107 protein-coding genes, 4 tRNA genes, 4 pseudogenes and 1 riboswitch (2 of these 116 running past the window's edge) are annotated in these 114,386 nt (G+C 60.5%); of the genes and pseudogenes, 43 read left to right on the top strand and 72 right to left on the bottom strand.

Translation table 11 applies throughout. The features are described 5' to 3' along the window. Both ACLI1O_RS01985 and ACLI1O_RS01980 read left to right on the top strand, forming a co-directional pair. Positions 1 to 1,104: the 3' portion of an ABC transporter ATP-binding protein gene (locus ACLI1O_RS01985; RefSeq protein ID WP_239269120.1), read on the top strand. Its footprint begins 780 nt before the window's first position; only the last 1,104 of its 1,884 coding nucleotides appear in the window; its start codon lies beyond the left edge, outside the window; the stop codon is at positions 1,102 to 1,104. A 145-nt stretch (positions 1,105 to 1,249) separates the two neighbouring features. Beyond that, positions 1,250 to 2,955, top strand: a pseudogene (locus ACLI1O_RS01980) (ABC transporter family substrate-binding protein). 539 nt (positions 2,956 to 3,494) lie between these two features. On the opposite strand, the gene tuf reads toward ACLI1O_RS01980, so the two are convergent. From tuf to istA, 13 genes are all read right to left on the bottom strand, one after another. Beyond that, a complete protein-coding gene (gene tuf, locus ACLI1O_RS01975) occupies positions 3,495 to 4,685 on the bottom strand; it encodes an elongation factor Tu (protein ID WP_023025170.1) in 1,191 nt (396 codons plus the stop codon). A gap of 390 nt (positions 4,686 to 5,075) precedes the next feature. Then, positions 5,076 to 7,205 (bottom strand): elongation factor G, encoded by a 2,130-nt coding sequence (gene fusA / locus ACLI1O_RS01970; protein WP_237799365.1) that lies wholly within the window; start codon positions 7,203 to 7,205, stop codon positions 5,076 to 5,078. 319 nt (positions 7,206 to 7,524) lie between these two features. Further along, positions 7,525 to 7,992: a 30S ribosomal protein S7 gene (gene rpsG, locus ACLI1O_RS01965; protein WP_023025169.1), complete on the bottom strand. Its 468-nt coding sequence runs from the start codon at positions 7,990 to 7,992 to the stop codon at positions 7,525 to 7,527. A 6-nt stretch (positions 7,993 to 7,998) separates the two neighbouring features. Continuing rightward, a complete protein-coding gene (gene rpsL, locus ACLI1O_RS01960; protein ID WP_005276879.1) occupies positions 7,999 to 8,370 on the bottom strand; it encodes a 30S ribosomal protein S12 in 372 nt (123 codons plus the stop codon). A 263-nt stretch (positions 8,371 to 8,633) separates the two neighbouring features. Then, positions 8,634 to 9,185 (bottom strand): hypothetical protein, encoded by a 552-nt coding sequence (locus ACLI1O_RS01955; protein ID WP_239269122.1) that lies wholly within the window; start codon positions 9,183 to 9,185, stop codon positions 8,634 to 8,636. Between the two features lie 26 nt (positions 9,186 to 9,211). Further along, positions 9,212 to 9,982: an energy-coupling factor transporter transmembrane component T family protein gene (locus tag ACLI1O_RS01950; RefSeq protein ID WP_239269123.1), complete on the bottom strand. Its 771-nt coding sequence runs from the start codon at positions 9,980 to 9,982 to the stop codon at positions 9,212 to 9,214. Further along, a complete protein-coding gene (locus ACLI1O_RS01945; protein WP_411706921.1) occupies positions 9,975 to 11,402 on the bottom strand; it encodes an ABC transporter ATP-binding protein in 1,428 nt (475 codons plus the stop codon). The genes ACLI1O_RS01950 and ACLI1O_RS01945 overlap by 8 nt, the downstream gene beginning before the upstream one ends. A gap of 13 nt (positions 11,403 to 11,415) precedes the next feature. After that, on the bottom strand, positions 11,416 to 12,030 hold the full coding sequence (locus ACLI1O_RS01940; protein WP_239275505.1) for an ECF transporter S component: 615 nt from the start codon (positions 12,028 to 12,030) through the stop codon (positions 11,416 to 11,418). Further along, positions 12,020 to 12,175, bottom strand: a riboswitch (TPP riboswitch). (Overlaps the previous gene by 11 nt.) A gap of 217 nt (positions 12,176 to 12,392) precedes the next feature. Further along, a complete protein-coding gene (locus tag ACLI1O_RS01935; RefSeq protein WP_239275503.1) occupies positions 12,393 to 16,388 on the bottom strand; it encodes a DNA-directed RNA polymerase subunit beta' in 3,996 nt (1,331 codons plus the stop codon). Between the two features lie 132 nt (positions 16,389 to 16,520). Next, a complete protein-coding gene (locus tag ACLI1O_RS01930; RefSeq protein WP_023016723.1) occupies positions 16,521 to 20,015 on the bottom strand; it encodes a DNA-directed RNA polymerase subunit beta in 3,495 nt (1,164 codons plus the stop codon). 376 nt (positions 20,016 to 20,391) lie between these two features. Next, complete coding sequence (locus ACLI1O_RS01925) at positions 20,392 to 21,405, bottom strand: DUF3068 domain-containing protein (protein WP_411706920.1); 1,014 nt, start codon at positions 21,403 to 21,405, stop codon at positions 20,392 to 20,394. A gap of 494 nt (positions 21,406 to 21,899) precedes the next feature. Further along, positions 21,900 to 22,697, bottom strand: a complete 798-nt coding sequence (locus ACLI1O_RS01920; protein WP_349837246.1) for an ATP-binding protein — start codon at positions 22,695 to 22,697, stop codon at positions 21,900 to 21,902. Between the two features lie 2 nt (positions 22,698 to 22,699). Beyond that, a complete protein-coding gene (gene istA, locus ACLI1O_RS01915) occupies positions 22,700 to 24,334 on the bottom strand; it encodes an IS21 family transposase (protein WP_239270169.1) in 1,635 nt (544 codons plus the stop codon). Positions 24,335 to 24,719: 385 nt separating this feature from the next. Between istA and ACLI1O_RS01910 the strand changes: the two genes are divergently transcribed. The 3 genes from ACLI1O_RS01910 (at position 24,720) to ACLI1O_RS01900 (ending at position 27,768) form a co-directional block, all read left to right on the top strand. Then, positions 24,720 to 25,439, top strand: a complete 720-nt coding sequence (locus tag ACLI1O_RS01910) for an ATP-grasp domain-containing protein (protein ID WP_411706919.1) — start codon at positions 24,720 to 24,722, stop codon at positions 25,437 to 25,439. Positions 25,440 to 25,587: 148 nt separating this feature from the next. Continuing rightward, the gene (locus ACLI1O_RS01905) at positions 25,588 to 26,493 is read left to right on the top strand and encodes a SagB/ThcOx family dehydrogenase (protein WP_239270076.1); all 906 of its coding nucleotides are present in this window, start codon (positions 25,588 to 25,590) and stop codon (positions 26,491 to 26,493) included. Positions 26,494 to 26,517: 24 nt separating this feature from the next. Continuing rightward, positions 26,518 to 27,768 carry an MFS transporter gene (locus ACLI1O_RS01900; protein ID WP_239270075.1) on the top strand — a complete coding sequence of 417 codons (1,251 nt, stop codon included), beginning with the start codon at positions 26,518 to 26,520 and terminating at the stop codon, positions 27,766 to 27,768. Positions 27,769 to 27,775: 7 nt separating this feature from the next. On the opposite strand, the gene ACLI1O_RS01895 is transcribed toward ACLI1O_RS01900, so the two are convergent. From ACLI1O_RS01895 to rplJ, 3 genes are all read right to left on the bottom strand, one after another. Continuing rightward, positions 27,776 to 28,129, bottom strand: a complete 354-nt coding sequence (locus tag ACLI1O_RS01895; RefSeq protein ID WP_239270074.1) for a HigA family addiction module antitoxin — start codon at positions 28,127 to 28,129, stop codon at positions 27,776 to 27,778. Positions 28,130 to 28,487: 358 nt separating this feature from the next. Further along, positions 28,488 to 28,877 (bottom strand): 50S ribosomal protein L7/L12, encoded by a 390-nt coding sequence (gene rplL, locus ACLI1O_RS01890; RefSeq protein WP_023025160.1) that lies wholly within the window; start codon positions 28,875 to 28,877, stop codon positions 28,488 to 28,490. A gap of 88 nt (positions 28,878 to 28,965) precedes the next feature. Further along, on the bottom strand, positions 28,966 to 29,487 hold the full coding sequence (rplJ, locus tag ACLI1O_RS01885; RefSeq protein ID WP_023025159.1) for a 50S ribosomal protein L10: 522 nt from the start codon (positions 29,485 to 29,487) through the stop codon (positions 28,966 to 28,968). A gap of 286 nt (positions 29,488 to 29,773) precedes the next feature. Between rplJ and ACLI1O_RS01880 the strand changes: the two genes are divergently transcribed. Then, positions 29,774 to 31,111 (top strand): cryptochrome/photolyase family protein, encoded by a 1,338-nt coding sequence (locus ACLI1O_RS01880; RefSeq protein ID WP_239270073.1) that lies wholly within the window; start codon positions 29,774 to 29,776, stop codon positions 31,109 to 31,111. A 110-nt stretch (positions 31,112 to 31,221) separates the two neighbouring features. Here ACLI1O_RS01880 and rplA read toward each other — a convergent pair whose 3' ends face one another. From rplA to ACLI1O_RS01845, 7 genes are all read right to left on the bottom strand, one after another. Beyond that, positions 31,222 to 31,926 (bottom strand): 50S ribosomal protein L1, encoded by a 705-nt coding sequence (gene rplA / locus ACLI1O_RS01875; protein WP_239270072.1) that lies wholly within the window; start codon positions 31,924 to 31,926, stop codon positions 31,222 to 31,224. Between the two features lie 68 nt (positions 31,927 to 31,994). Continuing rightward, positions 31,995 to 32,438, bottom strand: a complete 444-nt coding sequence (gene rplK / locus ACLI1O_RS01870; protein WP_237791528.1) for a 50S ribosomal protein L11 — start codon at positions 32,436 to 32,438, stop codon at positions 31,995 to 31,997. A gap of 169 nt (positions 32,439 to 32,607) precedes the next feature. Further along, positions 32,608 to 33,525: a transcription termination/antitermination protein NusG gene (gene nusG, locus ACLI1O_RS01865; RefSeq protein WP_284849678.1), complete on the bottom strand. Its 918-nt coding sequence runs from the start codon at positions 33,523 to 33,525 to the stop codon at positions 32,608 to 32,610. Positions 33,526 to 33,654: 129 nt separating this feature from the next. Further along, positions 33,655 to 33,987, bottom strand: a complete 333-nt coding sequence (secE, locus tag ACLI1O_RS01860; RefSeq protein WP_284869936.1) for a preprotein translocase subunit SecE — start codon at positions 33,985 to 33,987, stop codon at positions 33,655 to 33,657. Between the two features lie 172 nt (positions 33,988 to 34,159). Then, positions 34,160 to 34,232: transfer RNA gene (locus tag ACLI1O_RS01855), tRNA-Trp, on the bottom strand. A 137-nt stretch (positions 34,233 to 34,369) separates the two neighbouring features. Continuing rightward, positions 34,370 to 34,441, bottom strand: a tRNA-Met gene (locus ACLI1O_RS01850). Positions 34,442 to 34,489: 48 nt separating this feature from the next. Then, positions 34,490 to 34,565: transfer RNA gene (locus tag ACLI1O_RS01845), tRNA-Thr, on the bottom strand. 174 nt (positions 34,566 to 34,739) lie between these two features. Between ACLI1O_RS01845 and ACLI1O_RS01840 the strand changes: the two genes are divergently transcribed. The 5 genes from ACLI1O_RS01840 to ACLI1O_RS01820 all read left to right on the top strand — a co-directional run bounded on the left by ACLI1O_RS01840 (position 34,740) and on the right by ACLI1O_RS01820 (position 40,125). Then, positions 34,740 to 35,675: a sugar-binding transcriptional regulator gene (locus ACLI1O_RS01840; protein WP_239270069.1), complete on the top strand. Its 936-nt coding sequence runs from the start codon at positions 34,740 to 34,742 to the stop codon at positions 35,673 to 35,675. A gap of 113 nt (positions 35,676 to 35,788) precedes the next feature. Next, a complete protein-coding gene (gene deoD / locus ACLI1O_RS01835) occupies positions 35,789 to 36,514 on the top strand; it encodes a purine-nucleoside phosphorylase (protein WP_239270068.1) in 726 nt (241 codons plus the stop codon). A gap of 15 nt (positions 36,515 to 36,529) precedes the next feature. After that, a complete protein-coding gene (locus ACLI1O_RS01830; protein ID WP_284772090.1) occupies positions 36,530 to 37,885 on the top strand; it encodes an MFS transporter in 1,356 nt (451 codons plus the stop codon). Between the two features lie 11 nt (positions 37,886 to 37,896). Further along, on the top strand, positions 37,897 to 38,544 hold the full coding sequence (gene deoC, locus ACLI1O_RS01825) for a deoxyribose-phosphate aldolase (RefSeq protein WP_239270066.1): 648 nt from the start codon (positions 37,897 to 37,899) through the stop codon (positions 38,542 to 38,544). A 3-nt stretch (positions 38,545 to 38,547) separates the two neighbouring features. Next, positions 38,548 to 40,125: a phospho-sugar mutase gene (locus ACLI1O_RS01820; RefSeq protein ID WP_239270065.1), complete on the top strand. Its 1,578-nt coding sequence runs from the start codon at positions 38,548 to 38,550 to the stop codon at positions 40,123 to 40,125. A 165-nt stretch (positions 40,126 to 40,290) separates the two neighbouring features. Here ACLI1O_RS01820 and ACLI1O_RS01815 read toward each other — a convergent pair whose 3' ends face one another. Next, positions 40,291 to 41,328, bottom strand: a complete 1,038-nt coding sequence (locus ACLI1O_RS01815; protein WP_239270064.1) for an ABC transporter substrate-binding protein — start codon at positions 41,326 to 41,328, stop codon at positions 40,291 to 40,293. Positions 41,329 to 41,469: 141 nt separating this feature from the next. Between ACLI1O_RS01815 and ACLI1O_RS01810 the strand changes: the two genes are divergently transcribed. The 3 genes from ACLI1O_RS01810 to ACLI1O_RS01800 are packed head-to-tail and all read left to right on the top strand — an operon-like array spanning position 41,470 to position 44,295. After that, a complete protein-coding gene (locus ACLI1O_RS01810) occupies positions 41,470 to 42,417 on the top strand; it encodes a FecCD family ABC transporter permease (protein WP_239275285.1) in 948 nt (315 codons plus the stop codon). After that, complete coding sequence (locus ACLI1O_RS01805; protein WP_239275283.1) at positions 42,414 to 43,469, top strand: FecCD family ABC transporter permease; 1,056 nt, start codon at positions 42,414 to 42,416, stop codon at positions 43,467 to 43,469. Before ACLI1O_RS01810 ends, ACLI1O_RS01805 begins: the two co-directional genes overlap by 4 nt. Positions 43,470 to 43,491: 22 nt before the next feature. After that, on the top strand, positions 43,492 to 44,295 hold the full coding sequence (locus ACLI1O_RS01800; RefSeq protein ID WP_239270061.1) for an ABC transporter ATP-binding protein: 804 nt from the start codon (positions 43,492 to 43,494) through the stop codon (positions 44,293 to 44,295). 474 nt (positions 44,296 to 44,769) lie between these two features. On the opposite strand, the gene ACLI1O_RS01795 is transcribed toward ACLI1O_RS01800, so the two are convergent. The 3 genes from ACLI1O_RS01795 to ACLI1O_RS01785 all read right to left on the bottom strand — a co-directional run bounded on the left by ACLI1O_RS01795 (position 44,770) and on the right by ACLI1O_RS01785 (position 46,742). Beyond that, positions 44,770 to 45,369, bottom strand: coding sequence for a hypothetical protein (locus ACLI1O_RS01795; RefSeq protein ID WP_411706918.1), 600 nt, complete (start codon positions 45,367 to 45,369; stop codon positions 44,770 to 44,772). Between the two features lie 177 nt (positions 45,370 to 45,546). Beyond that, positions 45,547 to 45,628 (bottom strand) — tRNA-Tyr (locus ACLI1O_RS01790). Positions 45,629 to 45,737: 109 nt separating this feature from the next. Beyond that, positions 45,738 to 46,742: a polyprenyl synthetase family protein gene (locus tag ACLI1O_RS01785; protein WP_239270059.1), complete on the bottom strand. Its 1,005-nt coding sequence runs from the start codon at positions 46,740 to 46,742 to the stop codon at positions 45,738 to 45,740. A 98-nt stretch (positions 46,743 to 46,840) separates the two neighbouring features. Between ACLI1O_RS01785 and ACLI1O_RS01780 the strand changes: the two genes are divergently transcribed. Further along, a complete protein-coding gene (locus ACLI1O_RS01780; protein ID WP_239270058.1) occupies positions 46,841 to 48,109 on the top strand; it encodes a geranylgeranyl reductase family protein in 1,269 nt (422 codons plus the stop codon). A gap of 16 nt (positions 48,110 to 48,125) precedes the next feature. On the opposite strand, the gene ACLI1O_RS01775 is transcribed toward ACLI1O_RS01780, so the two are convergent. From ACLI1O_RS01775 to ACLI1O_RS01750, 6 genes are all read right to left on the bottom strand, one after another. Further along, positions 48,126 to 48,830: a demethylmenaquinone methyltransferase gene (locus tag ACLI1O_RS01775; RefSeq protein WP_239270057.1), complete on the bottom strand. Its 705-nt coding sequence runs from the start codon at positions 48,828 to 48,830 to the stop codon at positions 48,126 to 48,128. 11 nt (positions 48,831 to 48,841) lie between these two features. After that, positions 48,842 to 50,041 carry a glycosyltransferase family 4 protein gene (locus tag ACLI1O_RS01770; protein WP_239270056.1) on the bottom strand — a complete coding sequence of 400 codons (1,200 nt, stop codon included), beginning with the start codon at positions 50,039 to 50,041 and terminating at the stop codon, positions 48,842 to 48,844. Positions 50,042 to 50,101: 60 nt separating this feature from the next. Beyond that, positions 50,102 to 50,551, bottom strand: coding sequence for a DUF3592 domain-containing protein (locus ACLI1O_RS01765; RefSeq protein ID WP_239275281.1), 450 nt, complete (start codon positions 50,549 to 50,551; stop codon positions 50,102 to 50,104). Next, complete coding sequence (gene menD / locus ACLI1O_RS01760) at positions 50,552 to 52,174, bottom strand: 2-succinyl-5-enolpyruvyl-6-hydroxy-3-cyclohexene-1-carboxylic-acid synthase (RefSeq protein WP_239270144.1); 1,623 nt, start codon at positions 52,172 to 52,174, stop codon at positions 50,552 to 50,554. Positions 52,175 to 52,254: 80 nt separating this feature from the next. Continuing rightward, a complete protein-coding gene (locus ACLI1O_RS01755; protein ID WP_239270143.1) occupies positions 52,255 to 52,980 on the bottom strand; it encodes a hypothetical protein in 726 nt (241 codons plus the stop codon). 77 nt (positions 52,981 to 53,057) lie between these two features. Then, complete coding sequence (locus tag ACLI1O_RS01750; RefSeq protein ID WP_411706917.1) at positions 53,058 to 55,472, bottom strand: excinuclease ABC subunit A; 2,415 nt, start codon at positions 55,470 to 55,472, stop codon at positions 53,058 to 53,060. A 263-nt stretch (positions 55,473 to 55,735) separates the two neighbouring features. Here ACLI1O_RS01750 and ACLI1O_RS01745 point away from each other — a divergent pair, with 263 nt between their 5' ends. The 5 genes from ACLI1O_RS01745 to ACLI1O_RS01725 all read left to right on the top strand — a co-directional run bounded on the left by ACLI1O_RS01745 (position 55,736) and on the right by ACLI1O_RS01725 (position 59,716). Beyond that, positions 55,736 to 57,715, top strand: coding sequence for an FAD/NAD(P)-binding protein (locus ACLI1O_RS01745; RefSeq protein ID WP_239270141.1), 1,980 nt, complete (start codon positions 55,736 to 55,738; stop codon positions 57,713 to 57,715). A 221-nt stretch (positions 57,716 to 57,936) separates the two neighbouring features. Further along, positions 57,937 to 58,191, top strand: a complete 255-nt coding sequence (locus tag ACLI1O_RS01740; RefSeq protein WP_239270140.1) for a hypothetical protein — start codon at positions 57,937 to 57,939, stop codon at positions 58,189 to 58,191. Between the two features lie 76 nt (positions 58,192 to 58,267). Further along, positions 58,268 to 58,615, top strand: a complete 348-nt coding sequence (locus ACLI1O_RS01735) for an IS3 family transposase (protein ID WP_411706916.1) — start codon at positions 58,268 to 58,270, stop codon at positions 58,613 to 58,615. Positions 58,616 to 58,654: 39 nt separating this feature from the next. Continuing rightward, positions 58,655 to 58,993, top strand: a complete 339-nt coding sequence (locus ACLI1O_RS01730; RefSeq protein WP_255716835.1) for a transposase — start codon at positions 58,655 to 58,657, stop codon at positions 58,991 to 58,993. A gap of 15 nt (positions 58,994 to 59,008) precedes the next feature. Then, the gene (locus tag ACLI1O_RS01725; RefSeq protein WP_255722740.1) at positions 59,009 to 59,716 is read left to right on the top strand and encodes an IS3 family transposase; all 708 of its coding nucleotides are present in this window, start codon (positions 59,009 to 59,011) and stop codon (positions 59,714 to 59,716) included. A gap of 251 nt (positions 59,717 to 59,967) precedes the next feature. Here ACLI1O_RS01725 and ACLI1O_RS01720 read toward each other — a convergent pair whose 3' ends face one another. The 3 genes and pseudogenes from ACLI1O_RS01720 to ACLI1O_RS01710 all read right to left on the bottom strand — a co-directional run. After that, entirely contained in the window at positions 59,968 to 60,792 is an 825-nt protein-coding gene (locus tag ACLI1O_RS01720; protein ID WP_239268778.1) for an ATP-grasp domain-containing protein, read from the bottom strand. 333 nt (positions 60,793 to 61,125) lie between these two features. Then, positions 61,126 to 62,091 carry a hypothetical protein gene (locus ACLI1O_RS01715; protein ID WP_239268780.1) on the bottom strand — a complete coding sequence of 322 codons (966 nt, stop codon included), beginning with the start codon at positions 62,089 to 62,091 and terminating at the stop codon, positions 61,126 to 61,128. Between the two features lie 116 nt (positions 62,092 to 62,207). Next, a pseudogene (locus tag ACLI1O_RS01710) lies at positions 62,208 to 62,432 on the bottom strand (DDE-type integrase/transposase/recombinase); the annotation flags it as partial. Between the two features lie 245 nt (positions 62,433 to 62,677). Between ACLI1O_RS01710 and ACLI1O_RS01705 the strand changes: the two are divergent. Together ACLI1O_RS01705 and ACLI1O_RS01700 are read left to right on the top strand one after the other, a co-directional pair. Continuing rightward, entirely contained in the window at positions 62,678 to 62,896 is a 219-nt protein-coding gene (locus tag ACLI1O_RS01705; RefSeq protein WP_239268782.1) for a transposase, read from the top strand. A gap of 556 nt (positions 62,897 to 63,452) precedes the next feature. Continuing rightward, positions 63,453 to 63,767, top strand: a pseudogene (locus tag ACLI1O_RS01700) (integrase core domain-containing protein). Here ACLI1O_RS01700 and ACLI1O_RS01695 read toward each other — a convergent pair. After that, the gene (locus tag ACLI1O_RS01695) at positions 63,697 to 63,867 is read right to left on the bottom strand and encodes a hypothetical protein (protein WP_200449860.1); all 171 of its coding nucleotides are present in this window, start codon (positions 63,865 to 63,867) and stop codon (positions 63,697 to 63,699) included. The pseudogene ACLI1O_RS01700 and the gene ACLI1O_RS01695 overlap by 71 nt on opposite strands. A 7-nt stretch (positions 63,868 to 63,874) precedes the next feature. Between ACLI1O_RS01695 and ACLI1O_RS01690 the strand changes: the two genes are divergently transcribed. After that, complete coding sequence (locus ACLI1O_RS01690; RefSeq protein WP_370658813.1) at positions 63,875 to 64,132, top strand: integrase core domain-containing protein; 258 nt, start codon at positions 63,875 to 63,877, stop codon at positions 64,130 to 64,132. A 91-nt stretch (positions 64,133 to 64,223) separates the two neighbouring features. Next, positions 64,224 to 64,388 (top strand): annotated as a pseudogene (locus ACLI1O_RS01685) (IS110 family transposase); the annotation flags it as partial. A 65-nt stretch (positions 64,389 to 64,453) separates the two neighbouring features. Here ACLI1O_RS01685 and ACLI1O_RS01680 read toward each other — a convergent pair. The 3 genes from ACLI1O_RS01680 to ACLI1O_RS01670 are packed head-to-tail and all read right to left on the bottom strand — an operon-like array spanning position 64,454 to position 67,272. Continuing rightward, positions 64,454 to 65,218, bottom strand: a complete 765-nt coding sequence (locus ACLI1O_RS01680; protein ID WP_239268784.1) for an ABC transporter ATP-binding protein — start codon at positions 65,216 to 65,218, stop codon at positions 64,454 to 64,456. Then, complete coding sequence (locus ACLI1O_RS01675) at positions 65,211 to 66,089, bottom strand: ABC transporter permease (protein ID WP_239268786.1); 879 nt, start codon at positions 66,087 to 66,089, stop codon at positions 65,211 to 65,213. Before ACLI1O_RS01675 ends, ACLI1O_RS01680 begins: the two co-directional genes overlap by 8 nt. Positions 66,090 to 66,102: 13 nt before the next feature. Then, complete coding sequence (locus tag ACLI1O_RS01670) at positions 66,103 to 67,272, bottom strand: ABC transporter substrate-binding protein (protein WP_239268788.1); 1,170 nt, start codon at positions 67,270 to 67,272, stop codon at positions 66,103 to 66,105. Positions 67,273 to 67,499: 227 nt separating this feature from the next. Between ACLI1O_RS01670 and ACLI1O_RS01665 the strand changes: the two genes are divergently transcribed. Then, positions 67,500 to 68,045 (top strand): OsmC family protein, encoded by a 546-nt coding sequence (locus ACLI1O_RS01665; RefSeq protein ID WP_239268790.1) that lies wholly within the window; start codon positions 67,500 to 67,502, stop codon positions 68,043 to 68,045. Positions 68,046 to 68,108: 63 nt separating this feature from the next. On the opposite strand, the gene ACLI1O_RS01660 is transcribed toward ACLI1O_RS01665, so the two are convergent. After that, positions 68,109 to 69,119, bottom strand: a complete 1,011-nt coding sequence (locus ACLI1O_RS01660; RefSeq protein WP_239268792.1) for an o-succinylbenzoate synthase — start codon at positions 69,117 to 69,119, stop codon at positions 68,109 to 68,111. 105 nt (positions 69,120 to 69,224) lie between these two features. On the opposite strand from ACLI1O_RS01660, the gene ACLI1O_RS01655 reads away from it, so the two are divergent. The 5 genes from ACLI1O_RS01655 to ACLI1O_RS01635 all read left to right on the top strand — a co-directional run bounded on the left by ACLI1O_RS01655 (position 69,225) and on the right by ACLI1O_RS01635 (position 73,301). Continuing rightward, complete coding sequence (locus ACLI1O_RS01655; RefSeq protein ID WP_239268794.1) at positions 69,225 to 69,686, top strand: DIP1984 family protein; 462 nt, start codon at positions 69,225 to 69,227, stop codon at positions 69,684 to 69,686. A gap of 301 nt (positions 69,687 to 69,987) precedes the next feature. Further along, positions 69,988 to 70,956: a 1,4-dihydroxy-2-naphthoyl-CoA synthase gene (locus ACLI1O_RS01650; RefSeq protein ID WP_239268796.1), complete on the top strand. Its 969-nt coding sequence runs from the start codon at positions 69,988 to 69,990 to the stop codon at positions 70,954 to 70,956. Positions 70,957 to 70,971: 15 nt separating this feature from the next. Further along, entirely contained in the window at positions 70,972 to 71,112 is a 141-nt protein-coding gene (locus tag ACLI1O_RS01645) for a hypothetical protein (protein WP_023025121.1), read from the top strand. A gap of 66 nt (positions 71,113 to 71,178) precedes the next feature. After that, positions 71,179 to 72,315 (top strand): o-succinylbenzoate--CoA ligase, encoded by a 1,137-nt coding sequence (menE, locus tag ACLI1O_RS01640; protein WP_239268798.1) that lies wholly within the window; start codon positions 71,179 to 71,181, stop codon positions 72,313 to 72,315. A gap of 80 nt (positions 72,316 to 72,395) precedes the next feature. Further along, complete coding sequence (locus ACLI1O_RS01635) at positions 72,396 to 73,301, top strand: 1,4-dihydroxy-2-naphthoate polyprenyltransferase (protein ID WP_239268800.1); 906 nt, start codon at positions 72,396 to 72,398, stop codon at positions 73,299 to 73,301. Between the two features lie 21 nt (positions 73,302 to 73,322). Here the strand turns inward: ACLI1O_RS01635 and ACLI1O_RS01630 are convergent, their stop codons facing one another. Further along, positions 73,323 to 73,646 (bottom strand): DUF4229 domain-containing protein, encoded by a 324-nt coding sequence (locus tag ACLI1O_RS01630; protein ID WP_239268802.1) that lies wholly within the window; start codon positions 73,644 to 73,646, stop codon positions 73,323 to 73,325. A gap of 38 nt (positions 73,647 to 73,684) precedes the next feature. Between ACLI1O_RS01630 and ACLI1O_RS01625 the strand changes: the two genes are divergently transcribed. Further along, positions 73,685 to 74,011 carry a hypothetical protein gene (locus ACLI1O_RS01625; protein WP_411706915.1) on the top strand — a complete coding sequence of 109 codons (327 nt, stop codon included), beginning with the start codon at positions 73,685 to 73,687 and terminating at the stop codon, positions 74,009 to 74,011. Here ACLI1O_RS01625 and ACLI1O_RS01620 read toward each other — a convergent pair. The 7 genes from ACLI1O_RS01620 to hemL all read right to left on the bottom strand — a co-directional run bounded on the left by ACLI1O_RS01620 (position 73,956) and on the right by hemL (position 80,409). Continuing rightward, the gene (locus ACLI1O_RS01620; RefSeq protein WP_239268805.1) at positions 73,956 to 74,213 is read right to left on the bottom strand and encodes a helix-turn-helix domain-containing protein; all 258 of its coding nucleotides are present in this window, start codon (positions 74,211 to 74,213) and stop codon (positions 73,956 to 73,958) included. The two genes, ACLI1O_RS01625 and ACLI1O_RS01620, sit on opposite strands and share 56 nt — an antisense overlap. Further along, a complete protein-coding gene (gene ccsB / locus ACLI1O_RS01615) occupies positions 74,214 to 75,311 on the bottom strand; it encodes a c-type cytochrome biogenesis protein CcsB (protein ID WP_239268806.1) in 1,098 nt (365 codons plus the stop codon). An 82-nt stretch (positions 75,312 to 75,393) separates the two neighbouring features. Then, positions 75,394 to 77,025 carry a cytochrome c biogenesis protein ResB gene (locus ACLI1O_RS01610; RefSeq protein ID WP_411706914.1) on the bottom strand — a complete coding sequence of 544 codons (1,632 nt, stop codon included), beginning with the start codon at positions 77,023 to 77,025 and terminating at the stop codon, positions 75,394 to 75,396. Between the two features lie 7 nt (positions 77,026 to 77,032). After that, complete coding sequence (locus ACLI1O_RS01605; RefSeq protein ID WP_239268810.1) at positions 77,033 to 77,836, bottom strand: cytochrome c biogenesis CcdA family protein; 804 nt, start codon at positions 77,834 to 77,836, stop codon at positions 77,033 to 77,035. Beyond that, entirely contained in the window at positions 77,837 to 78,454 is a 618-nt protein-coding gene (locus tag ACLI1O_RS01600) for a TlpA disulfide reductase family protein (RefSeq protein ID WP_239268812.1), read from the bottom strand. Next, positions 78,454 to 79,062, bottom strand: a complete 609-nt coding sequence (locus tag ACLI1O_RS01595) for a histidine phosphatase family protein (protein ID WP_239268816.1) — start codon at positions 79,060 to 79,062, stop codon at positions 78,454 to 78,456. Before ACLI1O_RS01595 ends, ACLI1O_RS01600 begins: the two co-directional genes overlap by 1 nt. Positions 79,063 to 79,098: 36 nt before the next feature. Then, complete coding sequence (hemL, locus tag ACLI1O_RS01590) at positions 79,099 to 80,409, bottom strand: glutamate-1-semialdehyde 2,1-aminomutase (protein WP_239268818.1); 1,311 nt, start codon at positions 80,407 to 80,409, stop codon at positions 79,099 to 79,101. Positions 80,410 to 80,545: 136 nt separating this feature from the next. Here hemL and ACLI1O_RS01585 point away from each other — a divergent pair, with 136 nt between their 5' ends. After that, on the top strand, positions 80,546 to 81,385 hold the full coding sequence (locus tag ACLI1O_RS01585) for an NAD(P)-dependent oxidoreductase (RefSeq protein ID WP_284772085.1): 840 nt from the start codon (positions 80,546 to 80,548) through the stop codon (positions 81,383 to 81,385). Positions 81,386 to 81,500: 115 nt separating this feature from the next. Next, the gene (locus tag ACLI1O_RS01580) at positions 81,501 to 82,541 is read left to right on the top strand and encodes an HNH endonuclease signature motif containing protein (RefSeq protein ID WP_411706913.1); all 1,041 of its coding nucleotides are present in this window, start codon (positions 81,501 to 81,503) and stop codon (positions 82,539 to 82,541) included. Between the two features lie 350 nt (positions 82,542 to 82,891). Here ACLI1O_RS01580 and ACLI1O_RS01575 read toward each other — a convergent pair whose 3' ends face one another. The 9 genes from ACLI1O_RS01575 to ACLI1O_RS01535 all read right to left on the bottom strand — a co-directional run bounded on the left by ACLI1O_RS01575 (position 82,892) and on the right by ACLI1O_RS01535 (position 92,546). Next, on the bottom strand, positions 82,892 to 84,274 hold the full coding sequence (locus tag ACLI1O_RS01575; protein WP_411706912.1) for a protoporphyrinogen oxidase: 1,383 nt from the start codon (positions 84,272 to 84,274) through the stop codon (positions 82,892 to 82,894). Then, the gene (gene hemE, locus ACLI1O_RS01570) at positions 84,275 to 85,309 is read right to left on the bottom strand and encodes a uroporphyrinogen decarboxylase (protein ID WP_284772082.1); all 1,035 of its coding nucleotides are present in this window, start codon (positions 85,307 to 85,309) and stop codon (positions 84,275 to 84,277) included. Positions 85,310 to 85,360: 51 nt separating this feature from the next. Continuing rightward, positions 85,361 to 85,915 (bottom strand): tellurium resistance protein TerC, encoded by a 555-nt coding sequence (locus tag ACLI1O_RS01565; RefSeq protein ID WP_284772081.1) that lies wholly within the window; start codon positions 85,913 to 85,915, stop codon positions 85,361 to 85,363. Then, on the bottom strand, positions 85,912 to 87,090 hold the full coding sequence (locus ACLI1O_RS01560; RefSeq protein WP_284772080.1) for a hypothetical protein: 1,179 nt from the start codon (positions 87,088 to 87,090) through the stop codon (positions 85,912 to 85,914). Before ACLI1O_RS01560 ends, ACLI1O_RS01565 begins: the two co-directional genes overlap by 4 nt. A gap of 9 nt (positions 87,091 to 87,099) precedes the next feature. Further along, on the bottom strand, positions 87,100 to 88,083 hold the full coding sequence (hemB, locus tag ACLI1O_RS01555; protein WP_284772079.1) for a porphobilinogen synthase: 984 nt from the start codon (positions 88,081 to 88,083) through the stop codon (positions 87,100 to 87,102). Positions 88,084 to 88,112: 29 nt separating this feature from the next. Next, complete coding sequence (locus tag ACLI1O_RS01550) at positions 88,113 to 89,834, bottom strand: uroporphyrinogen-III synthase (RefSeq protein ID WP_284772078.1); 1,722 nt, start codon at positions 89,832 to 89,834, stop codon at positions 88,113 to 88,115. A gap of 164 nt (positions 89,835 to 89,998) precedes the next feature. Beyond that, entirely contained in the window at positions 89,999 to 90,895 is an 897-nt protein-coding gene (gene hemC, locus ACLI1O_RS01545) for a hydroxymethylbilane synthase (protein WP_411706911.1), read from the bottom strand. Further along, positions 90,896 to 92,230 carry a glutamyl-tRNA reductase gene (locus ACLI1O_RS01540; protein ID WP_411706910.1) on the bottom strand — a complete coding sequence of 445 codons (1,335 nt, stop codon included), beginning with the start codon at positions 92,228 to 92,230 and terminating at the stop codon, positions 90,896 to 90,898. A gap of 76 nt (positions 92,231 to 92,306) precedes the next feature. Continuing rightward, a complete protein-coding gene (locus ACLI1O_RS01535; protein WP_239268840.1) occupies positions 92,307 to 92,546 on the bottom strand; it encodes a glutaredoxin family protein in 240 nt (79 codons plus the stop codon). A gap of 148 nt (positions 92,547 to 92,694) precedes the next feature. Between ACLI1O_RS01535 and ACLI1O_RS01530 the strand changes: the two genes are divergently transcribed. Further along, positions 92,695 to 93,684: an HAD family hydrolase gene (locus ACLI1O_RS01530; RefSeq protein WP_411706909.1), complete on the top strand. Its 990-nt coding sequence runs from the start codon at positions 92,695 to 92,697 to the stop codon at positions 93,682 to 93,684. A 110-nt stretch (positions 93,685 to 93,794) separates the two neighbouring features. On the opposite strand, the gene ACLI1O_RS01525 is transcribed toward ACLI1O_RS01530, so the two are convergent. The 5 genes from ACLI1O_RS01525 to ACLI1O_RS01505 form a co-directional block, all read right to left on the bottom strand. Beyond that, entirely contained in the window at positions 93,795 to 93,896 is a 102-nt protein-coding gene (locus ACLI1O_RS01525; protein ID WP_003855542.1) for a 30S ribosomal protein bS22, read from the bottom strand. A 345-nt stretch (positions 93,897 to 94,241) separates the two neighbouring features. Continuing rightward, positions 94,242 to 94,430, bottom strand: a complete 189-nt coding sequence (locus ACLI1O_RS01520) for a helix-turn-helix domain-containing protein (RefSeq protein WP_005276651.1) — start codon at positions 94,428 to 94,430, stop codon at positions 94,242 to 94,244. Between the two features lie 251 nt (positions 94,431 to 94,681). After that, the gene (proC, locus tag ACLI1O_RS01515) at positions 94,682 to 95,473 is read right to left on the bottom strand and encodes a pyrroline-5-carboxylate reductase (RefSeq protein WP_239268844.1); all 792 of its coding nucleotides are present in this window, start codon (positions 95,471 to 95,473) and stop codon (positions 94,682 to 94,684) included. Between the two features lie 81 nt (positions 95,474 to 95,554). Continuing rightward, a complete protein-coding gene (locus ACLI1O_RS01510; protein WP_284772074.1) occupies positions 95,555 to 96,826 on the bottom strand; it encodes a tripartite tricarboxylate transporter TctB family protein in 1,272 nt (423 codons plus the stop codon). 9 nt (positions 96,827 to 96,835) lie between these two features. Continuing rightward, positions 96,836 to 97,765, bottom strand: a complete 930-nt coding sequence (locus ACLI1O_RS01505; protein WP_284772073.1) for a Ppx/GppA phosphatase family protein — start codon at positions 97,763 to 97,765, stop codon at positions 96,836 to 96,838. 33 nt (positions 97,766 to 97,798) lie between these two features. Between ACLI1O_RS01505 and ACLI1O_RS01500 the strand changes: the two genes are divergently transcribed. Beyond that, on the top strand, positions 97,799 to 98,698 hold the full coding sequence (locus ACLI1O_RS01500; protein ID WP_284772072.1) for a hypothetical protein: 900 nt from the start codon (positions 97,799 to 97,801) through the stop codon (positions 98,696 to 98,698). Positions 98,699 to 98,712: 14 nt separating this feature from the next. Here ACLI1O_RS01500 and ACLI1O_RS01495 read toward each other — a convergent pair whose 3' ends face one another. The 4 genes from ACLI1O_RS01495 to mshA form a co-directional block, all read right to left on the bottom strand. Continuing rightward, positions 98,713 to 99,423: a response regulator transcription factor gene (locus ACLI1O_RS01495; protein WP_284772071.1), complete on the bottom strand. Its 711-nt coding sequence runs from the start codon at positions 99,421 to 99,423 to the stop codon at positions 98,713 to 98,715. Next, on the bottom strand, positions 99,420 to 100,682 hold the full coding sequence (locus ACLI1O_RS01490; protein ID WP_411697036.1) for a sensor histidine kinase: 1,263 nt from the start codon (positions 100,680 to 100,682) through the stop codon (positions 99,420 to 99,422). Before ACLI1O_RS01490 ends, ACLI1O_RS01495 begins: the two co-directional genes overlap by 4 nt. A gap of 69 nt (positions 100,683 to 100,751) precedes the next feature. Beyond that, positions 100,752 to 101,501, bottom strand: a complete 750-nt coding sequence (locus tag ACLI1O_RS01485) for a phosphoglyceromutase (protein ID WP_284772069.1) — start codon at positions 101,499 to 101,501, stop codon at positions 100,752 to 100,754. Between the two features lie 41 nt (positions 101,502 to 101,542). Next, entirely contained in the window at positions 101,543 to 102,808 is a 1,266-nt protein-coding gene (gene mshA, locus ACLI1O_RS01480) for a D-inositol-3-phosphate glycosyltransferase (protein ID WP_284772068.1), read from the bottom strand. Positions 102,809 to 102,874: 66 nt separating this feature from the next. On the opposite strand from mshA, the gene ACLI1O_RS01475 reads away from it, so the two are divergent. The 5 genes from ACLI1O_RS01475 to ACLI1O_RS01455 all read left to right on the top strand — a co-directional run bounded on the left by ACLI1O_RS01475 (position 102,875) and on the right by ACLI1O_RS01455 (position 109,076). Then, positions 102,875 to 104,593 (top strand): long-chain-fatty-acid--CoA ligase, encoded by a 1,719-nt coding sequence (locus ACLI1O_RS01475; protein ID WP_284772067.1) that lies wholly within the window; start codon positions 102,875 to 102,877, stop codon positions 104,591 to 104,593. Between the two features lie 22 nt (positions 104,594 to 104,615). Next, positions 104,616 to 105,185 (top strand): methylated-DNA--[protein]-cysteine S-methyltransferase, encoded by a 570-nt coding sequence (locus tag ACLI1O_RS01470; RefSeq protein WP_284772066.1) that lies wholly within the window; start codon positions 104,616 to 104,618, stop codon positions 105,183 to 105,185. A gap of 70 nt (positions 105,186 to 105,255) precedes the next feature. Then, on the top strand, positions 105,256 to 106,965 hold the full coding sequence (locus ACLI1O_RS01465) for a long-chain-fatty-acid--CoA ligase (RefSeq protein ID WP_284772065.1): 1,710 nt from the start codon (positions 105,256 to 105,258) through the stop codon (positions 106,963 to 106,965). Positions 106,966 to 106,976: 11 nt separating this feature from the next. Next, positions 106,977 to 108,530 (top strand): AMP-binding protein, encoded by a 1,554-nt coding sequence (locus ACLI1O_RS01460; RefSeq protein ID WP_284772064.1) that lies wholly within the window; start codon positions 106,977 to 106,979, stop codon positions 108,528 to 108,530. Between the two features lie 69 nt (positions 108,531 to 108,599). Further along, positions 108,600 to 109,076, top strand: coding sequence for an S-ribosylhomocysteine lyase (locus ACLI1O_RS01455; RefSeq protein WP_023025084.1), 477 nt, complete (start codon positions 108,600 to 108,602; stop codon positions 109,074 to 109,076). A 161-nt stretch (positions 109,077 to 109,237) separates the two neighbouring features. On the opposite strand, the gene ACLI1O_RS01450 is transcribed toward ACLI1O_RS01455, so the two are convergent. Continuing rightward, positions 109,238 to 110,362, bottom strand: a complete 1,125-nt coding sequence (locus ACLI1O_RS01450) for a UDP-N-acetylmuramate dehydrogenase (RefSeq protein WP_284772062.1) — start codon at positions 110,360 to 110,362, stop codon at positions 109,238 to 109,240. Between the two features lie 24 nt (positions 110,363 to 110,386). Here ACLI1O_RS01450 and ACLI1O_RS01445 point away from each other — a divergent pair, with 24 nt between their 5' ends. From ACLI1O_RS01445 to ACLI1O_RS01435, 3 genes are read left to right on the top strand one after another with little or no spacing between them, the layout of a single operon-like run. Beyond that, on the top strand, positions 110,387 to 110,878 hold the full coding sequence (locus ACLI1O_RS01445) for a DUF2505 domain-containing protein (RefSeq protein WP_284772061.1): 492 nt from the start codon (positions 110,387 to 110,389) through the stop codon (positions 110,876 to 110,878). A 32-nt stretch (positions 110,879 to 110,910) separates the two neighbouring features. After that, entirely contained in the window at positions 110,911 to 111,720 is an 810-nt protein-coding gene (locus ACLI1O_RS01440; RefSeq protein ID WP_411706908.1) for a class I SAM-dependent methyltransferase, read from the top strand. A 49-nt stretch (positions 111,721 to 111,769) separates the two neighbouring features. Then, complete coding sequence (locus ACLI1O_RS01435) at positions 111,770 to 112,573, top strand: DUF2993 domain-containing protein (protein ID WP_284772059.1); 804 nt, start codon at positions 111,770 to 111,772, stop codon at positions 112,571 to 112,573. A 38-nt stretch (positions 112,574 to 112,611) separates the two neighbouring features. Here ACLI1O_RS01435 and ACLI1O_RS01430 read toward each other — a convergent pair whose 3' ends face one another. The 4 genes in view from ACLI1O_RS01430 to ACLI1O_RS01415 are tightly spaced (at most 33 nt apart) and all read right to left on the bottom strand, a layout consistent with a single transcriptional unit that may run on beyond the window. Next, a complete protein-coding gene (locus tag ACLI1O_RS01430) occupies positions 112,612 to 113,055 on the bottom strand; it encodes a deoxyribose-phosphate aldolase (protein WP_284772058.1) in 444 nt (147 codons plus the stop codon). 2 nt (positions 113,056 to 113,057) lie between these two features. Beyond that, the gene (locus ACLI1O_RS01425; protein ID WP_284770986.1) at positions 113,058 to 113,348 is read right to left on the bottom strand and encodes a DUF2516 family protein; all 291 of its coding nucleotides are present in this window, start codon (positions 113,346 to 113,348) and stop codon (positions 113,058 to 113,060) included. Between the two features lie 5 nt (positions 113,349 to 113,353). Continuing rightward, positions 113,354 to 113,788, bottom strand: a complete 435-nt coding sequence (locus ACLI1O_RS01420; RefSeq protein WP_284772057.1) for a CGLAU_01105 family protein — start codon at positions 113,786 to 113,788, stop codon at positions 113,354 to 113,356. Between the two features lie 33 nt (positions 113,789 to 113,821). Next, positions 113,822 to 114,386, bottom strand: the final stretch of a protein-coding gene (locus ACLI1O_RS01415; protein ID WP_284772056.1) for a DUF445 domain-containing protein. Its footprint extends 794 nt past the window's final position; 565 of the gene's 1,359 nt are visible here — the last part of the coding sequence; the start codon falls outside the window, past its right edge; it ends in the stop codon at positions 113,822 to 113,824.

Here is a 114,386-nt window from a genome sequence, read left to right as displayed (position 1 = left end):
CCCGATGCCTCGGCCTCGGAGCCCCTCACCCCCATCGAGGGCAACCCGCCGGTCTTGGTGGATCTAAAGGATCGTTGCCAATTCGCCCCGCGCTGCCCCGTCGCGCAAGAGGCTTGCCTTTCCGGCGAGCCGGAGCTGATTCCGCTCAAGGACGAATCCACCTCCCACCGCAGCGCCTGCCTGCGCGCTCCGGAGATCCACGACCGCAAGATCGACGGTGAGCTGATGTTCAAGCCACCGCTGCTTTCCGATGACGTCTTGGCCGACGTTCCCCGCGAGGATCGCAAGACCACCCTCGCCGTAAATGACCTGCGCAAGCAGTTCCCGCTTACCAAGGGCGCGTTGATTAAGCGCAAGGTGGGCACCGTCAAGGCCGTGGACGGCATCACCTTCGATATCCGCGAAGGCGAGTGCCTGGCCATCGTCGGCGAGTCCGGCTGCGGTAAGACCACCACCCTGCTGGAGATCATGGACTTGGACCCAGAAAACGGTGCCGTGGTCCTCAATGGCAAGGACGCCAATGGCATGAGCGGCTCCGAGCGCCGCGAGGCCCGCAAAGACATCCAGATCGTCTTCCAAGACCCGATGAGCTCACTCAACCCCCGCCTGACCGTGCGCGAGGTCATCGCGGAACCGCTCAACTCGCTTGGCTACGACGGCGATGTCGATGCCCGCGTGAACGAACTCATGGGCCTAGTCGGCCTCGACTCTTCGCAGCTGGACCGCTTCCCTAGCCACTTCTCCGGCGGCCAACGCCAGCGCATCGGTCTGGCCCGCGCCCTGGCCACGCGCCCTTCGGTGCTCGTGCTCGATGAGCCCGTCTCCGCTTTGGACGTATCCATCCAGGCGGGCGTCATTAACCTGCTCGAGGACCTGAAGCGAAAGCTGGGCCTGTCCTATCTCTTCGTTGCCCACGACCTTTCCGTAGTGCGCCACCTTTCGGACCGCGTTGCGGTCATGTACAAGGGCAAGTTTGTTGAGTCCGGTTCAACGGATGAGATTTTCGATAACCCCCAAGACGACTACACCAAGAAGCTTCTGGATGCCATCCCGAATCCAGATCCCAAGGTTGCCCGCGCACGCAGGGAAAAATCCCGGGCCTAGCTCCCAGACCCCCGCACTCTTTCCATAACGTGATTGCGGACACAAATATAAATATTGTAAAGTATTTCACATAGTTGCAGCAGATGGTCACCTAATCGGCCGTCTATGCCAACTTCGTCTTCATCTCACGCAAGGAGTAATCCCCATGAAAAAGTTCGGTCGCTTCCGCATAGCAACGGTTGCCACTCTCTCCGCCACGGCACTCGCACTCACCGCCTGCTCGGGCTCTGACGGTGGCAACGGCGACGGTTCCTCCAATAAGGCAGTTGGCGGTCTCGAGATCGACGTCAAGCCCACCGGTGACTACAACGAAAAAGAACGCGATGAGATTAAGGATGTCGGTGAGCTCACCCTCGCCCTCGGCGAGCTAACTGAGCAGCAAAACAACTTCCACGCCAACATGACCGTGGATACCGGCACCGTGTGGAGCTGGTACAACCCGCAGATGGCGCTTTATGACGGTGAGGGTCACTACACCCCAAACCCCGCGTACCTGGATTCGGTAGACGAGTCCACTGAGGGCGATAAGACCGTCGTAACCTACGACATCAATGATGACGCAACCTTCAACGATGGCACCCCCATTGACTGGACCGCTTTCGAGAACACCTGGCGCTTCAACAACGGCAAGGACATGGACGTCCAGGTCAACTCCACCGACGGTTACGAGCTCATCGAATCCGTGGAGAAGGGCGAGAATGACAAGGAAGCCGTGGTCACCTTCGAGGGTCCATACCCATGGTGGCAGGGACTTTTCAACGACATCCTGCACCCAGCAATCGATACCGCCGAGAAGTTTGACCAAGAGTACTTGGGCAAGCTCAACCCACAGTACGGCGCGGGCCCATTCAAGGTTGACAACGCCGACTTCCGCGGCGGCACCGTGTCCTTCGTACCTAACGAAAAGTGGTGGGCGATGAGCCGAAGCTGGACAAGGTCAGCTACCGCGTGATGGAGTCCCAGGCAACCATCAACGCTTTCCAGGCCGGCGAAATCGACGCGGCCGGTGTGGGAAGTAAGAATAACCTCACCATCGCCGCAGATATGGGCGATTCCATCGATGTCCGTGCAGCTACCCGCCCGGCCAGCGTCCTGTTCACCTTGAACTCCAAGGCCCCACAGCTGGCTGATAAGGATGTTCGCCACGCAGTATTTGCAGCCATCGACCGCGACCAGCTCGCAGAAATCCGCTACAACGGGCTTGGCTATGAAGAGGAAATGCCGGGATCCCTGACCCTCTACCCAACCCAGGAAGACTACAAGGACAACCTCTCTGAGGTTCTCGAGTACGACGTTGAAGAGGCAAAGAGCCTACTGGAAGACGCCGGCTACTCTGAGGGCGATGACGGCTACTACGCCAAGGACGGCGACAAGCTCTCCCTACGCTACGTGCTTATCGGCGATGACGAGGTCTCCAAGTCCACCGCTGCCGCCGTCCAAAAGATGCTGAAGGACGCGGGCATTGAGCTGAAGATTGAGGAGCGCCCAAGCTCTGACTTCTCCAAAATCACCAGCGAGCGCGACTTCGACCTCCTGCTCTCCGGCTTCGCTGCAAGTGACCCATTCGGCCCAGCATACTTCGGCCAGACTTACGCTAGCGACTCTACCCTCAACAAGTCCTCGACCGGTAGCGAGGAATTCGATAAGAAGATCGAGGAAATGCAGAAGCTGCCAACCCGCGAGGAGCAGATCGAGCGCATCAACGAGCTTGAGTCCGAGGCCTTCGCTGAGTACGGACTGCTTCCATACGCCAACGGTCCAGTGATGGTCGGCCAGAAGAAGGGCCTCGCCAACATGGGTGCCCTCGGCTTCGCCGTCATCCCTAAGGAAAACATCGGCTGGGAGAAGTAGTACCTACCTCCCTTAACGAGTAAAGGCCTTCCACCACCTGCTAGCAGGTGTGGGAGGCCTTCCTTCGTCTCTGAGTGTGTTTGGCCCCGGTATCCCAATCCAGGCCCAACTCAAAGGCAATAGCCTCGCTCCTCCGTGCGTGCGAGCGGGACAGCATCGCGCCGCCGGACCATTAGGCGTTAGCGCAGTCCGTACGCCAGCTTAAGGGCCCCACGACCCCGGAATACCCTTAGAACCATCCTTAAGCGCCTCCTGCCGAAGGGGGCCAGCCAAGCCGTTGGCCCAAGCGCCTAGGAACCTCTGAGATAGCCTCTACCCTGGCATAACCATATCGCTGCCTTCAGGCCTCCAACAGCGATCCTATGCCTCCGGCTGGCTCTACAGTTACCACGGAGTGCAGCAGACAGCCGCTAATGCACCGGCGGCCGGTGGACGAAGATCTTTCCAATTCAAGGCGTGTAGGAATCAAAAAAGTCCGCCACACCGGCATGCGGTGCAGCGGACTCTTAAAGCTCTACTGAGCGGTTACGAAGCCTCGATTAGTCAAGAACCTTGGTAACGCGGCCAGCGCCGACGGTGCGGGAGCCCTCGCGGATAGCGAAGCGCAGGCCCTCGTCCATAGCAACAGGCTGGATGAGCTCAACAGACATCTCAACGTTGTCGCCAGGCATAACCATCTCGGTGCCCTCAGGCAGGTTCACAACACCGGTAACGTCGGTGGTGCGGAAGTAGAACTGAGGACGGTAGTTGTTCATGAACGGGGTGTGGCGGCCGCCCTCGTCCTTCTTCAGGACGTAGACGGAACCCTCGAACTTGGTGTGAGGGGTGTAAGCGCCCGGCTTGATAACAACCTGGCCACGCTCAACGTCTTCGCGCTTGGTACCACGCAGAAGCAGACCACAGTTGTCGCCAGCCTCGGTGTAGTCCATCATCTTGCGGAACATCTCGATACCGGTAACGGTGGTGTTCTGGGACTTCTCCTGGATACCGATGATCTCAACGTCCTCGTTGACGTTCAGACGACCACGCTCAACACGGCCGGTAACAACGGTACCGCGGCCGGTAATGGTGAAGATGTCCTCGATAGGCATCAAGAACGGCTGATCGGTAGCGCGCTCCGGATCAGGGATGGAGTTGTCGCAGGCCTCCATCAGGTCAACGATGGACTGCACCCACTTCTCGTCACCCTCGAGTGCCTTCAGAGCGGAGATGTGAACGATAGGAGCTTCCTCATCGTAGTCCTGCTCTGCGAGCAGCTCGGAGATTTCCATCTCCACGAGCTCGATGATTTCCTCATCGTCAACCATGTCGCACTTGTTCAGTGCAACGAGGATGTAAGGAACGCCAACCTGGCGAGCAAGCAAAACGTGCTCGCGGGTCTGTGGCATCGGGCCATCGGTTGCAGCAACAACCAAGATAGCGCCGTCCATCTGAGCTGCGCCGGTAATCATGTTCTTGATGTAGTCGGCGTGGCCCGGGGCGTCAACGTGTGCGTAGTGACGCTTCGGGGTGGAGTACTCCACGTGGGAGATGTTAATGGTAATACCGCGCTCCTTCTCCTCAGGAGCCTTGTCGATCATGTCGAACGCGAATGCCTGGTTCTCCTCAGGGTACTGGTCAGCCAGAACCTTGGTGATCGCTGCGGTGGTGGTGGTCTTGCCGTGGTCGACGTGTCCGATGGTGCCGATGTTCACATGCGGCTTCGTACGCTCGAACTTCTCCTTTGCCACTGTATGTCCTCCTGGACTATATGGTGGCTACGACCTTCGCAGCCACGTGGTTGACAGTTGTCATTGGCACCTGACCCAATATCTGGGACAAAGCGCTAATGACGCTTTCTTTACGTGCCAGTTACACGATCCTAGATTTATCCCGCGGTTTTTTCAAACCGCCATTATAGGAGGTAACCCCGCGAATCTTCGCGGCCATTTCCCTCAACAAGAGTCTCAAATAAAGGATCCTGGGAGGGTAACGGCCGGCTCAATTCACAACCAATGGTTTTAGCTGCAAACTCAGCCCGCCGCTACCCTGGCCCAGTTGCCACATTTAGCGGTGAGGCTGGCATCTACTGGCAGAGACTACCAGCCCTTAGCCACCGCTGAACGGGCGGGGCGTCGCTATTAGTTAGCGCCGCCGGTGCGCTCTTCGATGATCTCCTGAGCCACGGAGGAAGGAACCTCAGCGTAGGAGTCGAAGACCATGGTGAAGTTAGCGCGGCCTGCGGTGGAAGAACGCAGGTCACCGATGTAGCCGAACATTTCAGACAGCGGAACCTTGGCCTTGACAACCTTGGCACCAGAGCGGTCTTCCATGGCGAAGACCTGGCCACGACGGGAGGAGATGTCACCGTTAACGGTACCCATGTACTCCTCAGGGGTAACAACCTCAACGGCCATCATTGGCTCCAGCAGAACCGGCTTTGCCTTGGCCATAGCTTCCTTGAATACCTGGGAGCCAGCCAGCTTGAAGGCCATCTCGGAGGAGTCAACGTCGTGGTAAGCGCCGTCTTCCAGCGTTGCCTTGATGTTGACCATCGGGAAGCCAGCCAGGTAGCCGTACTGCATAGCGTCCTGGATACCAGCATCGACGGAAGGAATGTATTCCTTCGGCACGCGGCCACCGGTAACGGCGTTCTCGAAGGCGTAAGTTGCAGATTCGCCCTCTTCCAAGGTCTCTGGGTCCGGGTTGTACGGCTCGATGGTGCAGATGACCTTTGCGAACTGGCCGGAACCACCGGTCTGCTTCTTGTGGGTGTAGTCGATGGACTCCACCTTGCGGCGAATGGTCTCGCGGTAAGCAACCTGTGGGTTACCGATGTTCGCCTCGACCTTAAACTCGCGCTTCATGCGGTCAACAAGCACGTCGAGGTGGAGCTCGCCCATACCGCCGATGACGGTCTGGCCGGTTTCCTCATCCAGCTCAACGGTGAAGGTTGGATCCTCGGCAGCAAGCTTCTGGATGGCGTTACCCAGCTTCTCCTGGTCGGCCTTGGTCTTTGGCTCGATGGAGACCTTGATAACCGGATCCGGGAAGTCCATGGACTCAAGAATGATCTGGTCATTCTTGTCACACAGGGTGTCACCGGTGGTGGTTTCCTTCAGACCAACAACGGCGTAGATGTTGCCGGCGTCAGCCTGCTCCACCGGGTTCTCCTTGTTGGCGTGCATCTGGAAGAGCTTACCGATGCGCTCCTTCTTGCCCTTGGTGGAGTTCATGACCTCGGTACCAGGGGTGACCTGGCCGGAGTACACGCGCACGAAGTTGAGCTGACCGAAGAACGGGTGAGCTGCAATCTTGAAGGACAGTGCGGAGAAGGAAGACTCAACGGAAGGCTTACGGGTAAGCTGCTGGTCCTCATCGCCCACAGCGTGGCCGATAACCTCGCCCACGTCCAGCGGGTTAGGCAGGAAGTCCACAACAGCATCCAGCAGCGGCTGGACACCCTTGTTGCGGTAAGCGGTACCGCAGTAGACCGGGTAAATCTCGGAGTTGATGGTCAGCTTACGGATGCCGGCCTTCAGCTCGTCGATGGAGAGCTCTTCGCCGCCGAAGTACTTCTCCATGAGTTCTTCATCAGACTCTGCAACGGCCTCAACCAGCTGCTCGCGGTACTGCTCAGCCTTTTCCTTGAGGTCCTCAGGGATCTCCTCGTAGGTTGGCTCAGCGCCGGTCTCGACCTTGCCGCGCCAGGTGATGGCCTGCATGTTCAGCAGGTCAACAACGCCGTCGAAGTCATCCTCAGCGCCGATAGGCAGCTGCATAACGAGCGGCTTGGCACCCAGGCGCTCAACGATGGTGTCAACGGTGTAGTAGAAGTCTGCGCCCAGCTTGTCCATCTTGTTGACGAAACAGATACGCGGAACGTCGTACTTAGCGGCCTGGCGCCACACCTGCTCGGACTGTGGCTCCACACCTTCCTTACCGTCGAAGACGGCGACGGCGCCATCGAGGACACGCAGGGAGCGCTCAACCTCAACGGTGAAGTCAACGTGACCCGGGGTGTCAATGATGTTGATCTGGTTGTTGTTCCAGAAACAGGTCACGGCAGCCGAGGTAATGGTGATGCCGCGTTCCTTTTCCTGTGCCATCCAGTCAGTGGTGGATGCACCGTCGTGGGTCTCGCCCACCTTACGGTTAATACCGGTGTAGAAGAGAATACGCTCGGTGGTGGTCGTCTTACCAGCATCGATGTGGGCCATGATGCCAATGTTGCGGACCTTGTTCAGATCCTTGAGCACTTCTTGTGCCACGTTTATACCCCAACTTAATAGTCGTCGACGCCGTGACCAGAAACCTGGCTAAGACGCCTGCATGGATAAGTTCTTGAAAAGTTTGCCATTGAGTGGCCGTGCTAGGTGCCCAGCGGCTCCTAGACTTCCATCGCTTCAGTGTACTGGACACAAAGCGAATGCGCTGGACTAGGCCAGCTGTGCTGGACTAAATCACACCACGTGCCACCAAAATGGCCTAAGCAAGAGATATGAAGTTTTAATTCGCCGCCGGGAAACCCGGAAATCGGCGCGAAACTCGTTTCTCGTTGCTTAGGCCATTGATGAAGGTGCTTAAAAATTACCAGCGGTAGTGAGCAAAGGCGCGGTTAGCCTCAGCCATCTTGTGGGTATCCTCACGGCGCTTCACGGAAGCACCGAGGCCGTTTGAGGCATCCAGGATCTCGTTGGAGAGACGCTCGATCATGGAGTTCTCGCGACGCTGGCGGGTGAAGGTCACCATCCAGCGCAGTGCCAGGGTGTTGGCACGGTCTGGGCGGACCTCAACCGGCACCTGGTAGGTAGCGCCACCCACACGGCGGGAGCGAACCTCGAGGTCCGGGCGGATGTTGCCCAGGGCCTTTTCCAGGGTGCCAACCGGGTCGGTGCCGGTCTTCTCACGGCAAGCCTCAAGCGCGCCGTAGACGATGCGCTCTGCGGTGGACTTCTTGCCATCCTGGAGGATCTTGTTGACGAGCATGGTTACCTGCTCGGAGTTGTATACCGGGTCCTTTACTACAGGACGCTTCGGAGCAGCATTCTTACGCATTGTTTATTACTGTCCCTTCTTTGCGCCGTAACGGGAACGAGCCTGCTTACGGTCCTTGACGCCCTGGGCATCCAGGGAGCCGCGGATGATCTTGTAACGAACACCTGGAAGGTCCTTCACACGGCCGCCGCGAACGAGGACCATGGAGTGCTCCTGCAGGTTGTGGCCCTCACCTGGGATGTAGGCCGAAACCTCGATGCCGCTGGTAAGGCGCACACGAGCAACCTTACGAAGAGCGGAGTTCGGCTTCTTCGGGGTGGTGGTGTACACGCGGGTGCACACGCCACGACGCTGCGGAGAACCCTTCAGCGCAGCGGTAGAGACCTCTTTGCGCTTGGTCTGGCGGCCCTTGCGGACCAGCTGTTGAATAGTTGGCATTAAACAGTCTTTCTGTCGAATTGCACCACTTCTTAAGAAGGGAACCAAACATGCAAAAATAGGCGCTCTTTCCCGGGGCGCTTCCGCATGTCCAGAACTCTTCCCAAGGCGGGCGCCTTGTTAAGGATCAGACTTTTCACCATGTTCTTTGCGCGCCATATTCACACAGGGCGCGCAGTACATAGTGAACTAGCGTTAAGACTAGCAAAGCCAGCGCCATGAACACAAAACCGGTAGTCCATCCTGCCGGCGGCGCGGAGGGACTACTCCCACTCCCACGTCAGGTCTGGCTCTGCAGCCTTGTCAGAAAAGTAGGATTTTTCCTGTTCTTCCCAAGTGGCAAACCACTTTTCGTAGGCCGGCTCGCGCGCAATCGCGCGCTCATAGCGCTGCTCGCGGGGGCCATCGATGCGCACGGTTACTACTGCGCCGCGCTTTTTCGCGGCCGCAATGTTGTCAGCGGTGACGGAGCCAACGCCCTCGACGATGAGATCATCGCGCACATCGAGGCTGGCCCAGTCACCGGGGCAGTTGGCTTCCCAATCCCAGCGCCAATAGCCGGGATTCATGGTGCGCAAGACTTGCTCGCCCACCATCTCGGAGCCCTTTTCCAGGCCATGCCAGCCGGGATAGAATTCATCGAGGTGAACCACCCGCCAATTGGTACGATCTGCCAAGGCGGCGGAGGTCCAGGTTTTGCCGGAGCCCGAGGGACCATCGATAAGCACCGTGACGGGTTTAAACGCACGCTTTCGTGAGGCTGCTAGCTTAACGATGTCCTCCAAGAGGCGCTCTTGTTCGGCATCAATGTCCATAGTGCTTGAATCACTGCTTTCGCGGATTAAAGGCCAAAGAATCTCCAGGCCCCAGTAAGTACCGAAGTTACCACCGGTACACAAGCAAGGGCGAGGCCGCAGGCCATCACCCACCCATCGTGGGCGTGCAGCCTGGATTCTCGGGCCCAGGTCCGCTCCCCTCCTCCGGGTGGGGTGCGCCCGAAACCGCGTGCTTCCATCGCGGTCGCAAGCTTGCCGCCGCGGCGCAAAGCAATCACCAACAGACCAAAGGACATCGTAAGCAAGTGCTTTAAGCGCCCTTCATCCATGAGCCCGCGGGCCCTGCGCGCCATGCCGAGCGATTGCCAATCGGATTTCAGGAGCGTCATCATCCGCACGCCGGCCACAGCACCAATGACGAAGCGGGAGGGAAGGCGGAGGATCTGCGAGAGGGCATCGCCAAGCTCGGTGGGATCGATATCGCGTGCGAGCACCACCGTTGGTAGTGCGACCGCAAGCACACGCAGCGTGATCGCAATGGCCAAGGTGAGCGAATTTTCCGTCACCGTAATCAGCCACCAGCTGAAGTACTCCTCTCCCCCGGGCGCGCCATAGAGCAGCATGGAAATGCCCGATAGCGGGGCGATAAGGAATAAGAACCAACCGGCCTTCCACAAGCGCACCCAGGAGACGCCACATAACGGCGCCAAGATGAGTGTCAGGCTTAGCGATATCGCCGCCGATACCCAGTCGATGGAGGCAAGCAGCGGCGTAACCCAGACGAACATCAAGAAGATGCGGGTTAGCGGGTTGACGTTGCGCAAGAGATTAGGCACCGTGCACCTCCACCTGGTGGTCACCCAAGGCTTCTATAAACAGCGGGTCATGGGTAATGGAGGCAATGGTGGTGCCGTCATCGGCCAATAGGCGCAACAAGCCCACCAATTCCACGAAGGTGCCGGGATCCTGGCCAAAGGTCGGCTCGTCCAAGAGCAGCACCTCCGGCGCGGTCACCAGAGCCGTTGCTACCGAAAGCCGGCGCTTTTCGCCGCCGGATAGCGTAAACGGATTGGCCTTGAGCAAGTGCCCCAAGCGCAGCGATTCCAACAACTGGGCGATGCGTTCCTCTGGGGGATCAACGCGCATGACCTTGGGCGCGACCCGCAATTCCTCTTCCACGCTGCGGGAGACAAATTGGTGTTCCGGATTTTGGAAGACGAAACCAATGCGGTCCGCCAATTCGCGGGATTTCCACCGGGAAGGTGGGCCCTTCACGCCGCGGCGGATGAAGTCAGCGACCCCGATTTCCCCGGACTCGGCCGGAAGTAGCCCCGCCATAGTCATCAGCCACGTGGATTTTCCCACGCCATTGCGGCCGGTAATGACGGTCGACGCCCCCGCCGGCAGGGAGATGGACCGCGGTGGCCCATAGCGGGTTACCAAGTCCGTGCTCCACAGCGCCGCGTTGGACTCATCGAGGGCATCGCTTGCCAACGACCGCGCCTGCGGGAGGCCGGTGACCTGGCGCTTGCGGGCGGCATCGGCAAAGGGGGCATCGGAAATAATGCGCCCATCCTTCAGCTCTACCGCGCGGTCCAGCACGCTTTCCCACGCCGCATGCTGATGCTCGACCACCACCAAGGTGGCACCCGTGTGCTCTACCAGCTTGCCGACGGCCCGCACCACGTCCTGCGCCCCTTCCGGATCCAGGTTGGCGGTGGGCTCGTCCAATAGGACCACGCCCGCGCCCATGGCGATGACCCCGGCAAGCGCCAGGCGTTGCTTCTGCCCGCCGGAGAGGTGCTCGGTGGGAAAATCCAGGTCCACATATGGGCCAACCAACTCTTGGGCTTGGCGCACCCTGCGCCAGATCTCCTCGCGCGGATAAGCTAGGTTCTCGCAGCCGAAGGCGATATCATCGCCCACGCGCGCGGAGATAACCTGGGAATCCGGATCCTGCAGGACCAACCCCACCGGAATGGTCCGGCCCGGTTCTTCGACCGTGCCCGCAGAGTCCTCCAAGGTGATGGTGCCGGTTCGCGTACCTTCTTCATCAGAGCCCAAGACGCCGGCGATCGCCGCCAAAAGCGTGGACTTTCCGGAGCCGGAATCCCCGCACAGCAAGACCTTCTCACCGGGTTCGATGACAAGGTCTATGTCCTGCAGCGCCGGTTGGGAGCGCCCAGCGTGAGTCCAGCCGTAGCCGCGAGCCGATATTTTTGTGGCGTTTCCTGCTAAGCGTGAAAAATCAGTCACAGCGGTCTAAGCCCTAAGCGCGCTGTTCGCGGCCTACTGCAAAGCGGTCAAGGGCACCGGTCTTTGCCAATGCCTTCACCACATAGAAGCCCAGGGCGCCGGCCAAGATGGCACCGGAGATGGTCAGGGTGACCAAGTAGATAATATTGAACTCGAAGGACTTCGCGAGGTTACCGGAGGTAAACAGCTCCAGGACGAAAGCGCCCCAGCCTGCTGCCATACCGGCCAGGATGGTCACCCCAAGGTTGAACTGGCGGTACATGAAGATGGCGAAGATGATCTCCACACCGATACCCTGTGCCAGGCCCGAGTACAGGGTGCTAATGCCCCACTGCGAGCCCAAATCGGCTGACACCGTGGCGGCAAGGACCTCCACGTAGACTGCCGCACCCGGCTTGCGGATGACCAATCCACCCAGGATGCCGCCTAACAGCCAAATGCCCGTGGCCAAACCGCCAAGGCCCGGCGTAAGCGCATCCATGGCCTCATACCAGGCATAGCCCACGGCATTCCAGCCCAAGAATACGAAGCCACAGGCAACACCCAAGACGGATGCCACCACGATGTCCACCACGCGCCAATTCAAGTTGCGCTTTGGCGCTGCGGACGCAGCTGCATTAGTAGTCATTATTTCCTCCCTCTCGCCGGAATTACCCGGATCAGGTTCAACGGTTCACCGCGTTATATCGCAGTATCTCAGCCTTCATTTCTGTGCCGGGGCGACCTGTGCGTCCGCGGGCCCACAGATTCTGAAAGCTCCCGTGTAATGGTTTAAATCAAGTAGTCTAAGGCCCACATTTTACTTATCTGGGCCACAGGCTTTACTCATACTAGCAGGCACGCATACGGGTCCCCGTAACCGATTCGGCGGCCGAATCAGGCATGCGCAACCGTGACAACAACCCCAACAACAAGAGCCCCCGCTTACCGTATGCACGGAAGCGGGGGCTCTAATTGAACGCGGTGCCGAGGGACACGAGCGCCTAGGACTTAGAAGGTGAAATCCTCATCCAGCGGAACGGAGGCGCCGGTGAATTCACCGAAGCCATCATCGCCGTAGATGGAATCGCCGTAAGTCGGAATCGAGTATGCGGCGTTGCGCGCAGCCTCGGTCGGCTTGACGGAGATATTGCGGTAACGGGAGATACCAGTGCCGGCCGGGATCAGCTTACCGATGATGACGTTCTCCTTGAGGCCGATAAGCTTATCGGAGCGCTTGTTAATAGCGGCATCGGTAAGCACACGCGTGGTCTCCTGGAACGAAGCAGCGGACAGCCAGGACTCGGTAGCCAAGGAGGCCTTGGTAATACCCATGATCTCCGAGCGCAGCTGCGCCGGCTCGCCGCCTTCTGCAACCTGTGCAGCGTTCATCTGCTTGGCCTCAGAAAGGTCGATCAGGTTGCCCGGCAGCAGCTCCGTGGTACCGGCGTCGATGACGGTACCGCGGCGCAGCATCTGGCGGATGATGATCTCGATGTGCTTGTCGTGGATGGCCACACCCTGGGTGCGGTACACGGCCTGCACCTCGTTGATGAGGTGCTGCTCCACGCCACGACGGCCCAGAACCTCGAGCACGTCGTGCGGGTCAGCCGCACCACGCATCAAGCGGTCACCGGTCTCAACGTGGTCGCCGTCCTTCAAGGAACGCTCGATCATCGCATCCGGGTTGGACTCCATCGGGCGACGCACCTGGGCCAAGCCCTGGCGCTTGGAGAGCTTCTCGTAGATCACGTCATCAGAACCATCATCCGGGGTGATGGTCATGGTCCAGAAGTTGCCCTCATCAGACAGGGACACGGTGCCGTCCACGGAAGCAATTGGTGCGCGGTTCTTCGGGTTACGGGCCTCGAACAGCTCCTGCACACGCGGCAGACCACCGGTAATGTCGCCACCAACACCACCCTGGTGGAAGGTACGCATGGTCAGCTGGGTACCAGGCTCACCAATGGACTGTGCAGCCACGATGCCGACGGCCTCGCCGATGTCGACCAACTGACCGGATGCCATGGACTTGCCGTAGCACTTAGCACAGACACCGGCCGGGGTCTGGCAGGTCAGCACGGAGCGGACCTTGACGTCGGTGACCTTGGCATCGAGAAGCTTCTGCGTAAGCTCCTCGGTCAAGTCTGCACCAGCCTCTGCAACGACCTCGCCGCTTTCGTCCTTGACGTCGGTGGCAAGCACGCGACCGGAAGCGGAGGTCTCCCACAGCTCGGAGAGGACGACCTTGTCGCCGGAGACCTCGCCGATAGGAACGCGCACGCCCTGGCGGGTGCCACAGTCCTCTTCGCGGACGATAACGTCCTGAGCAACGTCCACCAGACGGCGGGTGAGGTAACCCGAGTCAGCGGTACGCAGCGCGGTATCGGCCAGACCCTTACGGGAACCGTGGGAGTTGTTGAAGTACTCCAGCACGGACAGGCCTTCACGGAAGGAGGTCTTAATCGGACGGGTGATGTAATCACCGTGCGAGTTCACAACCATGCCCTTCATACCGGCCAGCGTCCAGATCTGACGCATGTTACCGGCAGCACCCGACTTCACAATCATTGGAATTGGGTTGTAATCCGGGTAGATGCTCTCAACGGCCTCACCGACGGTGTCGGTAGCGTCCTTCCACAGCTCCACCAGGCGGTCATAACGCTCGCGCTCCGTAAGCGCACCCTGCTCCCAGTACTTACGCTCGATGCGCTCTGCTTCCTTCTCATAAGACTCGAGGATCTCGGTCTTATTCGGCAGCACCAGCACGTCAGACATCGTAATGGTCACACCGGAGCGGGTTGCCCAGTAGAAGCCGGCGTCCTTCATGTTGTCCAGAACCTGAGCCACGGTGATCATTGGGTACTTGGTGGCCAAGTCATTGACCACGTCACCAATGAGTACCTTGCCGTCGGTGCCGCCGCCCTTGCGGACCATGATGCCCTCAAGGTACGGGTAGTTCCACGGCAGCAGCTCGTTGAACATGATGCGGCCGATGGTGGTGTAACCCAACCATGCCTGGCCCTTGGACCAGCCATCGGGGAAGAGTTCTGCCTCAATATCCTCTGGCGGGCGCAGGTGATCGATGCGGACCTTGATAGGTGCCTGCAGGCCAACCGTGCCGCGGTCGTAGGCCATGAGGGCCTCGGCGTAGGAGGAGTACACGCCGGTTGCCGGGTAGTCCTCGCCAGCCTCGCGGTAGCGACCGTTGCCGCCGATCTCATCCTCTGCCTTGTCCATGGTGAGGTAGTACAGGCCAGTCACCATGTCCAGACGTGGCATAGCCAGTGGCTTACCGGATGCCGGGGACAAAATGTTGTTGGAAGCCAGCATCAGCACGCGAGCCTCTGCCTGTGCCTCGGCGGATAGCGGCAGGTGGACTGCCATCTGGTCACCGTCGAAGTCGGCGTTGAAGGCCTCACAGGCCAGCGGGTGCAGCTGGATAGCCTTACCCTCAACCAGCTTAGGCTCGAAGGCCTGAATACCCAGGCGGTGCAGCGTAGGCGCACGGTTGAGCATCACTGGGTGCTCAGAAATGGCCTGCTCCAGCACGTCCCAGACCTCTGGGCGCTGGCGCTCCACCATGCGCTTTGCAGACTTGATGTTCTGGGCGTAGTCATTTTCAACCAAGCGCTTCATGACGAAAGGCTTGAACAGCTCGAGTGCCATCAGCTTCGGCAGACCACACTCGTGCAGCTTCAGCTGCGGGCCGACGATAATAACGGAACGGCCGGAGTAGTCCACGCGCTTACCCAGCAGGTTCTGGCGGAAACGACCCTGCTTGCCCTTGAGCAAGTCAGACAGAGACTTCAACGGGCGGTTGCCCGGGCCGGTAACCGGACGGCCACGGCGGCCGTTATCGAAGAGCGCGTCCACAGACTCCTGCAGCATGCGCTTCTCGTTATTCACGATGATCTCTGGTGCACCCAGGTCGATCATGCGCTTCAGGCGGTTATTGCGGTTGATAACGCGGCGGTACAGGTCATTCAGGTCCGAGGTGGCGAAGCGGCCACCGTCCAGCTGCACCATCGGGCGCAGCTCAGGCGGGATAACCGGAATAGCGTCCAGCACCATGCCTGCCGGGTCGTTGCCGGAGTTCAGGAATGCGGCAACAACCTTGAGGCGCTTAAGCGCGCGCATCTTCTTCTGGCCCTTGCCGTTGTTGATGATCTCGCGCAGCTCCTCGGCCTCTGCCTCGAGGTCGAAGTTGCGGACCAAGGTCTGGATGGCTTCTGCACCCATGCCGCCGGTGAAGTAATCCTCGTAGCGGTCAACCAGCTCTTCGTAGATGGTCTCATCGATGACCATCTGCTTCGGAGCAAGCTTCAGGAAGGTGTTCCAGATTTCATCCAGGCGTGCGACTTCGCGCTCGCCGCGCTCGCGGATGTGCTGCATTTCCTTATCGGCAGCGTTTTGTACCTTCTTGCGGGCATCGGCACGCGCACCGGCTGCCTCCAGCTCTGCCAAGTCGGACTCGAGCTTGGAAGCGCGCTCTGCGATCTCGGACTCGGTATCGTCCTCAACGTCCTTCTTCTCCAGCAGCATTTCAGCTTCCAGAGTGGACTGATCGTTGTGGCGAGCCTCTTCATCAACGGAGGTGATGATGTTGGCAGCGAAGTAGATGATGCGCTCAAGGTCCTTCGGAGCCAGGTCCAGCAGGTAGCCCAAGCGGGAAGGAACGCCCTTGAAGTACCAGATGTGGGTTACCGGAGCAGCCAGTTCGATGTGGCCCATGCGCTCACGGCGCACCTTGGACTTGGTGACCTCAACGCCGCAACGCTCACAGATGATGCCCTTGTAACGCACGCGCTTGTACTTACCGCAAGCACACTCCCAGTCACGGGTAGGTCCGAAAATGCGCTCGCAGAACAGGCCGTCCTTTTCCGGCTTCAGCGTGCGGTAGTTAATGGTCTCGGGCTTTTTAACCTCGCCCTTAGACCAGCGACGGATATCGTCAGCAGTGGCCAGACCGATGCGGAGCTCGTCGAAGAGATTTACGTCAAACACGTAATGTCTCCCTTTCATCCTCGTAATGTGAGGAATTGATGGCTTTTAATGAATTAATCTTTATTGCCCGCCCGCGGCGGCCCCGGTGCTATACACCGGAACCGTGCATTCCGCAGTGGACCGAGAATCTATTTAGGCGATGTCAGCGGAAGAACCCTCATCGCGGGACAAGTTAATGCCAAGCGATGGGCTATCCATGTCATCGTCATCAGAGCCAGACAGCTCCATCGGGGTGCCGTCGGTGGAAAGAACCTCCACGTTCAAGCACAGGGACTGCAGCTCCTTGAGCAACACCTTGAAGGACTCAGGGATGCCCGGATCTGGAATATTATCGCCCTTCACGATGGCCTCGTAGACCTTCACGCGGCCTACCACGTCATCGGACTTGATGGTAAGCAGCTCCTGCAGGGTGTAGGCAGCGCCATAAGCCTGCATTGCCCACACCTCCATCTCGCCGAAGCGCTGGCCACCGAACTGAGCCTTACCACCCAGTGGCTGCTGGGTAATCATGGAGTAAGGACCAGTGGAACGGGCGTGAATCTTCTCATCGACCAAGTGGTGCAGCTTGAGCATGTACATGTAGCCCACGGAGATGGGGTACTTGTACGGCTCGCCCGAGCGGCCATCGAAAAGCGTGGCCTTGCCGTGCTCGTTGACCAAGACGTCACCGTCGCGGTTCGGGCGGGACGATGCCAACAGTCGCTCGATCTCGTGGTTGGTAGCACCATCGAAAACCGGGGTCGCGGTCAAGGAGTCCGCTGGGACATCGTAAAGCTCTTCCGGCAAGGTCTTGAGCAGCTCGGCGTTAGCCGGATCCTCGGTGTCGACCTTCCAACCAGCGTGAGCCAACCAGCCCAAGTGCAGCTCAAGCACCTGACCGATGTTCATACGACGCGGCACACCGTGGGTGTTCAGCAGGATATCCACCGGGGTGCCGTCCTCCATGAACGGCATATCCTCTGGCGGCAGAATCTTGCCCACAACACCCTTGTTGCCGTGGCGGCCGGCCATCTTATCGCCGTCCTGAATCTTGCGCTTTTGTGCAACGTAGACGCGGATCATCTCGTTGACACCAGGTGCCAGGTCGTCATCATCATCGCGGGAGAAGCGAGCAACGCCAATGACTTTGCCCACCTCACCGTGCGGAACCTTCATGGAGGTATCGCGCACCTCGCGGGCCTTCTCACCGAAGATGGCGCGCAGCAGGCGCTCTTCCGGAGTCAGCTCGGTCTCACCCTTCGGGGTGACCTTACCCACCAGGATATCGCCGGCACGAACGTCAGCACCGATGCGGATGATGCCGCGCTCATCGAGGTCGCTCAAGACGTCCTCGGAGACGTTTGGAATCTCGCGGGTGATTTCCTCGGCGCCCAGCTTGGTGTCACGAGCATCGATCTCGTGCTCCTCGATGTGGACGGAGGTCAGGATGTCCTCTTCCACGATGCGCTGGTTGAGGATGATGGCGTCCTCGTAGTTGTGGCCTTCCCACGGCATGAACGCAACCAGCAGGTTACGGCCAAGCGACATCTCACCGTTGTGTGTACCTGGGCCATCGGCCAAAACCTGGCCAGCCTCTACGCGCTGACCCATGGACACCAGCGGGGTCTGGTTGTAGTTGGTGCCCTGGTTGGTGCGCTCGAACTTGCGCAGGATGTAGGTATCGCGCTGGCCCTCATCGTCCATGATGGTGATGACGTCAGCGGTGACGTTTTCCACCACACCGGCCTTAGGCGTAATGACGACGTCGCCAGCGTCATATGCGGCGCGCTGTTCCATACCGGTACCCACCAGTGGGGCCTCGGAACGAACCAGCGGAACCGCCTGCTTCTGCATGTTCGCACCCATCAAGGCACGGTTAGCATCGTCGTGCTCCAAGAACGGAATCATGGCGGTACCAACGGAGACCATCTGGCGCGGGGAAACGTCAACGTAGTCCACACCGGAGGCATCGGTCACTCCGATGTCACCCTCCTTCAGGCGGACCTCGATGCGCTCACCGATCAGGCGGCCTTCCTCGTCCTGCTCGACCTCAGCCTGAGCAATGGCGAAGCGGTCCTCCTCATCAGCGGTGAGGTACTCAACCTGATCCGTAACCTTGCCGTCAACGACCTTGCGGTACGGGGTCTCGATGAAGCCGAACGGGTTCACGCGGGCGTAGGATGCCAGCGCACCAATCAGGCCAATGTTCGGGCCCTCAGGGGTCTCAATCGGGCACATGCGGCCGTAGTGCGAGGCGTGCACGTCTCGCACCTCAATGCCGGCGCGCTCACGGGACAGACCGCCTGGGCCCAGCGCGGACAGGCGGCGCTTGTGGGTCAGGCCGGACAGGGAGTTGTTGTGGTCCATGAACTGCGAGAGCTGCGAGGTACCAAAGAACTCGCGGATAGCAGCAGAAACCGGACGCACGTTAATCAGGGACGTCGGCGTGATGGACTCTGCGTCCTGGGTGGTCATGCGCTCGCGCACAACGCGCTCCATGCGGGACAGGCCCACGCGGACCTGGTTCTGGATGAGCTCACCCACGGTGCGCAGACGACGGTTACCAAAGTGGTCGATGTCGTCGGTGTTCAGCGAGATCATCTCACCGTTGGGTGCCTTCATCTCACGCTCGCCAACGTGCAGGCGTACCAGGTACTCCAGGGTGACGGCGATGTCTTCTTCAGTCAGGGTCATCAGACCGTCGTGGTCGCCGCCAAGACCCAGCTTGCGGTTGGCCTTGTAGCGGCCAACCTTGGCAAGGTCATAGCGCTTAGCGCGGAAGAAGGAGTTATCCAACAAGGACTGCGCCAGCTCACGGGTAGGCTGCTCGCCCGGGCGCTGCTTGCGGTAGATCTCCAACAGTGCTTCATCGGTATTGGAAACGCCGTCAGATTCCAGGGTGGACATCATGAGTTCAGAGAAGCTGAAGCGCTCCCTGATCTGCTCCTCGGACCAACCCAGCGCCTTCAACAGGACGGTCACCGGCTGGCGGCGCTTACGGTCAATGCGCACGCCGACGGTATCGCGCTTGTCCACGTCGAACTCCAGCCAAGCACCGCGGGAAGGAATAATCTTCACGGAGTGCAGCGGGCGTTCGGTGGACTTATCGATGGAACGATCGAAGTACACGCCTGGGGAACGCACCAGCTGGGAGACGATGACACGCTCGGTACCGTTCACGATGAAGGTACCCATATCCGTCATGATCGGGAAGTCGCCGATGAAGACGGTCTGCGACTTAATCTCTTGGGTGTCGTTATTAATGAACTCTGCGGTCACGTACAGCGGCGCGGAGTAGTTGATGTCCTTTTCTTTACACTCGTCGACGGTGTTTTTCACCGGCTCGAAGCGAGGCTCCGACAAGGACAGGGACATATTGCCCGAGTAGTCCTGAATCGGCGAGAGCTCTTCGAGGATATCCTCGAGACCACTCGTCACGCGTGCGTTATCGCCGCGCTCAGCCTGCTCACGCTCGCGCCATTCCGGCGAGCCGACGAGCCAAGCAAAGGAATCGAGTTGTACGTCAAGGAGGCCCGGCAGGGCGATAGGCTCGCTAATTTTTGCAAACGAGTATCGCTTCGGGGCTCCGGGGATATTGGCCACTGACTTGGTCTGGCGGGAGACTGCCAAGATGGGTCCTTCCAGCACCTCACGCGGATTGCTACTCGCCCTGGCCGACGAGCAGCAAAACCGCTGGTAATTTTAGCATTCGGTCTGCTGTGGAGTGTCTGGGTTCAGAATGCACAAAATCACCTTGTCAAGTCGGTTTTGCCATCACCAACCCGAAAGGCTAAATGTGCACCGAAGATCCAGATTCCAGCGCAACGAATTAGTGTATAGGAAAAACTCAAGTATGTAAAGACACACCACTCTTAAGGCTTTTTTCATTCCGCGTTCGGGGGCAAGCTCTCGCTCGCCGCTGCGCCAACGCGGCAATAATGTTGCGCCAGATCTAGCGGGGCAACCACAAGCACCGTACCACTAAAAACTCATTCCACCGCAACCCGAACCGCGCTTAATACTCTTATCTGGCACTTTCGCTAGTAATTTCGCTGGCGCTTTTCTTTCCGCGTCGGCGCACATGCTTGTTTTTATGGTCGTAAATTCCCAGCGCCCCAATGACTCCAATAAAGGTGAACACGATACCGATACCCAGTGCCGCCCACCGCGCAATCTCCGCCACGCGGTTACGTGGGAACGATTTCGCTTCATCGAGTAGCGCCGCGCGGGACTTCTCTGAGGTGGAACCATTAAAGACGAATGCTTGCTCGCGGCCTACGCCCTCTCGGTCCGCGTAGTAGTCATCGATATCCATGTCCATGCCCACCACCAGGCCGGTAGCTTGGTCGACGTAGAAATCCGTACTGCCCGAGTGCATCAAATAACCAGGTTCGTGTCCCCCATCTTCCTTGGGGAAAGAGGTGGTATTGCCATCGGCGGCATAAAGCTGCGCTACGTTTGTTGGCTCGATTTCCTGGTGATACCGATACACCGTACGGCCATCTATTTCAGTTTCCTCTTCAAAGACCGCGTCCACTGCCTTGCGCAAGGTGGGGTCAAAGACTGGGTAATTCGTCTTTTCCACATCCGCCGGGAATTTTAGCCAGTACCCATCGACAGCAACCTTCTCCTCAGGGCTGGCCAAGGTATGGCTCAGGCTGGCCTCTGCCTTTGCCTCACCGCTCAGGCGGTCAATGGGATAGGTCCACACCTGCGCCTGGCTTAAATCATCGAGTCCTTGGCCATCGTCGCGCAGGCGCGTCTCCCCTATGCGCAGCGTCGCAGTATCTTCATCCGAAGGCTCTTGGATGCCCGCATTGATCTGGTAGGTCATCGGCCCGGAATAAGGCGACGTTCCATCCTTATTGACCACTTGGGAATCCGCGAACTCATCCTTAAGAGTCCACGTGGTGTTTTTGAGTTTCAACGGCAGCCGCGGCGAGAAATCCAAAAACGCCGGCGCCGCTACTCCGGCGGCCACCAGCGCAACGCCGAGGCCGAGCAGGAGGACGGAGAAGATGCGGGACTTGGGCAGCATGGTGGCTTATCCTACCGACTCGTTTGTTCAAAACACACTTCCTGAAACGAGATATAGAACTTTTGTAGGATACCCGGACCCAAAGTGCTCATGTAGATTCTAATTACCTCAAGTAATGCACATCACACTACCGGGAGATTTTACCTTGCATCACACAGAAGTAGCACCGCGTCTCAGCGCTCAGATAGCACGGGAGATTCTAAACCAGACAGAACACCCCACACCACGACCCAATCACAAGCTGGACGCCTTTGTTAATGATTACAAAATCAAGGCAGCAAATCACGACGTAAAAAAGGACTTTTAGCTAGCCCCTGTGGATGCAAGCCCCTCAAGCATGCATCCACAGGACCCCGCCATTTATCTATGACGATCCTTATAGACAAAAATATCACCATAAGACTTCAAGTGACGCGGGCTTGTTTTAGGGACCGGTAAGGCGGTACCAGGTACCGGGGTGGCGGTAGCCGCCCGGTAGCCGGTTTTACCCCCGCTTATCGTTTGGACCGTTGACGTTGCTTGAGCTGTTTGCTAAGTGTTCCCCTTTCTTCTTGGAAGTCGTCACGGGTGCGCATGTCTTCACCGATGAGGGTGAGTTTGCTGCCGTTGTTTGCAAGTCGGGATAGGACAGCGTCGGCGATCGCGTTTTCACTAAAGACGCTGTACCAGTATTCCGGCTCGTGCTGGCTGACGATGACGGTTGAGGAATGCTCCCGCTTGACCAGGAGGTTGAATACCTGGGCTAAGGCGAAGGCAGATACGTCCGTGGCCAGGAAGTCGTCGATGACCAACACAGCCGGCTTTGTCAGTTCCTCAAGGAGGGCTTTGCGCTCATAGGCAGCGTCGGCTGTGGCGTCGAACTCGTCGGCTAAGTCGGCGAGTCTAAAGTAGCGTGCGGTTAGTTTATGCCGGCACGCAGCCACGGCTAGGCCTTGGGCGAGGAAGCTTTTGCCGGTGCCGGTAGCTCCCACGATGGTTAGATCTCTGCCGTAGGTAATCCAGTCGCAGGTAGCTAACCGCTCAATACGGTCTGGAGTGATCCCTCGGTTGCTGTGTGCTTCAAAGCGTTCCAAAGCCGCAAGCGCGTTGGGTAGCTTGGCGGCTTTGACGAGTTTTTCGATTACTTTCGAATCACGTGCAGCTACCTGAGCATCGAGAGCTTCTTTGATCTTGTCTTCAAAGGAGTCCAAGTCACGACTGGGATCGTTGACGATCTCCTGCAGCGTCGTGGCAAACACACGCATCCCGCGAAGAGAACCGAGCAGTTCGAAGTCTTCATCGGTAAGAGCCATGGCTATACCTTCCATTCTTTATCAGTGAAGGCAAACGCCCCGGCCCCGCGTACATGCGACACAGAGTCCGGCGTGTCCGCCGTGGGCTGTTGGCGGTGCGCACGCGTAGTGTCGATGGCCGTCGACAGTGGTACATCGGTGGGCAAATACGCCTGTGCTGCGGCCTGTTTTAGATCCTTGAGCTCTTGGGCTACTTTGTTGACGCTGGGGACTGCTTTGCGCGATAACAGCTGACCACAGGCTTGTTCGAGTTCGATTCGGGAGTAATCCTTCGATAGGTTCAGTACGCCCAGAACGCTAGAATATGCTTGGGCTTCGACTTTACGAGCGTTAAACATCTGGCCGATGAGCTGTGCTGTCGCGGTCCCAATACTTTTCGCCCAGTCTTCCAAGCGTTGCCGGTTCCACTGGGTGTTTAAGTCCTTATGGTTGTCGGGGACATGCTCATCCAAGGTGGAGTAGCCATAATTAGCAGGGGCAATACGATGTGAAGCAACAATCTCACCGTCGTAGAAGACATCCAGATAGTCATCAAAAAGTTGCACGTCGACGAACTTGCCCGCTAGCTTCCACGGCACTGAATACCAGTGATTGGCGATCCGGATGTGGTAGTTCATTGCGACCTTGGACTTCTTCCACCGCGACCACGACCACCGCCGGTCGGGCAATGGGCGCAGCAGCTGTTGCTCATGGTCTTCAAACAACTGGCGACGAGAGATATCCTGCCCGCGGAAGGGACGGCGATCGTTGATGAAATCGCTTTGGTCCTCGAGGGCCTTATTGAGCATGTCGAAACTGTAGAACTCCTGGTCGTCGAGGTATTCCACGCACCATTGCTGGGCAATATCCACGGCCTTTTCAACATTCGCCTTATACCGCGGCCGGTAGCCTTTCGCCGCAGTAATACCTATCTGATAGAAATCGGCAAATGTAGAATACTCCGCAACCGGGATACGCCCCCGCAGCCCACAGGAAATCTGTTGCGTGGCTGTGAGCGCGTTATCCGGGATCAACCGCAGCGGACAACCACCGAAATACTCCAAAGCCGCACGGTGGGCTAAAAGCCACGACCGCATTTTTTGATCCGGCCACGCCGATACATGCATCATCCCTGAGTGCGGCAATGAAGCTACAAACAAGTGCGCGGTAACCCGCTGGCCTGAGACAGGATCCACAACGACCATTCCATCGCCCGACCAGTCCACCATGAGCTCGTCACCGGGATCGTGATTCAGTGGCGCTGACAGCTGATGAACATCGACATAATGCTCAAACAGCGAACAGTACTGTCGATACGAATAATGACGCTGACCAGTACCAACAGGGAACTCCAGGTACTTGGCGTGCGCGACTTTCAACGTCACGCGCTTGCCAGAGACCATCCGCTCAGCAACCTTTTTGAAATCCGGTGCGAGGAACTCCGCATCGTTGCGACGCCGGTTATCCGGAAATAGCTCCTCTAACTGGGCATTCGACAATCCAGCAATCCCACGAGCATCGAGTCGATGGTCCCTTACAACGCGACTGGCCTTATCAATCGTCGACTTCGAGACCCCTAAATCGGCTCGAATCTGGTTCCAGGAACGATTCCCGGCAACCAAGGCAAACATGATGGCACGGTAATCCGTCACCACCATCACTCCTTCCACGTGAACGCGACCCACGCGTACACACTGCGTGGGCCGTCCACTAAAGAGTGCCTAAAAACTACCCCCGGTACCCGATATCCGCACCGGTCGGTACTCGATACCGCCCTACCGGTACTAAATAGCGTCGCGCGTCATTCAAGGCCCAAGCAACGATTTTCAGCGAGAATTCCGCCACAATCACCCCGAATCGCTTCCATCAAAAAGTGTAGTCTTCATAACCCGCCAAGATGACCGAGAATGTGACCTCCTGTCGCTGATTCTCGCCAGCCAAAACATTGGAGTCGTACGAATTGACAGCGACGGCGAACTCAGTAAAGAGCTATTACCAATAGATAACTTCGGAAGACTGGTTACGGAACATGGCAACACCACGGTGGCAGTAGCTTGGATCCGCCATTTTTCACGCGAATCTATAAAAAATATATCCTGCGCTAAAGAGGAAATAATTTATATCAAAGATCAGGCAATATCCTACATACAAACGCTTGAAGAGATTGCTTTATTTAGCGTAAACCATTTTTGTAACGCTCGGTCACGGCTTGCACAAATTCAGCTCGCCAATTCTATTGGACTTACTACCCCTCAAACGTCAATTGGATATGAAGCGGCGTTTCCCTTTTCAATTGCCAAACCGATTGGCCCCCACTGGGTAGAACCGACTCCGGGAACACTTCTTGAAGCTATGCCTAAACGTTTGAAGCTAGATGAATCAACTCGTGATGAGCCGGTACCTCTCCTATTCCAGAAGTATATGAACTCAGAGTATGAGCTCCGCTGCTACGTAATCGACCAAGAAGTTATCGTTTTCCGAGTATCAGGATATGACAATGCAGACGACCTGTGGCAAGAGAACAACGGCGTGAGCGTATCTCTATATAAATCTACCCAAAGATTAAAAGATATTCTAATTGAATACTCCCAACTATCCGGTTGTAATTTATGTGCCATCGACCTCCTAATACAAGGAGGTGACCCAATATTTCTTGAATGTAACGTTTGCTTCGATTGGCTATTCTACGAAGACCGAGCTGGCACGAATCTCGTCTCCAACGCCATTGCTAGATATTTACAAAGGACTTTAAACGATGCTTAGAATAGCGACAGTGGGCCATTTTCGGTTCAAGGGACCGTACCTCGTTTGGGACAACCCTCTAGAGCAAACTCAGACAATCTTAAACCAGAAGGCAAGGGAGGAACTCTTCCGCTTACTAGATAGTCAAACTATTAGTGGAGTAACGGTCGTGTCTAGCGAAGATTCATTTCCGGAACTCCAGAACTTAGGGGTACTACAGCATTTTTCTAATGAACCCCCCAATACCGAATGCACGGTTCTAGATATGTGGCCCGATACTCCTCCGCTCGCGCGCGACTACGCATTTGCCAGCGGAGTCCGTTCCGGCGAGACAATCGCTCAACTAGATGAGCATCACCAGCATTTAAGGGAAAAACTCGCGCTCACCGGCCCACCGCATCATGTATGGGAGAATCCGATTTTCGCCAAGCAGGAATTGAACCTTCCGCACGGCGAGACAATAAGCTACACCAGAAGCTTCAAATCTGTTTTGAATTCTCGAAAATCTGCACGTTTTACGAATACAGAGCTAAAATCAATTAGCCTTAGGTCACTAGCATCAATCCTTTACGATTCCGCAAGCTTTTCAAAGCGCCCAACAACAAACGAACAGAAGTCCGGAAACATCCATTTTCGTTCGGCCCCATCTGCCGGAGGATTGTGCTCAACCGAGCTCATTGTCCGCGTTAGTAGATGCGATTCAATCGACGATGGTTATTATTTATACCACCCGAAAAACCATTCCTTACTGTTTCTCAATCATCTAGAGCCCTATAAGGAATGGAAGACCGCGGTTGGGAAACAATCGCATGTCGTGGATGCCCCAATACATTTTATTACTGTTGGTGATCCTCGAGTCATATCCTGGAAATACGAAAGTCTAAACTCGATTCGAACGCTCTGGCTAGAAATTGGGCACCTTAGCCAAGTTATTCAAATGGTTGCTACAGCCACTGACCACCTCTCTCGGGGCATTTCTCTCTTTCGGGAAGACATCATCGCTGACAACGCGGGACTAGATTGGCGATCTTTCCTCTGGGGCATGCTAATTGCAGTTGGGCCTAAGGACGACTGAGATGGCTTTGTTATAGGAGGAGCATTGAATATAAATGAAGTTGATCGCACCAACCCAAGTGATTTTAGACTATTCCTGTGGTCTGACCTCGTGGCTCAGATAGCCGGGGTAGGAGCCGGGCTTGCTATTCCGGTGGTCACTCTACGCTTGAGCGATAGCCTTACCCTTGCCGGCCTGTATGGAACCATCACCGGAATAGCTGCACTGGCAGGCGGAATCATCGGCGGCTCTCTTGCGGATATGTGGCGCCGCAAGCCACTCATCATTGTGACCAACGCTCTGGCCGGGGTACTCAACCTCGCGTTAGCGAGTCTCATCCTATCCGGAAGTTTCTCCCCCATGGTCTTCGGTGCGCTTCTCGGGAGCATGATGTTCTTTTACCGGATAGGTCAAGCTTGCTCCGACCCTTGCCTGCCCCAGCTCGTTGAGGAAGAACAGCTCGCCGCCAAACAAGGGCTCATCCAAGCACGTCTGCAATTTGCGGGACTCATCGGCCCCACTGTGGGCGGCGCGCTTCTAGAAGTCAACGTGGCACTGCCCTTCGTGTTTGTCGGTCTGGCAAATATCCTCACCATTGTCTTCTTCCTCTTCATCAGGGCTCGCCTAGACCCCACAAAGAAGGCAGAGAACAAGCTCCTACGCACGACGAAGGAAGGCTTAGCCATCGTGGCTCGCGCGCCACTACTTCGCGGGCTCATTGCCATGCAAACACTGTCGAACTGCGCAATTAACGGCTCGCTGTTCATGGCGGTCCTCATACTGGAGGAGGGGAATAACCCTGGATGGGTAACGGGACTAGCCCGCACGTCCATAGGCCTCATCGGGATTGTGGGGGCTTTGTCGACGGGTTGGTTGCAGAAGAAGTTCTCCTTCGCCACCCTTCAGGTAGGCACATGCGCCTGGGTTGCTGCATCAATCGCATGTGGTGCCCTGCTCAGCCCCAGCCTGTTGATGATCATCCCCTTAGGGCTGTCTGTTCTTACAGCCCCAGCCGCCGGCGCGGTAACCTATGCCGCACTCCACAGGCTTCTGGCAGAAGAAACTTTTGGCCGAGTCACCAATATCCAAATGAGCACCGTCGTTTCACTCTCTAGTGTGTGGTCGACCCCGCTGGCCGCATTGTCTCATCGCTGGACCTTGACCACTGGTTTGTGGGCCAATGCGCTCGCCGGGCTCCTCGCTATCGGGCCTGCCCTTATCTTTGTGCGCCGAGCCGATCGCGTCCTTGCGCAAGCAGACGCGAGGGAGAAAGGGAATTCCCCTAGCCACTCATGAGCGCAAGTCAACTGTTCCTATGAATGAGACTCGGCTTCTTCTTTGTGATTCCACGGAACGATGGCGCTGACATCAGTGGTCTGGCGAGTTTTCCACAGATCGTATTCCTCTTGAGTCCGAGCCAGAACTCCGCGGAATTCCCAAAGTAGGCCGACCAGCGCAAGGCCATATCGGCGCTGATACCGAGCGCACCGCGGGTGATTTTGCAGACTTGAGAGCGGGTAGTGCCAATGTCGTTGGCCAGGCGATACTGGGTAATTCCGCAGGGTTTGAGGAATCCTAGGAGAAGAATTTCTCCGGGATGCGGAACGGGAACAACATCAACATGATTGCGTGCTTCAGTGGTAGTCGATAAAGTCAACGCCAACAGCTCCTTCGGGGGCCTAAACGACAGGATGTGTTGGTGAACTTATATGTTTAGCCCATCTGGCCTTCTGGTATTAGGACTATTTCACTTATCCGGAGGGATAACGCAGCCTCGGACCTGAAATACCGTCGGGGACGTGCTGATGTGCTAGGTGCCGAGGTTCAAGACGATCCGACTCAGACAACGAATGAAACGGGCCCACAACTCCAGGCACAACAACACCCTCCTAAGGGAAAGTGTTGCAACGACCCTCTGAGCTCAAGAGGGGCATATAAAACGGGAGAAACCCCCATCTCCCACCGCGTATAGCGCGGTAAGAGTGGGGGCTTCGAAAGCGTGAAGCTCAGTAAAATTACTTGAGCTCGACGGAAGCGCCAGCCTCTTCCAGCTTGGTCTTAGCAGCCTCAGCGTCGTCCTTGGAAGCGCCTTCGATGATGGCCTTAGGTGCACCCTCAACCATTTCCTTAGCTTCCTTCAGGCCCAGGCCGGAGACGAGCTCGCGGACAGCCTTAATAACGCCGATCTTCTTAGCGCCAGCGTCGGTCAGAACGACGTCGAACTCGGTCTGCTCCTCAGCAGCGGCAGCGCCGCCCTCAGCCGGAGCGCCCGGTGCAGCAGCGGCAACCGGTGCAGCAGCCTCAACGTCGAAGACGTCCTCGAATTCCTTAACGAACTCAGACAGTTCGATGAGGGTCATTTCCTTGAAAGCTTCAATGAGCTCGTCCTTGGTGAGCTTAGCCATGATGGCAAGTCCTTTCTGTGTTGTGTGCTTGTTCCCCGGTGATGAGGTAGCAAGCACGGTGTTTTATATGTGCGTCTGTCGTGACGACTTAAGCTTCTGCTTCCTTCTTGTCCTGCAGAGCAACAACGGTGCGAACCGCCTTGGTTGCAGGAGCGTTGAAGACAGCGGCTGCCTTCGCCATAGAACCCTTCATAGCGCCAGCCAGCTTTGCGAGGGTGGTCTCGCGGTTGTCCAGCTTGGCGATGGCCTGAACCTGCTCCGCAGACAATGCGTCGCCGTCCATGTAGCCACCCTTGATGACGAGTGCCTTGTTGTCATCAGCGAACTTGGTGATGACCTTCGCAGCATCTACTGCCTCGCCCTTGATGAACGCAATTGCGGTCGGGCCAGTCAGCAAATCATCAAGACCTTCGATGCCAGCTTCGTTGGCAGCGATCTTGAAGAGGGTGTTCTTGGCGACGGAGTAGTCAACGTCAAAGCCCAGGTTGTTACGCAGCTCCTGCAGCTGGGATACGGTCAGGCCGCGGTACTCAGTCAAAACGACGGAGCTAGAATCGGCCAGCTTTTCCTTCAGCTCTGCCAAGTCTGCAGTGTTCTTTGGGTTTGCCATTGTCTCTCGCCTCCTTCCAAAACATCTCTTTTATTTTCCGCCGGGGCCTTCCGAAAAGAAAAGCCCCGTGCAAGAGCACAGGGCGTGCGACATGAGAAATGTCGCGGAATGCGCAAAGTGTCTCCTGCGTGGGCCGCCTCCAAGGTGGAGAACTTTCAATCCTTAGTGGATGACCAACGGTCTTCGGTGAACTTTGACTCGGCCACAAGGCCGTTCAAACTTCACAAGGGATACTACCGCGCTTTCCTCGTATTCCCAAATTGCCCACCCGCGTAGGCTATTTAGTATGACTTCCCTCATGTGGTTTCGCGATGACCTGCGCTTATCCGATAACCAGGCCCTTACCCGCGCCGCGGAGGCCGCCGCCGATAAAAACGGTTCAACGCCAGAGTTAGTGGCCGTTGTCCTCGATGAGCCCGCCTACCCCGGCAGCCGGCCGCTCGGTGGCGCCACTCACTGGTGGCGGGAGCGTTCGCTCTATGCCCTAGCGCAGGAGCTTGCCTCCCGTGGGGTGAAGCTTATGCGCGCTACCGGCGATGCCCGCACCGTCATTCCCCGCATCGCCCGCAAGGTTGGCGCCGATACCGTCACCTGGACCCGCCGCTACCACGGCCCGCTGCGCGAGGTAGACGCGAGGGTCAAAGCAACGCTTGCCGATGCCGGAATTAACGCCATCTCCTGCCCCGGTTTCACCCTCGTGGAGCCATGGGAGGTCACCAATGGCCAGGGCAAACCTTATAAGGTCTTTACTCCCTTCGCTGCCGCCGCGCGGTCCCAGCTCGCTGATGACGAACCGCTGCCCGTGCCGGAATTGCTGGCGGGGCGGGAGATGGGGGCATCGGCAAGCAGTAGCTGGCCCAACCCCAGCGCCGATGAACCGCAGTGGGCTGCGTCGCTCGCCCAGTATTGGACTCCCGGAGAGGCCGGTGCGCGCGAACGCCTAGCCCAGCTCGACTTAGCTCACTACGCCGAGGAGCGCGATATACCCGCGCGCAACGCCACGTCCCTGCTCTCGCCGCACTTGCGCTTTGGCGAGGTATCCCCGCGCGAGGTCTGGGTGGCCGCCGCCGAGGAGCCCGACGCGGAGAAATTTCAGTCCGAGTTGCTGTGGCGCGACTTTTCCTGGCACCGGCTCTACCAGCTGCCCGATCTGGCCACCCGCAACGTGCGGCAAAACTTCGACCGCTTCGACTGGTCCTGGGATGACCCGCGGCTGAAGGACTGGCAGGAGGGCACGACAGGCATTCCGCTTGTCGATGCCGGCATGCGCGAGCTCTGGCACACCGGCTACATGCACAATCGCGTGCGCATGGTGGTGGGTTCGTTTCTTACCAAGAACCTGGGCATCCATTGGCGCCTAGGCGAGGAGTGGTTTTGGGACACCCTGGTGGATGCCGACGCCGCCTCCAATCCATTTAACTGGCAATGGGTGGCCGGGTGCGGCGACGATGCCGCACCCTTCTTCCGCATCTTCAACCCGGAAAACCAGGCCCAGCGCTTCGACCCGGATGGTGCGTATATCCGCCAGTGGGCGCCCACGCTATCCGCCCCGCCCATCGTGGACCTCAGGCAGTCGCGCCAGGCGGCCCTAGATGCCTACGCCGAGATCAAAGACGCAGACTAATGCCCAATACCTAGGCCCTTCGTTTACACCGTAGGGCCTGATGATCGATGCAAAAGACCCCAAGGAAAATCCTCGGGGTCTTCGTTCACGCTCTATGCGCTATCACCGTCTTAGTCGGTGTAGCCCTTCTGCACGGAGCCGTCCACAGGAATACCTGGGCCGGAGGTGGTGGAGATGGTAGCGCGCTTGATGTAGATGCCCTTTGCGGAAGCAGGCTTCAGGCGCTGGATTTCATCCATGAGGGCGCCGTAGTTCTCAGCGAGCTTCTCAGCATCGAAGGAAGCCTTACCAAGGATGGCGTGCAGGTTTGCAGCCTTGTCCACGCGGAAGGAGATCTTACCGCCCTTAACCTCGCTAATTGCCTTAGCAACGTCATTGGTCACGGTACCGGTCTTCGGGTTAGGCATCAGACCACGTGGGCCCAAGACGCGGGCGACGCGGCCAACCTTGGCCATCTGGTCGGGGGTAGCGATGGCAACGTCGAAGTTCAGGTTGCCCTCGTTGATCTGCTCGATCAACTCGGAGGTACCAACGATGTCAGCGCCAGCTTCCTGAGCTGCGGTAGCCTTTTCGCCCTCTGCGAAGACGGCGACGCGAACGTCCTTACCGGTGCCGTTAGGCAGGGAAACGGTGCCGCGCACCAGCTGGTCAGCCTTGCGTGGGTCAACGCCCAAGCGGAAGACGACGTCAACGGTGGCGTCGAAGTTCTTGGAGGAGGTCTCCTTGGCCAGCTTTGCGGCCTCGATCGGACGGTACAGGCGGGACTTATCTACCAGTTCCGCAACGGCCTTATAAGCCTTAGACTTGGTGCTCATTTAACAATTCCTTTTCTGGATTGGCGTGGTATTTGGCGGGCCGAAGCTGGCCCTACCACATAAAATTTTTACTTCTCCGGTGCGCCATCGATCTCGAGGCCCATGGAGCGGGCGGTACCAGCGATGATGTGTGCGCCGGCCTCGATGTCGCGGGCGTTGAGGTCCTCGAACTTGGTCTGTGCAATTTCCTTGCACTGATCCCAGGTGACGGAGCCGACCTTATCGGTGTGCGGGACACCGGAGCCCTTCTGAACGCCTGCGGCCTTCAGCAGCAGCTTGGCTGCCGGCGGGGTCTTCAGCTTGAAGTCGAAGGAGCGGTCTTCGTAGACGGTGATCTCAACAGGGACCACGTTGCCACGCTGGTTCTCGGTAGCGGCGTTATAAGCCTTGCAGAATTCCATGATGTTGACGCCGTGGGCACCGAGTGCCGGGCCAACTGGCGGTGCCGGGTTAGCGGCGCCAGCCTCGATCTGCAGCTTGATGAAGCCAGATACCTTCTTCTTTGGAGCCATCGAATTACCTCTTTCCTGTGGTACCGGACCTGCGTCACGATGAATAACGCGGCCCGTCCGGATGCTCACCTCAGTGGGCCACCGGAGGATGAAACGATTTACGTGTGCGCACGCAAAAGGCGCACGGCGTTCCAGTCTAGAACACCGTGCGCCCTGCACAAAATCATTTTTAAGAAATGCGCTCGATTTCCGTCGGCGACAATTCCACTGGGGTTTCGCGGCCAAAGATGGAGACCAAGCCCTGCATCTTGCCGGTTTCCGGGTCGATTTCGGAAATAGTAGCGGACACGGCAGCCAGCGGGCCGGACAGGATGGTAACGGCCTCGCCCACCTCGAAGTCGTGGGCGTACTTCTTGGCCACTTCCTTCTCCGGCATTTCGACGACCTGCTCGCCCTCTTGCTCGTTCGGGGCAGCCTCGCCCTTGGCGGGAGCTTCATTCGGCATGAGGAACTTTGCCACATCGCGGGTCTTGACCGGCGTCGCGTTGCCTTCGTTTCCCACGAAGGAGGTCACGCCGGGGGTTTCGCGGATGACGGACCAGGCGGCATCGTTAAGCTCAGCGCGTACCAAGACGTAACCCGGCAGCAGCTTGCGCTTGACAATCTTCTTCTTGCCGTCCTTGTTTTCCATAATCTGCTCGATGGGGACGACGACCTCGAAGATGGAATCTTCCACCTCAAGGGTTTGCGCACGCATATCGAGGTTCGTGCGCACCTTGTTCTCGTAGCCGGAGTAGCACTGGATGATATACCACTGGCCCGGCTGCTTCTTCAGCTCGCGAGTGAATTCGCGCAGGCGCTTGCGGTAAGCGGCGTCCTCGGCCTCTTCCTCGGTTTCGGCGGAAGCCCCTGCAGCGTCCTCTTCTGCGGCGGGCTCGGCCTCTGCCGAGGGCTCGGACTCTGCTGCGGGGGCATCGGCAAGCGCAGCGTCTTCTGCGTCACCTGCGCCAGCCTCAGCAGGCGCTGCGGCCTCCTCTTGGGCGTCCTCGACTGCGCTGGCGTGCTCTGCCGCCTGCTCTTGCACGTTGGACTGCATGGCCTCCTCTAGGGAGGTTCCTGGGTTTTCGACGTTATTCTCGTCGCTCATGAGTGGTACTCCAAAATGTCATCGGCGCGTGTTGTAGAACCAGCCTACCCGCGGCGCGTGTGGGCAAAAAGTATCCCGCCGTTCCGGAGTGCGGAAACAGCGGGATAAAAGTTTATGGAGTTATTCTAACTAATTGGTCAGAATCTTCTCAACTCCGAGGCCAGCCAGGGTGTCAACGCCCCAGACCAAGGCGGTGATGACGATCAAGAAGGCGAACGTGATGAGGGTGTACTGCAGCATCTCTCCACGGGTGGGCCACACCACCTTCTTCATTTCAGAAACAACCTCGCCAGGGAATGCGGCGACGCCGCCACCCGGACTATCGGTGCGGTTTTTATCCTCAACGCGGACGACGTTCTTGTTCGCCGAGTCCGTGGAGGTCGTGGAAGCCGCACCAGAAAGCTGGCGCTTACCGGTGGGACGCGGGGCCGCCGAGTCCTTCGGCTGCTGCTCATCGCTCACAGCTAACCCTCCTTGGGAAATGAATTCTTTTTCCGAGCGCGATATTCCGCCCAGACATAACTTTGTCAACCCTAGCAAAAGGTGCACGGGCAGGAAAGCACGCCGGGGCGGATGCGCGCCGCTGTGACAAAAATATCCCCGCCATCTGGAAAGCAGATGACGGGGATCCTTGCAGGGGCGACAGGACTCGAACCTGCAACCTACGGTTTTGGAGACCGTTGCGCTACCAATTGCGCCACGCCCCTATTTTCTTATCCGTGACGCTTGAACGTCACGCGCCGATGACCTTACCAGATCCCTAATTCCGCACGGAAACCAGTACGCCGCTAAGGCCATAGGCACGGTAGTAAAAAAGCGCCGTAGTGGCGCTTTTCTTTCCCGGTAGCGATGGCGAGAATTGAACTCGCGACACAGCGATTATGAGTCGCTTGCTCTACCACTGAGCTACACCGCCATGGTGAACACCTTCATCCTGAAGGAAGGTAATTCCTCCAGACATGAATGGAGCCCCCTGACAGAATCGAACTGTCGACCTTTTCCTTACCATGGAAACGCTCTGCCGACTGAGCTAAGGGGGCATATCCCAGCATCAAGCACGTCAATATTTCGTTGTGCTCTCCGTTGCGGACTTCAATAATGTAACCTGCCACCTCCACTTTGCACAAATCGCCACGTCAGCGTCCATAAGTGGGGAATTTTCTGCGGCTTAGACGATGGTGCTCCTGCCCGCCCGATGTGCTTGAATGAAAGGCATGCTGGATCATAAAGACTGTCTTTCTCTCGACGCCGCGAAGCTCTACTACAACTCCGGTTTTTCGCAGGCGGAGGTGGCGGCGCACCTGGGGATTTCCCGGCCGACGGTCTCCAAATTGCTCACCCACGCCGCCGAGCGCAGCTTTGTCACCGTGAGCATCACCGATCCCCGCGAGCAGTCCGATGAGCTGGTTTCTGCGCTCTGCGAGCGTTTTTCGCTTGCCGATGCCCGCGTCACCGCCACTCCTCCCGGCGGATCCCTGCTTGCGGATCTAGGCAGCGCCGGCGCCGCCCTACTGGAAGAGCTCATTACCGATCACACTTCAGTGGGGCTTTCCTGGGGCGAAACCATGTCCGCGGTGGCCTCCCACTTGCGCAAGCGTCCGCTAGAGGGCGTGGACATCGTCCAACTCAAGGGCGGACACTCCCACTCGGAGCGCTCCACCAAGGATCTGCACACCATGCAGGCGTTTACCCAGGCTTTTAATGCGGAGGCGCACCTACTCCCCCTCCCGGTCATCTTCGATTCCGTCGAGGCCAAGGAGTGGGTCGTCCGCGACCGGCATATCTCCACAATCCTCGATATGGGGGCGTCGGTAGACGTGGCGGTATTTACCGCGGGGGCCATCGAAAAGGAGTCCCTGGCGCTGAACCTGGGCTACCTCACCGAGGAAGAAAGTGAGGAACTTCTCACCAACGCCGTAGGCGATGTCTGTTCCCGCTTTTATACCGCCGAGGGCGCCATCGCCTCCCCCGCCGTGGATGCGCGCACCGTCGGCATCGATTTGAAGGACTTAGCCCAACGCCCCACGCGCGTGCTCGTTGCCGGTGGGCACACCAAAACCCGCGCCATTAATGTCGCCCTTGAGATGGGCTTGGCCACCCACCTCGTGACTGATCAATCCACAGCTCACAGGCTATTGGAGCTTAATTAACATAAAACGCGTCACACTTAAGGAACATTTGTTAACTTTTCTATTGACATTGGTTCCGGGCGGGCTAGACTAACCCATGTACACACCCGAAGTTCACATGGAGGAGCACGTCAATGTCCGCCACCGACATTTCCACCCCGCACATCAACCCGCACGGCGCACCAATCGCAGAGACCGTCCTGCTGCCCGGTGACCCACTGCGCGCGAAGTTCATTGCTGATAACTTCCTCGAAGACACCGTCCAATTCAACGAGATCCGCAATATGCTGGGCTTTACCGGCACCTATAACGGCAAGCCAGTATCCGTCATGGGAACCGGCATGGGCATCCCGTCCATCGGTATTTACTCCTGGGAGCTCATCCACAAGTTCGGTGCGAAAAAGCTCATCCGCGTCGGCTCTATCGGCGCGATGCAAGAGGACATCGAATTGCACGATGTCATCGTTGCTTCCTCTGCCTCCACCGATTCCAACTTCTTGTCCCAGTATGACCTGCCAGGCACCTACGCCCCCACCGCATCGTGGAAACTGCTTAAAGCGTTGGTGGATGAATCCGAGAAGCAGAACCAGCACATCCACGTGGGCAATATCTTGAGCTCGGACATCTTCTACAACATGGACCAGACCGTGAACGACCGTTGGGCACACATGGGCGTGCTCGGCGTGGAGATGGAATCCGCGGCCCTCTATGCCACCGCCGCCGAGGCCGGTGTTGACGCCTTGGGCCTGTTTACCGTCTCCGACAACATCGTCACCGGCAAGCAGCTTTCCGCTGAAGACCGTCAGACCGCCTTCCGCACCATGGTGGAGCTTGCTCTGCCGCTCAACGCGCTGGATTAATAAGGACCCACCGCCATGCTGAAAAAAGTTAAGGCCACCCCGGGTGAGCGCACCCAGGTAAACCCCAAGGCCGCCGTCCCCATCCTGCTGTTTGTCTTCGTCTTCTCCCTTATCATTGACAATGGTTTCAAGACGATGACCATGCCGATCGCGGAAGCGCTCGAAATTTCCGATAAGACCGCGTCGCTGCAGGCCTCCCTGGCCGGCGTGATCATTGGTATCGGCGCCGTCGTCTACGCCGCCTTGGCGGACTCCATTTCTATCCGGAAACTGATGCTTACCGGCATCGTTTTTGTGGCCGTGGGTTCCATCCTGGCCTTCGTCTTCTCTGGTTCGTGGGCCATGATATTAACCGGCCGCCTGATTCAAACCACCGGTTTGGCCGCCGCTGAGACACTCTATGTCATCTACGTGACCAAGCACTTGAGCGAGGATGATCAAAAGACCTACCTCGGCTTTTCCACCGCCGCCTTCCAGGCTGGCCTGCTCATTGGCGCGCTGACCTCCGGGTTCATCTCCACCCACGTGTCTTGGACGGCGATGTTCCTCATCCCGCTCATCCTCCTGCTGACCATTCCGCCCATCATTAAGAATGTGCCGGAAGATGAGGCCGTGGAAAGCCACCTGGACGCGCTCGGCCTGTTCTACGTTGCCCTCTTTGCCAGCGCTCTTATCTTGTTCATGCAGGATTACACCTGGTACTGGCTCATCTTCGCCATCGTGGGCGTTGCCGCATTCATCGTGCACATCAAGAACGCGAAGAACCCCGTGGTTACCCCGGAATTCTTCACCAATGGCCGCTACGTGTGGACCATTATCATGGTGCTCTTTGTCTATTCCACGCAGCTGGGCTTTATCTTCCTGCTGCCGTTTGCAGCCCATGACATGCACGGCATGAGCTTGGATCAGGCCTCGCTGTTGATGGTGCCGGGCTATATCTGCGCCATCCTCGTCGGCATCTTTTCCGGCAAAATTGGCAAGGTCATGTCCTCTCGCGCCACCATTTACACCGCCTTTGGCATGGTTGCCGGCGCGCTCTTGTTCGCCGCGTTCTTCGCGCAGGTTCACGTTTCCGTGCTCATCATCGCCATCGTGGCCTTTGCCAGCGGCTTTGCCCTGATGTACGCCCCACTGGTCAATACCGCTTTGCGCAATATCAGCGCAGCCAAGTCCGGCATCGCCATTGGTTTCTACAACCTCACCATCAATATCGCCGTGCCCCTGGGCATCGCTTATACCGCCAAGCTGCAGGAATCCACCAGCTACACCACCACGCTGTTGGTCCTCACCTTCATCGCCGCCATCGGCTCTGGCCTCTATGTGGTCTCTGACCTCAAGATGGCCCGTAAAGAATCCGCTGCTATTTCCTAAAGGAGAAAATCATGACTTCTCGCAACGACGTTGCTTCCTACATCGACCACACCCTGCTCAAGCCAGAGGCCACCCCGGAGCAATTCCGCGCCCTGGTAAAAGAGGCCACCGAGCTTGGCACCTACGCCGTGTGCGTCTCCCCTTCCGCCCTGCCGCTCGAGACCCCGAAGTCCCTCCATGTCGCCACGGTCGTGGGCTTTCCCTCCGGCGCCGTCAAGCCGGAAATCAAGGCCGCTGAAGCCGCCCGCGCGGTTGCCGATGGCGCCGAGGAAGTAGACATGGTCATCAACATCCCGCTGGCCATCGAGGGCCGCGCCGAGGAGCTGCAGGCAGAAATCCAGGCCGTGCGCGATGCCATCCCGGGCAAGGTGCTCAAGGTCATCATCGAGTCTGCCGCGCTTTCCGATGCCGCCATCGTCCTCGCCTGCCAGGCCGCCGCTGCCGCCCAGGCGGACTTTGTCAAGACCTCCACCGGCTTCCACCCCGCCGGCGGTGCCTCCACCCACGCCGTCAAGCTCATGCGCGAGACCGTAGGCGACAAGCTGGGCGTGAAGGCCTCCGGCGGCATCCGCACCGCCGAGGATGCTCTCGCCATGATCGAGGCCGGCGCCAGCCGCCTGGGGCTGTCCTCCTCTGCCAAGATCCTCGAGGAGCTTTAAGCCATGTCTGTGGATAAGACCTTCGATTTCGACTACGCCCGCACCTGGGCCGAACACGATCCGGATGCGGACACCGCCCGTCAGGTGCTCACGTGGATCGAGGAAGATAACTCCGAAGAACTCGCCGCCGCCTTCGCGGGCCCCCTGAACTTTGGTACCGCGGGCCTGCGCGCCGCCGTGGGCGCGGGCGAATCCCGCATGAACCGCGCCGTGGTCATTCGCACCACCTACGGTCTTATTACCTGGCTCAAGCAGCAGGTCGATACCCCGGTCGTTGTCATCGGCTGCGATGCCCGCCACGGCTCCGCGCAGTTCCAGCGCGATGCCGCGCAGGTTATCTCCGCCGCTGGCGGAAAGGCCTTAGTCCTGCCTGCGCAGAATCCGACCCCGCTGACCGCCTTCACGGTGCGTTCCTTAGGCGCGGACGCCGGCATTATGGTTACCGCCTCCCACAACCCGCCTGCCGATAATGGCTACAAGGTGTATCTGGGTGGCCGCGTTGCCACCGGCCCGGGCGAGGGCGTGCAGCTCATCTCCCCAGCCGATAAGGAAATCGCCGCCGCCATCGCTAAGGCCCCCTATGCCGATGAGGTCCCGCTCACCTCTGATCACATCGAGGACGTCAATACCCGCGCGGAGTACCTCGACCGCGCCGCCACGTTGGTCGGTGAAAATACCGATATCACCATCGCTCTGACCGCCATGCACGGCGTAGGTGCCGAACTGGGTAAGGAACTGCTGTCTCGCTGCGGCTTTACTGTCTCGCTGGTGCCAGAACAGGCCGCTCCCGACCCAGATTTCCCCACGGTTTCTTTCCCCAACCCGGAGGAGCCCGGCGCCCTAGACCTTGGCATTCAGCATGCTGAGAAAATCGGTGCCGATATCCTTATCGCTTATGACCCTGACGCCGATCGCTGCGCCGCCGCCGTGCCTACCGATGGCACCTGGCGCCAGCTCAGTGGCGATGAGACCGGCGCCTTGCTTGGCGATTACCTCGCCCGCCGCGGCGCTACCGGCAACTTCGCCAACTCCCTCGTATCGTCCCGCCTGCTCGGGCGCATCGCCGCACACTACGGCCTCGGCCACGAGGAAACCCTGACCGGTTTCAAGTGGATCGCCCGCACCCCGGAGCTTGCCTTCGGCTACGAAGAAGCCATTGGTTTCTGCCCCGATCCCAACGCAGTGCGCGATAAGGACGGCATCTCCACCTCCGTGGTGCTCGCCAGCCTCGCCGCCGAATGCAAGGCCGCTGGAAGCAGCCTCCTAGGCCTCTTGGATGACATCTACGCCACGGTCGGCGCCCTGCACACGCAGCCGCTGACTTTCCGCGTCGAGGACTTGAGTCTGATTACCCAAGCAATGGACAAGGTCTCTGCCACCCCACCGACCGAGCTCGCCGGCTCCCCGGTGTCCAAGGTGGAAAAGTTTGCCCAAGGCTCGAAGTTCTTCACCGATAACGATGACCGCGTTATCGTTCGGCCCTCCGGCACCGAGCCCAAGCTCAAGTGCTACCTGGAGTCCCCCGACGCCGGTCGCCTCGATGCCATCGCGGCTGATTTGCGCGATTACTTCGGGCTCTAATCCGCCCGCTTACTGAAAACAGGTTTATGGGCCAGCAGGATTTCGCCACCATAGCGCGAATCTGCTGGCCCATAAGACTTTATAAGGCGGACTAGAGCACAAGGGCTCTTCTTTCCCTACGCGGGAAGCGCCCAACTCGGGCGGGCCCTCATGCCCTCAGGTCAATTACTTAACATCCAAGTATTCGACTAGTTCTTCCGCAATCTTTTTCGCACCCGTTGGGCCAAGACCCAAGAACCAGAGGTCATCGCTGACGCGGAAGGCCTTGCCTTCCTTCACCGCTGACAGATTCTTAAATTGTTCGGATTCAACAATTTTGTCCTCACCAGTGGCCGATGGATCGCCATAGCTGGAGTAGAACAGGTAATCTCCGTCTGCCTCAGAAATGGACTCTGGAGAAATCTCCGCTGCCAGCTCATCAATGTCCTGGTTTTCAGGGCGAGCCAGTCCTGCATCGCGCAGAATGACACCGATAAGGGACTTATTGGCGTACAAGCGGATCTTATCCGGCATGAATCGAAGCATAGAGACCGTCGTGTCCTTCGGCATCTTCTCCTTGATTTCAGCCAAGGTATCCGCATAGTCATTGAGGATATCGACGGTTTTCTCCTCTTCACCGAGCGCATCACCGATCAGCCGGAAGTCTTCCTTCCATGGATATCCTGGGCGGATAGCCAACACGGTCGGCGCGATATCGGAAAGCTGCCCGTACAGATCGTCCACGCGCAGTTGGCTGCCCACAATGAGATCGGGCTTGAGCTCCGCGATTTTTTCGACATTTACCTCCTGAATGGTGCCCACCGAAGGTACGTCTTTCACCTTGTCAGCCAGATAATCCGGCACTGGATTCGCACCCTTAGAGGTAACCATGCCTACCGGCTTAATCCCCAAGGACAGCACAGAGTCGAGCTCACCCATGTCCAGCACCACGACGCGCTCTGGCTTCTCTTTAATCTCAGTTTCACCATTGGCGTGCTTGATGGTGCGGGGGAATTGGCCCGGCTCAGCATCAGTTCCCAACTTGGCGGTTTCTTCATCAGCGGTACCAAAGCGCTCACCGCTATGGGAGACGCTTTCATTGCCCGGACCGCCCTTGGAATCGTCATTTTCGGCAGCACTGCAAGCAGACAGTGACAAGGCAATGGCGACGGCGGCAGCCATGCTTGATAGCAGGCGTTTTTTGTTAAACATTATTTCTGACATAATGGTTAGCCTAAGCTAACTTACTTATTTATTGAAAATAATATGACGCATACCAAATCAACGCTCCCCCCAATGGGTGTACCGAATACTCGTCGCCGCAGGTGGCGGGTCGGCGCCTTCCTTGCACTTGCACTTTTGCTAATGGTGCTTCTGATTGTGCTCAGCCTGTTCATCGGCGCGCAGTCTTTTACCCCCTCTGAAATAGTCGCAGGCCTCCGCGGCGGCCCCGGCAGCAGCACGGCTGGAGACATCCTGTATGAGCGACGAATCCCACGCACCGTCGCCGCCATCCTCGCGGGTACTGGGCTCGCGGTCGCCGGTTGCATTCTCCAGATCATCACCCGAAACCCGCTGGCAGATACCGGAGTATTCGGCATGAACGCCGGCGCCGCCTTCGCGGCCGCGCTCGCTCTTAGCGTATTCGGGCTATCTTCACCCCTAGCTTTTACCGCCGCTGCCTTGATCGGTGCGGGTGGCACCATGCTATTAGTTGCGCGCCTTGGCCGAGACATCTCTGGCGCCATAGATCCGCTCCGTATCGTGCTTGCCGGCGTGGCGTTAAGCGCTGTGTTCGAAGGCCTTTCTGAGGGCATGTCACTCCTAGATCCGCAAGCCTTTGCCCGAATCAAGGCATGGATGGTGGGCAGCATGGATATTGCTTCTACCACCCCGCTTTATCTCATGGGGTGCGGATTGGCCGTCGCCGCAGTGATGTTGGTTTTCCTAGCGCCCCGCCTGACCGTCCTGCCGCTGGGTGAACACGCTGCAGAAGCACTTGGCATCAACGTAGCCCAAACCCGCGCACTGGCCCTCTTTGTTGTATCTTTGCTCGCCGCAACGACCACTGCCGCAGTCGGCGTCTTAGCATTTGTCGGCATGCTTGTCCCCCATTTGGTTCGCCAAGTAGGCATCACCAATGAGCGCGATCAGATTTGGATTAGTGGGTTAATCGGTCCAAATCTGCTTCTCTTCGCCGACATCATTGGGCGGCTTATCTTGCCCGGCGAGTTACCCGCCGGAGTAACCGTCGCAATAATCGGTGCTCCTTTCCTCATTTTCCTTGCACAACGCAAGCAGGTGGTTCTATGAGGACCACAGACCTAAATGCCACGCGAGCCGCTACCACCTCGGTACGCACCATCGCTGCGCGATACCGCCGCCGCGAAACAATTGTGCTTTTTGTGGGCGTCGCCGCAGTCCTTCTCGCTGCCGTCGTAGCGCTGACGTACCCTGGCGCAGGACTAGATCGCGTGTCGGCTTGGCAGGCGCTTATTCACCCCGACTCCGGCTTCGGCACCACCGTAATCTACGAATGGCGCTTGCCCAGAGTCACCGCTGCCATCGTGGTAGGGGCTGGCCTCGCTATTGCCGGCACGCTTTTTCAGACCGTAACCCGCAACCCGCTGGGCTCGCCCGACATCATTGGTTTTAACACCGGTGCCTATACCGGGGTGATCGTGGTGAGCTACTTAGGGTTCAGCAGTTTTATTAACGTCGCATTAGGAGCGGTGGTTGGGGGCGGGATCACCGCACTGATCATCGTCGTCCTAGCCCTACGCAGGCAGGTAAGCGGCATGCGACTCATCCTGGTCGGTATCGGAGTCTCCCTTACGCTCTCCGCGGTCAACCGTTACCTCATCTTGAGCGCAGATTTGGACACGGCTATGGCTGCGGCCACGTGGGCTGCTGGTTCGCTCAACGGCATTGAATGGATTTTCGTCGGCCCAGCGGCCATCGTGCTGGCACTAATCATCGTGCTAACTTTCACGTTGAGGTCGCGTTGCGAGGCCCTAGAGCTTGCCGATGACACCGCCTACTCCCTCAGCCTAAATGTAACCCGCACCCGCCTTGTTCTAGTGTTCCTCTCTGCCCTTTTAACAGCACTGTGCACCGCGCTGGCCGGTCCGATTTCTTTCGTAGCCTTAGCGGCACCACACCTGACAAGGTTCCTTACCGGTGGCCAACGAGTCAGCCTCCCTGCTGGTGCACTTATCGGCGCCACCTTGCTATTGGTCTGCGACATCATAGGGCAACAGCTTTTCCACCCCACCATGCTTCCGGTTGGCGTCGTAACCGTCACCTTGGGCGGCACATACCTGATCATCCTCATGCTCTTCGCGCACCGCACCTACCGCAGGTAATTTTGAAAGGACTTTCCCCAAAATGGCTTTCCCAGATTCAGACAGCGATGGAGACATCGCGGTAGCAGTACAGGGCGCTACCGTCACTTACGGTGACTTCACCGCCGTAAACAACGTAAGCGTGGATTTCCCGCGCGGAAAATTTACGTGCATTATTGGCCCCAATGGCTGTGGCAAATCCACGCTTCTGCGCGCTATGGCGCGAGTATTGCCCACAGAGGCAGGCACTATTTCCTTAGAAAACAAAGCGATTGATTCTTTCGGCCGCAAAGAATTATCGCGGCGCATCGCGCTCATGGCCCAAGATGCAATAGCCCCTGAACATCTCACCGTAACGGAACTGGTAGCACGTGGCCGGTTCGCACACCTGGGAGCGTTGGGGCAACGCAGCAGCCAAGACTTCGACAAGGTATCCCAAGCAATATCGACGGTGGAACTGGATTCGCTGGCTGACCGGCGAATGAATGAATTATCCGGCGGTCAACGCCAACGCGCTTGGTTGGCCATGGCGCTAGCCCAAGACACCCCAGTGCTCCTACTGGATGAGCCCACAACCTTTTTGGATTTGGGCTATCAGCATGACTTGCTCACTCTGGTGAGAAACCTCAGCGAAAACGAGGACAAAACAGTCATCGCCGTAGTACACGACCTCCAGCAAGCGATACGTTTCGCCGACCATCTAGTAGCGATGCAAAGCGGGCAGTTAGTCGCCCACGGAAATCCCGTGGACATAATCACCTCAGAACTAATTGAGCACCTATATGGCCTACCCGTAGAGGTTACCAAGGCTGGGCAGCAAGGACGGACAGTAATCATTCCAGACTGAAGTTTGAAGTGTCCCAGGTTTTTCCTCTGAGTAGACGGGAAATCTGAACTAGGGCCTGACCCCCGGAAAGTAGACACATCGGGGGTCAGGCCCAGCGGATTCATAAGGCCTTGGACTACGCCACCCCACAAAAAGTGGAAACCGAATACTATCTCACTCAGCCCATCAACACAGGGTCGTAAACGGAGCGGAACTCAACCCAGGACGCTTCAAAATTTGGGAATCACCTACCCGTGGCCATTTCCTCTTTATCTTTATCCGGCCATACGGTCACTACTTTGTACGTGTTGTAGACCATTGCTACGAATACAACAATATTTCCAAAGATGAGCCACTGCGGTGCATCGTTCGGCAGAACTATCTGTAGAACAGCACTCACGAAACACAGCATTGCAATGTTCGTACCCAACGAGATGATCAGCATTCTACGTCCAAGGCTCATTTTTATCCCTTACTTTTTCGTGTTTCTTATATTTATCCGCACTGGTCAGCGGCTGTTATGATAGAGCCAGATGCGTTTGCCATGGTAACCGCAGCCATCGTAGGCCCAATAGGGCCTGTGAGCGGCGCGGACGCGACTTCGACTGCGGATCCCACAGTTGCTGCGCCCCCTAGAAGGACAGCCCCCGCACACCCAGCAGCAGACCGAGTCTGAATGAGAGTTGCGTCGACCAACTCTGGATCAACATTCGTTGAATACTTTGCAGCGATCTGGTTGCCCTCTACCGAGTATTCGATGTTTACTTTCTCTCCAGTGATGAGAGTCTTTGAAGTGGGCAGAGCTTCTTCTTTGCCATTCGGGCTTTCTACAACTACTGCGTCTGCTTCTTTATGAACATTGCCGTTTACTACTTCAGCGGAGTATCCACTCTCATTAGCGTCATTGATTACGAGAAGTGCCTGTTGCTCCTCCTGGGCCTTAGCAATCCTTTCCTTAAGGACATCATTTCCCGTCCCTGTGTTGGTTGACTGCTGAACCTCGTTCTGAGAATTTTCTGCGGATGTAGCGACTGGCACTGGTACGAGTACAGAAGCTAGTGCGATAGAAGCAGCAAGCTTAGTTCCAAACTTCAAGGAAAACCTCTTTTTGAATTCTGGAATACGAATGAACTCAGGTGGATGATAAGGTCTGCGCTCGTCCTGCGCAAGACATAACTGGAATATCCCCTTTTGACCTTTAAGCCCCAAGACACACTTTTGTCGCATATGCCACGAAGCCCCACAAGCTTCAGCTTGTGGGGCTTTATGTTGTGCCAGGTAGAAGATTCGAACTTCTGAAGGCAATGCCGGCGGATTTACAGTCCGCTCCCTTTGGCCGCTCGGGCAACCTGGCATGCACTCTGCGGTGCGTGTATGTACTTTACTATGAATCACCCACCTACCTCCAAATCGCCAGCGCAGCGGGGAGAAATGGAATGTTAGGAGGGGCCACCAGCAAGCAGCTAGCCCACTCGGCGAACGGTGTAATCCGCGAGCTGGCGCAGCGCTTGGCTAGCGGAATTTTCCGGCAGTACGGAAAGCTGTTCTTCTACCGTGCGTAGGTAGGCATTAATGTCCTCTAGCGCCCTCTGCCGGCCGCCAGACTGGCGCAGGAGGGCGATGGCACGCTCGACCTCAGCATCGGTTTCTAGGGGTCCTGTCAGCAGCTCACGCAGCTGGTCGCCCACTTCCCCGTCCTCTTCCAGGGCGTAGAGGACGGGGAGGGTAAACACGCCCTCTCGCAGGTCGGTGCCCGGGGTCTTTCCGGAGTCTTTCGGATCGGAGAAGATATCGATGACATCGTCCACGATCTGGAAGATCATGCCGATGGCACCGCCAATGCGGTACAGCGCCGCAGCGTGGTCGGCCGAGGCGCCGGAGTGGTACGCGCCGAGGTAACCGGCAGAGGCGATAAGCACCGCGGTCTTTTCCTGAATAACGGCCATGTAGTGGTCCACGGGGTTGGCTTCACCGGCACCGATGGTCTCGCGCATCTGGCCGGTCACCAGCTCTTCAAAGGTATCCGCGAAGTGGCCCACGGTATGGGTATCTAGTTGGCTCATCAGGCGGGAGGCGTGCGCGAGGAGGGCATCACCGGCAAGGATGGCCACGGAGTTATTCCACCGGGAGTTGGCGGATTCCACGCCGCGGCGGCGGTCCGCCTCATCCATCACATCATCGTGGTACAGGGTGGCAACGTGCACCATCTCCACAACGGTGGCGGATTTAATAACCTCTTCACAGCCCGGTTTGGCGCCGTACTCAGAGGCAAGCAGGGCCATCATCGGGCGAAAGCGCTTGCCGCCCGCCTTGGACAGATGGCTTACCTTGTCCTTCAAGAAGTCCTGGCCGCGGTCAGTTTCACTGCGCAGCTTTTCTTCTACTGCTTCCATGCCCGCGCCAATGCGTTCATTAAGCTGTGGATCACCAAGATCCACGTGAGTGGCATGCGAGTGGCCGTGAGTCATTAAATAGCGTTCCTTGCAATTAAAAGCCAGAGATAATCGTTTATCTACCGTAGTCCAAACCAGCCCCCTTAACACACTTGAGGGGTTGAACTAGTGCAATGATAGTCCCTATGTCGGAACAGATCGATTCCCCCCGCCCTGTCGAAGTCGCCATCATCGGCGCAGGACCCGCCGGAGCCGCTGCGGCCATCCACGCCGCCCGCGCTGGCTATGAGACTATCCTCATTGATTCAGCCACATTCCCCCGCGATAAAACCTGCGGCGATGGCCTCACCCCACGGGCAATGCACCAGCTAGACAAGCTTGGCATCACCATTAACGCCGTCTACCGCAACCGCGGGCTTAAGCTGCACGGCTACGGCGGGGACGTCACCGCCCCGTGGCCGCAGACCTATCCTTCCCAGGTGGGCACTGCCCTGCCGCGCTTTAGGCTCGATGCGCAGCTGGTAGAGGCTGCCACCGCCGCAGGTGCCACGCTTATATCCGGTACCCCCGCGAGCGCCCCGGTCATGGAGGGCAACCGGGTGACCTCGTTTCGCATCGGCGAGCAGATTATTCGGCCGAAATGGCTCATCGTGGCCGATGGCGTGCGTTCTACCTTTGGCAAGCAATTGGGCCGCACCTGGCACCGCGATGAGGTCTATGGCATCGCCGCGCGCTCCTATGCCGCCTCCCCTCAGGCAACCGAGCCGTGGATGCACTCGCACGTGGAATTAAAAGACGAAGACGATTCCGTCCAGCCCGGCTACGGCTGGATTTTCCCGTTGGGCGCAGAGCTTGGGCAGGTCAATATCGGCGTCGGTGCGCTATCGACCGCACAGCGGCCGGCCAAGATTAATACCAAAAAGTTGCTGGAGTTCTACGCCGCCCAGCAGCGCGCGGAGTGGGGCCTTGGGGACATCGAGCATGTCACCTCTGCCCTGCTGCCCATGGGCGGGGCGGTCTCTAATGTGGCGGGGGCCAATTGGATGCTCATTGGTGATGCCGCCGCGTGCGTCAACCCCTTAAACGGCGAGGGCATCGACTACGGCCTCGAGACCGCAGCGCTCGCGATGGGCATGCTCGGGCCGAAGGATTTCACCCTCGCGTGGCCGGCCACCCTGCGCGAGCACTATGGCGAATCCTTCCTGCTTGCGCGCACGGCCGCCCGCCTGTTGACCTACCCGCAATTCCTGCCCGTGGCGGGCCCATTAGCACTGCGCGGTCCGGTGGGCCGCTTGCTGATGCCCGCTGCCGCACGCCTCATGGGCAACCTCATCACGGAGGAAGACCGCGACCTTATCGCCCGCCTGTGGCGCACGGCGGGCCGCAGCATAGGGGCCGTCCGGCGCGATACGCCCCTGTGGGCCTCCACCGCGGCGGTCTAGGAGGGCTGTAAGGGGTTTACTTCAGGGCATCGGCAAGCGGCTTCGTTGCCGAGTGCAAGGCGACGATGCCCAGGGTGAGGTTTTGCCAGCCCGCGTCGGCCCAGCCATTGCGGTTGATGGCCGCCGCCAACTCCTCTTGTCCAGGCCAAGCGCGGATGGATTCCGCGAGGTAAATATAGGCATCCGGGTTGGAGGAGACCACGCGCGCAACCGGGGGCAGCAGGCGCATGAGGTATTCCTTGTACACGGTGCCGAATACCGGGACGATGGGGGTGGAAAATTCCGCCACCGCCAGGCGCCCGCCCGGCTTGGTCACGCGCGCCATTTCCCGCAGCCCCAGCTCGTAATCGTGGATATTGCGCAGGCCATAGGAGATGGTGACGGCGTCAAACGTATTATCCGCAAAGGGCAATTTCATGCCATCGCCGGCCACCTTGGGTACGTCGCGCTCGCGTCCGGCGGCGAGCATGCCGCGCGAAAAATCGCAGGCTACGCACCACGCGCCGGATTTGGACAGCTCTTCTGTGGATACCGCGGTTCCGGCCGCGAGGTCGAGGACCTTCTCCCCCGGCTGCAGGTTAAGGCGCTCGCGGGTGCGCTTGCGCCAGCGCTTGTCCTGTCCAAAGGACAAGACGGTATTGGTGAGGTCGTATTTTTCGCCGACGGCGTCAAACATGCGCGCGACGTCGAAGGGCTTTTTATCCAGATCTGCCTTAGACACAAATGCCTAGTCTAGGCTACGCGCGCCCCAAGGGCACGAGCCGCCCACCGCGGCAGCTCTGGGCGCTGCCCCAAAATGGTCAGCGGCACCCGGCGGGTATCTTCCAGCACCTCTTCGTAATAGCCCACCAGCTGCTCGCACAGCGCGGTCCACGTCTTCGAAGAAATGGAGGCGCGGGCATTATCCCGCAACTCCGCATGGATCTCTGGGTTTAAGAGCGCATCGACGGCATTGGGCAGGTCATCGACAAAGCTATCCACGTCTAAGAGCAGGCCGTTATAGCCTTCTTGGATAAGGTCCACGGGCCCGCCTGCCCGCGGGCCGATGGTGGGCACGCCAGAGGCTTGGGCCTCCTGGATGGACTGGCAGAAGGTTTCAAATTCGCCGGCGTGCACAAAGACATCGAGCGAGGCATAGGCCTGAGCCAGCTCCTCACCGCTGAGCGCGCCGGTGAACACGGCGTTGGGAAGCTGTGCCTCCAATAGCGGGCGCTCGGGGCCGTCACCGACGATGACCAGCTGAATATCCTCGCGGCCATTAAGCGCGGACAACCGGTGCACGCCCTTTTCCGCGGCCAAGCGGCCGACGAAGCCGACGATGTTTTTCTTTCCACTGCGGTCCCAGCTGCGGCGCAGGCTAGCCGAGCGCTTTTGGGGATGGAAAAGCTCGGTATTGACGCCGCGGCCCCAATGGCGCACGTGCTTGATGTGGTGTTTTTCCAAATCCCGGATGGTCAGCGAGGACGGCGCCAAGGTCATCTGGCAGGAGTTGTGGATCGTGCGCAGCCACTCCCACACAGCGTAAGCCAAGGCGGAGGCGTGGTACTTGGTGGCGAATCCTGCGACATCGGTTTGGTAGAGCGCCACTGCCGGAATGCGCTGTTGGCGGGCCGAAAATGCGCCCGCCGCACCCAGCACAAACGGGCTAGCTAGGTGGATGATATCGGGCTTGAACTTCCGCAGCGCATCATCCACGGCCGTGGTCGGCACGCCCACCGGCAACGAATCCACCAGCGGCACGCGCACGGTGGGCACGCGGTAAATGGGAAAGCCCAAGTAATCAGGGATTTCTTCTTGGCCCTCGCGGGCACCGGGGGCGATGACAATCGCATCGTGTCCGGTTTCTTGCAGGTGCTCCAAAACGCGCAGCACCGAGTTTGTCACGCCATTGACATTGGGGAGGAACGATTCAGCCACGATTGCAACTCGCATGCCACCATAATGACCTATTTTTCTTGGCCTTTGGTGAATCCAATGAAAAATCTGGGTAAATTATTTTTCAGCCCGATTTTCAGCGCGGCGGGTGGTCACGGTAATAAGCCGCCACAGTCCCACGGCGGCAAGCGTAGACACAACCGCCACGGATAGCGCCGGTATGACCGCCAAGGTCCACTCGCGGCCTTCTACCTTCACCAAATCCGGATTATCCTCGGCATACTGCACCCATACCTGCTGGCCCTCGCCCAAGTCCGTGGGATAGAGCAAGCCTTGCCGCGGGGAATGATAGATCCCGTCGCTATCTTGAAAATCCACGGTGGTGCGCAGCGCGCCGACGTCCTTGACCGTTGCCAAAGCCCGGCTAGGCTGCGCGGAAATGGCGCGGTCATTGAGGAGGGGGCCTACCACCAGGCCCACCGAGCCCACGATCAGCGCCACGTAGATGGCCAGCACGAGCTGGTGCAGCCGACGCCGAACAACCGCGGGCCTATAGCGCGGGGCCACTTACTGGCCCACCTTCTGCGTGAGCTTATCCTGCAGCGCCCGGCGCGTGGCACGGGTGGTCTGCGCCTCCACGATGGTGATGCCCGTGGAGTATTCCTTAAGCTCTGCCAGGGTATCCAGCAGCTCCTGCGGGGTGGTCACCAGACGGTAGTCTGCGTCATAAGCCTCTGCCAGCTTGTCGATGCCCACCCCATGCGGCGTTCCAAAGGCCGGCTCGAAGGCATCGCGAAGCGCGGGCGCGCCTTGTTCCAGGGTTTCAAAGATGCCGCCGCCATTGTCATTGGCCACCACGATGGTGAGGTTCTCTGGCCGCGGCTGGTCCTCCGGGATCAGCAGCCCGTTGGCATCGTGCAAAAAGGTCACATCCCCTACCAGGGCCATCACGCGTGGGGCGCGCCAATTAGTGGGATCCAGCGATTGCGTGGCCAGGGCCACGCCGATGGCTTGGGAGACGGTGCCATCGATGCCCGCCACCCCGCGCGGGGCGTAGGTATCCACGCCGTCAAAGGGCAGCCCGATGAGGGAGGCATCGCGCACCGGATTCGAGGCGCCGAGCACCACCGTGTCATTGACCGCGAGCGTATCGCCTACCGCCGCCGCTACGTGCAGGCCGGTGAACCCGAGTTCTTCATCCTCCAGGGTTGTGCGCACGGCCTCGCCGACCATGTCGGTCGCGCCTTGGCAGATCTTGAGCCACTCGCGGCTTGGCTCCCCGGTGGTCTTGACGGTGGTGCCAAGGCGCGCGTTATCCCCGCGCTGGTTGGTAAAGTCCGCCGTGCGCGAGAGCACCACCAGCTCGATATCCGGGTCATTCATCAGCGCGAGCACGCCGCGATGCAGCGTGGGATGGCCCACCACGATGACCTGCTCGACCTTGGTATTGACCACGTAGTCATTGGCGGAGACCTGCGCCTTGCGGAAAATATGCGCCGCGGCCGGGTGCACGGGGTGGAAGGGCCCCGGCGCGGAGGGCTCCGCGATGGTCGGCACGTCTTCTAGGCCCTCGACCTCCCAGGCCTCATCGCCGGCGATAACAAGGGTATTTTTGCTCAAGTCCACCGCGACCTCGCCGTGGTCATAAAACCGCGGGGTGGCCGCGCGGGTGCCATCGCCACCTACTCGCTCCGGCAGGCTATCTCCTACCAGGGGTGCGTCAAAGGCGATATTGATGTGTACCTGGAGGTCGCGCTCAAACCGCTCTGCAATGGCGGCGATATCCTCTTCCGCATTGACCTGGGTGGTATCCGCATAGACGCCGAAGATGCCATCTTGCACGATGGTTTGGGAGGCGCCGGTGCCGATCAACCGCTCCGGGCGGTCCGCGCTGATAATGGCCAGCGGGGTATGGGAATAGTGCGCCTCAACCACCGCGGGCAGCGTATTGGCCACGGCCGTGCCGGAGGTCATCACCACCCCGACGTGGCGGTGCTGCACGCGCGCCATTCCTAAGGCGGTAAACGCAGCGCCGCGCTCATCAATGCGCGTATGCACCCGGATATCCTCGCGCGCGAGGAGGGCGAGCGACAGCGGTGCGTTGCGGGATCCCGGGCACAGCACCACATCGGTAAGGTGGCGCGCCAATTGGGCGGCCACCTGTTCAGCCAGCTGCATCGATTCATTCATGCTGCCAGATTTTACCTACTGCGGCGCAGCGGCCGGCAATCGCGCCGCGCCGCCGCCTTGCCTATAGCCGGTACCGCTGGTTAGCCCTGCTGCTGGTTGCCGCCATTGCCAAAGAGATCCCGCAAAAGGCGTTCCACGTCGAGGTCATCGCCTTCTTCCAGGCGGTCCTGAATTTCCGGTGGCAGCTCGGTAGGAATATCTTCGGGGAGATCGTCTTGCAGATTCGGCAGATTGCGCAGGCGCTCAGAAATACCAGGGCCCGCATCCTCGGTCTCGGTCACTGTGGTGGGCACCTGCGTGGTGGTGGTTTCCGTCACCGGTTCTGGCGCGGGCTTATCGGCATCGCTCGCGGCATTGCGCCACAAGAAGAACAGGGCGCCCGCCGCCAGGATGGCAACGACGGCGATGGCGGCAAAGACCCCGGCCATCCCGCCGTTTTTCTTCTTTCCCCTGCCGCGCTGGTCCGGGTCATAGTCCGACGGCACCGGCTCATACTGCTGCTGGGCGTATTGTTGCTGGCCATACTGCCCACCGGGCTGCTGATAGTTTTGTTGGTAATTCTGCTGGTAATCGGCGTTCGCGTCGAATTGCCGCGTCTCATTCTGCGGCTGCTGCGCGCCCGGGAAATACTGCTGTGGGCGCTGGCTGCGGGCATTACCGCCCGCATTATCTGGGACGCGGCCTATCTGGCGCGTGGCATCCTCGGCCGGGCCAGACCACTGGCGGGTCTCGTCAGTGCCGCGCCCATCATCATGAGAGCCTTTTCGGCCATTGGAACCGTTTTCACCAAAGCCATTATTTGTCATGCCTACCAGATGTACATCATTTTCCTGTGAGATCCCAGGGAATCTCCCAGATGCCAGCGTTGGACCGAGGGGAGATGCTAGCTCTGCAGCTGGCGCGCCCGCAGCGCCCGTCCGGTCGCGGTATCTTCCGCGGCCAGCTGGCTTGGGGTGGCATCCGCGATGATCTGCCCGCCGTCCGCACCGGCGCCGGGGCCCATTTCAATGATGCGGTCCGCGCTCGCTAGAACGTTGAGATCGTGCTCGATGACGATCACGGTATGCCCGGCATCGACAAGCTTGTGCAGCTCCGCATTGAGCAGGGCAATATCGGCTGGGTGCAGGCCGGTGGTGGGCTCATCCAGCATGTAGACCGTGTGCCCGCGCCGCGAATTGCGGGAGCGCTGCAGTTCCGTGGCGAGCTTGATGCGCTGCGCCTCGCCGCCGGAAAGCTCCGGCGCACCCTGTCCCAAGCGGAGGTAGCCCAGGCCCACGGCCTGCAGCGTGGCGATGGCGCGGTGGATCTTTGGTTCCTCGGCAAAGAATTCGGCGGCCTCATCCACGGTGAGCTCCAGCACCTCTGCGATGCTGCGCCCATGCCAGGTCACCTCGAGGGTTTCATCGTTGAAGCGGGCACCGCCGCATTGTGGGCAGGTGGTATAGGAACCCGGCAAAAAGACCAGCTCTACCTCGATTTTTCCGGCGCCACCACAGGTGGGGCACTGGCCCTGCTTCACGTTGTAGGAAAAGCGCGAGACCGTCCACTTGCGCTCCTTGGCCTCCGGGGTGGAGGCAAAGAGCTTGCGCACGTTATCGAAAAGGCCGGTATAGGTGGCCAACGTGGAACGCGGGGTGCGGCCAATGGGCTTTTGGGAAATCTGCACCAGACGGGAGACCTTATCCAGGCCCTCTACCCCGGCAAGCGAGAACTCGTGGCCGCCCTCGTCCGCGTCGTCTTTATCCTCATCGGCCACGGCGGTGGCGGATTCCTTGAGGGTTTCTGCCAGCACGGTGCTCACCAGCGTCGACTTGCCCGAGCCCGAAACCCCGGCCACTGCGGTAAATTGCCCCAGGCCAAAGTCCACATCGAGCCCGTCGATACTGCGCGCCGAAATGCCACGGAGGCGGAGGTGGTTGGAGGGGGTGCGTGGGGCATCGGCAAGCGCGAGCTCACGCTGCGCCAACGCGCGGGCGGTAGGGGTATCGGCGTCGTAGTCCTCGACCGGACCGGAATAAACCACCTTGCCGCCGCCCTCGCCGGCGTAGGGGCCAACGTCCACGAGCCAATCCGCCTGGGCCACCAAATCCATATCGTGTTCAACCAGCAACACCGAATTGCCGGCGTCAATAAACCGGCGGCACATATCCAGCACCGCCCCGCGCTCATCGGGATGCAGGCCGGCAGACGGCTCATCGAGCACATACGCCACGCCAAAGAGCCCGGAACGCAGCTGGGCGGCGAGCCGAATGCGCTGCAATTCACCCGCCGAAAGGCTCTGGGTGGGCCGGTCCAGGCTCAGGTGCGCCAACCCCAGCTCCAGGGCGGAGGTCAGCGCCGGCAACACCTGCTTGAGCAGCAGATCCTCCGCGGAATTCTCCTCCGGTTCCTGCGCGCTGAGTACCTCATAGACCTGGTCCAGCGGCAGGGCGCCCATCTTGTCGATGCTCATTCCCGCATACATCACCTTGAGCGCCCGCGGGTTCAACCGCCGGCCGTGGCAGGTATCGCACTCGCGGGATTCCATGAAGGACAACGTGCGCTTGCGCAGCGATTCCGATTGGGTCTCCTGCAGCGTCTTGGTGAGGTAACTGGCCACCGAGCGCCACGTGCCCTCATAATTGCGCTGGATCTGGTCCGCGCCGCGCAGGGGTTTTACGGTGACCACGGGGCGTTCTTCGGTAAATAGGATCCAGTCGCGGTCTTCCTGCGGCAAGTCTTGCCAGGGGGAATCCAGGTCATAGCCCAAGTTCATGAGGATATCGTGGAAATTTTTGCCCGCCCACGCACCGGGCCAGGCCTTAATGGCGCCTTCCTCAATGGACAAGGTGGGATCGGGCACCATCGATTGCTCGGTGGGCTCGTGCACCACGCCCGCGCCCTGGCACTGCGGACACATGCCCTCTGGGGTATTTGGTGAAAAGGCATCCGAGTAGAGGCCCTCAGGGTTATCCCCGGCGCGCGAGTACAACAGGCGCACGCTATTAGATAGCGCGGAAACCGTGCCCACCGTGGAGCGCGCCCCGCCGCCGGAGGTGGATTGCTGCAGCGCCACCGTGGGCGGCAAGCCCTCCACCTGGCTTACCTGTGGGTCCACCGCGGAGCTAATGAGCCGGCGCGCAAACGGCGCCACCGATTCCAGGTAGCGGCGCTGCCCTTCCCCGTGGATGGTGCCAAAGGCCAGAGAGGATTTTCCGGAACCGGAGACTCCCGTCACCGCCACGAGTTGGCCGCGCGGCATATCCACATCGACGTTGCGCAGGTTGTGTAAGTGGGCATCGCGAACCTTGATTGTCATGACCACAATCCTACCCGCGCACCAGCTCCCTAAGGCAACGCTTCGGCCCGCCACCCCCGCCGCGCATTGCCTACCGATCTGTCTACCACTCCGCCTGCCCAAGAATTAATTTCACGCCCGCTCAGGGTGTTCCGGCTGGCGAGCGCGCCCTGCAACCACCAAGCTGCCGCCGGTGCATATTTCGCCGCCTCTCTTGCTGATAGACTTCATTGTCTATTATGACGATTCCGCTTGGTCTATAAGCTAGAAGGTAGGGCTCCGCGTTGACCGATAACACTTCATCCATCGCGCTGATTGGACTTGGCCCCCGCGGCATTTCCGTCCTCGAGCGCCTCGTGGCACAACTCAATACCGTCTCCCACCCGCCAGAGAAACTAACGCTGCACCTTATCGATGATGCCCAGCACGGCGGCGGCAAGATTTGGGATATCAACCAGCCCAAATACCTGTGCATGAATACCTTCGCCCACGGTATGACGCTGTTTTCTGAGACCAACTCCACGGTGGAGGCCCCAGTGGTGGAAGGCCCCACCATCTACGAGTGGATCCGCCTGACGCTTGGCGATGCCCACGTGTCCCCCGGCGCCCGCGATTACGTCGCCGCCCACCCACTCGATCCGCAGGTGCTTGGGGAATTCGGCCGCACAGAGCTAGAGAAGCTGCGCCCCGAATCCTATTTGCCGCGCGCGCTGTACGGCCACTACATCCTGTGGGTCTTCCGCTCCGTCTTGCAGGATGTGCCGGAGTGGGTTGAGGTCAAGCAACACCACGCCCGCGTGGTGGATATTGAATCCCGCGAGGGTGCAGATATTTTGCACCTTAATAACGACACCACCGTTGCGGCCGGCTCCACCTTGGCGGTCACCGGCTGGCAAAACCAGGGCTATACCGAAAACGAGCGGTGGATCTTAAAGACCTTGGAAGATAACCCCAGCCTGCGCTGGATCCGCGCTGATAACCCAATCGACCAGGGTGTTGACTCCATCAAGGACAACGAGAAGGTCCTCGTGCGCGGGCTTGGTATGGGCTTTTTCGATATCCTCATCCTCTCCACTGTGGGCCGCGGTGGTAAGTTCGTCGAGGATTCCTCCAAGCCTTGGGGCATGCGCTATGAGGCCACCGGCACCGAGCCCACCTTTGCAGCCGCATCCCGGCGCGGCTATCCCTTCCTGCCGCAATCCAATGAAGGCGCCCTCCCACCGGCCGCGGAGATCCCGCGGTTAAAGAAGGTCGTCGCCGAGCTATCCCACCGCACGGGCGCGCGCTCCATCAACTATGACACCGAGGTATGGCCTGCGGTCGCCCGCGATGCCTACCAGGCCTATATCGATACCCTCGCCCGCGTCGAGCCGGAAAGCCTGCGCGCCTCCCGCGAGGAGATCATCGCCGCCCTCGATGCCACCCCGGTAGATGCAGGCGTGGCCTATAACGGCCTGGCCCAGCTCGATGAGGTCATTGCGCGCCATACCACCAAGGATTTCAGCCTACTGCGCTGGATGCACCTGCTCACGGAGGATTTTTCCAACCAGCAGGAGCTCACCGAGCACATCGCGCAGAGCCTGTGCGAGGACCTGGCAGAATCCCAGAAGGGCCCGGATAGCCCGGTGCGCGCCGCTTTGTGGTCGGTCGGTTTCTCCCGCAAACCCACCCAGGTTCTGGGCGCTGAGGGCCGCTATACCCTGGAGTCGCGCCACCACATGTTCGATAAGGCCATCTCCTTGGGCCAGACCACGTGCTCCGGCCCGCCGCCCTTCCGCACGCAGCAATTGCTGGCGCTTGTCGATGCCGGCATTGTCAGCTTCGTCGGCGGCAACCCCGTCTTGGGAACGAATGCCGATGCCGGGGAATGGACCATCAGCTCCAGCGCGTCTGGTGGCAAGCGCATCCCGGGCACGACGCTTCTCGATGCCTGGGTGCACAAGCCCGATATCCGCCGCACCCCGCACGATTCCTTCATGCACTCCCTCGTGGAATCCGGGCGCGTGCGCGCCTTTACAGAAACCGCCAGCGATGGCATCGAGGTACCTACCGGCTCGCCCGCCGAAGACCCCGATACCCGCCAGGTCCACAACGCCGATGGCACCGTGGATGAGCGCCTGCACCTCGTAGGAATCCCCGCCCACGCCGAGTACCCGGATACTACCTTGGCCCCGCCGATTCCCGGCACCGATTCGTGGTTCATCCAGGAAGCCGATAAGGCCGCCGTGCACGCGGCCCAGGTAGCACTCGCGGGGCAAGCGTAGCTAGCAGCGAGGGGGCAGGCAACCGCCTGCCCATTACGCTGTTAGCAGTTCCGTTCGGAGGAGCCCAGGATTCATACTCCTAGCCCCATGCTGGGGCAGGTTATGTTTATCTGCGTTCGGACCTGACCCCCATTTGGTGGACACCTGATATCCAGCCCAGTCGGACTGGGAAGAAAGGTAATCTACCATCATGTCCAGGTATTCCGAACAGTTCAAACGCGATGCCGTGGCCCTCTATAAGGAACAATGAGGGCCTCTCGCTGAACTCAGCATTAGCCGAACTCGGCATCAACCGAGCTTCGCTGCATTCTTGGGTCAAAAAGTACGGCACCGGCAAACGTGCCCGCATAAAAGCCGTGCATGATAAAGCCCAAGCGGCGAATGATTCTGCGCGAATCCGCCAGCTAGAGAAAGAAAACGCAAAACTGCGCGAAGAACGCGATATCCTGCGTAAGGCCGCGAAATATTTTGCTTAAAGCAACTCACTGGTGATCCGCTTCCAGTTCGTCGATGACCACCGAATAAAGTACTCGCCTCACACGGATGTGCCACGTGTTAAAGCTCAATCGTTCCTCGTTCTATAAATGGGTCCACACCCGTAAAAAGCGCAGTTTAAAGATGCATTCCGACGGTCTTATTGGTGCAAGAATAAAGACCATCTTCGACGATGAGCACGGGCTTTACGGAGCTCAACGCATCGCCGCAAGCCTTAAAGCCGATGAGAGCTGTGGTCCGACGAATCACAAGAAAGTTGCACGAATCATGAAAACCATGGGACTTCAAGGCTTTACTAAACGGCGTCGATGCACCACCACTAGGCGCAAGCCTGGTCACCGCGTCATGCCAGATCTAGTAGGCCGCAAGTGCACGGACCTGACCCCCTGGTGGTGGACACGCTGAAACCAGCATGTCGCTGGGGAAGTGAGGTACCTTTCCACCATGCCACGCAAGACCTACACCGAGCGGTTCAAGCGTGACGTAGTCTCGTTGTACGAGTCGACTCCCGGAGCAACGATCAACGCGATCGCCTCCGATCTCGGGGTCAACCGCAACTCGCTGCGCAGCTGGCTCGATGCCTTCGGCACACGCACCAAAACCAATGCCAACGGTGAGAAAGTCGCCAGCCTCATCGCCGCGTCGGACTCCGCCACCGCTGCCTCAGGACTGTCGGACGCCGAGCGCATCCGCGTACTGGAACGCGAAAACGCCAAACTCCGCGAGGAACGAGAAATCCTTCGTAAGGCGGCCAAGTATTTCGCGGAAGAGACGAACTGGTGAACCGCTTCCGGTTCGTTGACGACCATCGAGACCTCTACGAGGTCAAGCGGTTATGCCAGGTCCTGGAAATCAGCTGCCCCTGCCCGCCGGCAACACCTCGTCGATGACGCGGTGCTGGGAGCGCAGATCAAGACCACCTTCAACGCCGAGAACGGCTGCTACGGCGCGAAACGAGTGACTGCGGCGATCAACTCCGATCCCGTCAACGACCGGGGCAAGGGCGGCCGTCTCAATCACAAGCGCACCGCCCGGCTGATGCGGCAGATGGGCCTTTTTGGTTTCACCAGGAAACGCCGGGTGAAAACGACGACGTCGAGTAAACGGGCCCCGAGGTTTCCGGATCTGCTGCAACGCCGGTTCACTGCGGACAGGCCGAACGCGGTCTACGTCGGCGACATCACGTACCTGCCGATCGCGGACGGGTCGAATATGTACCTGGCCACGGTTATCGACTGCTATTCGCGGCAGTTGACGGGGTTTGCGATCGCTGATCACATGCGCACCGAGTTGGTTGAAGAAGCCCTGACGATGGCCCGGAAGGTTCGCGGGAGCCTAGACGGGGCGATCTTCCACTCGGATCACGGCAGTGTTTATGCCTCTGATCAGTACCGGAGACTATGCGTGCGCTTCGGTGTCACCCAGTCGATGGGCGCGATCGGGACGAGTGCGGACAACTCGTTGGCGGAGTCGTTCAACGCCTCGTTGAAGCGGGAAGTCCTGTAGGATGAGTCTGTTTTCACTAGTCAGTTGGCCTGCCGCCAGGATGTGTTTCGGTGGTGCACGCGGTACAACACCAAACGATTGCATTCATGGTGCGGTTACCGCTCACCGAACGCCTTCGAAGACGCCGGGTTAGCTACACTTACTATCGCATCGTGATTAAATCCCCGTGTCCACTTTCCGGGGTTCGGGCCCCCGTCGTGCGACCGCTGCAGCAGCGACCCCTGCGCCGATAACAGCAATTCGGGTCGTCATCACGCATCCTTTCCGGGGGCAACAGTAAACAGATCACCATGGGCGTCGAAAGACTCAAGAGATTGAAGATCGGTCTCAACAGCAGCACGGTCAGAAGAGCCAAGAAAAACCATGCCAAACGCACCAGTTGTTACGCGATTCGACTTATCGATATAAGTGCCGATCTTTGGTCGCCGCGAGATTCTCTGAACGGTCGGGCGAGTTTGGACAAGATCCCAGTGGCACTGTTGAAGCACACCGTTTGACTGCGGGGTAGGCATGAGCCAGGCGACACACCCGTCAAGATTTCCGGCGAGTACTTCCTGTTCGGCAGCTTGTAAACCATCCACTAGCATCGTGGCGAGAACACTGATCTGGCTGAAACCGCGAGTCGGGAGATAGACCTCGTCGGGTACTTCGGGGCCCATACAGCGACCGTTGTATTCAATAAGTACCCACTGCCCCTTAGACCACCTCAGTTCCACGTGGGAGGCTCCGAAGTTTACTTCCAGAGCGTCAAGGAGCGATAAGGTATATTCCACGGCACCGGAATAGTGGTTGTCCTCCGGTCCTACTGTGATAGCTGAATATATGTGGGGAGCTCCAGATTCCTCCGTAAGTCCGTATCGGAAAACTTCGGTCACAATATGACGCCCTTCGGCTGTCACCGTGTTCACAAAATATTGAGGTCCGTCTACGTACTCCTGAAGAACCACGGAGGGTGATTTTTCTCCTAGCAAAGTCGTAGAATTTTGAATGGTAGTAATCGCTTGAAGAGTCTCGGGTTCTGTTTTGCAGAAATAGACATGGTCACTGCCCCGCTTCCCACAGGCTTGACAACACAATCCTTGACCAGGGACGGGTCTAGATAAAGGCTGTCTTGTGCAGAAGCGGGGGATAGGGTAACAGACCTTGGGGCACGCAGTCCATATTGGTGAGCAACATCAATCATTCCTTGCTTATGGCGACGGTGGCAGATCTTCTCTCTACCGTTATGCGGTAGTCCTAACTCAGCTGAAACCCACTCAGCTATGGATACTCCTGATTCGCTTCCCGGCACAACAAGGTCAAATTTTTCTTGGCTACATTCCCGGAGTAGGGGGCCAGGGCCCATGGATCGGAAATGCTCCCGTCTTCGTTAGCTGAGATGGCATACGGCGGGTTAGCAGTAGCAACCTCTACGTCCCTTTTTGGCGCAGGGTTGCCACCAGATCGGCGCTACTTGAAGAATCATCAACTACTAATATTTTCTTTTTCCGTGTTCCCCACATTGCTTGGCTTATGGTTATTGCCACAATGAGCATCAACAAAGTTAACTGAATTGGTTCGACTTGAGAGCCCAATGCCACCTCGGTAGCCATCACCACGGCCGGAAGGGCCGCGATGATCAGTGCCGAGATGAAAGGCGACGCTAAGGTAATTCCCCACTGCAAGAGCAGGATAGGAAAAGTAATGCACATCACCGATAGCAGGACGATTGACAGGGTAGAGCCTCGAAGCATCTCCGCTTCCACGGAAAAGAAAGCCACGAGACCGCTAATAATCCAAGCTAAGTGAAACCTCACTGCTGCAATCGTGAGAACGCTGTTCCCTTGTTCAGTAGCCCAGCGCGAGGAGTAAAGCACTCCTACCGCAGAAATTCCTGCGCCTACAGCTAGAGCGAAACCCAGATAAGACTGGGGTGAACTGCTTCCCGTTCCTAGGAAGAAAAAACATAGAGCCAGAACCACTACTGCAGTTGTGGACACCAATGAACTGCTGAGCCTTCTGGCCGACCAAGTCATTATTACTGCGACAATAAAAGGGCCGACTCCTGTTTCGATGACACTTGCTGCAGTGGGCTGCATCAAAGTAGTGGAAACATAGAATAAGCAGAAAGCGCCCGCAGTAAACAGATTGAGGCTTGCTGCAGTTGTCATTTTCATGGGGGGATGCGGTGTTTCCGTAGCTCGGTATTTTCTACGATAAAACGCTAAATAGACCACTGTGGAGATAATCGCTGCGATAAGAAACGCTGAAAACGTAGTAAAAGTAGATAGCTCTGGGTCTACTTGGGCTCCGACTATCGCAGTGCCGATTCCTTGCCATAGGACAGCTAGGGCTACGATAACCGCCCCTACACCTGGTTTATTGGACTGGATCATAAAACCTTACCCTCAAAATCCGTAAAGTTAACTTAATAGGTGCTGTTGCAAAGTTGGGCGGAGAGCAGCGAAGACTCAGTTTCTCATTCCCTGATGGCCGCTGCGTGTGGGCGTTGTTAGGCCGTCTCGAAGACCCTGTTGACGATCACCGCGTCCGGGTTCGGTTGCCCGTAGGCCAACATCGTGCCTTGCCCTTTCCGCAATGAGTGCATCGCCTCCATCCCTTTCAACGTCCGATATGCAGATATCCGGTTCTTAAACGCGCCTTTTGGCCCGAGGATCCGCTTCAGCCGACCATGGTCGCCTTCCAGGATGTTGTTGAGGTATTTCACCTGCCGGTGTGAAGTGCCCCGAGTTTTGTTCCTAGGCATTTGCCTTGATTTCTATTATTCCCTGTTGCGGGGTCTTCTTCCAAAATTCGGTTTCCACCTCGGCTGGGGTTGGTCTGGGCTGGATTAAATAGACCATGTGGTTTGATCGTGTCTTCCGTGACAGCCCTTTGTTGGGCAGGAAGACTGATAATCATGAAGAAGTTTTCAAAACACACTCCTGAGCAGATCGTGGCCAACTTGATAAAGCCCGATCCATGAAGGCCTCGGGTAGTACCGTAGCCGAAGTCTGCCGCGACCTCGGTGTTAGCGAGGCAACCTACCGTCGCTGGGTCAAGCAGTACGGCGAGATGTCCCGCAGCGAAGCCCGCCGCTTTAAAGAACTGCAGGAAGAAAACGCCAAGCTTACCCGCCTACTCGGAGAAGCCGAGTTGGAAAAAGCGCTACTGAAGGAGCTTGCGGAGGGAAAATTCTGACCCCGGCACCCAAATATGAAGCCATCTATGACGCTGTATCCGTGGGCTATTCGGTGCGCTTTGCCTGTCGCGTGGTCGGGGTATCTAGAGCGGCGTACTACAACGCCTGCACACGCCACCAGCAGCCCAGCGTGGATAAGTACGCTGCTCTACGCAGGTGGCTCGTCACTTTCGCTGGTGAGCACCGACGCTGGGGCTATCGCCGTGCTTGGGTGAAAGCCAGGCCAGCTGATTTTACCTGTGGCCGTGATGTGGTGTATTACCTGTGGCGCCAGGAGGGTTTGCGGGTCTTGCCTCGCAAAGCTGGTAAGCAACAGTGCTTGCCTGTGCCAACGCCGCGCACCCAGCCAGCGACATGTCCGGGGCACGTGTGGGCACTGGACTTCCAGTTCGATAGTAACTTTCAGGGCAAAGCCTTTTAAGATCTGCAACGTGATCGACGAGTTTACCCGTGAGCATGTTGGTTTCGAGGTCGCTCGGTCAATCACCGCTACTGCCGTGATTGACCTGCTGGAGAACGTGAGCTGCTGTGCGTGGCAGGCCTCGGGTGTTACGTATGGATAACGGCCCGGAGTTCATCAGCCGTGAGCTGGCTAGTTGGGCTGCTAAGCAAGACACTGTCGAGGCGTTCATCCCACCGGGAATGCCATGGCATAACGGGTTTGTGGAGTCCTTCCACAACCGGCTACGCGACGAGCTGTGAGAGGACGAGATATTCGACGACCCCGACCATGCGTCGCGTTGCCTGCGACTGTGGTCGAAGCGCTATAATACCTATCATCCTCATTCGAGCCTAGGGTTTATCCCGCCGACTGAGTACGCCAACCAATGGCACCACACCCAGGAAGGCACTCAAACCGCCCGGTCTTAAAAACCAGCCCGGCCCACATCGACATGTTTTCCGCCAAGATGCGGTCTTCCACGAGACGGACCACACGGTCCTTCGCATCCTGGTCAAATTTTCTCGGCACGTTCCAGATTTTCCCATCTACTCAAACGGAACAAAACCTGGGACACTTCACACAAGCATTTAGAAACTACTGCTCATCGTTAGGTGTACGCCAGTCCATGGGCGCGGTTGGAACGAGTGCCGATAATGCCCTGGCAGAATCATTTAACGCCACCTTAAAGCGGGAAGTACTGCGTGATAGGAAACTCTTTGAAAGTCCAATCAGCTGCCGCCAGGAAGTCTTTCGGTGGTGCATGGGCTACAACACTCGAAGGCGCCACTCCTGATGCAATCTTGTAGCTCCTGATGTCTTTGAAGCCGAGACTTCAGCTACACTAATTAAAGCAGCACAGCTACCCCGACGTGTCCACATTTCGGGGTCAGGCCCTTATGTCGAATTCGCCCAATCGGGCTGGCAACAAAAAATTAAAGAACGCCCTATAGCAATCGTCTTTTGCATCGATCAGATTCCACGAGCGTTCCCGGCAATTCTATGAACGAAAACGCAAAGAAGGCAAAAGACTCAACGCCGCAGCAACCTAAAGTCAACACACCCCCAACAAGCCCACCCACGAAGTTGACAACCTATATAGGAACATCCTCTCGCTCTAGCCGTTTTCGAGCAGCCCAAGGAGCCGTTCGCGCAGCTCATTTTTGCGCTCCACCACCGCGGAGTCATCGCTACCGCTGCGCGGGCGGGGCAAGCCCACTTCAATGTCCTCGATGATGGTGGCCTCTGGCCCCGGCGACATGACCACAATGCGATCCGAGAGCAATACTGCCTCATCCACGTCGTGGGTGACCATGACCACCGTGCGGCGGTTTTCTTCCCACACATTCAACAGCAGCGACTGCAGCTGGCGGCGGGTAAGCGCATCCAACGCGCCGAAGGGTTCATCGAGCAATAAGATATCCGAGCCGATGGCGAAGGCGCGCGCCAAACCGACGCGCTGCTGCATGCCTCCGGATAACCGCGACGGGCGCCGGTCGGCCGCATGGCCCAAGCTGACCTCGTCGAGGAAGTCCTGCGCAATCTTGGTGCGCTCTGCCTTCGACAGCTCCGGGCGGGCCGATCGCAGTCCGAATTCGATATTCCCGCGCGCCGTCATCCAGGGCAGGAGCGCGTGATTTTGAAATACCACGCCGCGGTCTGGACCTGGGCCGGTCACGGCCTCGCCTCGCGCGCGCACCTCGCCGGTAGAGGGAAATGCGAGGCCCGCGATCATATTCAGCATGGTGGATTTGCCGGAGCCCGATGGCCCCAGCAGGGATACGAACTCGCCCTCCCCAATGGATACCGAGGTATCCCCAATGATCTTGGTTGGGCCGTAGCTTTTGGTAATACCAGCAAATTCGATATGGGCTTTAGTCATAGCGCACCACTTTCTGCAGGGAGGCAACGAGGTAATCCAGGGCCAATCCGATGACACCAATAAGCACGATGACCACGACGATGGCGTCAATATCGAGGCGGTTCCACATATTCCAGACAAAGAAACCGACGCCTTGGCCGCCGACGAGCATTTCCGCAGCCACGATGACTAACCAGGCGGTCGATAGCGATTGCCGCATGCCGGTGATAATCCCTGGCAGCGCAGCCGGCCCGACGATGTAGAGGAGCTGTTGCATCCGGTTCGTGCCGAGCGTGGCCGCTAGGTTCTTATACGTGGGGTGAATCCCGCGGACCGCCTCGATGGTATTGAGCAGCGTCGGCCACAAGGCGGAGAGGATGATGACGAAGACGGCGGTATTTTCGGCATCGCGAAGCAGCGCCAGGCCTAGTGGCAGCCATGCCAGCGGGGAGACGGGGCGCAGGATCTGGACAAAGGGATCCGTCGCGCGGCGGAAGGTTGCAGAAGAGCCCAGCCAAAAGCCCAGCGGAATGGCTATCACCATGGCGATGGCAAAGCCAATGAGCACGCGGCGCAAGGAGGCGACCATATGCCAAAGAATGCCCACTGAGGCCGGCCCATCCCGGTAGAAGGGATCCGAAAGAATCTCTACGGCCCTATCCCAGGTGTGCGCGGGAGTGGGGGCGATATCGGAAAGCCAGCCCGCAGCCGCGACCGCCTGCCAGAGGGCGATGAAGGCAATGAAAAGCGCAATACCCAGGCCCATTGCCTTCCACGGGCTCTCCCGCCGCTTCTTCCGGCTGGCGGTGCGGCCCGAATGGGGCGCTGCTGTGTGAGTGTCAGTGGAGTGCGCTGTACTGGTGCTAGCGCTGTCATTTTTTACTGTGGTCATAAGGCAAGAGTCCTTAACGCTGGTATCCGGCGGTGGGGTGCAGGGGATCGAAGCTATGGCCGTTGATTTTCACCGGGTCCGTGGTGAGATCGGCTTCGCGCGGTAAGACGGATTTCGTGACATCTAGCAACGCTTGGTCATCCATCCGCATCGCGCTTCCGCCCAGATCCCAGCGGGCCATTTGGGTGCCCATCCACGTAATTGCGGTGGCGGAGGTGCGGCCGCCAAACTTGATCATCTGTGGATCCACCGTGTCCTTGCCGTCCCAAGTGGTGTAGTTTCCGGCGAGCGCCCGCGAAATCAGCTCTTCCTTCTGGTTCAGGTACTTCTCCTTAGCCAGCATGGACGCCGATTCATGGACGTGGTCTGGGCTATCGACGTACTGCGCGCCTTCCTGCAGCGCCGCGACGACGCGGTCGCGCACGCCCCGGTCCACTTCCTTCGCCACGGCAACCGAGCAGCACGGGTGGTTGTCCCACATCTGGCGGGTGGGAACAAAGGCGCGGCCCGAGCCGGTAGTCAGGGCGCACTGGTTGAAGGGCTCTGGGCCAATGAAGCCGTCGATGGTGCCGACCGAAAGTTGCGCCACCATATCGGCCGGGCGCAATAGGCGCAGCTCCACATCGGAAACTGGGTCGACCCCGCCGGCCACGAGATAATCGCGCAGCAAGAGGGCATGCACGGAGTACTCAAAGGGAATTCCCAGCACCATGCCCTTCAGGTCCGCTGGCCGCGACACGGTATCCAGGTGAGAGGTGGACAAGGTCAGTGCCTGCCCGTTGGTGTTTTGCGTAAAGGCTAACTCGGTGGGCCGGGAGGCGTTGGTGGCACCGGCATCAATGGCTAGCGGCATGGGCGAGAGCATGTGCGCTACGTCTAAGGCGCCGGTGGCATAGGCGGTCCAGAGATCTGCCCACCCCGCGAATTTGCGCAGCTCAACGTTGAGGCCCTGCTTTGCGAAGGCGCCCAGGCCATCGGCGGCGACCAGCGGGGACGCGCACGCGATGGGCACGAATCCGATGGTGAGGGTTTCCCCGCCCTGCCCGGATGTCCCGGACTGGGCATTGTCCTCCTGCCGCGGCGAGGAACACGCAGAGAGGACCTGCGAGCCCACTGCTACCCCGCCCATTGCTACTGCGCTGCGCAGTATCTGCCGTCGCGACAGCTTCCGATTGTGAACCATGCGTTCTTTCTTAACTAGACCAAGTGGTTTGTTCAGAACGAACCTAGGCCGGGCGCACTACGGTGTCAATTTCTAAATTCACAGGTCAGCAAATGCGGTGCACACATTTATATTCACTCTAGACCTGGCATTCTCTACAAAATAGACCCCTTGTTCTAGATTTATATTTGCCTTCGCGTTACCATGGCGCCATCAGTTAATAAACATCTGATACAAGGAGCAATTTAATGTCTGATCTCACCCCAAACCACAACGAAGGCGACGCTCTCGAGCCCATCGACGGCGAGAAGCTCAACGACCTAGCACAGAAGAACATCGACAACCCTGAGGGTGCCAAGAAGCACGTCCGCACCCACACCGAGGCTGACGGTTTCTTCCGCAATAACACCACCGTGCGCGACCACACCATCAAGGTGGGCGAGCCTTTGCCGCTGCTTGGCGATGACTCCGCACCCAACCCCACCGAGGTCGCTCAGGCCGGTCTTGGCGCCTGCATCAACGTTGGCATCCAGGCCATCGCTCAGCACCGCGGCGTTACCCTGACCAAGCTGGAGCTCGACATCGTTGGCGACATCGACCTCTCCCCAACCTGGGGCGTTGGTGACTTGGGCGAGGACAAGCGCCCGGGCGTTTCCGACGTCAACGTTAAGGTCAATATCGACGGCGACGCCGACAAGGAGACCCTGCAGAAGATCGTGGACGACGCCATCAAGTGGTCCCCGGTTGTTAATACCTACACCCGCCCGGCCAACCTCACCCACGAGTTGGTCTAAGGTTTAGATAGATAAAAGCGCCTGGCAAGTGCCAGGCGCTTTTTCTTATGCTTTTAGGCGCAACTACAGGTGCTGCCACGATTCCCGGAGGCGCTCGAACCACCACTCGCGGCGGTCGGCCGGCGCGGCTAGGTCGGACAGGCGGTCCGGTTCTGGGGCGAGGATCTCGGCGCGCAGGTGCCCGTCGTGTAGCTGGCGTGGCGCGGTGACGTCTTCCTCAAAAAGGCTGCCCGTGGCCAGGCCCGCTGCGGCCGGGGTAACGTCGATGTCCTCGTCATCATAGATTTGCGGCAACGCCGCCACCGCCGCCAAGCCCATATTGATGCCGATGGAGGTATCCAGCGCCGAGGCCACTGTAATATCCATGTGCCGTTCGCGCAGGTGCTGTGCCACCTCGAGGACGCGGCGCACCCCGCCCAGCGGTGCAGGTTTAACCACTGCTACATCGGCCGCCTGCAGATCCGCCACGCGGTATGGATCCTCAACCTTGCGAATGGATTCATCCGCGGCCACGCGCACAAAAAGCCCGTTGCGCATGAGCTGCCTGCGCACCTCCACCAGTTCTTCCGCGCTCGCGCAGGGTTGCTCCATATAGTCCAGCGGCATGAGTGCCTGGGCGGCCTCTACCGCTTCGGCCACACTCCAGCCGCCATTGGCATCCACGCGCAGCACCGGGATAACCCCCCGGGCGCTGACGTGCTCGCGAACGGCGTGGACGCGCGCAATGTCATCGGCAAGCGTCTGGCCTTTCTCCGCCACCTTGATCTTGAACGTCCGGCAGCCGGGGTAGCGATCCACAATCGCGGGTACCTCGCTGGCGGGAACGGCGGGAATGGTGGCGTTGACCTCTACCCACTCTCGGACTGGCTCCGGAAATCCCTCGTAAGCGGCCTCCAACCCGGCGCGCAGCCACGCGGCCGATTCCGCGGGCCCGTATTCCAGGAACGGCGCAAATTCACCCCAACCGGCTGGCCCATCAATAAGCAACGCCTCTCGCGTGGTGATGCCGCGAAACTTCACGGCCAGCGGGAGGGAGACTACGTGGGCGCGGTCGAGAACGTCATCGATGTTCATAGGCTCATGGTAGCTGGCACGCCGCTCGCGCTGCGGACCACAACCCATTGACCCCAGCCCCCACCCCGGCTACGTTGGTTCCTACCTACCCCTGAAGGAGGAACCATGTTACTGGCAGAGGCATTAGCAGAGCGCGCCCAGGCGCAGGACCGGCTCAATGAGCTGCGCGAGCGTCTACTTTCCGTCGTACGCGTGCAGGAGGGCGATACCCCGGACGAGGATCCGGCCGAGCTTTTGCGCGAGTTGGAGGGCATTACCGGGCGCATCGATAAGCTCGTGCAGGCCATCAATGCCACGAACGTGGCCACGGATTTTGATGGCGAGAAGAACCTGATGCAGGCCCTTGCGCTTCGCGATGGCCTCGTGCGCACCCGCCGCATCTACCACGACCTCGCCCAAGCCGCGGGCGCGCGGCAGGACCGCTATTCCCGCGCGGAGATTAAGTTTGTGGCCACGCTGCCGGTAGCAGAGCTGCGCAAGCGGGTCGATGACCTGTCCAAGCAGTTCCGGGAGCTTGATACCCGCATCCAGCAGTTGAACTGGAATACGGAACTGATAACTCCATAGCGAAGCTTTAGTCATGCCACGCCGCGCGCGTGGCGGTAGCCTTTACGCACATGCAGCGAGTATGCCCCCGCCTTCGAGGGGAAATTCGAGGACATGTAGGCACCCTTTGGCGTTAAAGGGTTGAGGGAGTTCGAGTCTTCCCACAGTATTGATGACCGCGCCAGCATAGGGTACACGGGTACATTGCGGGATAACCCCTCGCAGTTATTGAGTATCGATTATTACCAGCATGCTGGGCAGTGCGTAGAGGTGAGGGTTGGGAATGGGGACTAAACTTTTCGCGCCCACTATGCTGGGCGCTATGAGCGAGCAGAAGAAATACAGCACCGAAAATCCGTTCCGCGAGGAATTGTGGCGCCCGGTTGAGGGCTTTGGGGATCTCACGGACGTCACCTACCACCGCCTGGCGGCGGACGGCCGGAAGAATGGCATCGTGCGCATCGCCATCGACAGGCCCGAGGTGCGCAATGCCTTCCGGCCACACACCGTAGATGAGCTGTATCGCACCTTGGATCACGCCCGCCGCACCCCGGATGTGGGCACGATCTTGCTTACTGGCAATGGGCCCTCGCAAAAGGATGGCGGCTGGGCGTTTTGTTCCGGCGGTGACCAGCGCATTCGCGGCCGGTCGGGGTATCGCTACGCCACCGAGCACGCCCACGATGATGCGACGGCGGATGAATCCAGCGTCGACGAGGCCCGCGCCAAGGTCGAAGGCGGCCGCCTGCACATCCTGGAGGTCCAACGGCTTATCCGCACCATGCCCAAGGTGGTTATCGCCGTGGTCAATGGGTGGGCCGCCGGCGGCGGGCACTCGCTGCACGTGGTCTGCGATATGACCGTGGCCTCCCGCCAGGAGGCGCGCTTTAAGCAGACGGATGCGGACGTCGGATCCTTCGATGCGGGCTATGGCTCGGCCTACCTGGCCAAGATGGTGGGCCAGAAATTCGCCCGCGAGATCTTCTTTTTGGGCCGCACCTACGATGCCCAGCGCATGTATGAGATGGGCGCGGTCAATGAGGTCGCAGACCACGGCGAGCTCGAGGACACCGCCATCCGCATGGGCCAGGAAATCAATATGAAATCCCCCACCGCCCAGCGCATGCTGAAATTCGCATTCAACCTTACCGATGATGGCCTGATGGGCCAGCAGGTCTTCGCCGGCGAGGCCACCCGCCTGGCTTATATGACCGATGAGGCCGTCGAGGGCAAGCAGTCCTTCCTGGACAAGCGCGAGCCTAACTGGGACGAATTCCCCTATTACTACTAAGGAGTGCCCCGCACCGTGCTCATCGCATTTTGTATCCTGCTTGCGATCCTCGCCGTCGGGGGCGTTCTCGGCTCGCGCGTGTGGATGCTGCGCCGCATTAAAGAAGCCGAGGCCAATAACGAGCGGCCCTTTGATCAAGAGGACACGTACCGCTGATTCCCGCATCGACTCACCCCGGCCGCAACCGGGCTTTGTCCCGCCGTAGCCTTAAGATCTACTGCCGTGACTATCCTCGCCCCCTTGCCCGTTGATCCGCATGACCCCGCGGCCATCCTGCCGGACCTCGAATCAGCCATTGCCGGTAGGTCCTGCTTTTTGCCGCTGCCGCTTGCCGATGCCACCCGCGCCACCCTCCTGCGCAATTCCCAACGCGCCGGCGAGCCCATCGCCGCGGACATCGCGCTCGTGGTCTCCACCTCAGGGTCCACCGGCACCCCAAAGGGCGCTCAACTAACGCCGGCCAACCTGGTCGCCAGCGCCGATGCCACCCACCAGGTCCTCGGTGGCCCTGGGCAATGGCTCTTGGCGATGCCCGCCCACCACATCGCCGGCATCCAAGTCCTCGTCCGTTCCCTGGTGGCCGGGGTGGATCCGCTCTGCCTCGATCTCAGCGCAGGCTTTAATATCTCCGCCTTCGCCCGCGCCGCCGCGGAGCTCTCCCGCACCGGTGATCGCACCTACACCGCGCTGACCCCGCTGCAACTGGCCAAGGCCATGGATACACCGGAAGGTATCGACGCGCTCCAGAGTTTCGATGCCATCTTGGTGGGCGGGGCCGCCATCCACCCGCGCCTGCACGCCGCGGCCACGGAGCGGGGCATCACTATCACCACCACCTACGGTTCCTCCGAAACCGCCGGCGGCTGCGTCTACGATGGCCGCCCCCTGCCCGGGACGACCGCCCGCGTCCAAGACGGCCGCATCCTACTCGGCGGGCCCACCATCGCGCAGGGCTACCGCAACGCCCCAAGCCACGAGGCGTTTCCCGGAAACGGGTGGTTTGCCACTTCCGATGCCGGCGTCATCGAAGATGGCATCCTCACCGTAACCGGACGCCTCGATAATGTCATCGACTCCGGTGGGCTCAAGCTGCACCCAGAGGTCTTGGAACGCGAGATCCTCCGCGTGCCGGGTGTTGAGGAGGCGTGTGTCGTCGGTATCCCGCACCCGCGGCTGGGCCAGGCCATCGTGGCCGCCTATACCGGTAATGCCGAGCTTGGCGATATCTTCGAAGCCCTCGAAGACGCCGAACTTCCCCGCTGGCAGCTGCCTAAGGACTTAAAGCGCCTCGCGGACTTTCCCACCACCGGCCCCGGCAAGATCGACCGCCAGGCCGTTGCCGCCCTCTTTAGCGCCTAACCTCCACCGCGGGCCCCGGCCTCGACTCCGGCCTCGGCCCCGGCTTCCTGATTGCTAAACGCTGCCAGCCCAGTGGCACAATGGTGGCTATGACTTCATCAGCCGGTAATTATTCCGCTACCGCACAGGATTGGATCAATGGCGCCCGCCCGCATACGTGGGCTAATGCCTTCGCACCCGTTATCGCCGGTACGGGCGCGGCCTTCGGCATTAATAGCGGGCATATCGGCCGCGCGGTGCTCGCGCTCATCGTGGCGTGGGCGCTTATCATCGGCGTGAACTTTGCCAATGACCATTCCGATGGTATCCGCGGTACCGATGATGACCGCACCGGCCCGCAGCGCCTGACCGGCAGCGGGCTTGCGCAGCCGCGCCACGTGAAATACGCCGCCTTTGGCTGCTTTGCCGTCGCCGGTCTGGCCGGAATCTTCCTGTCGCTGGCCGCTGGTGCCTGGTGGCTCATCCTCATCGGTGCGCTGTGCATCGCCGGCGCGTGGTTTTATACCGGCGGCAAGAACCCCTACGGCTACCGCGGCCTGGGCGAGGTCGCCGTCTTTATATTCTTCGGCCTCGTCGCCGTGCTCGGCACCGAATTTACCCAAGCCGGTCGCATTTCTTGGACGGGCCTGGCCCTCGCCATCGGCATCGGCGCCATGAGCTCCGGGGTGAACCTGGCCAATAATATCCGCGATATTCCCTCCGATGCCGAGGCCGGCAAGATCACCCTCGCGGTGCGGCTGGGCAATAAGAACGCCCGCCTGCTCTTTACCGGCCTGCTGCTGTTGCCCTTCATACTCACCATCGCGGTCGCCTTTGGCAGCTGGCTCGCGCTCGCAGGCCTGGTCTACTTCCCGTTTGCACTCCGCGCGGTGCGCACCGTCAACCGCGGCGCCACCGGACCCCAGCTCATCCCCGTGCTAGGGCTGACCGGGCGCGCCATGCTCATCTGGGCAGTCATCGAGGCCATCGCCGTCGCCCTCGTCTAGTCAAGGGCCAGGCTTGCGCGCCTAGGCCTCCGCGCGGCCTTCCAATTCGGCTTGCACCCAGCGCTTGTGCGCCTTGCGCTGCGCGGAGTATTCCGCCAGCGTCTGCGTGGCCTCGATGCGCCAGTTTTTAAACATCAGCATCGATAGCGGCAGGGCAACAAAGAGCGCCAGGAGCGCTGCCATGAGGACGGGGATGGGGAAACCAATCGCTACCGCCAGCAGCTCAATGACCGCGGTGAGCGCGATAAAAAGCACCACGCGCGCGAGCCCGTATTTCCAAAGCGCCTTGCGGGAGCGACGGCGCAGTTCGGGGTCCGGTTTCGGTGGCTCAGGGTTGTGCGTCATGGGGGTCGATTGTACGCCGTACAGGTAGAATAATCTGCATGGGTCGACTAATCCTCCTACTGCTTTTTGTCCTCGCCGCCTACCTGGTGTGGAAGGCCTTTGGGCCATCATCCTGGAAGTCCCGCCAGGTTGAAGAACAACCGCGTTCCATCAAGGGCCCCGATGATGACGAGGAGTTCCTGTGGAACCTGGAAAAGGAGCGCTTCAAGCAGCGCCGCAAACAGGAGGTCGAGGAAGAAAACGCCGCCAGCGCCGCACTCGCGACGCCGACGGCAACAATGGTTCAAAGGGCCAAGAAGACAACCAGGATTAATCCTTTGGCACGAACCGCATCTCCAAGCCCAGCGCTTCTGCCACGGCGGTAACCTTTTCCCACCGCACGCCTGCCCCACCGTGTTCGATGGTGTGGAGGGTGGAGCGGGAGATGTGGGCGGCATCGGCAAGCTGCTGCTGGACGATGCCCAACTCACGCCGCCGCTGCGCAATCTGCGCGCCCAAGCCCAGGATGAGCTCGTTATCGCCGGCGGGCTTTCCCTGCTTATTGCGCGGGCTATGGTTGGTGGCCATTTAGTTCAGCCCCGCATAGGAGTGCAGGCCGGAGACCACCATATTGATGAAGAAGAGGTTGAATACCATCGCCGCCATGGCCAAAACGTTGATCCACGGCGCCGCCTTGCGGAAGGCCGGGGTGGCGCGCGCATGCAGGTAGGCCGCATAAAGAATCCAGGTGGCAAAGGACATGGTTTCCTTCGGATCCCAGCCCCAGAAGCGACCCCACGCGGATTCGGCCCAGATGGCACCCAAGATGATGCCTAGGCCCAGGGTGGGCAGGGTGATAACGGCCAAGCGGTACGCCAAGCGGTCAATCTTGGCCGCGGATGGCAGCGGATAAGCCAGAGCACCAAAAATGCCACGCTCCGCGTTCTTTGGCTGCCACTGGCGCAACAGGGTCAATAGCGAGATGATGCCGGAAATGATGCCGATGGACGCGCCCAAGGACACCACCGTGACGTGAATGGGCAGCCAGTGCGATTGCAGGGCCGGCACCACAGGTGCGGACTCCGCATACAGCTTGGTAGACCCGTAAAACATCAGCGCCAGCACTGGGGTAAGGATCCACGGCCAGACCGTGCGCCATTCCTTGCGCTGCATGGCGATATTGCCCACCAAGAGCACGCCGAAGGACACCATCAACACGTACTCGTAAAGGTTGCCAAACGGGAAACGCCCCGTGGCCAGCCCGCGCAGCACGATAGCCGCGGCGTGCAGGGCAATGCCCACCCACATCAGCGAGCTGGTCATGCCGCCAAGCTTATCCAGCTTGCGTTCCTTGTCCGCGACTTCTTCCTCGCTCAAGGTTGCAGCCGCAGACGACGCCTCAGCCTCGTAGTCGGTGCCGACATCCGTTGCGCCCGTGCCGGTTGCAGCGTCAGCACCGGTATCGCCGCCGCCAGCTCCGGCGGCGGGAGCAGCCGCGGCACCAGCCTCGGCTCCAGCGCCGACCAATACCTTGGACGCCTCCGAGCGGTTGACGCGGTGCGCCTCGATAAGGCTGCGTATGCGGCCGTAGTACAACAGCGACATAAGAAGCGCGACGCAGTACACCACGAATGCGGTCTGCACCGCGAGATCCGAGAAGTTCGACAGATTCTGATCGATCTGCAAGGGAGTCCACCTAGCCTTCACACGTGCGGGATGATGCTGATTACCTTACTCATGCACACAGCGGGATCCAACTATAGTTGGATTACTCATCAGTATAGAGTTTGTCTTCTTCCACCTCATCTGGATCCGGAAGCTCCAAGAGCGCGCGGTGCAGCTCATGGAATTCCTCGGACCAGCCGGCGCGGTCGGTGCGGGCGAGACCACCCATCTCAATGGTGGTGCCGCCGGCGGAATCCGGCCGCAGGCGAATATAGACGCGGCGGCGCTTAATCATCAACGAGGCCACCAGGGATACCAACATGATTAGCGCGGATGCCAGCACCCACTTCTGGAATGGGTCATAGGAGACCTGATAATTGGCAAACTCGTTGGCGCCGTTGAAGGTGATCTTGGTGCCATCGTCAAGCGTGACGTCATCGCCTTGGCTCAGGTTCACGCGGTCGATCTTCTGCAGCTGCCCGGAGTGTACGAGGCTTGAATCCAGCGAAAAGAGCGACTGCGGCGTACCGGTATCGAGGCCAGCATCGCCGCGGTAAATATCGACCGCCAGCGCCGGATCATTCAGGCCCGGGTGAGAGGACTGCAAAAGCTTGCCGTTCTCACCGCTCCACTCGGCCGTTGGGGCGAAGAGGCCCTGGATGGCCAGCTGGTTTTGGCGGCGCTCGAAAAGATCCGGGTACATGCCCGCCGGCGGGTCAAAGCGCAGCACGCCCGAAGACAGGAAGAAGGTCGTGTCAGTGGGCTGGAATTGAATGGTCTGCGTGCGCTTTTCACCATCCGGCCACTCCACGGTCACCGTCGGCGCATAGCCGTGGCCCTGCAGGTAGACGCGGTTTTGTGCCAGGCGCAGCGGGTGGTTGACCTTGAGCTCGTAGTCCTTCCATTCGGAAGGATCCTTATAAATATCGTCGCCTTCCGCATAAGAGACATTGGAGGTAAACATCTCCGCCTGGCCATTGGGCAGGTACTTCGCGGTGAAGTCGTGCGCGGTCATGCAGAAGGGGTGGAGCCCGGTGCCATCGAAAAGCGGCCCTGCCCGGAAGGAGTCAAAGTTCGAGGTGGAGGTATTACAGAACTCCGTGGACTGCTCCAGCGAGGTATTGCCGCCCTGCGAGCCGGATTCCGTAACCACGATGACCTGGCCCTCGTAGTTGACCAGGCGGCCGGCGGCCACGGTGACCAAGATCGCCACCAGGGCGACGTGGAAAATGAGGTTGGCCAGCTCGCGGCCGTAGCCGCGCTCAGCGGAAAAGGCGTGCACCCCGGCGCGGTCCTCATTCGGGGTGTATTCTGCCACGCGCCACTTTTTCAGGCGCTTGTGGATCTCCGCGCTGAGTTCTTCCTCGCTCTTATCCGAATGCCCCTCGGCGCTTAGCGGCAGGCGGTGCAGGTACTTCGGCGCGCGCGTGGGCTGTGTGCGCCACGCCTTGTAGTGATCGATCGAGCGCGGAATGATGCAGCCAATGAGCGAGACCGCCAACAGCAGGAAGATGGCTTGGAACCAGATGGAGGAAAAGACATCAAAAAGCTGCAGATTATCGTAGATTTCCGCCACGGTGCCATTGGATTCGATGAACTCCTGCACGTTCTGCTCGTTCAGATCGCGCTGCGGCAAGAGGGAGCCGGGGATGGCGGCGAGCGCCAGCAGGAAAAGCAGGGCCAGCGCGGTGCGCATGCTGGTAAGCCAGCGCCAGGCTTTGCGGATATATTTCACGTTTCTCCTAAATGAGGGTTGCGCCGTAGTCCACGGTCCATTTCTGGATATAGGAAATAAACTCGCCCCACAGGCCGGTAATCAGGGCAACGCCCACGAGGATCATCGCCACGCCGCCAATAATCTGAATGGTGCGCGAGTGCTTGCGGGCCCACGAGATGGTGCGCATCGCCCGGGCGGATCCCAGCGCCACCAGCAGGAACGGCAGGCCAAGGCCCAGGCAATAGCCCACGATGAGCAGGGCGCCGCGGGCGGCGGTCACGCCTTCGGTACCGGCGGAAATGGACACAATCGCCGCCAGCGTGGGTCCCAGGCACGGCGTCCAGCCCAGCGCGAACACGCCGCCCAAAAGTGGCGCGCCCAGCCACGTGGTCCAGCGCTTTGGCGCCAAGCGCGTGTCTTTCTGCAGCGCCGGAATCGCGCCCAGGAAAACCACGCCCATCAAGATGGTGACGCCGCCGCCCACGCGCATCAGCGTATCGGCGTTGAGCGTGAGCGCGGAAATCGCGCCAAAGACCGAGACCGTCGCCAGCACAAAGACCACGGTAAAGCCCAAGATGAACAGCGCTGCCGCCAGCACGACGGCCCATTGCCTGCGCTTGCCGACGCCCACCCCCAGCTTCTCGTCATAGCTCACCTCACCGCCAACCACGCTGGCGAGGTACGAGATATAGCCGGGCACCAGCGGGATGACGCAGGGGCTGGCAAAGCTGACGAGACCCGCCAGAGCCGCGGCGAGGATGCCGAGGATCAACGGGCCGGAGGTGGCAGCTTCGGCAAACTGGCCGCCGATATTTGCTGCGTAATCCATTTATTCCTTTTCTAACTTATCCACAACATCCATCACGTCATCGGTAGTGATGGACCGCAAGAAAACGGTAGCCGGACGGTGTTGTTTATCCAAGACGATCGTGGTCGGCACCACGGACGTAGGCACGCCGCCGAGCGCCGCGGCCGTCTTAAACGGCGGGTCATAGATGGAGGGGTACTCCAGCCCGTTATCGTCCAAGAAGTCATTGGATACCTGCGGGTTATAGTCGCGCACGTTGATGCCTAAGACGGTACCCAGGTCGCGTTTTTGCAGCTCTGCGTGCACTGCCTGCAGGTCATCGGCCTCAGCGCGGCACGGCGCGCACCACTGGCCCCAGGAATTCAAGACCACGACTTCACCCTCGTAGTCATCCAAGGAAATGGTCTTATTCGTATCGCGGACATCGGCGCCGCTGAAACTGCGCAGCGGTTTCCTATCGGCTTCCTCGTAGTGGATTTCCCGCTCCCCGCCCGGGGAGATGAATTCGAATTCGCCGCCGGTGGCCACCGCGTTCTGCGCGTTCTCGGCGTCCTGCGTGCAGGCGGTCAAGGTCAGGGCGGTTATAGAAAGCGCGGCTGCCACAACGCGCGTTGCCGCACGGGTGCGTGTACGTGCCATTAAATCTCCTGCGCCGGCGAGGAGTAGAAGATATCGGTGACCTGGTTATCCTCAAAAAGCAGCGAGGTTACCGAGGCCAACGCGCACTCGCGGTTCCACGGCGCATGCGGCAGGCGCTGGCCCAGCACCGTGCGCTGCACCATCACGATGGGCAGCTGGTGACTCACCAGCACGGCTTCATGCCCCTCCGCCGCGGTATGCGCGCGGTCGACCGCACCGAGCATGCGCTCGGCGATGCCCTCATACGCCTCACCCCACGACGGCTCCAGCGGGTTGACCATCTTCGGCCAGTGCCGCGGGTTCCACAGCGCCGAGCGCAAACCCTTGGTGCGCAGGCCCTCGAATTGGTTACCGGACTCGATGAGCGTCTTATCGACGTCCACATTTAGCCCCGTCACCTGCGCAATCGGCCGCGCCGTTTCCTGCGCGCGCTGCAGCGGCGAGGCCGCCAAATAGGTCACATCATGATCGCGGAAGCTTTCCGCCGTCCGCGCGGCCATGGAACGCCCGCGCGAGGATAGGTGATAGCCCGGGATGCGCCCGTACAGGATCTTGCCCGGGTTGTGTACCTCGCCATGGCGCACGAGGTGAACGATGGTGCGTGTCATGTCTCTCCTTATTGAGCAGGCCTAGTTACGCAGGCCTTATTGTGCGGGACGCGCTGCGGCCGCGGCCTTCGCGGCAGGCTTGAGGGCGGCATCGATGCGCTCGAAGTCGGCATCGCCAAGAGCATCAGAGACGAACCAGGTCTCGAACGCGCTCGGTGCCACGTAGATGCCGTTTTCAAGCAGCGCGTGGAAGAACGGGGCAAAGCGGAAGTTCTCCGCGGCCTGCATATCCGCGAAGTTGCGGCCCTCGCCCTCTGCGAAGCGAATGGAGAACATGGATGCCGCGCGCTGAATGTGGTGCGCCACGCCCTCGGCCTCCAGCGCGGAAGAAATCATCGCGCCGAGCTGGTCGGCCTTTTCTTGCAGGCGGGGGTAGAGGGATTCATCGGCAAGCTGCAGCGACTTCAGGCCCGAGGCCATCGCCACCGGGTTACCGGACAAGGTGCCCGCCTGGTAGACCGGACCATCCGGCGCCAGGTAGTCCATGACCTCGGCGCGACCGCCAAAGGCCGCAGCCGGCAGGCCACCGGAAACCACCTTGCCAAAGGTCACCAGGTCCGCCGCCACGCCATCGACGCCGTACCAGCCCTTATAGGAGGTGCGGAAGCCGGTCATAACCTCGTCGAGGATGAGCAGGGCGCCATCGGCATGCGCGATTTCCTTCAGCGCCGCGTTGAAACCCTCATTCGGAGCCACGGTGCCCATATTGCCGGCAGAGGCCTCCGCAATGATGCAGGCAATCTGCCCCTCGTTCTCCGCGAAGGCCTCGCGCACCGCATCCAGATCGTTATAAGGAACGACGATGGTGTCCTTCGCCGTCGCACCCGTCACGCCCGGCGAATCCGGCAGGCCGAACGTCGCCACGCCCGAGCCTGCCGATGCCAACAGCGCATCCACGTGCCCGTGGTAGCAACCCTCAAACTTCAGCACCTTCGCGCGGCCGGTGTAACCGCGGGCCAAACGCACCGCCGACATGGTCGCCTCCGTGCCGGAGTTAACCATGCGCACCTTATCGGCCGCAGTGCGCTTGACGATTTCCTCCGCCAGCAGCGCCTCACCCTCCGTCGGCGTGCCGAAGCTCAGCCCGCCGGTGGCAGCCTGCTGCACGGCCTCGACGATTTCCGGGTGCGCATTGCCGTGGATCATCGGGCCGTAGGAGCTCACGAGGTCGACGTACTCATTGCCGTCGACATCCCACAGGCGCGATCCCTCGCCCCGCTCAATCACGCGGGCCTGGCCGCCCACGGAGCCGAAAGCGCGCACCGGCGAGTTCACCCCGCCCGGGATGACTTTGGAGGAACGCTCGAACCACTGTTGCGACTGGGAAGTATTAGGCATGTCTGTCATTCTAGCGACTCGCGCGCCATACAAAAGTTTGACTGTGCATGTCGGTGGAATTCACAGCAACCCGCCAACGTTCCCTGAGGTTCCGTGATACGTCATAGAAAACGGCATTCACGCTGAGATGGCACACTGGGGAGGTATGAAGATCGCATTTTTAGGAACCGGACGCATGGGCACCGAGCTTGCCCGCCACCTACTCTCTGAGCACGAGCTGACGGTGTGGAACCGCACCGCCGAGCGCGCGCAACCCCTCGTGGACGAGGGCGCGGCGCGCGCCGATACCCCCGCCGCGGCCATCGAGGGCGCCGAGGTCATCATCACCTCCCTCTTCGGCCCCGACCAGATCCGCGAGGTGATCATCGAGCCGCAGCTTATCCCCGAGGGCATTACCTGGATCGACACTACGACGGTCTCGCCTGACGATGCCCGCGAGTTCGCCGCCGCCGTCGACTCCTACGTCCACTCCCCCGTCGTGGGCTCGCTGGGCCCGGCGCGCGAGGGCAACCTGGGCGTTTATGTTGGCACGCCCGACGATGACCGCCGCGAGGTCGCCCTCGGCCTTGCCGAGGCCTGGGCCGGCGAAGAGAAGCTGATTGGGGTGGAAACGGCGGCGACGGCGGCCATCGGCAAGCTGCTGGCCAACCTTGCCCTAGCCGTGACCGCCGAAGGCCTGCTCGAGGCCCTGCAGCTCGGCGAGTCCGAGGGTCTCGATTCCGAGGTAATCCTGCAGATGCTCGACATCACTGGCCTGTCGTTCATGTCCAATATGAAAGGCCCGTTCATCACCGGCGAGCGCAATACCGACCCCGGCGATTTCACCGTCGACGCCCTGGCCAAGGACGCCAAGCTCATGGAGAAGACCTCCGATAAGCCCCTGCCCGCCGTGTCCGCCGCCATCGAGCGCTTCGCCGAGATGCAGGACATGGGCCACGGAAACCAGGACTTCTCATCCATCTTCGTTTTCCGCAATAAGGGCTAGTTATTCACATGTCGCGTCAACGAACCGCGGCTTTTTAGCGCCTTTGGGCCGAATTATCCACAGGCTGCGCCCGCGCGCCGCGCTTTAGTTGCGCTATCACCTTAAGCTGCGGGGCATGACAGCACTTCAGGCATACCTCGCGGCCCTGGCGCCCGGCATCGACATCGTCGCCGGGTGCGCAGGCATGTCCGCCCGCGAGCTGCGCGCGGCCGGTGCGCCGAATCGGACGGCGCGCACGCTGCTCACGCTTGCCGATGCCTTCTTCTCCCCCACCTCCTTTTCCCGGCAACAACGCCGCGCCGTGGCCGCCGCCCGCGAACGCGCCCACGCGCTGCCAATGCTCGAGGTCATCGAGCGCTACGCCACGCGCGCCAAGACCAAGCGCCAGGCGTGGCAGCTGAGGGTGGAGCTCTGCCGCACCGCCGCGGATACCGATGAGATGGAAAAGCTCGCGCGCAAGAAGCTGCGTGAGATTAATCCGCCCACCCCGCCGCGCCCCGGCGTCCGCATTCGCCGCCGCAAGGATGCGCCGTGGACGCTCGCGATTACTGGGCCCTCCGCCCTCATCGCTGACTTGGAGTCCAACCTGGACGAAGATGCGCCCTTAGACTCCGTCGCGGGCCTTTTCTCCGGCTCCGCCGCCCCGCGCCCCACGGTGACGACCAATGCGATCATCACGCTCGACGAGCTCGACCGCATCATCGATGGTGACGGCGAAGAAATCACCATCCAGCTCACCAACGGGGCGCGGCTGACCGGCGCCGAATTGGTCGCGCGCACCCTTTCCGAGCGCGGCCTTATCACCCTCGTGCATCCCTTCGAGGGCGCGGTGAACCTCTACCGCACCGAGCGCATGGCCAACGAGAAGCAGCGGCTCATGGCCGCCGCTGAAAACCCCGTCTGCCCGTGGCCGCGGTGCAACTATCCCGCGGATAAGTGCCAAATCCACCACCTCGAAGCCTGGCAGCACGGCGGCGATACCAATATGGCCAACCTCGCGGCCTGCTGCCCGTACCACAACGGCGTCAACGACGATGACCCGAATGCCCCACCTCGCCGCGGTCGCCTCACCCGCAGGCGCGGGCGGGTGGTGTGGCAACCGCCCTGGGCCGATGCCGTGCCCGATGCCGTGCCCGGCCCCAGCGCCGGAACCTAGTATTCGCACCTAGCGCCCAGGTCCCGCCGCCATTCTTGGGAGAGGGACAGGTCCTCGCACATGCCAATTATCTGCGCGCATGTCAGGTTTCCGCACGCGCGGAATCGGCCGCAAACGCCTGTTCAGGCAGCAGTAACCCTGCTGCCTGTTTAGGCATGCCCAAAACCGTCGCGCTCCAGCTCCGGACCGCGACACGGTTCAGGCGCGGGACCGCCGGCGATTCTTAACTACCGGCAGCGCCAGCCACCAACTTCGCTAGGTGCGACCGGCACCAGTTGCAGCCGGCGCTAGTTGCAGCCGAGGCCAGCTTCTGATGCTCGATGCGGGTCCCAGCCGCCCAGCCACGCGAGCTAGCTGCCAGCGATGCGGGCGGCGGCAGCGCGCGCATCCGCGATGACCGCAGGCACGCCCACGCCGCCGGCCCAGGCACCCGTGACGTCGACGCCTGGGGACTGGGATAAGGCATCGCGCACGGCGGCCACGGTGTCGAGGTGGGTGGAATCAAAGCGGGGCAGGCCGCCGAACCAGCGCTGTGTGAAGATTTCGGCAACGCCAGCCGCGCGGCCGTCGAAGCCGGTCAGGTGCTGCAGGTCATCGAGGGCGTAGTCCACGAGGTCGTCTTCCTCGGCGCGGACGATGGCGTCGTCGCCGAACCGGCCGAACGAGGCGCGCACCAACGCTCCGCCGCGCTCTGCCAGGTGGGGCCACTTGCGCGATGACAACGTAAACGCCTTTGCATGCACGTCATCTTGGTCGGTGGCGACGAGGATGCCGGAGTTTTGCGGCAGCGCGGTGCCGGAGGGATCGGTGTCGGATTCGAATTTGAGGCCCACGACTGCCGATGCCGCCAGCTTCACCCCCTTCAACCGCGTCGCCGCATCCGGAGCCACCTTGGGCAGCAGACGCGCGGCGGTCGGTGCTGGTGTAGCTACCAGCACGCGGTCGAAGGGCGCGGTATCGCCCGGCGCGCCGGTCAGGTGGAACTTATCGCCATTGCGCGTGATGCCAGAAATGAACGTGTCAACGAAAATCTTCGCGTCGGATTTTTCCGCCAGGGTCTCGTAAACCTCGGCGTAGCCACCGCGGAAGGTCTGGAAAACGGGCCCGGAACCGCTGGGGTTATCCGCACGGGCTTCCTCAAGGGAGCGCACGGCCGCAGAAAGGGTGACGGGGTGGGAGGCGGCGAGGGAATCGAGGGCATCGGCAAGCGTGGGGATGGTGGCGCGCAGGCCCAGGTCATCGGCGGTGCATGAGTACACCCCGCCCAGCAGCGCGGAAACCACGCGGTCCACCAGGTCGCCGCCGTATTGTTGACGCACCAACTCACCGACCGAAACGTCGCCGCCCACGGTCCACTCGAAGGGCTGCTCGTTATCGATGCGCCGCGCCGTCTCCTCCGAAACCAGGTGCGCGACCGGCGCGGAATGCGACGGAATGCCCATCACCCCGCCCTGCGGCAGGGCCTTGAGCTCCCCGCTGCAGACCAGCGAGCGCAAACCTGACGGGTCAACTAAACTGCCGGCAAGGCCGAGGGAGTGGAAGAACTCCACCGCATCGCGCCGCCGGGCGAGGAAGGCCTCGGCGCCCATGTCGGTGGGGCCGTCATTAAACGGCACGGAATACAGCTTGCCGCCAATGCGCCCGGCGGCCTCGAAAACCTCGACGTCGTGATCACGCAGTTCGTAGGCGGCGGTAAGGCCGGCGAGGCCGGCACCGATGATGGCAATACGCATTTAGCCCTCCTCGTGAATGATGGATACGGCGCGGGTGATGGCCTCCGCGTCGGTGGTGGGCAGCACCCCGTGCCCAAGGTTCCAGATGTGGGTGTCGATATCGCCGCGCTGCTGGGCGCGCTCCACCTCGCCGCGGATGGTGCGCACGGCCTGGCGCACGGCATCGTCGCCGGCAAAAAGCAGCGCCGGGTCGAGGTTGCCCTGCAGCACGCGCGAGTTCACGCGCTGGGCGGCGGCGTCCATGGCCACGCGGTAGTCCACGCCCATGACCTCGGAGCCGGCTTCGGACATCGCCTGTAGCAGCTCCCCGGTGCCCACGCCGAAGTGGATGCGCGGAATATCGACGCTGGCGAGGATTTCCTGCGAATATGGCAGCACGAACTCGCGGTAGTCACGCTCGTTGAGGTAGCCGGCCCAGGAATCGAAAAGCTGCATGGCGTCGATGCCGGCATCGACCTGCACCCGCAGGAAATTAATGATGGTGGGCACGAGCCGGCGCATGAGCATGTGCCACGTCTCGGGCTCGGCGTGCATGAGCGCCTTGGTGCGCTCGTGGTTCTTGGACGGCCCGCCCTCAATGAGGTAGCTGGCCAGGGTAAATGGCGCGCCGACGAACCCGATGAGCGCTTGGGTCTCGGTAAGCTCGCCGAGGATGCCCGCAATGCCTTGGGCGACTTCGGGCACGTCGGTATCAAGGATAGGCAGCTTGCCGATGTCCCCCTTCTCCCTCACCGCCTTCTCCATCACCGGCCCGCGGCCGGGCACGATGTCGACGTTGACGCCGGCGGCCTTGAGCGGGACGACGATATCGGAGAAGAGGATGGCCGCGTCCACGTCGTGGCGGCGCACCGGTTGCAGGGTGATTTCTGCGAGGAGTTCCGGCATGAAGCAAGAGTCCAGCATGCTGATGCCCTCGCGGGCGGCGCGGTACTCCGGCAGGGAGCGACCAGCTTGACGCATCAACCACACTGGCGGGCGGGAGGGGGTGCGGCCGAGGGCGGCATCGATAATGGGGGCGCGGTTAAGTCGAGACATACCCCTCATTATGAATCAAAAGTTGGAGCAGGGGCTAATTTGCCGCGCACGTCAGTCGCGCCCGTGGAGGCTGCGGTGGGCGATAAACCGGTTGGACTGGGGCCGGAAGAGCAGAACCACCGCGATTAGCAGCGTCACGGCGATAATCAGCAGGCCAAGCCCGCCAATGCCAAGCGCTAGGGCCGCGATATTGAAGAAGAGGGCAATCGCAATGACGACGGAGATAATACGGCGCGCCCACTTCGATCCGTTGGCGAGTTGCGCGGAAAAGAGCGCCAGAAGGATCGCGCCGATGATATTAAATACCGAGACGAATAGGCGGTTCGACCGCACGTACTCGGCGATGCGCGAATCCGAAGGCTCCATCTGCTCGCCGCCTCCGCCGAAGATGCCGACCATGCCGCTGACCAGCATGATGACGGCTGCAACAACGAGAACCCAATACGCCCACTGGAGCGGGCGCGGCCACACGGACAAGTCTTGATCCTGGGTGGTGTGCTGCACAGGGCGGTTATAGTCACGGGGCCCCGGGCGATGATTCTTATCCGCAGAACCGCCGTTCCGATCATCATCGCGCCGGCCGTGGCCGGGGAACATGCTGGTCATCGGTTGGCCTTGTGGTCATCGCCCCTGTTTTGGGAGCCGGAATTCCGCGGAGGCTGATTGCGACCGACTTTATCTTTGGGGTCCTTTTGCTTGGCGTCCTTCTCTTGGGCGTCTTTCTCCTTGGCCTCCTGCTTTTCGCGCTTCTCGCGCTCTTTATCCCGGCGCGCCTGTTCGAGTTCCTTTTCCAGCTCGCGCATTTGCTCCAGCTCGCCGGTGTAGTCGAGGGTCTCGGGCTTTATGGAGAAAATAAGACCTAATACGGCGGCGACGCCGACCAGGATTTGCACCATGCCGTCGGAGGCGAAGAGCCAGTCGGGGACGTCGGCACCCGCGGGCGTGACCATGAAGGTCAGCAGGATGCGGAAGCCAAAGTAAATGGAAAAGGCGAACCAGATGCGGCGCGAGGTGCCCGCGCGTTTTGATGGCCCCGCCAGCGACTTCAGCAAAAACAGCAGCAGCACCAGCACGCCGACGGCAATGGCAGCCGACAGCGCCACCGATCCATAGGCGGCCATTTCGATAAAGGAATCCGATACTTCCTCGCCGTCTTCGCCACCCGAGGTGCTTTCGACCATTTGCTTGGCCTGCGCCATGAGCACATCGTGGTTGAGCAGGGTCAGCACCACGTTGAGGATCTGGTGAACTGTCTCGCCGACGACGACGCCCAGCCATAGCCACAGCATGTAGACCACGGTCTCGGGGCGCTTGGAACCGCCCTTCGCGTCCTTGCCGCCCTGCCGGCCGCCGCCAGTTTGATTCGGACTCGGCTTCCCCTGCTGGCCGCGCGGTTTGCCGGGCTCCGGCTTGGGCCGCGATTCTCGTTGAGGCTCACGCTGCTTATCGCGCTGCGGCCCCGGGGTTCCGGGTTGTTGCCCCTGCTGGCCACGCGGATCCCCGGGCTGTGCCCCTGGAGCGCCCGGTTGCGGCTCCTGTTGACCGTGCTGTGGTCGCGGGTCGCCTGGCTGTGGGCCTGGGTTGCCCGGCTGTGGCTCCTTCTTGCCTAGCAGATCTCCAGGCTGCGCCCCCGGGTCACCCGGTTGTGGGCTCGGGGTGCCGGGGTGCGGCTCCTGCTGGCCGCGCGGGTCGCCCGGCTGCTGCGGCCCCAGGTCTCCCGGCTGCTGCGGCGAAGGCGGCGAAGCGGGCGGCGGCGTCGGACGAGAAGAAGGCTGTGTCACAAAAATCCTTTACTTGAGCAGGCGTGCGGCTTCGGTGGCGAAGTACGTCAGGATCTGGTCGGCACCGGCACGCTTGAAGGCGGTAAGAGACTCGAGCATGATGGCCTCGCCATCGACCCAGCCGTTGGCGGCGCCGGCCTTGATCATCGCGTACTCGCCAGAGACTTGGTACACGGCGACGGGTACCGAGGAAGTCTCCGCGATTGCGGACAAGACATCCAAATACGGCAAGCCCGGCTTGACCATGACGAAGTCGGCGCCCTCCTCGATATCGAGCTCGGCCTCCAGCAGGGATTCGCGGAAGTTGCGCGGGTCTTGCTGGTAGGTGCGGCGGTCTCCCTCAAGGGAGGAACCGACGGCCTCGCGGAACGGTCCGAAGAAGGCGGAGGCGTACTTCGCGGAGTAGGCCATGATGGAGACGTCGTCGCGCCCGGCCTCATCGAGATCGGCGCGGATGGCGGCAACCTGGCCGTCCATCATGCCAGACGGCGAAATGATCTGAGCGCCGGCTTCGGCCTGGGAGCGGGCCATCTTTTGGTAGAGCTGGACGGATTCATCGTTAAGCACGCGGCCCTGGTCATCGAGGACACCGCAGTGCCCGTGCGAGGTGAACTCGTCGAGGCAGGTATCGGCCATGATGATGAGGTCATCGCCAAATTCCTCGCGCAGGGCGGCGATGCCGCGGTTCAAAATGCCGTCGGGATTCCAGGCCACGGAGCCGGTGGCGTCCTTGTCCTTGTCCAGCGGCACGCCGAACAGATCCACGCAGGTAACCCCGGCCTCGAGGGCCTCCTCGGTCGCGCGGCGCAGCGAGTCAAAAGTGTGCTGGTACACGCCGGGCATGGAAGAAATCTCATTCGGCTCATCGAGGCCGTCTGCGATAAACATCGGCAGAATTAAGTCCGATGGACGCAGCGTGGTTTCGGCGACGAGGTTGCGCATCTGCGGCGTGGAGCGCAGGCGACGGGGGCGGCGGGCAGGAAATGAGCTCATTGGGTACTCCTTAGAGCGAGACTAAAAACTTACGCCTTCTCGACCTTAGTAGTCTTCTTGCGAGCGCGACGCTTCTTGCGGGGCGCGGGCAGGTTACCGGCGGCGCGGAGGGCGGCGACGTGGCTGGCGAGGGCATCGACAAGCGCGGGCACGTCCGCAACATCCGGCACGACATCAACGCGCAGGCCCAGCTCTTCTGCTGCTGCGCTTGCCGATGGCCCGATGCACGCAATGATCGTCCGTTGGTGCGGCTTGCCGGCGATGCCCACCAGGTTGCGCACGGTGGAACCGGAGGTAAAGGCCACGGCGTCGAAGCCGCCGGTCTTGATCATGTCGCGGATTTCTGCCGAGGGCGGGGCGGCGCGCACGGTGCGGTAGGCCACGACGTCGTCGACGTCCCACTGGAGGGCTTGGAGGCCATCGACAAGCGTATCGGCGGCGATATCGGTGCGCGGCAGGAGAACGCGGCTGACGGCGTCGATGTCCTCGACGTAATTGGGAAAAACCTCGAGCAGCCCTTCGGCGTTTTGCTTCTTCTTGTGCGGCAAAAGCTCCGGCACCATGCCCTTGGCGCGGATGGCATCGGCGGTCTTGGTGCCCACGGCGGCAAGATGCACGCCGGCAAAATCGCGCGCATCCAGGCCGAGCTGGGAAATCTTATCCCACACGGCGGTCACGGCGTTGACGGAGGTAAAGACGATCCACTTGTAGCGGCCCTCGACGATGCCCTTGATGGCGCGGTCCATCTGCGCCGGGTTGCGCGGCGGCTCGATGGAAATCGTCGGCACGTTCTGCGGGATGGCGCCGTAGCCGGCCAGGCGCGCGGACATGGGCCCGGCCTGTTCCTTGGTGCGCGGAACTAGCACGCGCCAACCGTAGAGCGGGCGGTTTTCCCACCACGAGTATTTGGTGCGGTCATCGATGCTGCGGCCGAGCGTCACCACCAGCGGGCCGGACAGGTCCGCGTCCAGCTTGGGGATGGTCCCCAGCGTCGTCTCGTACGTGCGCTGCAGACGCGTGGTGCCGTGGACGGTCACAAATGCCTCGGTTTCCGCCGGCATGCCGCGCTGCTGCAGCTCGGTGGAAATCTCCGCCAAGTCTTCCTTGGTGGCCTGCAAGACGATGGGCTGGGTGGCATTGGCGAGCGCGTCCCAGTCGGCGCCATCGGTGACATCGGCCTCTGTGTACGTCGAGCCCAAGGCTAGCCCGGCAAAAGACGGCACGGTTGAGGGCAGGGACATGCCCGGCACGACCTGGAACTCCAGGCCGGCGGAAGCCACGGCGTTGATCTCGGCCTTGATGGATTCGCGGTTGAGCGGGTTGCCGGTCACGAGGCGGATGACATCCTCGCCATCGGCCTCGGCAAGGCACTCGCGCAGCTGGCTCACGATGTCCTCGCCCGGTGCATAGATAACCGCGGCGGTCGGCGCCGGCGGGCGGGGCGGCTTGCGGCGCGCGCCCTTGGCCTTGGCATCGGCGCACATCTGCGCGTATTCCTCTTCCGCGGCGTCGAGCAGCTCTTGCGGGACGGGCAGCGCGGTGGCGACGGCATCGCGCACGCCCTGCATGACCTGCGGATCGGCCACGGCGATAGCGTTATTGGCCAGAACTTCGCGGGCGCGGACGGTCAGCAGGTCTGGGTTTCCCGGACCAGCGCCCACGAAGACGATCTTGCCCAACTGGGTGTCTGACACAGCATTGCTCATAAAGTTCTTTTCTAGATCTGGGCCCGCGGCACCGCACACGGACATGATCGCCTGCAGTGTTTCTCCCCGCGCCGTCGGTGGGTATCAAGGTCATAACGGCCAAAATCCCAGGCGCGACGTCCTGGGATGCCCTTAAAGGGGGCCGGGTATCATTGCAAAAAATGATCTATGGTATCTACACCTTAAATTATTAGCGCTTAAAGTAGAAATTACTGACCTAGCAGGTCGGCCGCGCCTTGGGCGAAAAGCTCATCAGAGACCCGCGTGCCCAACTCCGCCGCTTCCGCTGCGTCCATCGCAGCGCCGGAGGCGGTGGCGGTCAATTGGCGGGAACCATCCAGCGCAAAGACGCCGCCGCGCACCGTGAGTTGATCGCCGTTCCAGCGGGACGTAGCGGCCACGGGCGCGGTACAGCCCGCCTCGAGGCGGGCGAGAACGGCGCGCTCGGCAAGGGCGGCGGAGGTGGCTTGATAATCAACAATGGCGTCTAATGCCGCGGCCGCCTCGGTGCCGACGGCGGCCTCGATGGCCAGTGCACCCTGGGCTGGGGCAGGCATGAATAATTCTGGATCGAAGATATCGCTCGCCCGATCCTCGTAGCCGCCGCGCAGCAGGCCGGCATAGGCCAGCACCACGGCATCAAGCTCGCCGTCGGTCACCTTGGACATGCGGGTATCGATATTGCCGCGCAGCGGGCGGATCTCCAGGTCCGGGCGCAAGGCGGCCAGCTGGGAGATGCGGCGCGGCGCCGAGGTTCCTACCCGCGCGCCCTCTGGCAGTTGCATCAAGGTCATCCCATCGCGGGCAACCAGCACCTCGCGGCTGTCCTGGCGCTGCGGGATGACCAGGCGGAAGCGGTCATCCTCGGCCGTGGGCAGGTCCTTGAAGGAATGCACGGCGATATCGCATTCGCCGCGGTACAGCGCCTCACGCAGCGCCTGGGTGAATACGCCCACGCCGATGCGCTCGACCGGGGCCATATTGGTATCGCCGGCGGTGGTGACGATGTGGAGTTCGGAATCGAATCCGGCATCGATAAGCCAATCGCGGACGTGTCCTGCCTGGGTGGTGGCGAGCTTGGAGCCACGGGTACCAATCTGGAACATTTACGCCTCCTTATTCAGCGTGGGCAATTCATTGACGGCCACGGCAACGCCGGAGCCTTCCAGCTGCAGGCCAAAGAGTTCCTGCAGGGCATTTTCGCTGCTAAAACTGCTATCCGATGCCGCCAGCTTCTTCGCCCGCACCGTCGGTTCATGCAGCAGCTTGTCGGCGACGCGCTTGAGGGCGCCTTGGACATCGGCAAGCTGCTTGCCCTCTAGCTCCGGGTGCTTTTGCTGCAGGCGAGCCGCCTCGCACTCCACGAGGTCCGCCGCGCGGCGGTGCAGGGCGCTGACAGCCGGCGCCACATCGCGCACGCGCTGGGCGGAGGTATAGGCGGCGAGCTCCTCATCCACGATGGCGCGGGCCTGCTCGTGCGGGTCCGTGCCAGCCGCAACATCGGTGGCGGCCGCAGACAGGGACTTGCTCAGGCGCTCGATATTCACCAAATCCACGTCATCGATTTTCGTTGCCGCGTCATCGATATCGCGTGGGAGGGAGAGGTCAATGAACATCAGCGGGTGCGCGGGCGGGATGTCGGCCGCGGTAATGGTAAAGCCCTCGGCGCCGGTGGCGGAGATGGCGAGGTCGACATCGGCAAGCGCGGTGGCGCGGTCCTGAAAGTCCACCACGCGGGTGCGCACGCCGGCCTCCTCAGCGTGGCCGGCGAGGCGCTCGGCGCGCTCGCGGGTGCGGTTGGCAATCACCAGCTCGCCGATGCCCAGCCGGCCCGCGTGGGTGGCCGCAAGCGAGGCCATCGCCCCGGCGCCGAGCACGAGCGCGGACTTGCCCTGCAGATCCTCCGCATTCAGGCGCTGCAGCGCCTGGTCAAAGGCGAAAGTCACCATTGAGACGCCGGCCTTATCGATCTCCGTCTCCGAGTGCACGCGCTTGCCGGCACGCAGCACGGACTGCGCCAAGGCGTGGATGCGCGGGCCAACCGTGCCCTGCTCGGAGGCGGACTGGTAGGCAGAACGCACCTGACCGATGATCTGTTGCTCGCCCACCACCATCGAATCCAGGCCGGAGGTAACGGACATGAGGTGTTCCGCGGCGGCATCGGCATAGCGCACGTAAAGGTAATTGCGCAGCTCTTCCTCATCGACGTGGGAGACTTCCTGCAGCACCCGGATGACGTCCTGCACGCCGGTGTGGAAGGAATTGGTCACCGTATAGACCTCGAGGCGGTTACACGTGGAAATGATCATCGCCTCAGTAAGGGACTCGGTGTCAACCAACCGCCCGCAAGCGGAATGCTGCACCACATCGTCCATACTCAATTTTTCCAGCAACGCCACGGGTGCCGATTGGTGGGACATTCCCACAACGAGCACGCTCATGCTCCACACTCCTCAACCTTTTGATTGACCGCAATGGTTCCAAAGACTACCCCGCGTGGGCGCGGAACCCGAATCGTCAGCGCAGCTCCGCAGCCAACTCTTCGTTATCGACTTCCCAGCAGGCGAATTCTTCTCCGTCTATCACTACAACGGGAACGCGGTCACCGAATTCCATCTCGAGCTCGCGGCTATCTTCCACGTTGCGCACTTCCAGCTGGGCACCGGCCTCCTGGATAACGGGGGTAATCTGCTCTTTTACCCGTTTACAGGAACCGCAGGTGGGGCGCACCATGAGCTCAACTAGATGCTGGGACATAGGGGCGGGATTCTCCTCATAAGGACGCAGACGGGGGAAACGTTTACTATGGACATGTTAGTCCACCCCGCGTTTGCGAAAGCTGTTTATTCCACTCGTGTCCGCTTTACCTCCCCCCCCCGGATTCCCCGAATCTCCCCGCGACTTTTTGGCCAATTGGACGGCCTCGCGCGGCAATCTGCGCAACTTTTTAGAAAACCAGGCGCTGGCCCCCTTGGGCGAGGAAGAACAGCGCGCCGCAGGTGAGGCGGCCGCTGCCGCCGCCTTAGAGGAATTCGGGCTCGAGCTCGAGGACTTCGCCTCCGGCATAGCCTCCGTCTCCGGTTCTTATGACGCCGCAGGCTCCCAGCGCATCACGGCCCAGGATCCGGACGTCCCCGTCGACGTGGGCGCCGCCGCCTTTTTCGACGTGGACAATACCCTCGTTCAGGGTTCCTCCTTGGTGGAATTCGGATTTGGGCTCGCCCGCCGACGCTACATCCGCATCTCTGAGATACTCCCGGTTGCCTGGAAGCAGCTTAAATTCCGCCTTTCTGGCGCAGAGAATGCAAAGGACGTCGCCGCCGGCCGCGCGCAGGCATTGGAGTTTGTCAAAGGCCGCAGCGTGGACGAGCTTATCGATCTCTGCGAGGAAATCGTCGAAGCCTCCCTCGCCCGCCGCGCGTACCCCGGCACCACGCAGCTCGCTGAGATGCATCTGGCCGCCGGCCAACAGGTGTGGCTGGTCACCGCTACCCCAGTCCAGCTCGCCCAGGTCTTGGCGCGTCGCTTTGGCTTTACCGGCGCCCTCGGCACCGTCGCGGAGGTAGAAGACGGCAAGTTCACCGGCCGCTTGGTTGGCGATATCCTCCACGGCCCAGGTAAGAAGCACGCCGTGGCCGCCCTCGCTACCATCGAGGGCCTCGATTTGGACCGGTGCACCGCCTACTCCGACTCCGCCAATGACATGCCCATGCTCACCATGGTGGGCACCCCCGTGGCCATCAACCCGGACCGCAAGCTGCGCAACATTGCAGAGAAGCGCGGCTGGATCGTCCGCGACTATCGCTCCATCCGCCGCGCCATCCGCACCTACGGCCTCCCAGCGCTTGTCACTGCGGCCTTTTCCTATGGCGGCTGGCGCTATTTCCGGAAGTAGCAGCGTACGCGGCGAAGCACTCTCAGCGTAGAAGCAGCTTCGGCACTAAAACCAGAAATCCTCCGCCGCCGCGCTAAGGCACGGTGCGGAGGATTCGTGGGCTGTTGGGTTTACTTGCCCAACTTGCGACGCTGCACGCGGGTGCGGCGCAGCATCTTGCGGTGCTTCTTCTTGGACATGCGCTTGCGGCGCTTCTTGATGACAGAACCCATAACAGGCGTCCTCACTTTCTTTTAGTACGTACTGTGAACCTGCCGGCGCCTGAAACGGCAAAGGTGCACTCTTTGCCACCTTGGCCGCACATATGCGGGCCATCACGGCGTGCCGACACGAATGCGATCTATCTTACCTAGTCCCCAGCGCGTCTCCAAAAGTGGCCCCGGCGGCGACCCGCGGAAACGGCGCGCAGCATATCGCTGCGCGCCGCAAAAGGGTGAAACGCGCTGCACAAGGGTGATGTGCGGTAATCGGACGACACACGGGAAACGAGACAGCGCCCACCACCGCTGACCAAGATTGGCCAACAGAAGTGGGCGCTGCCTTAAAGGCGCGAGCACCTACGCTCCGTAAACGGATGCCTCGAGGTACTCGTTAACGGCAGACTCGTGAACGCGGAAAGAGCGTCCGACGCGCACGGCCGGCATTTCGCCTGCGTGAACCAAACGGTAGACAGTCATCTTGGAGACGCGCATGATTTCGGCGACCTCCGCGATCGTCAGAAAGGTTCCTTTTTCTTCATTTGCCATAATTATCTAACCCTTCAGCTCGTTACGCGCTGTAGGCTTCCCCTCCCACAGGACTTCACGCACGTGCTTGTCCCAGCCTATCGTGAAACATGTGACTAATGCGACCCAAGTGCCAAATTTTTTCACAGCAGTTGTTCAGCTCACCGCCAAAAGCGCTGCGTAACAACCACCCCATGGCTCCCGTATGGCCCCTGAGTGGTGAGAGGTACCTACACCCCCACCACGGGGAACTGGCCGCATTAGGCGGGCTGCTAGCCCAGCTCCTTGGCCTTATCGGAGCAGGCTTGGGCGGCGCGGTAGAACGCACCACGCAGGCCGGACTCCTCCAGCTCGCGCACGGCCGCGGCGGTGGTGCCGCCTGGCGAGGTCACACCCGCGCGCAGCTGCGTTGCCGAGCGGCCGGAGTTGGCCAACATATCGCCGGAGCCGGCAGCTGCTTGGGCGGCGAGCTTTTCGGCGATATCGCGGGGAAGGCCGAGCTGCACGCCGGCATCGACAAGCGCCTCTGCCACAAGGAAGAAGTAGGCCGGCGAGGAACCAGCCAGGGCTGTCGCGGCGTCGATGTTCTTCTCCGGAATGACCGCGACCTCACCCACGGCCTCGAGCAGCTCCGTCACGCCCTGCATCTGGGCCTCAGTGACGTGCTCGCCGGCGGCGCAGGTGCACATGCCGCGGCGCACCAACATCGGCGTATTGGGCATAACGCGCACAACCGGCACGCCGTCGCCCGCAGCAGCCTGCAGGGCCTCCAGCGTCAGCCCTGCGGCCATAGAGACCACCACGGCGTCCTTAGCCGGGTTAATCTCGCCCAGCAGGTCCAGGATGGCATAAGGCTTGACGGAGGCGAAGATATAATCCGCGCCGTCCACCGCCTCAGCGTTATCCGTCGTGACGTTGACGCCATAGTTGCTCTTGAGCTCTTCACCGCGAGAGGCCGTGCGGTTGGTCACCGTGATATCGGAAGCATTGAAGCCCGATTCCACAAGACCCGAGGTCAAAGCCTCACCGATTTGTCCTCCACCTAAAATTGCAATCTTTGTCATAGTCTCCACAATGCCAAAAATAACGCCACCCGGCTACCTCCACGAAGGAAGCAGCCGGGTGGTTCTCAGCAATTCGCTGGTTTAGAGCATGACCAAAAGCAGTGGTCCGAACGTCAATATGAGGCCGGTAATGCCTGCAAGGAACATGGAGAACCCATCGCGGGCCGTGCGCAGCGCATGCGTAACGCCAGCCATAATTGCGGTCACGCCGAGTGCCAAGATAGATACGACGACGCGCGGGAAGTTATCCCAGAGCACTTCAAAGCCCTTGAAGATGACGATGGCCAAGACGATGCCCACGACCACCATGATGAGGATGGACATGGGGTTGAGCTTCTCGTGCTCTTCGGTGACTTCCTCGTCCCGCACCTGAGACAGCTCGCCGGTATCGTCAGACTTCTTCGCAGCCGCCGCAGGCTTCTGCTCAGGCGCGGCAGCCTTGCCCTTGGTTCCAGCGTCCTTGGTGTCTGCTGCGGTCTTCGCGCCAGCCTTCGCTCCCGTTACGGTCGCTGCAGCAGCGCCTGCCCCGGCAGCGCCAGCTGCGCCCGCCTTCTCCTTGGCTTCCTTGGCACCGGATTCAGCGGCATCAGCGGCGTCCTTGCGCTTGTCCTGCGAGGACTGCGACTTACCGATGCGCTGCATTACCGCCGTGTCATCCGCGGATGGCTGATGGGACTTCTTGTCGGCGTCCTTAGCGCCCGCCTTGTCCTCCGGACCCGACTGCGCAGGCTTCTTTGCCTCCTGTGCGTTTGTCTTCTGCGCTGGGGCAGGCTTGGCCGTCGGCTTCGAGCCAGACCCCGCCGCAGGCTTGGGAGAGGCGGTCGGCTCACTCGGCTTCCCGTTCTTCTTCGGCGCAGGGGACGCGGTTGGGGTACCAGCGGAAGGCTTCTCGGCAGCCGGCTTAGGAGAGGAGGATTGGGACTGAGATTGCTTGCTTTGCGCAGGCTTGCCGATGCCCTCCTGCCCCGCGGACGGCTTGCCTGCAGCGGACTTGGCGCCAGCAGGCTTAGCACCGGCAGGCTTGGACCCAGCTGGCTTGGAGCCAGTCGGCTGCGCCGCGGAGTTGTTCGCCGCGGTCTTTTTCTCAGCGGCGTTTTTCTCAGCGGACTGTTCGTCCTTGGACTTCGGCGCGCGGATGACAGGGGCGTCATCGTCGATGGATACGTTGGTGTGCTTCGCCTCAGGCGGGGTGGACTTTACCTTCTTCAGGCTGCCGGTGAGCTCGGCAACGGATACGCCGCCCTCATCGAGGCTCCGCCGACGACGGCGAGAGGTCTTCTCGTCTTTATCCGTGCGGTCCTTCTTATTGCGAGCCAGCAGCTCGGCCACGGTCAACTGTTTTTCGTCAGCCATGATCTCTTCCTATTCCAATCCCTTGTCGGTCCGGCGCAAAATAACACCTTCGCGCAGCGCCCATGGGCAGATTTCCAACTTCTCGATTCCAAGAGCTCGCATGCTTGCCTCGGCAACCAAAGCGCCGGCGACGATTTGGTGCGATCGGTTCGAACTTACACCCTCAAGGTCCGCTCTGTCTGCTGCAGTCATGCGCGTGATGAATGAAATCAACTGGCGCAGGCCCGGTGCGGTCAAGGTGCGCTTGACGTATGGCCCCGCAGACGATGGCGCCGCACCGGTAAGCCGCGAGAGGGTGCGGAAGGTTTTCGAGGTGCCCACGGCCAGGCCAGCCGGGCCCATTGCCTTCATCTGCGTGACGGCATCTTCAAGCTCCGCATCGATGAAATCGCGCAGCGCACTGACCTTCTTTTTCTCCGGCGGATCGGTATCGAACCAGTTGTGGGTCAGCCGGCCTGCGCCCAGATCGAGCGAGAAAGCCAGGTCAGGGTGTTCATCGGTACCGGTGGATAGCTCTAGGGAGCCACCGCCGATGTCCAAGTTGGTGATGCGTCCGGCGGACCAGCCGTACCAGCGGCGGGCAGCGAGGAAAGTAAGCTGTGCTTCCTCCACGCCCGAGAGGATCTGCAGGCGCACGCCGGTCTGCTTTTCCACCTCATCGAGTACCTCTTCAGAGTTAGGGGCAGAGCGGACCGCGGAGGTCGCGAAGGCGATGAATTCGGAGCACCCGAGTTTGTCACCCAGCTCACTTGCCTCACCCACGGCGGAAACGAGCTTTTTCAGGCCCTTTTCGTGGATGTTTCCCTTCTTATCCAGCTGTTCTACCAGCCGGAGTGGGGTCTTCCAATCGCTCATCGGAGTAGGCCGTCCCCCCGTTGCGGCATCGACCGCAACGAGGTGGACGGTATTACTTCCGACGTCTAATACACCTAATCGCACACCCATAGCGTAGTAGGTCTACCGTGGTTAGGTGTGAATCGCCCAAAATCTGACACCGTTTACCTAGGTTTTCCCGCGAGCTCGCCAGCGGCGGCATCGATTAAAGCCGGGCACGAAGAGGCCCCAGATTTTCCGCGGGAGTGGTTCGAATTTACCAACCCAAACGACCCTTACCACGTCTTTTCCATCGATCTCACGTGGGTGGAATCGCACTACAGCTGCCAATTTGGCACGTCGGCGTGCCGGGGCATCGATAAGAGCCAGCCCGATGTGGGCTGCTGCGTGCACGGTGCATATATGGCCGATGAACAAGACCGCGACCAGCTTTACGATGCCGTCTCCCGCATGCCCGCGCGCTATTGGCAGCTGCGCCCAGCGGGGGTAGATGAGTTCCTGGCGCAAGAAAACACCGATGAGCTAGAGCCCTGGTTGGAATGGGACGAGCTCGATGGCGAGGACGGCGAACCGGAACCGGCGCTGAAAACGCCCATCGTGGATGGCGCCTGCATCTTTGCCAACCGCGCCGGCTGGGAAACGGGCACGGGCTGCGCTCTGCACCAATGGGCAGTAGATAGCGGCGAGGAGCTGACCGTGGTCAAGCCGGAGGTGTGCTGGCAGCTGCCGCTGTGGCGCTACGAGGATTATGAAGAACGCCCCGATGGGCAGGAAATTTTGCGCACCACCATCGGCGAATATGACCGCCGCGGCTGGGGCAATGGCGGCGAAGACTTTGATTGGTACTGCTCTACCGATGGCGCCTGCCACGCCAATCCGCTGCCGATGTGGCAATCGCACGAGGACGAGCTCGTCGCGCTCATGGGGCGCGAAAGCTACGATATTTTGGCCCAACAATGCCGTGCCCGCGCAGAAGCCGCCGAGCACGGCGTGCAGCTTACCCAGCACCCGGCCAGCATCAAGGCCGGCTGGTACTAGAGCGCTAGCCGGCGCTAGAGTTCGAATTTATAGCCCAGTCCGCGCACCGTTACCAAGTGCTTCGGGCGGGAAGGGTGCTCCTCAATCTTGGTGCGCAGGCGCTTGATGTGCACGTCGAGCGTTTTGGTATCGCCCACGTAATCCGCACCCCAGATGCGGTCAATGAGCTGGCCGCGGGTCAGCACGCGCCCAGCGTTGCGCAGGAGGTATTCCAGCAGGTCAAACTCCTTGAGTGGCATGGCCACCGGCTCGTCCGCCACGGTGACGATGTGGCGCTCCACATCCATCTTCACGCGGCCGCCGGATAGGATCTGCTGGTCTTCTACCTCGGCGTCCTCCGCGGCGTCCGCGTGGGAGGACTGATCGTTGCCGCGGCGCAGCACGGCGCGGATGCGGGCGATGAGCTCGCGGGAGGAATACGGTTTGGTGACGTAATCGTCCGCGCCCAGCTCTAGGCCCACGACCTTATCGATTTCCGCATCGCGCGCGGTGACCATAATGACCGGTACGGAGGAGGTGGCACGTAGCTGCTTGCACACGTCGGTGCCGGACATACCGGGCAGCATGAGGTCAAGTAGCACGATGTCGATGTCATTGTCGGCGAATTTCTCCAGCGCGGAGGGGCCATCGAGGGCGATAATCGGCTCGAAGCCTTCCTTGCGGAGTAAGAATGCCAGCGGATCGGCCAGCGACTCTTCATCTTCCACGATGAGAATGGTGGTCATTGTGCTTTATCCTTTCGACGTGCTGCAACGCGTGCTACCGCACGCTGGAGCCCAGGAGCCGCCGCATCGACGGAATCCTTGTCTTCATTATCCTGCAAGTCAGCCTCGTGCGCTGGCTTCTCTTCCTTATATATGGGCAACTCGATGGTAAAAGTAGAGCCCGTGCCAGGCCGCGACCACAGCTTGATATTGCCCCCGTGGTTGGCCACCACGTGTTTGACAATTGCTAATCCTAGGCCAGTGCCTCCAGTCTGCCGCGACCGGGCTTGGTCAACGCGGAAAAAGCGCTCGAAGACGCGCTTTTGATGCTCCGGCGGGATGCCGATGCCCCGGTCCGTCACCCGGATCAGCACGACATCATCCCCCACTACCTTCTGTGAGACGGAGACCGGCAATTCCTCTGGCGAATAATTGATCGCGTTGGAAATAAGATTGGACAGCGCGGTTACCAAGAGGGACCGGTCGCCCATGACCTGCACGCCTACGGACGGCCCTTGAGTCAACCTGATGGAGCGCGCGTCTGCGGCAAGCTGATTGCGCGAAATCGCCTCATCAATCAAATCGTCTACGTAGAGCGGTTCCATCTCCGGCAGCGCCTCGGCGCCCTGCAGCTTGGACAGGGAAATCAGCTCGCTGACCATATCCGCCATGCGGTTGGCCTCTTTTTGCACCTTGGTACCGAAGTACTTCACGTGCTCCGGATCCTCGGGGTCTTGCAGTAGGGCCTCTGCCAGCAGCGCGATGCCACCCACCGGGGTTTTCAGCTCGTGGGAGACGTTGGCTACGAAGTCACGGCGCGCGGATTCCATGCGCACGTTTTCGCTCTCATCGGTGCCGTAGATGATGATGAAGCGGCCATCGTTCAGCGTCAGCGGCTTGATAACGGCCCTCACCTGCGTGACGCGGTGCCCGGTGCGGCGCTTAGGGATGGCCAAGTCCACGGTGCGGGTTTCCTTATCCTCGAAGACCTGCTCCGCGGTCTTCCAGATTTCCGGATTGACGGCGCGATCGTGGACCACAGACATCTCGTGCGCCGCGGGGTTGGACAGGATGATTTCCTGGTTCCTATCGAGCACCGTCAGCGCCGTGGGCGAGCCCTGGACCGCGAGGTGGAGGCCTTGGCTCACGGTGGTGACCTGGTTTGCCTGGGCATCGCTCGCGCGCTGGCGGCGTGCCATGCGCTCGCGCACCCGGGAAATCAATGGCAGCGCCACCGCGCAGGCAACCACGCCCGCGAGAAAGACAAAAATTAATTCCACGTCATTAAGCCTAACCATTAGAAAGTCCCCAGGGAGCACCTCCCCGGGGACTTATATGCAGTAGTGGGGTTACTTGTCACCACCCTGCGCGGCGACGGCAGCGGCCCCGGCCTCGGCGGCCTCTGGGTCCAGGTAAGTGCCGCCCTCGTTGACCACGGAGCCATCCTCCGCAATCTCGTACACCAGCGGAATGCCGGTCGGGATATTCAGCCCGGCGATGTCATCATCGGAAATGCCATCGAGGTGCTTGACCAACGCGCGCAGGGAGTTGCCGTGCGCTGCGATCATGACGGATTCGCCCTTCTTGGCCCGCGGCAGGATCTCTTCCTCGAAGTAGGGCACGAAGCGCTCGACAACGTCCTTCAGGCACTCCGTCTGTGGGACCTTGTCCAAATCCGCGTAGCGGGGGTCGTTGGCCTGGGAGTACTCGGCGTCATCGGCAAGCTCGGGCGGGCGCGTGTCATAGGAACGGCGCCATGCCATGAACTGGTCCTCGCCGTACTCTTCCTTGGTCTCGGCCTTGTTCAGGCCCTGCAGCGCACCGTAGTGGCGCTCGTTGAGGCGCCAGTCGCGGATGACCGGGATCCAGTGGCGGTCGGCCGCATCCAGCGCGATATTGGCGGTGCGGATTGCGCGGCGCAGTAACGAGGTGTACAGCACGTTGGGCAGGATGCCCTCTTGCGCGAGCAGCTCGCCGCCGCGCTTGGCCTCTGCCTCACCCTTTTCTGTCAGATCAACATCGACCCAACCGGTAAATTGGTTGGATTCATTCCAGGTGGATTGGCCGTGGCGAAGAAGAATCAGTTTTCCGTTAGTCATGCCTCCAGCATGCCACGAAACCGCCCGGCGCGTCAGTGAGGCTAGTCTCCCATCGCGCGGCGTTGGTGGCAGTCAGGCACGGGAATCTGCTGGGCTTCGGCATAAATCTCCGTCAGCTCCCGGGCCGTGTTGGTCCAGCTAAAGCGCACGGCGTGCGCGACGGCGGCCTCGCCCATGGCGATGCGCCGGGGGTCATCGTCCAGCAGCTGGGTCAAGGAATCCGCCCACTCCTTCGGATCGTGGGACGGCACCAGCAGCCCGGTCTCACCATCGACGACAGCGATGGACAGCCCACCCACGGCCGCGGCGACGACCGGCGTGCCAGAAGCCTGGGCCTCGAGCGCCACTAGACCAAAGGACTCGTTGTAGCTGGGTACCGCCACAATATCCGCTGCGCGGTACACACCCACCAGCTCCTCGGGCGGGCGGGGCCCTAAAAAGCGCACGCGCTTTTGCACGCCCAACTCCCGCGCCAATTCCCTATACGCCTCCGGCGAGGCATTGGCCCCGGATGGCCCACCGCAGATGAGCACCCGAAAATCGCGGGTGGGCTCGCGGTGGCACAGTTCGGCGGCGGTCCGGATAAGGACTTCGGGCCCCTTGAATTTCTGTAGCCGCCCCACAAAGGCCACGACCTTGGTATGCAGCGGGATGCCCAGCTCGCGGCGGGAACGCTCCGTATTGCGGTCGGTACCTGGGGTAAATAGCCCCACGTCGGCGCCCGGGGAGACCACGCGGATGATATCGCGGTCAGCATCGTAATGCTCGGCTAGGTCGCGGGCTTCCTGATCGGTATTGACCACGAGGAGGTCTGCGTTATCCACCAATTGTTGCTCGCAGATGCGCCGCGCTTCTGATTCCACGGTGTCCTCGGCCGTGCGGTAGGCGTTTTTCACCGCGGCCAAGGTGTGGGCGGTGTGGACCAGCGGAATGCCCCATAGATCGCGCAGCAGCCACCCCACCTGGCCAGAAAGCCAGTAGTGGGAATGAATGAGGTCATATTTTTTGCCCTGCCATTTAGCAAATTGCACCACGCCGCCGGAAAAGGCCGCGAGTTGGGTGGGCAGATCTTCTTTTTCTAGCCCCTCAAAGGGGCCTGCCACGATGTTGATCACCCGCAGGTTGGGGGCCACGTCCACGATTTCTTTGTGGCTGGGGCGGGTCGCACGGGTATAGACATCTACCTCTACGCCTAGCTGGGCTAATTGGCAGGCAATATTTAAAACGTAGACGTTCATTCCGCCGGCATCCCCGGAGCCAGGCTGCTCAATGGGGGAGGTATGCATAGAAATCATGGCGATGCGCATGGTGACCCATCTTAGCGGCGCTATACTGGCCCCTGCCAATAACCTACGCTACCGAAAGGTCACGCATTGTCCGCTTATGAATCAAAGGCATGGCTCCAGTATTACCCGGAGTGGACGCCGCATAGCCTCGACTATGGCAACACCACCCTGTTAGACCTGTATGACAACAACCTCAAGGTCAATGGCGATAAGTCAGCCACGTATTTCTTTGGACGCAGCCAAAACTATTCCGAGCTGGACCGCCAAGTGCGCGCCGCCGCAGCCGGCTTGAAGGCCTTCGGCGTGCGCCCCGGTGACCGCGTAGCCATCGTTGCCCCCAATAGCCCGCAGTACATCGCGGCCTTTTATGCCATCTTGAAGCTCGGCGCCCAGGTTGTGCTGCACAACCCGCTTTATACCGCCCACGAGCTGGAGGGGCTTTTCCAGGATCACGGCGCGCGCATCGCCATCGCCTGGGACAAGGCCGCCCCCACCCTGGAGAAGCTGCGGGCTACCACCAACCTGGAAACGGTCGTGTCCATCAACATGATCAACGCCATGCCCACCCTGCAGCGCGCCGCGCTGCGCCTGCCGCTTCCCCCGCTCAAGGCCAAGCGCGAGCAGCTTTCTGCCCCGGCACCAAATACCGTGCCGTGGGAGGCGCTGATTGGCGATGCCATCGGTGGCAACGGCAGCGATATTAAGACGCCAGAGGACATTGATAAAGACACCGTCGCGCTGGTGATGTACACCTCCGGTACGACCGGTGCGCCCAAGGGCGCGATGCTCTCGCACGGCAACCTCGTATCCAACCTGCTGCAGGGCAAGGCTTGGGTTCCAGGCTTGGGCGATAAGCCAGAGCGCATGCTCGCCGCCCTACCCTTCTTCCACGCATATGGCCTGACCATGAACGTCACCTTGGCACAGCTTATCGGCGGCGAATTGGTCATCCTCCCCGTGCCGCAGATCCCGCTCATCATGCAGCTGATGAAGAAGCACACCCCGACCTGGGTCCCGGGCGTTCCTACCTTGTACGAGCGCATCGTCAAGGCCGCCGAGGAGCAAGAAGTACCCATCAAGGGCGTGCGCGCGGCCTTCTCTGGCGCATCCACCCTGCCTTCTGAGACCGTCAATAAGTGGGAAAACGCCACCGGCGGCTTACTCGTGGAAGGCTACGGGCTTACCGAGTGCTCCCCCATTATCGTGGGCAACCCCATGAGCACCGACCGCCGCCCCGGCTACGTGGGCATTCCCTTCCCGGATACCGAGGTGCGCATCGCCAACCCCGATAACCTGGATGAGACCCAGCCAGACGGTGTTGAGGGCGAGGTGCTGGCCCGCGGCCCGCAGATTTTCAAGGGCTATCTTAATAACCAGGAAGCCACCGATGCCGCCTTCCACGATGACTGGTTCCGCACCGGTGACATGGGCATCATGGAAGAAGACGGCTTCATCCGCCTAGTCAGCCGCATCAAGGAAATCATCATCACCGGCGGCTTCAACGTCTACCCGGGCGAGGTCGAAGAAATCCTGCGCGAGCACCCCAGCGTCGACGACGCCGCTGTCGTGGGCCGCCCGCGCGACGATGGCTCCGAAGATGTCGTTGCCTGCCTCGATCTTGCCGATGGCGCCGCGCTCGACCCCGAAGGCCTCAAGGAGTACTGCCGCGAGCGCCTGACCCGCTACAAGGTCCCGCGCACCTTCTACCACTTCGAAGAACTGGCCAAGGACCAAATGGGCAAGATCCGCCGCCGTGAGGTACAAGAAGACCTCATCAACCGCCTCGAAGCGGAGAAGAACTCCTAAAACACCTAGAGTTCCCACCACCATGCTGCGCACCATCGATACCCCCATCGGCCCGCTGCTGCTCACCGCGGATGCAGACGGGCTGTCCCGCGTTGACTTCGTCGCGATCCAGTTGGGTCGCGACGGAACCAGCAAGGGTCGCCGCAAACCCAATGAGGTTCGCGACGAAAACAGCAAGGGGCACCGCAAAACCAATCAGGTTCGCGGCGAGGAAAGCGGCGGAGTACATGGGGGCATCGACAAGCGCGGTGCAGACATCTTAGATGCGGCGCAAGAGCAGCTCGCGGAGTATTTCGCTGGGCGCCGCCGCGAGTTTGACCTGCCGCTCAACCCGGCGCCGACGACGGAATTTCGCGCCCAAATTCACGCGCAGTTGGACACCATTGGCTACGGCGAAATCTCAAGCTATGGCGAGCTCGCAGCCGCCGTGGGGCGCCCCGCTGCTACCCGGGCGGTCGGCACCGCCTGCGGCGCCAATCCCCTGCCGATTATTCGGCCCTGCCACCGCGTGCTGCGCAGCGATGGAACGCTCGGCGGCTATGCCGGTGGCCTGGATATCAAGCGTTTTTTGCTGACACTCGAAGAAAACTAGAGGATTTCCTCACGTTCTGGGTATACTCGCCCTTTGTAATATTTTTCTTTAGCAAACGAAAGGGCAGCGCGTGTCCGCATACGAATCCCGGGCCTGGATTAAGCACTACAGCGACTGGACCCCCGCCACGCTTGATTACGGCGATAAAACCATCGTTGACTACTACGTCAATAACCTCCGCATCAATGCGAATAAGTCCGCTACCTACTTCTTCGGCAGTACACAGAGCTACGCGGACCTAGACGCACAGGTGCGCGCCGCCGCTGCGGGACTTAAGGCCTTTGGCATCCGGCCTGGCGATAGGGTCGCCATCGTCATGCCTAACTGCCCCCAACACGTGGTGGCGTTTTATGCCATCCAGCTGCTCGGGGCCACCGCGGTGGAACACAATCCCCTCTACACCGCCCACGAGCTCGAGGGGCTTTTCCAGGACCATGGCGCGCGTGTGGCCATCGCCTGGGATAAGACGGCGCAGACGCTGAATAAGCTGCGCGCCACCACCCCACTAGAGACCATCGTGTCCGTCAACATGATCGATGCGATGCCACCGCTCAAGCGCCTCGCACTCCGGATTCCCCTGCCGCCGCTGGCCGCCAAGCGCGAGCAGCTAACCGGCACGGCCCCGAATACCGTGGCCTGGTCCACGCTTATCGGTTCTGCCATCGGCGGCGATGGCAAGGACCTCGAGATTGCCAAGGTCACGCAGGACGATATCGCGCTTATCCTCTACACCTCCGGCACCACAGGCAAGCCCAAGGGCGCGCTGCTTTCGCACGGCAACCTCATCTCCAACTGCGTGCAGGGCGAAGCCTGGCTGACGAATATGGACGCCACCGACCAGCGCTTCCTCGCCGCATTGCCGCTCTTCCACGCCTACGGCATGACCACGCTGTGCGTGCTCAGCATCTACTTCGGCGCCGAGCTCATCTTGGTTCCATCCCCGCAGATGCCGCTCATCATGGACATCGTTAAGAAGCACACCCCCACCTGGCTACCGGGCGTGCCCACGTTATACGAGAAGATCATGGACGCCGCCGAGGACAAGGGCGTGGATCTTGCCGGCATCAGCAACGCCTTCTCCGGCGCCGCTACCCTGCCGGTTGACGTGATGGAGCGCTGGGAATCCATGACCGGCGGCCGCCTCGTGGAGGGATTTGGTATGACCGAGACCTCCCCCGTGCTCATTGGCAACCCCATGAACGGCAACCGCCGCCCGGGCTATGTGGGCCTGCCCTTTCCCGATACCGAGGTGCGCATTGGCAACCCGGATAACCTCGATGAAACCCAGCCAGATGGCGAGCCGGGCGAGATGCTGGCTCGCGGGCCGCAGATCTTCCAGGGCTATTTCAATAACGAAAAGGCCACCGAGGAGTCCTTCCACAACGGCTGGTTCCGCACCGGCGATATGGCCACCATGGATGAGGACGGCTGGGTCAAGCTGGTTAGCCGCATCAAGGAAATCATCATCACCGGCGGCTTTAACGTCTACCCGGCCGAAGTCGAAGAGGTGGTGCGCAAGCACCCAGACATCAAGGAGGTCGCCGTGGTGGGCCGCCCGCGCAAGGATGGCTCCGAGGACGTCGTCGCCTGTCTCATCCTGCGCGATGGCGCCGTCTTGGACCCAGAAGGCCTCAAATCCTTCTGCCGCGAGCGCCTGACCCGCTACAAGGTTCCGCGCACCTTCTACCACTTTGAGGAGCTGGCTTCGGACCAGCTGGGCAAGGTCCGCCGCCGCATGGTGCAGCAGGATCTCCTCGATCTCCTCAAACAGAAGGCTTAGTATTAACCACCATGTCAGACCTCGAGTACGACGCCACGCTGACGGATTTCCTCGCCACCGCCGTAGCCAACTTCCCCCACCGTCCCGCCACCTTTTTCGCGGGCGAGACCCTGAGCTACGCGGAGTTGGATACCCGTATCGCCGCTGCCGCCGGCGCCCTGCGGGAGATGGGAATCCGCCCCGGCGACCGGGTGGCGCTGGTCTTGCCCAACTCCCCGCAGCACCTCATTGCCTTTTTCGCGGTGCTGCGCCTGGGCGCGGTCGTGGTCGAGCATAACCCTCAGTACACCGCCCACGAGTTGGCCCCGCTCTTTGCCCACCACGGCGCCCGCATCGCCTTGGTCTGGGATCAGGTCGCCGCCGTGGTCGATGGCCTAGCCAGCACGGTGATTCCCGTGTCCTTGGAGGCGCCCCTTCCCCTCTCCGGCGCCCCAGTGCCTCACCGCCAGGCCGCGCTTGCCGATGCCGCCCTCATCCTCTACACCTCCGGCACCACCGGCCAGCCCAAGGGCGTGGTGCTCACGCACGGCAACCTCGCCGCGAACTGCATCCAATTGGAAGCCCAGGCCGATCTGCGCCCGGGCCACGAGCGTTTCCTCGCCACGCTGCCGATGTTCCACTCTTATGGATTGACCATGAGCGTCTTGCTCGCGGTGCGCTGCGCCGCCGAGATCATCCTGCTGCCCTCCCCACGCCCCGCAGCCGTGGTCGGCGCCTTGGCACAGCGCCGCCCGACCTGGATGCCGGGCGTTCCCACCATTTATGAGCGCGCCATGGGCGAGCTGGCGGCAGAATCTGCCTCCGAGGCGGCCGCTGAGCCGACCGCCGAGCAGGCCACAGACCTGGGCGGGGTGCGCTACGCCATTTCCGGCGCGGCATCGCTGCCCGCGCGCATCATCGAGCCCTGGCAAGACCGCACCGGCGGCATGCTTGTCGAGGGCTACGGTCTTACCGAGGCCTCCCCCGTGCTGACCATCAACCCGCTTGGTGAGGGTCGGCGCGTGGGGACCATCGGCAAGCCGCTTGCCGATACCGACTTGCGCATCGGGGATCCCGCTGACCTTGACCGCAGCCAACCCGATGGCACGCCCGGCGAGATCCTTGCCCGCGGGCCCCAGGTTTTTTCGGGCTACCTCGATAATCCCGCCGCCACGCGGGAGGCATTCCACGGCGATTGGCTGCGCACCGGCGATATGGGTGTGCGCGAGGCCGATGGCCATTTCCGGCTGGTGGGCCGGATTAAAGAGGTCATCATCACCGGTGGCTTTAACGTCTTTCCCAGCGAGGTGGAACATGCATTGTTGAGCCACCCCGCGATAAGCCAAGCCGCGGTGGCCGGCGTCCCGCGTGCCGATGGTTCCGAGGATGTCGCCGCCTGCCTTGTGCTCCACCCCGGCGCCACCTTCGACGCGGAAGCGCTGCGCGAGCACTGCCGCGGCCTCCTGGCCCGCTATAAGGTCCCGCGGCATTTCGTGGTGCAAGAAGAATTGCCCACCGATCAGCTGGGCAAGCTGCGCCGCCGCCAGGTACAGGAAATCTTGGTGGCGGAAGTGTCCTCCCGCTAACTCGCGGCGCACAGTCGGCTGAAGAATCTATTCTGTGAAGTGACACTCGCAGCGATTAGGCTGGGGAGTATGACTGAACAGAACCAAGAAAAGATTAACGTCAAGTCCTTCGAGCTCGACCACCGCCTCGTCAGCGCGCCTTATATCCGGGTGGCTGACCGCACCGATTTGGGCGGCGGCGTCGAGATTATCAAGTACGACCTGCGCTTCTGCCAGCCCAATAAGGAGCACCTGGACACGGAGGCGCTGCACTCCGTGGAGCACATGATGGCCAACTTTATGCGCAACTACACCGATAAGCTCATCGGCTTTGCCCCTATGGGCTGCCGCACCGGCTTCTACGCCATTACCAACGGCATGGAGCAGGATGAATTGCTGCGCGCCGTTGAGGGTGCGCTGAACGATATCCTCACCGCCACCGAGGTTCCCGCCGCCAACGAAGAGCAGTGCGGTTGGGGCGCACACCACAGCTTGAAGGGCGCGCAGGATGCGGCCCGCAAGTTCCTAGACGCCAAGCCGGAGTGGCTCGAGGTCATGGCTGCCTAGGAGCCCGCAAGCAACACTTCCGTCCAAAACAACCGCGTTTCGCCAAAAATGAGGGCGAATTTTAGAAGAACGCGGTTGTTTTGGACGTTTTTATCTCCGCGCGGGCCTAAAACCCGGCGCGAACCCAGCGGCTAAGGCCCCGTCGCGCCGAGAGGCGCGGCCTAGTCCTCGTCCATGGATAGGCCCAGCCACACGGGCTCGGGCACGAGCTCGACGCCGAAGGCCTCGCGGACGCCATCGCGAATAGTGCGGGCCAGCGCGACAATATCGGCGGCGCTCGCGTTTCCGCGGTTAGTCAGCGCCAGGGTGTGCTTGGTGGATAGCGTTGCCGGGCCGGATCCGGGGTAGCCCTTTGTAAAGCCGGCGTTATCGATAAGCCAAGCGGCCGAGAGCTTCTCGTGCGGGGACGATTCGCCCTGTGCGGTGGCGACGGGGTGGCGGGGCATGCGGTCGGCGGGGGCATCGCCAAGCGTGGCGCGCACCTTGTCTTGGATGGCGTCGGCGACGCTGGATTCGACCACGGGGTTGGTGAAGAAAGAGCCGGCGGACCAGGTGTCATGGTCGGCGGCATCGAGCACCATGCCCTTGCCGCGGCGCAGGGCGAGGACCTCCTCGCGGACCTGGGCGACGGGGCGGCGCTCGCCGGGGGCATCGGTAAGCTGCCCAAAGCGCAGGGGGCGAGAGAGCCCATCCGTGGTCAATTGCAATTCGACCTCGAGCACCACCGCGCGGCCGGTGAATTTCAGGTTGGAATAGCGGTAGGCCAGATCGAGATCGGAGACGGGAACCCACTCATCGGCATCGGTGCGCAGGTTATACAGGCGCACACGGGTCAAGACCTCAGAAATCTCGGCGCCATAGGCACCCACGTTTTGCACGGGCACCGCGCCCACCGTGCCGGGGATGCCGGACAGGCACTCGATGCCGCCCAGGGACTGCGTCACGGATTCCGCCACGACCTCGTCCCATACCGCACCGGCTTGGGCGCGCACGAGGCCAGTTTCGGTATCCATGTCCACCGCGGCAAAGTCGAGGACGACGGCGACCACGTCTACCTCACCATCAGAAACCAGCAGGTTGGAGCCGCCGCCAACCACAATGAAGGGAACTTTTTCTTTCTCGAGGTACCGCAGTGCCGCAACTGCCGCTTCAGGCAGCGAGCAACGCAACGTGACCCGTGGCTTTCCCCCCACGCGCAAGGTGGTGAGATCAGCAAAGCTCGCCGTGGGATCCACGTCTACGCCGTCGATTGCTGTGAGTTGTTGCGTCAAAAATTTATCAAGCACGTATACCAAGGTAGTCTGTTAAGCATGTCAACTCGTAGTGAAAACACCGTAACCATCAATCAGCCTATCGACATGGTTCACAAGGCGCTGCTCACCCAGGGGTACTGGGAGTACATCGTGGCAAACCTTTCCCCGGAGGCAGGCCAGGTTCACGATTTCTCCGATAACGTAGCCACGCTCTACGAGGTCCTGCCGACCACCCTTTTGCCAGAGGCAGTGCGCGCCATGGTCTCGCAGGACCTCAAGGTCAAGCGCGTGGTCACCGTGGGCGAGCTCAACGGCCAGGCCGCTGACGTCAACTACACCGCTGACGTCAAGGGCACCCCGGTGGACTTCAAGGGCGATATTTCCCTGGCCGGCGAGGGCGAGATGACCAAGCTGACCTACACCAACGAGATCTCCGTCAAGATCCCGATGATGGGCGCAGCCATCGAGCCGAAGGTGGGCGAATCCCTGGCAGAGCTCTTTGATAACGAGGGCAAGCTGACCGAACAGTGGATTTCTGAAAACTCCTAAGGCACTCCCAACCTTAGAATCCACCGATTCCCATGGCCGACCACGCTCATAACCTGCGCGCCAGCGCAGCAGCGGGTCGGCCTTTTGGCGTTATTACCCGCGGCACCACCAATTACAACCGGCTGCGGCGCTGCGATAGGTGGATGGTCGCCCACCCAGAAATTTCGGCGCTGCTGCGCCACGTGCGCACCCCGCTCGCGCTCGACGTGGGCTACGGTGCCTCCCATACCACCACCGTGGAGTGGGCGCGGTGGCTGCGCCGCATCAATCCCCGCGTGGATGTGCGCGGGCTGGAAATCCACCCGGACCGGGTGCTACCGCCGCGCGATGGCGTGCGCTTTGAGCTGGGCGGATTTGAGCTTGCGGGCTACCGTCCGCAGGTGGTGCGTGCCTTTAATGTGCTGCGCCAATACGACGTGGACCAGGTTGCGGAGGCCTGGCAGACGGTGTGTTCCCGCCTGGCCCCTGGCGGGTTCTTCGTGGAAGGCACCTGCGATGAGCTGGGCCGGCGCGCGGCGTGGATCCTGCTCGATCAGCATGGCCCGAAGACGCTGACGCTCGCGTGGGATCCCTTCGACGTGGCCCGCCCCTCCGATGTGGCCGAGCGCCTGCCCAAAGTGCTCATCCACCGCAACGTGCCCGGCGAGCCCATCCACGAGCTCCTGCAGGCCGCCGATAGGGCCTGGGATCGCGCCGCTGGGTGGGCCCCGCACGGCCCGCGGGTGCGATGGCGCATGGCACAAGCCCTGTTTGCCGATGCCCCCTTTAACCTCCATCCTCCCCGCCGCCGGCTGCGCGATAATACGCTCACTGTGAGCTGGGAGAGCATCGCGCCCCGCTAATATCCAGCACACATTGCCACCGGCCGCCTCATGCGCCACACTGGTAGTCATGGCTGCAAAGAAATCGGGCGGATCGCTCGCTTGGAAAATTGTCGTAGGCGTCCTCGTAGCGCTGCTTATTATCATCCTCATCGCCGAATTTGGCCTGCGCTGGTTCATTAGTAATCAGATGACCGAGGAGTTTAAAAATAGCGCCAAAGAAGAAGGCATCGAGGCAACGGAAGATCCCTCGGTAAGCTTTGGCGGCAGCCCCCTCCTCTTTGGGCTTATGCGCGGCTCGATTTCCCAGATGGACATGACCACGCCGTCGACCCTGCAGATCGAAGGCTCCCAGATCAAGGGGCAACCCGCCTCCGAAATCCACGTGGAAGATATGTCCACGGATGCGGATAACCCAGTGGCCGGCTCCCTCCGCGCCACCACCACCGTTCCGGATGACTACCTGCTGGCTAGCTTCCAAAAAGGAATCTCGGACCAATCCGGCAGCGACACCATTGGGAATATGGTGGTTACTGAAATCACCGCGAATGACCAGAGCGACGAGCTGGAAGTGAAGTTCGGCGGCGGCTTGGCCAGCCTTTCGCTCAAGCCCACCGCCCGCGACGGCAAGCTAGAGATCAATGCCACCGAGGCCGCCATCTTTGGCCTGTCGCTTCCTGAGCAAGCAACTAGTTCCATTTCCGAGGCACTGCAGGAAGGCATGTCTGATGAGCTCATTGCCAAGGACTTGCAGGTCGAATCCGTGGACGTGGGCGATGGCAAGCTCACGCTCACCTTTACGGGCACCGATGTTCCCTTGAATGATTTGGAACACTTCTCGGGCGAAAGCGACGAACAGAAGAAAGCCGCCTAACAACGTCGGCCGCAGAAGCGGCCGACCTAGGGAGAGACTTAGGCGGTGGGAAATTCTACGACGGGCAGCGAGCTGGACAGCTCGCTGCCTTTTTCTATGACGAGTGCGTGAAATCCCGCCTGGGCGGCGGCGGTTTCCGCGAGGGACCGCGCCGGCTCCACCTCCGGCAAGATGAGGCCCACGCGGGCTGGGTCCGGGCAGGCCTCGCGGATGGCGACGAGCTCGGAGAGGATAGGGGTAACATCGGCAAGCGTGGCATCAACGCTGACCCACACCTCGTCCGCGCCGGACTGGATGGCCAGGCGGGCCTCAGAAGCCTTGATGAGCGTGTGGTGCCGGCCGGTGGGATAGCCCGCCACGGCCGTAATGCCCGCTGGATCGGCTGCGGCCGCCACCGTCACGTGATGCGGCGAGACCAAAACATGCTGCCCGGCGGCCTGCTCCCTGACCTCAGTGGCGGAAGCGTGCAAGAGATTTTTCATGCTTAGTAGCTGTAGTCGCCGTTGATGATGGCCTTGAGCTGCGGGCGCACGTCAAACCAGTAGATGCCGGTGATGACCGTGCCAATCCACGCCAAAATTTGGAGGCCGGTAGCCATCGCAACCGCCGAGCCCGCAAGTAGGCCTACCCATACCCATTTACCCTTGCGGTCGCCGGCCCGAAACGCGTCCTCGCGCGTAGATGCCGCGAGCACGGCCCCGATGATGGCGGTAATGGTCAGGACCTGGAAGAAGTAGATGGGAAAATTATAGGCAATGTCAAGTAAGAGGTACATGCAGATTAATTCGTGGGTTCGTCGGTATCGATAACTTCGCCATCGATAATATTATCGTCCTTGTCCGCCGCAGCGGAATTACCGTTCTTGGGCGCGTTCTTCTTCTCGTTCACGCGCTCCTGGGCATAGCCATACGCGTCCTTCACGCCCTCGCGGGTTTCCTGGTACGCATCCGCGAACTTGTCCTTCGCCTCAGAGAAAGCCTCCGAGTCGCGGGTTTCTTCCGCGGCCTTCTTGATGGACGCGCCCCACTGCTTGGCGGTGTTGGTGGCCTTATCCAGCATGCCGTCCTTATCGCCCTGTGGGCCCTGCGCACCTGCGCCCTGCGCGCCCTGGTTCTCGCGCTCTTCCTGCAGGCGGCCGCCGAAATCCTTGGCGGTATTTAGCGCGGACGCACCGGCTTCCTTCAGGGAATCAAAAAGCTTCTTCTTCTCAGTCATGAAATCCTCCGTGTGATGAATTATTCCGGCGCATTAGGCGCCGAAAATGAGATGATTAACAGCATATATGGCCAAGCCTGCCAGGGAGCCGACGATAGTGCCGTTAAGGCGAATAAATTGCAGATCCTTGCCCACCATCAGCTCGATATTTTGCGAGGCCTCCTGCGCATCCCAGCGCTTGATGGTCTCCGGGATGATCGCGATGATCTCCGGGGCGAATTTCTCCACCGCGTAGCGCGCGGCCTTGTCCACAAGATCATTGGCCTGGGCCAAGAACTCGGAATCCTCGAGCAACCGGTGCGCTAGTTCCTTCACCTTGGCCGTCATCTTCTGCCGCAGGAAGGACTCCGGGTCATTGAACTGATCAATCAGCGTGGTAGAAATCGTGCGCCACATCGCCGCCGGCGCCTGCTGCACCTGATCAGAGGCAAGCATCTCTTGCTTGATGTTCTCAATGCGCTCGCGCATATCCGCATCCCACTGCAGATCCGCAGCCAGCTTGGATAGGTTGCGGCGAATGGCCAGGCGGGCCTCGTGGTTGCCATCGCGGCGAACTTCCTCGGCGAAATTAACGAGCTCGCTATAGACCTTGTCCCCC

This window comes from Corynebacterium sp. LaCa78 (assembly GCF_046717505.1).
In the GTDB taxonomy this organism is placed as follows: Bacteria; Actinomycetota; Actinomycetes; order Mycobacteriales; family Mycobacteriaceae; genus Corynebacterium.
The sequence above is the reverse complement of the archived record's forward strand: the minus strand, read 5'-3'. Positions and strand labels throughout refer to the sequence as shown.

Coding starts and splice junctions, on each gene's coding strand:
- ACLI1O_RS01730 (WP_255716835.1), top strand. CDS start 58,655: ATGCCACGCAAGACCTACACCGAGCGGTTCAAGCGTGACGTAGTCTCG.
- ACLI1O_RS01770 (WP_239270056.1), bottom strand. CDS start 50,041: ATGCGAGTTGCAATCGTGGCTGAATCGTTCCTCCCCAATGTCAATGGC.
- deoD (WP_239270068.1), top strand. CDS start 35,789: ATGTCCGCCACCGACATTTCCACCCCGCACATCAACCCGCACGGCGCA.
- menD (WP_239270144.1), bottom strand. CDS start 52,174: ATGAATGAATCGATGCAGCTGGCTGAACAGGTGGCCGCCCAATTGGCG.
- ACLI1O_RS01670 (WP_239268788.1), bottom strand. CDS start 67,272: ATGGTTCACAATCGGAAGCTGTCGCGACGGCAGATACTGCGCAGCGCA.
- ACLI1O_RS01655 (WP_239268794.1), top strand. CDS start 69,225: ATGTTACTGGCAGAGGCATTAGCAGAGCGCGCCCAGGCGCAGGACCGG.
- hemB (WP_284772079.1), bottom strand. CDS start 88,083: ATGAGCTCATTTCCTGCCCGCCGCCCCCGTCGCCTGCGCTCCACGCCG.
- ACLI1O_RS01810 (WP_239275285.1), top strand. CDS start 41,470: ATGGTGCTTCTGATTGTGCTCAGCCTGTTCATCGGCGCGCAGTCTTTT.
- rplJ (WP_023025159.1), bottom strand. CDS start 29,487: ATGGCAAACCCAAAGAACACTGCAGACTTGGCAGAGCTGAAGGAAAAG.
- ACLI1O_RS01650 (WP_239268796.1), top strand. CDS start 69,988: ATGAGCGAGCAGAAGAAATACAGCACCGAAAATCCGTTCCGCGAGGAA.
- ACLI1O_RS01755 (WP_239270143.1), bottom strand. CDS start 52,980: ATGACAAATAATGGCTTTGGTGAAAACGGTTCCAATGGCCGAAAAGGC.
- ACLI1O_RS01470 (WP_284772066.1), top strand. CDS start 104,616: ATGCTGCGCACCATCGATACCCCCATCGGCCCGCTGCTGCTCACCGCG.
- ACLI1O_RS01455 (WP_023025084.1), top strand. CDS start 108,600: ATGACTGAACAGAACCAAGAAAAGATTAACGTCAAGTCCTTCGAGCTC.
- ACLI1O_RS01635 (WP_239268800.1), top strand. CDS start 72,396: ATGGTGGCTATGACTTCATCAGCCGGTAATTATTCCGCTACCGCACAG.
- ACLI1O_RS01445 (WP_284772061.1), top strand. CDS start 110,387: ATGTCAACTCGTAGTGAAAACACCGTAACCATCAATCAGCCTATCGAC.
- ACLI1O_RS01780 (WP_239270058.1), top strand. CDS start 46,841: ATGATAGTCCCTATGTCGGAACAGATCGATTCCCCCCGCCCTGTCGAA.
- hemE (WP_284772082.1), bottom strand. CDS start 85,309: ATGTCTCGACTTAACCGCGCCCCCATTATCGATGCCGCCCTCGGCCGC.
- ACLI1O_RS01840 (WP_239270069.1), top strand. CDS start 34,740: ATGCTGGATCATAAAGACTGTCTTTCTCTCGACGCCGCGAAGCTCTAC.
- istA (WP_239270169.1), bottom strand. CDS start 24,334: ATGGTGGTGACGGATTACCGTGCCATCATGTTTGCCTTGGTTGCCGGG.
- ACLI1O_RS01430 (WP_284772058.1), bottom strand. CDS start 113,055: ATGAAAAATCTCTTGCACGCTTCCGCCACTGAGGTCAGGGAGCAGGCC.
- mshA (WP_284772068.1), bottom strand. CDS start 102,808: ATGCGCATCGCCATGATTTCTATGCATACCTCCCCCATTGAGCAGCCT.
- rpsG (WP_023025169.1), bottom strand. CDS start 7,992: ATGCGTAAGAATGCTGCTCCGAAGCGTCCTGTAGTAAAGGACCCGGTA.
- ACLI1O_RS01660 (WP_239268792.1), bottom strand. CDS start 69,119: ATGAACATCGATGACGTTCTCGACCGCGCCCACGTAGTCTCCCTCCCG.
- rpsL (WP_005276879.1), bottom strand. CDS start 8,370: ATGCCAACTATTCAACAGCTGGTCCGCAAGGGCCGCCAGACCAAGCGC.
- rplA (WP_239270072.1), bottom strand. CDS start 31,926: ATGAGCACCAAGTCTAAGGCTTATAAGGCCGTTGCGGAACTGGTAGAT.
- hemC (WP_411706911.1), bottom strand. CDS start 90,895: ATGTTCCAGATTGGTACCCGTGGCTCCAAGCTCGCCACCACCCAGGCA.
- ACLI1O_RS01575 (WP_411706912.1), bottom strand. CDS start 84,274: ATGCGTATTGCCATCATCGGTGCCGGCCTCGCCGGCCTTACCGCCGCC.
- ACLI1O_RS01880 (WP_239270073.1), top strand. CDS start 29,774: ATGACTTCCCTCATGTGGTTTCGCGATGACCTGCGCTTATCCGATAAC.
- ACLI1O_RS01715 (WP_239268780.1), bottom strand. CDS start 62,091: ATGATCCAGTCCAATAAACCAGGTGTAGGGGCGGTTATCGTAGCCCTA.
- ACLI1O_RS01565 (WP_284772081.1), bottom strand. CDS start 85,915: ATGACCAGCATGTTCCCCGGCCACGGCCGGCGCGATGATGATCGGAAC.
- ACLI1O_RS01485 (WP_284772069.1), bottom strand. CDS start 101,501: ATGACTAACGGAAAACTGATTCTTCTTCGCCACGGCCAATCCACCTGG.
- ACLI1O_RS01815 (WP_239270064.1), bottom strand. CDS start 41,328: ATGTCAGAAATAATGTTTAACAAAAAACGCCTGCTATCAAGCATGGCT.
- ACLI1O_RS01800 (WP_239270061.1), top strand. CDS start 43,492: ATGGCTTTCCCAGATTCAGACAGCGATGGAGACATCGCGGTAGCAGTA.
- ACLI1O_RS01525 (WP_003855542.1), bottom strand. CDS start 93,896: ATGGGTTCTGTCATCAAGAAGCGCCGCAAGCGCATGTCCAAGAAGAAG.
- ACLI1O_RS01600 (WP_239268812.1), bottom strand. CDS start 78,454: ATGGCACGTACACGCACCCGTGCGGCAACGCGCGTTGTGGCAGCCGCG.
- proC (WP_239268844.1), bottom strand. CDS start 95,473: ATGACAAAGATTGCAATTTTAGGTGGAGGACAAATCGGTGAGGCTTTG.
- ACLI1O_RS01940 (WP_239275505.1), bottom strand. CDS start 12,030: ATGACTACTAATGCAGCTGCGTCCGCAGCGCCAAAGCGCAACTTGAAT.
- ACLI1O_RS01630 (WP_239268802.1), bottom strand. CDS start 73,646: ATGACGCACAACCCTGAGCCACCGAAACCGGACCCCGAACTGCGCCGT.
- ACLI1O_RS01625 (WP_411706915.1), top strand. CDS start 73,685: ATGGGTCGACTAATCCTCCTACTGCTTTTTGTCCTCGCCGCCTACCTG.
- ACLI1O_RS01820 (WP_239270065.1), top strand. CDS start 38,548: ATGTCTGTGGATAAGACCTTCGATTTCGACTACGCCCGCACCTGGGCC.
- ACLI1O_RS01680 (WP_239268784.1), bottom strand. CDS start 65,218: ATGACTAAAGCCCATATCGAATTTGCTGGTATTACCAAAAGCTACGGC.
- ACLI1O_RS01460 (WP_284772064.1), top strand. CDS start 106,977: ATGTCAGACCTCGAGTACGACGCCACGCTGACGGATTTCCTCGCCACC.
- ACLI1O_RS01740 (WP_239270140.1), top strand. CDS start 57,937: ATGCCGTGGCCCTCTATAAGGAACAATGAGGGCCTCTCGCTGAACTCA.
- ACLI1O_RS01955 (WP_239269122.1), bottom strand. CDS start 9,185: ATGGACATTGATGCCGAACAAGAGCGCCTCTTGGAGGACATCGTTAAG.
- ACLI1O_RS01510 (WP_284772074.1), bottom strand. CDS start 96,826: ATGGCTGACGAAAAACAGTTGACCGTGGCCGAGCTGCTGGCTCGCAAT.
- ACLI1O_RS01785 (WP_239270059.1), bottom strand. CDS start 46,742: ATGACTCACGGCCACTCGCATGCCACTCACGTGGATCTTGGTGATCCA.
- rplK (WP_237791528.1), bottom strand. CDS start 32,438: ATGGCTCCAAAGAAGAAGGTATCTGGCTTCATCAAGCTGCAGATCGAG.
- ACLI1O_RS01425 (WP_284770986.1), bottom strand. CDS start 113,348: ATGTACCTCTTACTTGACATTGCCTATAATTTTCCCATCTACTTCTTC.
- ACLI1O_RS01595 (WP_239268816.1), bottom strand. CDS start 79,062: ATGACACGCACCATCGTTCACCTCGTGCGCCATGGCGAGGTACACAAC.
- ACLI1O_RS01535 (WP_239268840.1), bottom strand. CDS start 92,546: ATGTCCCAGCATCTAGTTGAGCTCATGGTGCGCCCCACCTGCGGTTCC.
- ACLI1O_RS01420 (WP_284772057.1), bottom strand. CDS start 113,788: ATGACTGAGAAGAAGAAGCTTTTTGATTCCCTGAAGGAAGCCGGTGCG.
- ACLI1O_RS01620 (WP_239268805.1), bottom strand. CDS start 74,213: ATGGCCACCAACCATAGCCCGCGCAATAAGCAGGGAAAGCCCGCCGGC.
- ACLI1O_RS01705 (WP_239268782.1), top strand. CDS start 62,678: ATGAAGGCCTCGGGTAGTACCGTAGCCGAAGTCTGCCGCGACCTCGGT.
- hemL (WP_239268818.1), bottom strand. CDS start 80,409: ATGACAGACATGCCTAATACTTCCCAGTCGCAACAGTGGTTCGAGCGT.
- ACLI1O_RS01605 (WP_239268810.1), bottom strand. CDS start 77,836: ATGGATTACGCAGCAAATATCGGCGGCCAGTTTGCCGAAGCTGCCACC.
- ACLI1O_RS01925 (WP_411706920.1), bottom strand. CDS start 21,405: ATGCTGCCCAAGTCCCGCATCTTCTCCGTCCTCCTGCTCGGCCTCGGC.
- ACLI1O_RS01520 (WP_005276651.1), bottom strand. CDS start 94,430: ATGGCAAATGAAGAAAAAGGAACCTTTCTGACGATCGCGGAGGTCGCC.
- ACLI1O_RS01435 (WP_284772059.1), top strand. CDS start 111,770: ATGGCTGCAAAGAAATCGGGCGGATCGCTCGCTTGGAAAATTGTCGTA.
- nusG (WP_284849678.1), bottom strand. CDS start 33,525: ATGAGCGACGAGAATAACGTCGAAAACCCAGGAACCTCCCTAGAGGAG.
- deoC (WP_239270066.1), top strand. CDS start 37,897: ATGACTTCTCGCAACGACGTTGCTTCCTACATCGACCACACCCTGCTC.
- ACLI1O_RS01920 (WP_349837246.1), bottom strand. CDS start 22,697: ATGGCTCTTACCGATGAAGACTTCGAACTGCTCGGTTCTCTTCGCGGG.
- ACLI1O_RS01440 (WP_411706908.1), top strand. CDS start 110,911: ATGGCCGACCACGCTCATAACCTGCGCGCCAGCGCAGCAGCGGGTCGG.
- ACLI1O_RS01540 (WP_411706910.1), bottom strand. CDS start 92,230: ATGAGCGTGCTCGTTGTGGGAATGTCCCACCAATCGGCACCCGTGGCG.
- rplL (WP_023025160.1), bottom strand. CDS start 28,877: ATGGCTAAGCTCACCAAGGACGAGCTCATTGAAGCTTTCAAGGAAATG.
- ACLI1O_RS01585 (WP_284772085.1), top strand. CDS start 80,546: ATGAAGATCGCATTTTTAGGAACCGGACGCATGGGCACCGAGCTTGCC.
- ACLI1O_RS01805 (WP_239275283.1), top strand. CDS start 42,414: ATGAGGACCACAGACCTAAATGCCACGCGAGCCGCTACCACCTCGGTA.
- ACLI1O_RS01495 (WP_284772071.1), bottom strand. CDS start 99,423: ATGACCACCATTCTCATCGTGGAAGATGAAGAGTCGCTGGCCGATCCG.
- ACLI1O_RS01665 (WP_239268790.1), top strand. CDS start 67,500: ATGTCTGATCTCACCCCAAACCACAACGAAGGCGACGCTCTCGAGCCC.
- ACLI1O_RS01750 (WP_411706917.1), bottom strand. CDS start 55,472: ATGACAATCAAGGTTCGCGATGCCCACTTACACAACCTGCGCAACGTC.
- ACLI1O_RS01580 (WP_411706913.1), top strand. CDS start 81,501: ATGACAGCACTTCAGGCATACCTCGCGGCCCTGGCGCCCGGCATCGAC.
- ACLI1O_RS01675 (WP_239268786.1), bottom strand. CDS start 66,089: ATGACCACAGTAAAAAATGACAGCGCTAGCACCAGTACAGCGCACTCC.
- ACLI1O_RS01830 (WP_284772090.1), top strand. CDS start 36,530: ATGCTGAAAAAAGTTAAGGCCACCCCGGGTGAGCGCACCCAGGTAAAC.
- ACLI1O_RS01550 (WP_284772078.1), bottom strand. CDS start 89,834: ATGTCCGTGTGCGGTGCCGCGGGCCCAGATCTAGAAAAGAACTTTATG.